At 34.2% G+C, this 98,999-nt stretch carries 86 protein-coding genes and 2 tRNA genes (1 of these 88 running past the window's edge); 46 read left to right on the top strand and 42 right to left on the bottom strand.

Annotated elements, in window-relative coordinates:
* Nucleotides 1-356: 356 nt before the first annotated feature.
* The 3 genes from EG814_RS03870 to EG814_RS03860 all read right to left on the bottom strand — a co-directional run bounded on the left by EG814_RS03870 (nucleotide 357) and on the right by EG814_RS03860 (nucleotide 4,025).
* A tRNA-Asp gene (locus tag EG814_RS03870) sits at nucleotides 357-430 on the bottom strand.
* A gap of 86 nt (nucleotides 431-516) precedes the next feature.
* Nucleotides 517-1,443, bottom strand: coding sequence for a DUF58 domain-containing protein (locus tag EG814_RS03865; protein WP_125719055.1), 927 nt, complete (start codon nucleotides 1,441-1,443; stop codon nucleotides 517-519).
* Nucleotides 1,440-4,025: a M1 family aminopeptidase gene (locus EG814_RS03860; RefSeq protein ID WP_125719053.1), complete on the bottom strand. Its 2,586-nt coding sequence runs from the start codon at nucleotides 4,023-4,025 to the stop codon at nucleotides 1,440-1,442. The genes EG814_RS03865 and EG814_RS03860 overlap by 4 nt, the downstream gene beginning before the upstream one ends.
* Before the next feature lie 154 nt (nucleotides 4,026-4,179).
* Here EG814_RS03860 and EG814_RS03855 point away from each other — a divergent pair, with 154 nt between their 5' ends.
* The 5 genes from EG814_RS03855 to EG814_RS03835 all read left to right on the top strand — a co-directional run bounded on the left by EG814_RS03855 (nucleotide 4,180) and on the right by EG814_RS03835 (nucleotide 9,852).
* On the top strand, nucleotides 4,180-4,533 hold the full coding sequence (locus tag EG814_RS03855) for a hypothetical protein (RefSeq protein ID WP_125719051.1): 354 nt from the start codon (nucleotides 4,180-4,182) through the stop codon (nucleotides 4,531-4,533).
* Between the two features lie 415 nt (nucleotides 4,534-4,948).
* Nucleotides 4,949-5,869 (top strand): DUF4625 domain-containing protein, encoded by a 921-nt coding sequence (locus EG814_RS03850; RefSeq protein ID WP_164515266.1) that lies wholly within the window; start codon nucleotides 4,949-4,951, stop codon nucleotides 5,867-5,869.
* 14 nt (nucleotides 5,870-5,883) lie between these two features.
* Nucleotides 5,884-6,354, top strand: coding sequence for a DUF4625 domain-containing protein (locus tag EG814_RS03845; protein WP_125719047.1), 471 nt, complete (start codon nucleotides 5,884-5,886; stop codon nucleotides 6,352-6,354).
* A gap of 10 nt (nucleotides 6,355-6,364) precedes the next feature.
* On the top strand, nucleotides 6,365-8,572 hold the full coding sequence (locus EG814_RS03840; protein WP_125719045.1) for a TonB-dependent receptor: 2,208 nt from the start codon (nucleotides 6,365-6,367) through the stop codon (nucleotides 8,570-8,572).
* Nucleotides 8,573-8,622: 50 nt separating this feature from the next.
* Complete coding sequence (locus EG814_RS03835; RefSeq protein ID WP_125719043.1) at nucleotides 8,623-9,852, top strand: hypothetical protein; 1,230 nt, start codon at nucleotides 8,623-8,625, stop codon at nucleotides 9,850-9,852.
* Nucleotides 9,853-10,164: 312 nt separating this feature from the next.
* On the opposite strand, the gene EG814_RS03830 is transcribed toward EG814_RS03835, so the two are convergent.
* Complete coding sequence (locus tag EG814_RS03830) at nucleotides 10,165-10,746, bottom strand: DUF4082 domain-containing protein (RefSeq protein ID WP_125719041.1); 582 nt, start codon at nucleotides 10,744-10,746, stop codon at nucleotides 10,165-10,167.
* 46 nt (nucleotides 10,747-10,792) lie between these two features.
* Nucleotides 10,793-11,347 carry a hypothetical protein gene (locus EG814_RS03825; RefSeq protein WP_125719039.1) on the bottom strand — a complete coding sequence of 185 codons (555 nt, stop codon included), beginning with the start codon at nucleotides 11,345-11,347 and terminating at the stop codon, nucleotides 10,793-10,795.
* 206 nt (nucleotides 11,348-11,553) lie between these two features.
* Between EG814_RS03825 and EG814_RS03820 the strand changes: the two genes are divergently transcribed.
* The 3 genes from EG814_RS03820 to EG814_RS03810 all read left to right on the top strand — a co-directional run bounded on the left by EG814_RS03820 (nucleotide 11,554) and on the right by EG814_RS03810 (nucleotide 16,082).
* Entirely contained in the window at nucleotides 11,554-12,261 is a 708-nt protein-coding gene (locus tag EG814_RS03820; protein ID WP_125719037.1) for a LytR/AlgR family response regulator transcription factor, read from the top strand.
* A complete protein-coding gene (locus EG814_RS03815; protein WP_125719035.1) occupies nucleotides 12,258-14,339 on the top strand; it encodes a tetratricopeptide repeat-containing sensor histidine kinase in 2,082 nt (693 codons plus the stop codon). Before EG814_RS03820 ends, EG814_RS03815 begins: the two co-directional genes overlap by 4 nt.
* 162 nt (nucleotides 14,340-14,501) lie before the next feature.
* The gene (locus tag EG814_RS03810; RefSeq protein WP_125719033.1) at nucleotides 14,502-16,082 is read left to right on the top strand and encodes a M61 family metallopeptidase; all 1,581 of its coding nucleotides are present in this window, start codon (nucleotides 14,502-14,504) and stop codon (nucleotides 16,080-16,082) included.
* A 78-nt stretch (nucleotides 16,083-16,160) separates the two neighbouring features.
* Here the strand turns inward: EG814_RS03810 and trxA are convergent, their stop codons facing one another.
* A complete protein-coding gene (gene trxA, locus EG814_RS03805; RefSeq protein WP_008466289.1) occupies nucleotides 16,161-16,478 on the bottom strand; it encodes a thioredoxin in 318 nt (105 codons plus the stop codon).
* A gap of 220 nt (nucleotides 16,479-16,698) precedes the next feature.
* Here trxA and EG814_RS03800 point away from each other — a divergent pair, with 220 nt between their 5' ends.
* The 5 genes from EG814_RS03800 (at nucleotide 16,699) to EG814_RS03780 (ending at nucleotide 22,749) form a co-directional block, all read left to right on the top strand.
* On the top strand, nucleotides 16,699-19,194 hold the full coding sequence (locus EG814_RS03800) for an AsmA family protein (RefSeq protein WP_235830901.1): 2,496 nt from the start codon (nucleotides 16,699-16,701) through the stop codon (nucleotides 19,192-19,194).
* Nucleotides 19,195-19,290: 96 nt separating this feature from the next.
* Nucleotides 19,291-20,526, top strand: a complete 1,236-nt coding sequence (gene dcm / locus EG814_RS03795; protein ID WP_125719031.1) for a DNA cytosine methyltransferase — start codon at nucleotides 19,291-19,293, stop codon at nucleotides 20,524-20,526.
* Nucleotides 20,523-21,836 (top strand): phospholipase D-like domain-containing protein, encoded by a 1,314-nt coding sequence (locus tag EG814_RS03790; protein ID WP_125719029.1) that lies wholly within the window; start codon nucleotides 20,523-20,525, stop codon nucleotides 21,834-21,836. The genes dcm and EG814_RS03790 overlap by 4 nt, the downstream gene beginning before the upstream one ends.
* An 18-nt stretch (nucleotides 21,837-21,854) precedes the next feature.
* Nucleotides 21,855-22,130 (top strand): 6-phospho-beta-glucosidase, encoded by a 276-nt coding sequence (locus EG814_RS03785; RefSeq protein WP_125719027.1) that lies wholly within the window; start codon nucleotides 21,855-21,857, stop codon nucleotides 22,128-22,130.
* A gap of 304 nt (nucleotides 22,131-22,434) precedes the next feature.
* Nucleotides 22,435-22,749: an HPF/RaiA family ribosome-associated protein gene (locus tag EG814_RS03780; RefSeq protein ID WP_125719025.1), complete on the top strand. Its 315-nt coding sequence runs from the start codon at nucleotides 22,435-22,437 to the stop codon at nucleotides 22,747-22,749.
* Nucleotides 22,750-22,996: 247 nt separating this feature from the next.
* On the opposite strand, the gene EG814_RS03775 is transcribed toward EG814_RS03780, so the two are convergent.
* Complete coding sequence (locus EG814_RS03775; protein WP_125719023.1) at nucleotides 22,997-23,656, bottom strand: hypothetical protein; 660 nt, start codon at nucleotides 23,654-23,656, stop codon at nucleotides 22,997-22,999.
* A 411-nt stretch (nucleotides 23,657-24,067) separates the two neighbouring features.
* Here EG814_RS03775 and EG814_RS03770 point away from each other — a divergent pair, with 411 nt between their 5' ends.
* The 5 genes from EG814_RS03770 to EG814_RS03750 all read left to right on the top strand — a co-directional run bounded on the left by EG814_RS03770 (nucleotide 24,068) and on the right by EG814_RS03750 (nucleotide 28,495).
* Nucleotides 24,068-24,556 carry a nuclear transport factor 2 family protein gene (locus EG814_RS03770; RefSeq protein WP_125719021.1) on the top strand — a complete coding sequence of 163 codons (489 nt, stop codon included), beginning with the start codon at nucleotides 24,068-24,070 and terminating at the stop codon, nucleotides 24,554-24,556.
* A 264-nt stretch (nucleotides 24,557-24,820) separates the two neighbouring features.
* Nucleotides 24,821-26,203, top strand: coding sequence for an ammonium transporter (locus tag EG814_RS03765; RefSeq protein ID WP_125719019.1), 1,383 nt, complete (start codon nucleotides 24,821-24,823; stop codon nucleotides 26,201-26,203).
* A 473-nt stretch (nucleotides 26,204-26,676) separates the two neighbouring features.
* The gene (gene trmB / locus EG814_RS03760) at nucleotides 26,677-27,354 is read left to right on the top strand and encodes a tRNA (guanosine(46)-N7)-methyltransferase TrmB (protein WP_125719017.1); all 678 of its coding nucleotides are present in this window, start codon (nucleotides 26,677-26,679) and stop codon (nucleotides 27,352-27,354) included.
* 41 nt (nucleotides 27,355-27,395) lie between these two features.
* The gene (locus EG814_RS03755; RefSeq protein WP_125719016.1) at nucleotides 27,396-28,034 is read left to right on the top strand and encodes a LysE family transporter; all 639 of its coding nucleotides are present in this window, start codon (nucleotides 27,396-27,398) and stop codon (nucleotides 28,032-28,034) included.
* 134 nt (nucleotides 28,035-28,168) lie between these two features.
* The gene (locus tag EG814_RS03750) at nucleotides 28,169-28,495 is read left to right on the top strand and encodes an MGMT family protein (RefSeq protein WP_125719014.1); all 327 of its coding nucleotides are present in this window, start codon (nucleotides 28,169-28,171) and stop codon (nucleotides 28,493-28,495) included.
* Between the two features lie 298 nt (nucleotides 28,496-28,793).
* Here EG814_RS03750 and EG814_RS03745 read toward each other — a convergent pair whose 3' ends face one another.
* Together EG814_RS03745 and EG814_RS03740 are read right to left on the bottom strand one after the other, a co-directional pair.
* Nucleotides 28,794-30,119 carry a sensor histidine kinase gene (locus EG814_RS03745; protein ID WP_125719012.1) on the bottom strand — a complete coding sequence of 442 codons (1,326 nt, stop codon included), beginning with the start codon at nucleotides 30,117-30,119 and terminating at the stop codon, nucleotides 28,794-28,796.
* Nucleotides 30,120-30,250: 131 nt separating this feature from the next.
* The gene (locus EG814_RS03740; protein WP_125719010.1) at nucleotides 30,251-31,609 is read right to left on the bottom strand and encodes a sigma-54-dependent transcriptional regulator; all 1,359 of its coding nucleotides are present in this window, start codon (nucleotides 31,607-31,609) and stop codon (nucleotides 30,251-30,253) included.
* A 160-nt stretch (nucleotides 31,610-31,769) separates the two neighbouring features.
* Between EG814_RS03740 and EG814_RS03735 the strand changes: the two genes are divergently transcribed.
* The 3 genes from EG814_RS03735 to EG814_RS03725 all read left to right on the top strand — a co-directional run bounded on the left by EG814_RS03735 (nucleotide 31,770) and on the right by EG814_RS03725 (nucleotide 36,424).
* Entirely contained in the window at nucleotides 31,770-33,008 is a 1,239-nt protein-coding gene (locus EG814_RS03735; RefSeq protein ID WP_125719008.1) for an efflux RND transporter periplasmic adaptor subunit, read from the top strand.
* Nucleotides 33,009-33,156: 148 nt separating this feature from the next.
* Nucleotides 33,157-33,864, top strand: a complete 708-nt coding sequence (locus tag EG814_RS03730; protein ID WP_125719006.1) for an ABC transporter ATP-binding protein — start codon at nucleotides 33,157-33,159, stop codon at nucleotides 33,862-33,864.
* Between the two features lie 133 nt (nucleotides 33,865-33,997).
* The gene (locus EG814_RS03725; protein WP_125719004.1) at nucleotides 33,998-36,424 is read left to right on the top strand and encodes an ABC transporter permease; all 2,427 of its coding nucleotides are present in this window, start codon (nucleotides 33,998-34,000) and stop codon (nucleotides 36,422-36,424) included.
* Nucleotides 36,425-36,488: 64 nt separating this feature from the next.
* Here the strand turns inward: EG814_RS03725 and EG814_RS03720 are convergent, their stop codons facing one another.
* Entirely contained in the window at nucleotides 36,489-38,081 is a 1,593-nt protein-coding gene (locus EG814_RS03720; protein WP_125719002.1) for a L,D-transpeptidase family protein, read from the bottom strand.
* A gap of 404 nt (nucleotides 38,082-38,485) precedes the next feature.
* On the opposite strand from EG814_RS03720, the gene EG814_RS03715 reads away from it, so the two are divergent.
* The 4 genes from EG814_RS03715 to EG814_RS03700 all read left to right on the top strand — a co-directional run bounded on the left by EG814_RS03715 (nucleotide 38,486) and on the right by EG814_RS03700 (nucleotide 41,081).
* Nucleotides 38,486-39,616, top strand: a complete 1,131-nt coding sequence (locus tag EG814_RS03715) for an Mrp/NBP35 family ATP-binding protein (RefSeq protein WP_125719000.1) — start codon at nucleotides 38,486-38,488, stop codon at nucleotides 39,614-39,616.
* 157 nt (nucleotides 39,617-39,773) lie between these two features.
* Complete coding sequence (locus tag EG814_RS03710) at nucleotides 39,774-40,013, top strand: NifU family protein (RefSeq protein WP_125718998.1); 240 nt, start codon at nucleotides 39,774-39,776, stop codon at nucleotides 40,011-40,013.
* Between the two features lie 213 nt (nucleotides 40,014-40,226).
* Nucleotides 40,227-40,706, top strand: coding sequence for a hypothetical protein (locus EG814_RS03705; protein ID WP_125718996.1), 480 nt, complete (start codon nucleotides 40,227-40,229; stop codon nucleotides 40,704-40,706).
* Nucleotides 40,707-40,763: 57 nt separating this feature from the next.
* Complete coding sequence (locus EG814_RS03700; protein ID WP_091490641.1) at nucleotides 40,764-41,081, top strand: 2Fe-2S iron-sulfur cluster-binding family protein; 318 nt, start codon at nucleotides 40,764-40,766, stop codon at nucleotides 41,079-41,081.
* Between the two features lie 252 nt (nucleotides 41,082-41,333).
* On the opposite strand, the gene EG814_RS03695 is transcribed toward EG814_RS03700, so the two are convergent.
* The 3 genes from EG814_RS03695 to EG814_RS03685 all read right to left on the bottom strand — a co-directional run bounded on the left by EG814_RS03695 (nucleotide 41,334) and on the right by EG814_RS03685 (nucleotide 45,552).
* A complete protein-coding gene (locus tag EG814_RS03695; protein WP_125718994.1) occupies nucleotides 41,334-42,323 on the bottom strand; it encodes an aspartate-semialdehyde dehydrogenase in 990 nt (329 codons plus the stop codon).
* A gap of 167 nt (nucleotides 42,324-42,490) precedes the next feature.
* Nucleotides 42,491-42,877, bottom strand: coding sequence for a large conductance mechanosensitive channel protein MscL (mscL, locus tag EG814_RS03690; RefSeq protein ID WP_125718992.1), 387 nt, complete (start codon nucleotides 42,875-42,877; stop codon nucleotides 42,491-42,493).
* Between the two features lie 203 nt (nucleotides 42,878-43,080).
* Nucleotides 43,081-45,552, bottom strand: a complete 2,472-nt coding sequence (locus EG814_RS03685; protein ID WP_125718990.1) for a bifunctional UDP-N-acetylmuramoyl-tripeptide:D-alanyl-D-alanine ligase/alanine racemase — start codon at nucleotides 45,550-45,552, stop codon at nucleotides 43,081-43,083.
* A gap of 298 nt (nucleotides 45,553-45,850) precedes the next feature.
* Here EG814_RS03685 and EG814_RS03680 point away from each other — a divergent pair, with 298 nt between their 5' ends.
* Nucleotides 45,851-46,456 (top strand): hypothetical protein, encoded by a 606-nt coding sequence (locus EG814_RS03680; protein WP_235830900.1) that lies wholly within the window; start codon nucleotides 45,851-45,853, stop codon nucleotides 46,454-46,456.
* Here EG814_RS03680 and EG814_RS03675 read toward each other — a convergent pair.
* Nucleotides 46,451-47,155, bottom strand: a complete 705-nt coding sequence (locus EG814_RS03675) for a porin family protein (RefSeq protein ID WP_125718988.1) — start codon at nucleotides 47,153-47,155, stop codon at nucleotides 46,451-46,453. The genes EG814_RS03680 and EG814_RS03675 overlap by 6 nt on opposite strands.
* Before the next feature lie 227 nt (nucleotides 47,156-47,382).
* Between EG814_RS03675 and EG814_RS03670 the strand changes: the two genes are divergently transcribed.
* The 4 genes from EG814_RS03670 (at nucleotide 47,383) to EG814_RS03655 (ending at nucleotide 53,920) form a co-directional block, all read left to right on the top strand.
* On the top strand, nucleotides 47,383-47,736 hold the full coding sequence (locus EG814_RS03670; RefSeq protein WP_125718986.1) for a hypothetical protein: 354 nt from the start codon (nucleotides 47,383-47,385) through the stop codon (nucleotides 47,734-47,736).
* Nucleotides 47,737-47,896: 160 nt separating this feature from the next.
* Nucleotides 47,897-50,104, top strand: coding sequence for a TonB-dependent receptor (locus EG814_RS03665; RefSeq protein WP_125718984.1), 2,208 nt, complete (start codon nucleotides 47,897-47,899; stop codon nucleotides 50,102-50,104).
* Between the two features lie 237 nt (nucleotides 50,105-50,341).
* A complete protein-coding gene (locus tag EG814_RS03660; RefSeq protein WP_125718982.1) occupies nucleotides 50,342-52,450 on the top strand; it encodes a prolyl oligopeptidase family serine peptidase in 2,109 nt (702 codons plus the stop codon).
* A gap of 474 nt (nucleotides 52,451-52,924) precedes the next feature.
* On the top strand, nucleotides 52,925-53,920 hold the full coding sequence (locus EG814_RS03655) for a Gfo/Idh/MocA family protein (RefSeq protein WP_125718980.1): 996 nt from the start codon (nucleotides 52,925-52,927) through the stop codon (nucleotides 53,918-53,920).
* 206 nt (nucleotides 53,921-54,126) lie between these two features.
* Here the strand turns inward: EG814_RS03655 and EG814_RS03650 are convergent, their stop codons facing one another.
* Both EG814_RS03650 and dnaE read right to left on the bottom strand, forming a co-directional pair.
* Nucleotides 54,127-55,059 (bottom strand): outer membrane beta-barrel protein, encoded by a 933-nt coding sequence (locus EG814_RS03650; RefSeq protein WP_125718978.1) that lies wholly within the window; start codon nucleotides 55,057-55,059, stop codon nucleotides 54,127-54,129.
* 177 nt (nucleotides 55,060-55,236) lie between these two features.
* Nucleotides 55,237-59,769, bottom strand: coding sequence for a DNA polymerase III subunit alpha (dnaE, locus tag EG814_RS03645; protein ID WP_125718976.1), 4,533 nt, complete (start codon nucleotides 59,767-59,769; stop codon nucleotides 55,237-55,239).
* A gap of 665 nt (nucleotides 59,770-60,434) precedes the next feature.
* Between dnaE and leuC the strand changes: the two genes are divergently transcribed.
* From leuC to leuB, 5 genes are all read left to right on the top strand, one after another.
* Complete coding sequence (gene leuC, locus EG814_RS03640) at nucleotides 60,435-61,829, top strand: 3-isopropylmalate dehydratase large subunit (protein WP_125718974.1); 1,395 nt, start codon at nucleotides 60,435-60,437, stop codon at nucleotides 61,827-61,829.
* 162 nt (nucleotides 61,830-61,991) lie between these two features.
* Nucleotides 61,992-62,588, top strand: a complete 597-nt coding sequence (leuD, locus tag EG814_RS03635) for a 3-isopropylmalate dehydratase small subunit (protein WP_091490627.1) — start codon at nucleotides 61,992-61,994, stop codon at nucleotides 62,586-62,588.
* A gap of 93 nt (nucleotides 62,589-62,681) precedes the next feature.
* On the top strand, nucleotides 62,682-63,254 hold the full coding sequence (locus EG814_RS03630) for an O-methyltransferase (RefSeq protein ID WP_125718972.1): 573 nt from the start codon (nucleotides 62,682-62,684) through the stop codon (nucleotides 63,252-63,254).
* Nucleotides 63,255-63,287: 33 nt separating this feature from the next.
* Nucleotides 63,288-64,808 carry an alpha-isopropylmalate synthase regulatory domain-containing protein gene (locus EG814_RS03625; RefSeq protein WP_125718970.1) on the top strand — a complete coding sequence of 507 codons (1,521 nt, stop codon included), beginning with the start codon at nucleotides 63,288-63,290 and terminating at the stop codon, nucleotides 64,806-64,808.
* 148 nt (nucleotides 64,809-64,956) lie between these two features.
* Complete coding sequence (gene leuB / locus EG814_RS03620; protein WP_125718968.1) at nucleotides 64,957-66,012, top strand: 3-isopropylmalate dehydrogenase; 1,056 nt, start codon at nucleotides 64,957-64,959, stop codon at nucleotides 66,010-66,012.
* Nucleotides 66,013-66,150: 138 nt separating this feature from the next.
* Here the strand turns inward: leuB and EG814_RS03615 are convergent, their stop codons facing one another.
* Both EG814_RS03615 and EG814_RS03610 read right to left on the bottom strand, forming a co-directional pair.
* Nucleotides 66,151-66,507 carry an RNA recognition motif domain-containing protein gene (locus EG814_RS03615; protein ID WP_125718966.1) on the bottom strand — a complete coding sequence of 119 codons (357 nt, stop codon included), beginning with the start codon at nucleotides 66,505-66,507 and terminating at the stop codon, nucleotides 66,151-66,153.
* Between the two features lie 108 nt (nucleotides 66,508-66,615).
* Nucleotides 66,616-67,107: a DUF6252 family protein gene (locus EG814_RS03610; protein WP_125718964.1), complete on the bottom strand. Its 492-nt coding sequence runs from the start codon at nucleotides 67,105-67,107 to the stop codon at nucleotides 66,616-66,618.
* Between the two features lie 190 nt (nucleotides 67,108-67,297).
* Between EG814_RS03610 and EG814_RS03605 the strand changes: the two genes are divergently transcribed.
* From EG814_RS03605 to EG814_RS03590, 4 genes are all read left to right on the top strand, one after another.
* Nucleotides 67,298-67,861 carry a 30S ribosomal protein S16 gene (locus tag EG814_RS03605; protein ID WP_125718962.1) on the top strand — a complete coding sequence of 188 codons (564 nt, stop codon included), beginning with the start codon at nucleotides 67,298-67,300 and terminating at the stop codon, nucleotides 67,859-67,861.
* Nucleotides 67,862-67,876: 15 nt separating this feature from the next.
* On the top strand, nucleotides 67,877-68,401 hold the full coding sequence (rimM, locus tag EG814_RS03600) for a ribosome maturation factor RimM (protein ID WP_125718960.1): 525 nt from the start codon (nucleotides 67,877-67,879) through the stop codon (nucleotides 68,399-68,401).
* 174 nt (nucleotides 68,402-68,575) lie between these two features.
* Nucleotides 68,576-68,926, top strand: coding sequence for a four helix bundle protein (locus EG814_RS03595; RefSeq protein WP_125718958.1), 351 nt, complete (start codon nucleotides 68,576-68,578; stop codon nucleotides 68,924-68,926).
* 111 nt (nucleotides 68,927-69,037) lie between these two features.
* Nucleotides 69,038-69,745: a tRNA1(Val) (adenine(37)-N6)-methyltransferase gene (locus EG814_RS03590; RefSeq protein ID WP_125718956.1), complete on the top strand. Its 708-nt coding sequence runs from the start codon at nucleotides 69,038-69,040 to the stop codon at nucleotides 69,743-69,745.
* A 2-nt stretch (nucleotides 69,746-69,747) separates the two neighbouring features.
* On the opposite strand, the gene EG814_RS03585 is transcribed toward EG814_RS03590, so the two are convergent.
* From EG814_RS03585 to EG814_RS03555, 8 genes are all read right to left on the bottom strand, one after another.
* Complete coding sequence (locus tag EG814_RS03585; RefSeq protein WP_125718954.1) at nucleotides 69,748-70,134, bottom strand: hypothetical protein; 387 nt, start codon at nucleotides 70,132-70,134, stop codon at nucleotides 69,748-69,750.
* Between the two features lie 13 nt (nucleotides 70,135-70,147).
* Entirely contained in the window at nucleotides 70,148-71,797 is a 1,650-nt protein-coding gene (locus EG814_RS03580) for a S41 family peptidase (protein ID WP_125718952.1), read from the bottom strand.
* Nucleotides 71,798-71,833: 36 nt separating this feature from the next.
* Nucleotides 71,834-73,123, bottom strand: a complete 1,290-nt coding sequence (locus EG814_RS03575) for an HlyD family secretion protein (protein ID WP_125718951.1) — start codon at nucleotides 73,121-73,123, stop codon at nucleotides 71,834-71,836.
* Nucleotides 73,124-73,125: 2 nt separating this feature from the next.
* Complete coding sequence (locus EG814_RS03570; protein ID WP_125718949.1) at nucleotides 73,126-75,318, bottom strand: peptidase domain-containing ABC transporter; 2,193 nt, start codon at nucleotides 75,316-75,318, stop codon at nucleotides 73,126-73,128.
* A 313-nt stretch (nucleotides 75,319-75,631) separates the two neighbouring features.
* Nucleotides 75,632-75,823, bottom strand: coding sequence for a hypothetical protein (locus EG814_RS03565; protein WP_125718947.1), 192 nt, complete (start codon nucleotides 75,821-75,823; stop codon nucleotides 75,632-75,634).
* A 54-nt stretch (nucleotides 75,824-75,877) separates the two neighbouring features.
* Nucleotides 75,878-76,012 (bottom strand): hypothetical protein, encoded by a 135-nt coding sequence (locus EG814_RS21250; protein ID WP_262699464.1) that lies wholly within the window; start codon nucleotides 76,010-76,012, stop codon nucleotides 75,878-75,880.
* 69 nt (nucleotides 76,013-76,081) lie between these two features.
* The gene (locus tag EG814_RS03560) at nucleotides 76,082-76,264 is read right to left on the bottom strand and encodes a hypothetical protein (protein ID WP_125718945.1); all 183 of its coding nucleotides are present in this window, start codon (nucleotides 76,262-76,264) and stop codon (nucleotides 76,082-76,084) included.
* 54 nt (nucleotides 76,265-76,318) lie between these two features.
* The gene (locus tag EG814_RS03555) at nucleotides 76,319-77,875 is read right to left on the bottom strand and encodes a vitamin K epoxide reductase family protein (RefSeq protein ID WP_125718943.1); all 1,557 of its coding nucleotides are present in this window, start codon (nucleotides 77,873-77,875) and stop codon (nucleotides 76,319-76,321) included.
* A gap of 571 nt (nucleotides 77,876-78,446) precedes the next feature.
* Between EG814_RS03555 and EG814_RS03550 the strand changes: the two genes are divergently transcribed.
* The 3 genes from EG814_RS03550 to EG814_RS03540 are packed head-to-tail and all read left to right on the top strand — an operon-like array spanning nucleotide 78,447 to nucleotide 78,979.
* Nucleotides 78,447-78,587 carry an rSAM-modified peptide gene (locus EG814_RS03550; RefSeq protein ID WP_125718941.1) on the top strand — a complete coding sequence of 47 codons (141 nt, stop codon included), beginning with the start codon at nucleotides 78,447-78,449 and terminating at the stop codon, nucleotides 78,585-78,587.
* A gap of 51 nt (nucleotides 78,588-78,638) precedes the next feature.
* Nucleotides 78,639-78,779 (top strand): rSAM-modified peptide, encoded by a 141-nt coding sequence (locus EG814_RS03545; protein ID WP_125718939.1) that lies wholly within the window; start codon nucleotides 78,639-78,641, stop codon nucleotides 78,777-78,779.
* Between the two features lie 56 nt (nucleotides 78,780-78,835).
* Complete coding sequence (locus tag EG814_RS03540) at nucleotides 78,836-78,979, top strand: rSAM-modified peptide (protein ID WP_125718937.1); 144 nt, start codon at nucleotides 78,836-78,838, stop codon at nucleotides 78,977-78,979.
* A 22-nt stretch (nucleotides 78,980-79,001) separates the two neighbouring features.
* Here EG814_RS03540 and EG814_RS03535 read toward each other — a convergent pair whose 3' ends face one another.
* Nucleotides 79,002-80,780 (bottom strand): helix-turn-helix domain-containing protein, encoded by a 1,779-nt coding sequence (locus EG814_RS03535; protein WP_125718935.1) that lies wholly within the window; start codon nucleotides 80,778-80,780, stop codon nucleotides 79,002-79,004.
* Nucleotides 80,781-80,946: 166 nt separating this feature from the next.
* On the opposite strand from EG814_RS03535, the gene EG814_RS03530 reads away from it, so the two are divergent.
* The 3 genes from EG814_RS03530 to EG814_RS03520 all read left to right on the top strand — a co-directional run bounded on the left by EG814_RS03530 (nucleotide 80,947) and on the right by EG814_RS03520 (nucleotide 83,822).
* Complete coding sequence (locus EG814_RS03530; protein WP_125718933.1) at nucleotides 80,947-82,125, top strand: acyl-CoA dehydrogenase family protein; 1,179 nt, start codon at nucleotides 80,947-80,949, stop codon at nucleotides 82,123-82,125.
* Between the two features lie 89 nt (nucleotides 82,126-82,214).
* Complete coding sequence (locus EG814_RS03525; RefSeq protein ID WP_125718931.1) at nucleotides 82,215-82,997, top strand: DUF3050 domain-containing protein; 783 nt, start codon at nucleotides 82,215-82,217, stop codon at nucleotides 82,995-82,997.
* Between the two features lie 69 nt (nucleotides 82,998-83,066).
* Nucleotides 83,067-83,822, top strand: coding sequence for an SGNH/GDSL hydrolase family protein (locus EG814_RS03520; protein ID WP_125718928.1), 756 nt, complete (start codon nucleotides 83,067-83,069; stop codon nucleotides 83,820-83,822).
* A gap of 217 nt (nucleotides 83,823-84,039) precedes the next feature.
* Here EG814_RS03520 and EG814_RS03515 read toward each other — a convergent pair whose 3' ends face one another.
* The 10 genes from EG814_RS03515 to EG814_RS03470 form a co-directional block, all read right to left on the bottom strand.
* Nucleotides 84,040-85,059, bottom strand: a complete 1,020-nt coding sequence (locus EG814_RS03515) for a hypothetical protein (RefSeq protein ID WP_125718926.1) — start codon at nucleotides 85,057-85,059, stop codon at nucleotides 84,040-84,042.
* Nucleotides 85,037-86,665 carry a flavin monoamine oxidase family protein gene (locus tag EG814_RS03510; RefSeq protein ID WP_125718924.1) on the bottom strand — a complete coding sequence of 543 codons (1,629 nt, stop codon included), beginning with the start codon at nucleotides 86,663-86,665 and terminating at the stop codon, nucleotides 85,037-85,039. Before EG814_RS03510 ends, EG814_RS03515 begins: the two co-directional genes overlap by 23 nt.
* Nucleotides 86,640-88,160: a polyamine aminopropyltransferase gene (locus EG814_RS03505; RefSeq protein WP_125718922.1), complete on the bottom strand. Its 1,521-nt coding sequence runs from the start codon at nucleotides 88,158-88,160 to the stop codon at nucleotides 86,640-86,642. The genes EG814_RS03510 and EG814_RS03505 overlap by 26 nt, the downstream gene beginning before the upstream one ends.
* Entirely contained in the window at nucleotides 88,153-88,368 is a 216-nt protein-coding gene (locus tag EG814_RS03500) for a DUF350 domain-containing protein (RefSeq protein WP_125718920.1), read from the bottom strand. The genes EG814_RS03505 and EG814_RS03500 overlap by 8 nt, the downstream gene beginning before the upstream one ends.
* A 14-nt stretch (nucleotides 88,369-88,382) precedes the next feature.
* Nucleotides 88,383-88,568: a hypothetical protein gene (locus EG814_RS03495; protein WP_125718918.1), complete on the bottom strand. Its 186-nt coding sequence runs from the start codon at nucleotides 88,566-88,568 to the stop codon at nucleotides 88,383-88,385.
* Nucleotides 88,569-88,574: 6 nt separating this feature from the next.
* On the bottom strand, nucleotides 88,575-89,801 hold the full coding sequence (locus EG814_RS03490) for a DUF4178 domain-containing protein (RefSeq protein ID WP_125718916.1): 1,227 nt from the start codon (nucleotides 89,799-89,801) through the stop codon (nucleotides 88,575-88,577).
* A gap of 3 nt (nucleotides 89,802-89,804) precedes the next feature.
* The gene (locus tag EG814_RS03485; protein ID WP_125718914.1) at nucleotides 89,805-90,167 is read right to left on the bottom strand and encodes an S-adenosylmethionine decarboxylase family protein; all 363 of its coding nucleotides are present in this window, start codon (nucleotides 90,165-90,167) and stop codon (nucleotides 89,805-89,807) included.
* Nucleotides 90,168-90,369: 202 nt separating this feature from the next.
* On the bottom strand, nucleotides 90,370-90,546 hold the full coding sequence (locus EG814_RS03480) for a MarR family transcriptional regulator (protein WP_125718912.1): 177 nt from the start codon (nucleotides 90,544-90,546) through the stop codon (nucleotides 90,370-90,372).
* Between the two features lie 153 nt (nucleotides 90,547-90,699).
* Nucleotides 90,700-90,786: transfer RNA gene (locus tag EG814_RS03475), tRNA-Ser, on the bottom strand.
* A gap of 59 nt (nucleotides 90,787-90,845) precedes the next feature.
* Nucleotides 90,846-91,715, bottom strand: a complete 870-nt coding sequence (locus EG814_RS03470) for a LysR substrate-binding domain-containing protein (RefSeq protein ID WP_125718910.1) — start codon at nucleotides 91,713-91,715, stop codon at nucleotides 90,846-90,848.
* 90 nt (nucleotides 91,716-91,805) lie between these two features.
* Between EG814_RS03470 and EG814_RS03465 the strand changes: the two genes are divergently transcribed.
* Entirely contained in the window at nucleotides 91,806-93,044 is a 1,239-nt protein-coding gene (locus tag EG814_RS03465) for an MFS transporter (protein ID WP_125718908.1), read from the top strand.
* Nucleotides 93,045-93,186: 142 nt separating this feature from the next.
* Here EG814_RS03465 and EG814_RS03460 read toward each other — a convergent pair whose 3' ends face one another.
* The 5 genes from EG814_RS03460 to EG814_RS03440 form a co-directional block, all read right to left on the bottom strand.
* Complete coding sequence (locus tag EG814_RS03460; RefSeq protein ID WP_125718906.1) at nucleotides 93,187-94,215, bottom strand: asparaginase; 1,029 nt, start codon at nucleotides 94,213-94,215, stop codon at nucleotides 93,187-93,189.
* Nucleotides 94,205-95,341 carry a 1-acyl-sn-glycerol-3-phosphate acyltransferase gene (locus EG814_RS03455; RefSeq protein WP_125718904.1) on the bottom strand — a complete coding sequence of 379 codons (1,137 nt, stop codon included), beginning with the start codon at nucleotides 95,339-95,341 and terminating at the stop codon, nucleotides 94,205-94,207. Before EG814_RS03455 ends, EG814_RS03460 begins: the two co-directional genes overlap by 11 nt.
* A 64-nt stretch (nucleotides 95,342-95,405) precedes the next feature.
* Complete coding sequence (locus EG814_RS03450) at nucleotides 95,406-96,173, bottom strand: TatD family hydrolase (RefSeq protein ID WP_125719107.1); 768 nt, start codon at nucleotides 96,171-96,173, stop codon at nucleotides 95,406-95,408.
* A 318-nt stretch (nucleotides 96,174-96,491) separates the two neighbouring features.
* Nucleotides 96,492-98,198 carry a S41 family peptidase gene (locus EG814_RS03445; RefSeq protein ID WP_125718902.1) on the bottom strand — a complete coding sequence of 569 codons (1,707 nt, stop codon included), beginning with the start codon at nucleotides 98,196-98,198 and terminating at the stop codon, nucleotides 96,492-96,494.
* Nucleotides 98,199-98,704: 506 nt separating this feature from the next.
* Nucleotides 98,705-98,999, bottom strand: the end of a protein-coding gene (locus EG814_RS03440; protein ID WP_235830899.1) for a CDC27 family protein. It continues 677 nt past the right edge of the window; 295 of the gene's 972 nt are visible here — the last part of the coding sequence; the start codon falls outside the window, past its right edge — the gene reads right to left on this strand; its stop codon occupies nucleotides 98,705-98,707.

Raw genomic sequence — 98,999 nt, 5'->3', positions numbered from 1 at the left:
CGCTATACAGTCTAGCTCTTGGCTGACTAAGAGATCAAAATTATAAATTTTAAAACAAAAATGCTAAAATAAAATTTAGATTTATTAGGAAATCAACACAGAATCTTTGCGGTAAAATAATTTTGAGGTAAAAATTGGAATTTGGAATTTTTCCCGAGACTTCGGATTTTGGAGTTTACCTTTTTACAAAAGGTCTTAAATCAAAAAAGCCATCCACAAAAGTGGAAAGCTTTTCATTGGTCTAACTACTAAACCAGCTACGAGTTACAAAGTCGTAGCAAAACAACACAACTAATCTTAGATACCGTATTTGGGCAAAAAAGCCTTTCTGTTACGAAAGGCTTTTCCCAATATTGCGGTCTGGACGGGACTCGAACCCGCGACCCCATGCGTGACAGGCATGTATTCTAACCAACTGAACTACCAAACCTCTGCGTTATTGCGGTTGCAAAGATATAACAGAATTTCGTTTCTGCAAGCGTTTTTGTAAAAAATATTTAATATTTATTCAAAATATTATCCAAAGTTTTGTTTTTCAACCAAATAAGTAGTCAATATTTTTTCAAAATTATCGCCAACATTGACAGAAACGTACTTAATCTGGTTCTTTGCACAGGTTAAAGACAATTCTTTAAAGTAAGCTTCTGCCCTCTTCTCGTATTCTTCTTTAACATTATCTGCAAAAATAGAAACCTCATCGCCTGATTCTAAATCAATAAACTTTCGTGGCGTATTGTCAAAATCAAATTGCAACTCGGTTTTGCTATCTACCACGTGAAACAAAACTACTTTGTGCTTGTTATGTTTTAAATGTTGCAAAGCATTGAACAATTTCTCATCATCCTGTGTTTGAAACATATCCGTAAACAAAATAATCATCGAACGGCGATGCATTTTCTCTGCAATCTGATGCAGATAGGTAATGGTATCGGTCGTTTTTTTGACTTTTGGCTGTTCTAGCAATTGTTCCAGTTTATTCAAAAGCATTCGATGATGACGGTCGCTTCCTTTTTCTGGAGCAAAATATTCGTAATGATCAGAGAAAACGCTTAATCCAACAGCATCTCTTTGTTTTTTTAAAATATTCATTAAAACTGCCGAAGCCAAAACCGCAAAACCAATCTTCTTTTCGTAAAAAGGCTGATTCGACTTCAGTTCTGGATAATGCATCGACGACGAATTATCGACAATAATATGGCAACGCATATTGGTTTCTTCTTCAAAACGTTTCGTATATAAACGGTCTGTTTTGGCAAACAATTTCCAGTCGATATGTTTGGTGCTTTCGCCTGCGTTATAAACTTTATGCTCGGCAAATTCGGCAGAAAATCCATGAAACGGACTCTTGTGCATTCCCGAAATAAAACCTTCCACAACCTGATTCGCCAGCATTTCAAGATGCTGAAAACTCGAGACTTTCTCTATTTCTGTTTCGATTTTCATTCGGTTTCTTTTTTAATATTTTGCGCTTTAAAAAGCAAATCTGTTGCCATGAATAATTTACGTTTCAGGATCGGACTAAAATTAGGATTTTCTTTTAAGAATCGCTGTACTTCATCAAAAGCATATTTCGACGAATACTTTCCAACCGTATTATCCAACCAATCTTTCGGAAAGAAAATATCTCCCGTACGCTGAATTTCGTCTACCAAATCTAGTGAAAATCTAATATACTTTTGCGCACTTTCCTGACGAAGCGGATGATTTACATTGGCAAGTCCAGCAGAAACCCAAGATTCTTTCTCACGGTTGGCATCGTCTTTCAAAGATTCAATAAAAGCGTTTCTCACTTTCTCGTCCTGAGAAAGAGAAGGAATTAAAAACTCAAATCGTTTAATTTTATCTGGATTTGTGATTGCTATTTTAGCTTTCACCAAAATCTGATTGGCTTTTTCATGTTTAAAAATGGCCAGATTCATTGCCATATTGGTGTAATCGTCTTCATTTAATTTTAACCCCGGAATTGTAATTTCTTTACTCCAGATTTTAAATAATTTCTCTTTTCCAGAATCTGAGTAAGCAATGGAACTAAACAATACGAATAATGTCTTTTTAATATTAGCTGACACTTTTTCGTTCAAATGTTTGTACAATACATCTTCAAGCTGCTTTTGGACTTTATTTTGCTGTTTTTCAGTCAAAAATCTCCAGTAAATGGTATTCAGATTACCTGAAACCATTCGCAAAACCAACTCATTTTCTTCGGATTGAATTCCTTTAAAAAGGCAATCAAAAGCTTTTTCTGGTGAAACATTCCCAATCAAAGTATTTTCATAAAGATTACTGTACGCCGAAGCCCTTGTAACCTCATCTTTTAAGCCTGAAATATAATTTAAATTATTCCCGTCAAGCGGAAAAACACCGTATCCAAAACCATTATAATTATAAAGGACAGCCAACGGTTTTTTGAGTCCGATCGCTTCGTTTAAAATCAGTTTTTTATCATTTATCTGAGCGTTTAAAACTTTTACTTCATTCTTATACACCAATCCGATTTGGAAAATCTGAGGCCAAATATTGTCCGAACCGTCTTCTGCTTTCTGACTGATTTCAAAGCTTTTAATCTTGTTATTTTTATCGAACTCTACTTTGTCAGAAAAAATAGCTCTCCCCGATTTATTTACCCAAACTTCGCTCCATTTTTTCATATCAAGAGGTGTTTCGGCATCTAGAATTTCCACCAAATTATTCCAGTCTGCATTATCGTTGGCGTATTTCTGAATGTATTTTTGGATTCCTTTTTGAAAAGCTTCCTTTCCCATCGAAGCTTCCAGTTGGCGCATCATAATTGGTGCTTTGTTGTAAATAATCGCACCATATAATGATCCTGCATCTTTCAAATTCGCCAAATGCTGTTTTATCGGATGCGTTCCCAACGATCGGTCTTCCGCGTAAGCGCTAGGATAATGCGCCGTAAAAAACTGCAGATTATGATTGACTTTCGGAAAAATCGGATTCATGATTTTATCTGCCATAAAATTGGCAAAAACCTCTTTCATCCAAACGTCATCAAACCATTTCATCGTTACCAAATCGCCAAACCACATATGCGAGGTTTCGTGCGCGATTAATTTCGCTCTGTTTAATTTTTCGCTGTCTGTCGAACTGTTATCCAAAAACAAGGTCGATTCTCGGTATTGAATTGCCCCGACATGTTCCATTCCGCCATATTGAAAAACAGGAATTGCGGCAAAATCTAGTTTCTGAAAAGGAAATTTATAATTAGTATATTTTTCTAAAAAATCTAAAGACTGCTGATGTAAATTAAAAATCGTATCGGTACTCATTTCAATCTTTTTCGGATTATTTTCACGATACAGCATTGTCATTTCTCCCAAAGTCTCGGGACCAGCTTTCTTTGTTACACTATCAAATTTTCCTGCCACGAAAGAAAACAAATAGGTGCTCATTTTATCGGTTTCTCCAAAAGTGTACGAAGTGAAATCTCCTTTTTCAATTTTGTTTTTTACTTCGGCTCCAGCCAAAACTTTCCAATCTTTCGGAACAGTTAAACTTAGTTTATAAGCCGCTTTTAGATCGGGCTGATCGAAACACGGAAATAAAGTACTCGCACGATCGGGAACCAATAAAGTATATAGAAAATCATCGTTTCTATTTAAAGATAAATTTCCTGCGATAAACGAAATCTGAACTGTATTTTTTCCTAAAATCAAACTCTGAGAAGGAATTACAATATGCCCTTTTTCATGAACGATTGCAATATTTTTTCCGTTTGCTTCAATTGTTTTAATGTTTTGAGATTTCTCTTTAAAATCTAAATACAAAGGCTGATTTACCTCTGATAAAGTCGCTTCTAAAAGCAACTTAGAAAAGATATCTTCACTTTTCTGATTCGGAATTTCGAATGAAAGATCATATTTCAGATTAGAAATTTGCTGCTTTCTAAAATGCGCCAATTGTTCTGAAACACCGTTTTCTAAAACAATATTTTCTTTGGGTTTTGATTGAGAAAATCCAATCGTGATGGCTATTAAGAAACTAAGAAAGGTGTATAAAATTTTCATTTTTAAGAATATAAAGATTGGCTAAAATAGCAAATACGCTACTTTTATCAAACAATTACCGCAACAACATTGCATTTAAAAATAAGATTTCTATATTTGCAACATCATTGCATTTAAGTAATAAAAAAACTCGTCCAGAAGTTAATCTTCACGAATGAAAAAGAAAATTAAATTTATAAATCTTCTGATGCCGTTAATCGTATTGTTCGCAATACTGTTTCCTGCTGTCCATTCGTATGAGCATATTCTAGATACGCATTCTTCTAAAGAAAAACTAGAATTTTCTTCTTCAGAAAAGCCACAATTCAAAAACCAATTGCATTCGCTTCATAAATGTTCCATTTGTGATTTCAAGTTTAGCGCTGTTGGCACTTTTGAATTTGCTGTTTTTCAATTTTACAAAAATAATGTTGCAGCAAAAACTCTAAACTTTTACAATCAGCAGCATTTAGCATTTTTTAAAGGGTCGTTGTTCTCACTTCGCGCCCCGCCTGCTTTTTCACTTTAATTTTTGTGCTCGGATTGTTCGGCAGTTTTACTGTTTGTCTTTTTTAATGATATAAAATCTTAAAAAAGCGATTAACAATCACATCTTTTTTTAGCAGTTCATACTTTGTATTGAATTCATTTTTGCATCGAAAATCTATTTTTTGATGCCGAAACACTGCTTTTTCCGCACAAAAATTATTTCCCTTTTTTATCGATTTCTGTATTCTGACTTAAAGCGCAATTACGGCTTTTGGTTCGTTTGTTTATGTTTCGCTCCTCTGGAGGTTAATTATGAATTCAATTTCGATTTCTATAAACATTTCGCCCCGCTGGAGCTACAAACAGGTCGTCCCTCTGGGACTAAAAATAGGCACTTAAACTCTTTTTGTAACCCAAATACTCTTTATAAAATGATTAAAATCAAATCAGAAAAAATGAAAACAACAAAACTCATTCTGGCTTCGCTTTTTGCTTCGATTGCTTTTACAAGCTGTAGCAACGACGATGCAGAACAAGAACAAGCCGTTCCCACAATTGACAAAATTGAATTAGGTCTTGGCAACAATGAAACAGCCACAATTGGCGCAGATTTCCATTTTAATGCTGAAGTTACTGCAGCTGATAAAATCGAAAATGTACAGGTAAAAATTGTTCAAAGAAGCGGCGAAACCTATTCTAAAGTTTGGTCGCACGAAATTACGTGGGCGCAATATGCGGGTGCAAAAAACGCAACGGTTCACAAACATTTTGACATTCCAGAAGATGCTGCAGAAGGTAAATACGATTTCATCATTATCGTAAACGATCAAAACGGAAGCAAGCTTGAAGTAAAGAAAAACCTAACGATTTATAAATTAGAAAACATTCCGGTAAATCCTGTTGCATCGGTATTTACGCTTTTTATAAACGATGCTTTTATGTACCGAAAAGGTAAGTTTTCTAATGCTGATGCCAAGTATAAAAACAATGATATTTTTAGTTCTCAGGTAACACTCGAAGGTGTAAAAGGCGACGGAATTATGTACCTGCTTTTGATTAATAAAAACACCAAACACAATCCCGAAAGTGTAGATCAGATCGATTTTAGCAAAGTGATTGTTTATGATGTTTTTGAACATAAAAATGTACCTGATGCGAGTCAGTTTTCTAATGTTCCTTGGGACGGAACAAAGTTTACTAGAGAAACTCCAAAACTTACAATCGGTGCTGCAAAAGACAACAATGTTCCTGTTGGACAGGATTTAATTGCCAACAAATCTTGGGCAACTGGCGATTATACTTTCTTGGTTTTGTATAAAAACACAACGTACAACATCAATTTTTCACAATCGATCGATCTTCCATTTGCACTTTAATTAAACTTGAAAAAATGAAAAAGATAAAATTATTATTAGGCATTTTGGCTCTTGCTTTTATTTCTTCCTGTTCCAGCGATAATGCCGAAATCGACACCGAATATCCTGTAGTTGACATTAGTGGCTCAAATGCATTTCCGATTCAGTGCAGTACGATCGAACGCGGAAAAACTTTCACTTTCAAAGCTTCTTTCAATGACAATGTTGCATTGGGATCTTATAGCCTTGACATTCATCACAATTTTGATCATCATACGCATAGTACAGAGGTTGAAAGCTGCGAAATGGAAGCGGTAAAAAAACCAGTAAAACCAATGCTTTTTATAAACAATTATACCATTCCTGATGGCGTAAAAAATTATGAAGCAACGGCACAAATTTCAATTCCTGCCGATGTTGATCCAGGCGATTATCATTTTATGATCAGACTTACGGATAAAGAAGGCTGGCAGACACTGAAAGGTTTAAGTATTAAAATTTTATAAATCAGATTTAATGAAGAATGCCCAATTCCTTTTTTGGAAATCTTGTTTTTTACTCATCAGTTTATTGCTTTCAGCTGAAGCTATTTCTCAAAATCAGCCTTCAGAAAAAAAACCTGAAATAAAAGAACTTAAAGAAGTTTTGGTAAACGGGAATGCTGTCGAAAAACGCAAAAAAGAAGAATCGCTAAATGTAGAAACGGTAAACAGCAGTTTTATTCAGCGTAATCTTGGCGGAAGTTTAATGCAGTCTTTACAGAAATTGCCCGGAGTTAAAACCATTTCGATTGGCTCTGGAGGTTCAAAACCGCTTATTCGTGGGTTGAGTTTTAATCAGGTAATTGTGGTCGAAAACGGCTTAAAACACGAAGGCCAGCAATGGGGCGCCGATCACGGATTGGAAATTGACCAATATGCGGTAAACCGAGTAGAAATCATAAAAGGCCCTTCTTCATTTATTTACGGATCTGATGCTGTTGGCGGCGCGGTGAACATTAAACCGCTTCCTCTTCCATTTAAAAATACTTTTGGCGGAAGTGTGGATCTTACTGGAAAAAGCAACAATGCACAATTTGGAAGTTCGCTTAATTTATTTGGCCGAAATGAAAACTGGTTTTTCGATACGCGTGTAACGGCTATGGATTATGGAGATTATCGTGTTCCAACTGATAAAGTGCAAGTTTACAGTTACGAGGTTCCGCTATACAAAAATCATTTGCGTAATACGGCTGGGCGCGAACTCGATTTTCATTTGAGTACGGGTTATTCGGGAGAAAACTTGAAGTCTGTTTTTTATTTCAGTAATGTTTATGCCAAAAGCGGATTTTTCGCGAATGCGCACGGGCTCGAACCTCGAAATGTCGATACCGAATTGCACGACAAATCAAGCCGTGATATTTTAATGCCGTATCAGCAAGTGAATCATTTAAAAGTAAGTAATACAACTTCTTTTAATTGGAAAAATCATGCTTTTGAAACGCAGCTTGGTTTTCAGAAAAACTTTAGACGCGAATGGAGTCATTACGTGAATCACGGTTATATGCCTCCAATTTATCCTGAAGATATGTACGCGCCGCAAGATCTGGAACGTCAATATGATAAAAACGTTTGGTCGTTTTCTGCGAAGGACGAATTTGCTATTAATCGCCATCAGATTACTGTTGGAACTAATGTGGTTTCGCAAGAAAACGCCATTAACGGATGGAGTTTTTTGATTCCGGCTTTCAACCAAATTAATGCAGGTTTATTTGTTTACGATAAAATAGAACTGAACGAAAAATGGTTCCTACATGGCGCTGTACGTTATGATTACGGCAAAATTAAAATGCAATCCTATTACGACTGGTTTCAAAGTCCAGTTTCAGAAAACAATCAGACGCAATTGGAATATTTACAGCGTTCTCAAGATCTGACGAAGACTTTTGACAGTTTTACGTGGTCGGCGGGAATCAATTATAATCCTGGAAAACTTTCGCTTAAAGCCAATTTAGGATCGAGTTTTAGAATGCCGATTGCGAAGGAACTAGCTTCAAACGGAGTGAATTATCATTATTTCCGATTCGAAAAAGGAAATCCGAATCTGGATGCAGAACGTTCGTATCAACTGGACTTGGGAATGGAATGGAATCAGCAAAACTGGTCTTTTCAGCTGACACCGTTTGTGAACTATTTTCCGAATTTCATTTATCTAAATCCGACCTCAGCTCACGATATTTATTACGGAGCAGGAAATCAGGTTTTTGAATATGAACAAAGTGAAGTTTTCCGTTACGGTGCCGAATTGCAAACACGCTATTATTTCATCAAATCTTTAAGCGCCGAAATTGCAGCAGAATATTTGTATTCTGAACAAAAATCGGGAAGCAAAAAAGGATATACGCTTCCGTTTTCGCCGCCGCCTTCGGTTTTGTTGGGACTAAATTACGAGCCTCAAATTGACTTTTTAAAAGACACTTATTTCTCTGTTGATTATCGTTTCACAGCAGCACAAAACAATATTGTTCCGCCTGAGAAAAAAACAGCCGAAAGTCATGTTTTTAATGTGGCTTTGGGTACAAAAGTAAAAACAGGAAAAGAGGACATCAGCATCAATATTCAAATCCAAAATTTATTCAATACAAGATATTTAAATCACACTAGCTTTTATAGGCTTATCGAACTTCCAGAAGCGGGGAGAAACATTATTGTTTCTATGAAAATTCCGTTTTCATTTTCGCGATAAGCAAACCATTCTAAAATCAATTATTTACAAATTTTAAATCCTTTATTACAATGAAAAACAAGTTTTACAAACTGCTATTTTTATTCGCAGTATCACTTTTTGCGGTTTCGTGCAGCAACGACGATGACAATCACGACGATCACGACCATGATCATGACCATGACACTACCGAAGAACATACATTTGTTCGAGTTTTAATTTCTGACGAAAAAACAGCTGAACTAACCCTTTTTGATCCGCATGAAGAGAAAATCAGTTCTTTTGCTGCAAAATTTCCAAAAGCTTCTTTATACACTACAGAATCTGGACGTTTTGCAGGAATTGTACACAGAGACAATAATTTTGTAGAAACTTTTGACAGCGGACTGGAATTACACGGCGATCATATTGATGTTGATGATGTTCCTAAATTTGGAATTTTAGCGACAAGCGCATTAAAACCAACTCATTTTAAAAGTAAAATTGGAGAAATCCTGACTTTTAATGACGGTGACGGAACGCTTTCTGTTGGTAAAGAAGCAGATGTAAACAAAGCCGGTGCGACATTCAAAAACATCAATGCAGGTTTATTGGCACATCACGGTGCAATGGCAACATTTACAAACGGAACATATGCGATTACGGTAAAAGATAATTCGGTTACAGGAACGCTTCCAGAAAAAGTAAAAATTATTGACAATACCGGAAAAACACTTTTTGAACCTAAATTGGCTACAAAAGGAATTCACGGAAATGCTTCAGACGGAGTTTACGCTGTTTTTGGTTCGTCAAGCGGAATTTTAGTTGTAGAAAGCAACGGAAACCAAAAACTGATAGATCATCCATCAGATTTTGGGACGGCTTGGTTTGGAAGTATTTTAGAAACGGCTTCGGCTGGAAAATTCATTGGCTACACGGCTGCAAAAGGCGCTTATTTAATTGATGTGGTTGCCAATACGGTAAAACCAATCATTGCCAATACAACCATTATGCAATGCAAAACGAGCTACGATCGTAAAAAACTGGCTGTTTTATTGCACTCAGGAGATTTCAAAATTTATAATATTGGCAGTTTAGCTTTAGAAAAAGAAGTTAAAGCTACAGCGGCAACTGCAACAGACGCAACATTAAAACCGCAAATGGCAGTAACAGAACGATCTGCTTATATCACTTCTCCAGCAACGGGAGAATTATTGCAGGTTAATCTTTCTACATCGGCAGTCAAAAAAACAAAGGTTTCGGCAACGCCTTATATGATTACCGTTTTAGGTTATGAAAATAGTGAAACGCATAACCACTAATTTAGTTAATTAAGAACCGTATTTAGTTTTTAATGCTAAAAACAAGTTCGCAAAGCTTTAACAAACAAAGCTTTGCGAACTTTTATTTTTAAGTTTTTTTCTAATTCAAAAAAAATTCTCGCAAAGACGCGAAGTTTGTTAAAAAAATTAAGTAGAAAAATCTTTGCGTCTCTGCGACTTTGCGCGATTAAAAACATATAGAAATAAAAAAACTTTTCGGTTAAAATAACCAGCATTACATTGCAAACAAAAAAGGTTTGACAATTGTCAAACCTTTTCCTTTACTAATTCAAAAGCTATCCAAAAAAAGAATTATTCAGTTTGTTGAAAATCAAAGCTTAAATCTCCCGCATTATAGCTGGAAGAAACGGTCGTTGGAAATGTTTGTGCCGTTCCAGAAAGCCATCTGTATTCATTAATTGTGATATTGCCTGCCACAATTGGGTATGTCACGTTAGAATTATCAGCTTTATTTTTTTTGTACCAATCATTAGAATTCATGGTAATCATGTATTTTTTATCTTTTTCTAAAGCCAGTTCGCTAATTTCTTTTATAACCTGCACATCTGCGGTTGCAACGTTTAAGGTTTCAGAGCGCAAAACTGCTTTGGAAGCAAAATCCCAGATTGTTACACGAACAGACGGATTTGTCGAGGGAAGCTTTAAAGTTATGGCCTTTATTTTTCCTTTTACGGTTGGCGTAAAGGCAAGTCCAAATTCATAATCTCCTGAGTTAACAAAATTGGAAACAGTAGTAAAACCTGTTGCAGTATAATAAGCCTCAAGCGGATTTTCTGTTTCAAATTTTGGCGTATTGTCTTTGTCATCATCACTGCTGCATGCGGCAGAAAGTGTTATAATTAAAAGTGTTATAATCGATTTAAAAGCTCTCATAATATTTAATTTTAATTAGTTATAATTGGTTGATTTGTTTTAAAAATTACGGTTGAATATTAAAATGTGCGCAAACTTCTTCGTAGCTGATTTTAGCATAATCCAGTTTTGCTGTTTTTGCTGCGGCAGCTGCCGCGCCTCCAGGAATTAAGATATAACGATAGTTAAGAGTTGACGGCAGTCCAACTGTTGTTCCGTCAGCCGCATGTTTAAATCGGAAGATTTTAATTGTATTAAGGCTTGCAATCGCTGTAATTGTATTAGCGTATCCGCCGGCAGTTGAAGTATAAGGCAGTGTATAAATATTAACTCCTGATCCAAAAGACATATATACCAAGATGGTTCCTTTAGCCATTATGTCTGCCGAAAGTTGCGGAACAGCAAAAGAAGTAGATAATCCTGAAGTTCCGTCTATTGTTTCTGGCGTTCCTGCTGGCGCATTAATCCAGCCGCTGTAGATTACATTTGCAGTTCCTGCTGGCCCTTGTGCTCCCGGTGCTCCGTCTACTCCATCAACTCCCGGTGCTCCGTCATCTGAACTGCAGGAAATTATTGAAACTGAAATTAGAAAAATAAAAAAAATTGATTTAAAGGTTTTCATAACATTTTGGTTTAAAAAATTTAATTAAATAGTTCTTTTTTAACTTAATAGCTTTTACTTTTGCAACTATCACAAAGGTGGTTTTGTTTGTTTGTGATGGATTTGCAGGACAAAGTTGCCGGATTAAATTCTGTGAAAAAACCGCTAATAGACGAACAGCATTTTAAATAGACAGACAACTTATTTTTGCCTTAAAAGACAGTTTGATGATGAAAAAATACTCTTGTATTATTGTTGATGATGATGAAATAGACAGGCTTACGGCGGTTTCTTATGCCAAGAAGTTTCCTATTCTAGATATTGCAGGCGTTTTTGAATCGGCAGAAGAGGCAGTTCCTTTTTTAGAAAAAGAAGAAATTGACATTCTATTTCTAGATATCGATATGCCAGGATTAAACGGAATTGAATTTAGAAAACAGGCATTAGAAGTTCCTGTCTGTGTTTTTATAACCGCTCATCCCGAACATGCGGTAGAAAGTTTTCAGATCGAAACTTTAGATTTTATCGTAAAACCTTTAAAACTGGATCGTTTTACCCAAACCATAAATCGTATCGAAGAGTTTATGGAAATAAAACTCAAAGCCTCTCTTTTTGAAGCGAGTATTGGCGGCGATACCATTTATATAAAAGAAGGCCACGAACAGACGAAAGTAAAACTTCACGAAATTTTATACCTCGAAGCGCTTAAAGATTACACTTTGGTAGTTACAAACCAGAAAAGACATTGTGTTTTATCGAGCATCGGAAATTTACTGAAAGAAAATCATTTTCAGTCTTTCGTTCGTATTCACAGAAGCTACGCCGTGCAGAAGCAATATGTGCAGAAAATTAATTCAAACGAAATTATTTTGAATAATAATGCCGTAATTCCGATTGGAAGAAGTTATAAAGAAAACCTAAACTTAATGGCATGAAAAGCATAAGGTTACTGCTTTTAGTTTTCATTTCTTTGAATGCTTTTGCACAGCATGAACCTAATTTATCGCGCTATAAAACAACAGACGAAAAACTGAAAGTCTGGCTTCAATATACTGCACAACTTTTAGACAAAGAAGATTATCCAAAACTAATAAAAGCTGCAGACAAAGGAATTTTGATAGCTAAAAATCAAAATGCTTACAAAAGCCGTTTTTATCTTCAAAAAGGACTTGCGTACGAGTTTAGCAACAATCAATATCAGAATGCGCTGGTAAATTATGAAAACGCATGGAAATATGCTCGAAAAGCACGTCATTTAAAAAACGAAACAACCGTTTTAATGCGTTTGAACTACGCTTATTATTCGGTTCAGGATACCGCAAAAAGTAAATCTTTGGCCCAATACATTAAAAATGTTGTCGATACTACTAAAAGCAATTATACCAAAGCTGTTTTGTATGGAAGTTTAGCCGAATATTATCAGGACAATGCCCAATACGAGACTTTTATTAGTTATCAATTAAAAGCAATTTCGTATAAAAAGATGCTCAAAAAAGATAAGGTTAATGAGGAAAATATTGCCGTTTCTTATCTTCAAATTGGGAGTGCTTATACCAAAATGAAACAATATCAAAAGGCAATTGAATATTTGAACGAAGCTAAAAAACACACCATTCATTCTCCTTATGTCAGTGCTTTTTTATGCAATTATTACCTGCATTGTTATGTTTCATTAAAAGAAAAAGACAGCATTCAAAAATATTACAGCCAAATATATACTTATCCTACACCAAAAGATTCTTTATTTCTCAATCTAAGTTATGCCAACCGAAGTCTGTCTGAATATTACGTTAATGACGGCCAGACACAAACCGCTTCTTTTTATGCTGAAAAAGCTGTTTTGTTAGGAAAAAAATCCAATGATGAGGATATTATTATGGAAGCCAATGCGATAATGGGAAGAGTTTTGTATGAAAAAGGAGAATACAATAAAGCCATTGAAACCTTAAAAAAAGCTTCTGTAAATGCCCTAAAATACGACAAAGAATCCTTTGTCAACATTAACAAAAAGCTTTCTCAAAGTTTTGCCGCACTCGGACAGTGGAAAGAAGCCTATCATTATAACGAAATTTACAGCAAAAACAACGACGAAATGATGGCAGAATCTGCTAAGCAGAACATTGCCAACGCAGAAGCTAGGTTTCAAAACAAAACCAAAGCGCAGGAAATTAAGAATCTTTCGACCGAAAATGCCATTAAAAACATTCAGATTGAAGATGCTAGACAACAGCGTATTTTCCTGACCGCAGGAATTATTCTGGTTCTTATTATCGGATTGTTATTATGGAGACAAAGCCAGATCAGGAAAAAAACCAATTTGAAGCTTCAGGCGTTGAATCAGGAATTGGATGAAGCCAATAAAATCAAGGCGCGTTTCTTTAGCATATTGAATCATGATTTGAGAAGTCCGATTTCGAATCTGATTCATTTTCTGCATCTTCAAAAAGAAAGTCCAGAACTTATTAATGAAGAAACGGCTTTGAGAATGCAGACAAAAGTGATTTCGGGAGCAGAGAATTTGTTAAACTCTATGGAAGATATTCTGCTTTGGAGCAAGGGACAAATGGAAAACTTTAAACCGCATTTTAAAAAGATCGCGATTGAAAAGGTTTTTGAAGAAACAGAAAAGCATTTTTCACAGTATGAAAATATCGCCCTGTCTTTTGAAAATCCGGAGCAGCTTATTTTAAATACGGATAAAAATTATCTAAAAACAATTATCCGAAACCTGACTGGAAATGCTATAAAAGTTCTCGAAAAAAGAGAGAATCCGTATATAATCTGGAAAGCCATACGCGAAAACAATCAAATTTTGCTTTCTATAACCGATAACGGTTCGGGTGGAAGTCAGGAGAAATTTAAAGCACTTTACGACGATTCTGAAGTAATCGGAATCAAATCCGGATTGGGCTTGCATTTAATTCGGGATCTTGCAACGGCAATAAACTGCAAGATTGAAGTTTGCTCTACACCAGATGCAGGAACTACAATTACGATTATTTCACCTTTATAATGTTATTTCGCTTAATTCTTTAAACATTATTCAAAAGTACTTCTTATATTGCTATTGTTTTCTGTGTTTTTGTACGCAATTGTCAAAAATCGTTGCGATTTACGTATAATACAGAACCTAAAAGAGTTACCAAAAACAAACCTGAACTTAAAAACTTGAATAATGACAAAAGCAATAAAATTATGCTATTGTGTACTTCTCTTACACGCCTTTCTTTTTTGCAGCGCCGCAAATAAATCTGATAACGAAGAAATAAAAATGGAGTATTCTGTTTCTTTTGAAGATGCTCAGTCTCATTATGCAGAAGTTGTTTTGAATTTTGAAAATCTTCCATCCAAAAAAACAAACCTTATTCTTCCGGTCTGGACTCCGGGTTATTATTTAATCTTAAATACGCCAAGATATATTATTGATTTTGAAGTGAAAGACGATAAAAATCAAAAGATTAAATGGAAAAAATCGACCAAAAACAGCTGGACAATTGAAAACGGATCTAATTCAAAAATCACAGTAAAATACCGTGTTTTTGCCAATAAAAAATCAGTTGCAGAATCTTATGTAGATTCAGAAAAAGCTTTTTTAATGCCAAATACTGTTTTCATGCATGTGGAAAATAAGATTGATAATCCTGTTACGATAACATTGAACAAACCGGCAAAATGGACAAAAATTTCAACCGGATTAAAATGTACAGACGAGACAAAAAATAGCTTTTATGCCAAAAATATTGATGTTTTTTATGATAGTCCTATTTACATCGGAAATCAAAAAACAATAGAATTTGAAAATGAAGGAAAAAAATATTCTCTTGGCGTTGCAACACCACAAGGACTTCAGGAAGATAAATTTGTTTCGGATCTGAAAAAAATCATGACTGCTACAACTTCGATCATGAAGAAAATTCCATACGAAAACTATAGCTATATCATGATGGAAGCCGGCGGCGGCGGTTTGGAACACTGGAATTCGCAGGCCATCTTTACAAAAGGTTCTTTCGACTCCAGTTCAAGAAAAGACTATCTGGACTTTATGAATTTTGTAACGCACGAATATTTTCATCTTTATAATGTAAAAGCAATTCGTCCGATTGAGTTAGGACCTTTTGATTACAATAAAGAAAACTACACAACTATGCTTTGGTTTTCTGAAGGTTTCACAGTATACTACCAATATATTATAATGGTAAAAGCCGGATTAATGGAAGGAAAAGATGCTCTGCAATATCTTTCTGGTTCGATAAAAAAGTATGAAAATGAAGAAGGCTGCAGACATATGTCGTTATCGCAATCGAGTTTTGATATCTGGTCCAATTTCTTCAACAATGAAAGCAACGCCAAACAAACCATTATTTCTTATTACGACAAAGGCCCGACAATTGGTTTACTGATGGATCTGGAAATCAGAAATAATACTGCCAATAAAAAATCTCTAGACGATGTAATGCGTTTTCTTTACAATGAATATTATGAGAAAAAAGGCAGAGGTTTTACAGAAGAAGAATTTTGGACAGCTTCTGAGCAGATTGCCGGAAAACCTTTGGACGAAATTAAAACTTATGTAAATTCGGTAAACGAGATCGATTATCAGAAATATTTAAAATACGGAGGACTTCAGATCGATTTGAGTCCATTAAAAACAGAAGCAAAAAGCGAAAAATTTACAGAGAAGAATTTTACCATCAGCGAACTTCCAAAACCAACAAAACTACAATTGGAAATTAGAAAATCGATTTTTAATTTTTAATATCCTTCAAATTATTGCATAAAAAAGGCTTCCAATATATACGGAAGCCTTCTTTATATCAATTGCAATCTTTAGAGATTACAACAAAGCGTCTAAGCTGTCAGCGTAGGCTTGTTTCGGAGCAACTCCTACTTGTTTGCCTACCACTTCACCGTTTTGGAAAACCAAAACAGTTGGTATGTTACGCACACCGTATTTTGCAGCAAATTCTTGGTTAGCATCTACATCTACTTTACCAACAACTACTTTACCAGCATACTCTTCGCTTAATTGGTCAATGATTGGACCAACCATTCTACAAGGACCACACCATGCTGCCCAAAAATCTACCATTACTGGTTTATCTGATTTTAAAACTACTTCATCAAAAGTAGCATCTGTTATTGCTAATGCCATAATATATTAAGATTAAATTATGTCTGAATTATTAACTTTCAAACTACAGTACAAATTTAAAAATTTAAAACAAATCAAACACCATTACTAAATTAGTTTTCATTATAAATGTATTGTCATTAATTATATACTGTAAATACATTTTGATTCTATTTATAAAGTTCGCATTAATTTGAATATCAAAAATTTAAATTAAAGTTAAATTTTTATAGTATCTTTAATGTATACAAATTCAATTTCAATGCAGGAAACTTTACTCCAAATAAAGACCTTTTTCCGATCTGAACGTTTTAGAAAATACTCCAAACGATTTGCTTTTTTCATTTTAGGATTGTTCGGATTATTGCTTCTCGCTTGTGGAGGATTATCTATATATTTCAACCAAAATAAAGCGGAAATAATCGCTAAAGTCAATACCAAAATCAACGAAAATATAAATGGGAAATTTCACGTAACCGATTTTCATTATAAGTTCTTAACCGGGTTTCCTTATTTTACGCTTGCGCTTAACGAGGTAGAAGTAAAAGACAATAAATGGCAAAGTCACAAACATACTTTACTGAGAGCTAAAGAAATAGAAGCGCGTTTAAACATATGGAGTTTGCTGCAGCAAGAAATTAATATTCATAAAATCTTAATTAACGACGCTGACATTTACATTTATAAAGCCGAAGACGGTTACTCGAACGCCAATATTTTTAAACCAAAAAAGAAAAAACCGCAAACGAATAAAGAAAAACCAGAAACGACAATAGACGAAATCAACCTCAGCCAAGTTCATGTGATTATCGACAATCACTTAGGACACAAATTGTTTGATTTTGACGTAGCAAATTTAGAATCTAAAGTAAATTACGACGATGACAACTGGCAAACGAATCTGTTTTTGAAAACCAAAATTAATAGTCTAGCTTTTAATACCGTTCACGGAAGTTTTGCCAAAGAAAAAGTACTCGAAGGCAAATTTGATATTGCGTATGCCGAAACCGGTCAGAAAATAGACATTCATACCAAAAAGCTTAAAATTGGTTCTGATGCTTTTGATATTGTAGCTTTCTTTAATATCGGAAAAGGAAATTCGCTTTTCGGAATCAATATCGGAACGGATATTTTATGGCGAAATGCTTCCAATTTATTATCGGCAAACATCAGTTCGAAACTTAACCAATTCGATTTGAAGAAACCGATTAAAGTAAACTGCGACATTAAAGGCGACTTGAATGTCGAAGGCGATCCAAAAATTGTGGTTCAGGCCGACATTAGAAACAACGAATTGACGATTCCTGATGGTTTGTTTACCAATTGTTCTTTCAAAGGCATTTTTACTAATAATTTCAAACCCGAAAAAGGTTTCAGCGATCCGAATTCTGCCATTATTCTAACCCATTTTAAAGCAGAATACGAGACTATTCCGCTTACAATTCCTCAAGCGGTTATCAATGATCTCGAAAAACCAATTGCCACTGGGGTTGTAAATGCTGATTTTGACGTTTCGAAACTCAACGGAATGGCCAACAATAAAGTTCTTCGTTTTGAAAGCGGTCACGCCAAAGCCAATTTAAAATTTCAGTTTGATATTGTCAACTTGTATATCAACAGGCCTCGTTTTACGGGCGATGTTGATATTGACGACACAACTTTTGATTATTTTCCGAAAAATATTAGAGCCGAAAAAACAGACGTGCAATTATCGTTTACAGAACAGGCACTTTACATTAAAAAGATTGCCTACAAACACAAAAACAATATCATCCGCATCGATGGAAAAATAGACAACTTCTTGAATCTTTATTATGATGCTCCAGAAAAAATGGTTGTAAACTGGAATATTTATTGCCCGCATATCGATGTAAAACAATTCTTGGGCGTACTGAAACAAAGTCCCGCGCAAAAGAAAATAGCGCAGAAAAAGCCCGTTAAGGGAAATGTCAATTTTATGACGCAGCTAAAACCGGTAATTGATAAATGTACGGCAATAATTAACCTCAAAGCAGACAAAATCACTTACGGATCATTAACCGCAACAAACACCCATGCCACTTTGCAAATGCTGAATTCTAAAGTCCTGCTCCAAAACGGAACCCTACAAACCTCTGGCGGAAGCATCAATTTTAGCGGTTCCGTAAAGCCAAGTGGAAATCATTTTGTTTTTAGTTCTAATGCTCAGGTAAACAACGTAGATATTGCCAGTTTTTTAAGGTCTTTCAACAACTTTGCAATCACCTCTTTTAGTCCGAAAAATATTCGCGGCCGATTTACCAGTAATGCCAATGTCGTGGGTTTAATGAGCAGTAAAGGCGATTTAATTGTCAATTCGATGAAAGGAAAACTCGATTTTAATGTCAACCAAGGCGCACTGCTCAACTTTGAACCGATTATGAAAGTCGGCAAATTTGCTTTTCCGCTTCGTGATGTAGAGAATATTACTTTCAGCGATTTATCAGGTTCGCTCAATCTTCGCGGAGAACAAATTGATGTCCATAAATTAACCATAAGTTCCAGCGTTCTCAACCTTGACGCAGAAGGCATTTATTCTTTCGGCCGAGGCACCAATCTCGCCCTCACCGTTCCGCTAAGAAATTCTAAAAACGACGCCAAACTCGCCACCAAAGCCGAACGAAAAGCCGTTCGCGAACGCGGCATTGTCCTGCACTTGATTGCTTATGATAATGAGGGGAAAATGAAGGTTAAGTGGGGGAAGAGGGATAAGGGGTAGATAGAAAATTACCTTTTATCAAATCCAGTTTGTGGAAAATATAATTCCTAATTTTGGATTATTATTCATAAATTGCACCACTAATTTTAGCGCAAAATGACGGGAGAAGAAAAGATCAACATTGACGAATTTGATAATAAAAAATTTAAAAATCGCTTTGTAGAAGAAGACGATAATAGAAAAGCCGTTGTTACACATTATCTGCACAATTATCATAATGGCGTTAAGGATCATTTTGAAGAAGAAGCTGCTGAATACATCAAACAAATTGTTGAATATAAGAATGAAGAAGAGAAACTAAATATGGTTTCTGATTCTGCATTACAACAATTACTTTTTGAAGTGGAAGATGTTCCATTTCCTACTCCCGAAAACTATACTTTTAAATTTATTGACCTATTTGCTGGAATTGGAGGATTTAGAATTGCATTGCAAAATTTAGGTGGTAAATGTGTTTACACTAGTGAATGGAATATCGATTCGCAAAAAACATATCGTGAAAATTTTGGTCAGATTCCATTTGGAGACATTACTCAAAAAAGCACAAAAAATTATATCCCCGAAGATTTCCAAGTTTTGTGCGCTGGATTTCCATGTCAAGCCTTTTCAATAGCAGGATATCGAAAAGGTTTTCACGACACCAGAGGAACTTTATTTTTTGATTTAGAAAAGATTATTGAAACTAAAAGACCTAAAGTAGTTTTTCTTGAAAATGTAAAAAATCTAGTTTCTCACGATAAAGGAAACACGTTTAAAGTAATTTTAGAAATATTGGAAGAAAAACTTGGCTACAAAGCATATACTAAAATTTTAAATTCTTCTACACATGCAAATGTTCCTCAAAATAGAGAACGTATCTTTATTGTAGCGTTTGACAAAGAACAAGTACCAAATCATGGAGATTTTAAATTTCCAGAACCAATACCTTTAACTAGAACAATTCATGATGTTTTAGAAAAAGGAAAACAGGCGGATAATTTATATTATAAAAAAGATCATCAGTATTATCCTGAGCTGGAAAAAACAATAACTTCAAAAGATACCATATATCAATGGAGAAGAGTTTATGTTAGAGAAAACAAAAGTCAAGTTTGTCCAACTCTAACTGCTAACATGGGAACAGGAGGACACAATGTTCCTTTAATTCTTGATGACTATGGCATTAGGAAATTAACTCCAAAAGAATGTTTTGCTTTTCAAGGATATCCAATGGATAGATATATTTTGCCTAATATTGCTAACAGTAAATTATATATGCAGGCTGGAAATTCCGTAACAACACCGTTAATCGAAAGGATTAGTCAAGAAATTTTAAATGTCTTACAGCCATGAGTGTTTGGGAACAGTTTTCTAGTGATCAAAGAAAAGAATACATAAAGTTTTTGCAAGTTTATGGAGCATTATCAAACCTTTTTCGTCAAAAACAAGGAGATTTAATTCCATATCTTGATTCTAAATTTCAAGAAACTGTTTTTACAAAAATTTTCAATAGTCAAAATGTTGATATTGGTAATACTCCACATGATGTACTTTCTATATTTGGTGATGATCGAATTGGAATTGGGTTGAAGACTTGGATGGGAAGTAAACCATCCTTTCAAAAAGTTATGCAACTTAAGCGCTACCAAAACGAAATTAATGAGTATCGTAGCGATCTACATTCGTTAGCATACAAAATTTCTGAGATTAAAAATCAGAGAATGAAAAGCGATTATGAACGATTAGGATTATCAGAAGATAAAAACATTTATCATTATATAACTCGCGATCAAGGTATATTCACTATAAATGAATGTGCTTATCCGCTCATTGATTTAAATAAACTTACAAATTTTAATTCAACATCATCTGCTTTATCTTGGTCTGATGGAAATAAAGACTATAGGTATACATTTGGTGATTCGCAAATATGGCAAAAATTTGATTCTAGCAAATACAATACTTTAACACTCAATAAATTTGATGTAAAAATTATTGAAGATCCATTTTCATTTTTACTACAAGCATACTTCAATCTTATTGAAACGACAAAAGTTGCAGAACCTGATATTATTGAAGCTTACTTACCATTGTATTCCTACCAATCAAAAGAAGTAGAAGAAAAATCTGGATTAAATGCATGGAATGCTGCATCTAAAAATAAAGGAAGTAATACTCTAAGACCTTTAAATGAAATTTACGTTCCTATTCCTAGAGAATTTCATAAAAAACACCCTGATTTTTTTACATCTAACATATTTGAGTTTGAAAAAATTAAAGAAGATTATAAAGGTCCTGCTGATGAAAAACCTGAAGTACGCTTCTCATTAAAGCTTCCAAATGGAAAAACAATTCCTGCTTTAGTTACTCAAGATAATATGAAAGGTTTACAGTCTGGAAGCAACACTATAAGAGATGAAAATGGTAAAAGATTTGGACAATCTGCATTAGGTCAATGGTTACTTGTAGATGTTTTAGGACTCAAAGAAAGAGAACCTGTTACTCGTGAGTGGCTAGAAAAGAAAGGAACAGATTCTGTTCGCTTATGGCGTAAAAAAGATGATTATAATTTGATTAATATTGACTTCGCTCCTATTGGCTCTTTTGAATTATTCATGAAAGATGAACCTGTTCCAATTGATGAAGATAACTTTATACAGTAAAACACAATAATCTTAAAAATGGAATATCTAGAAAAGAAAGAAAATCTGTTTAACTATTGGTTATTTATTGAAGAATATTATCCAAATTATTCAAGTTGTGATAATGTTTTATTAAGTGATATTTTAACTAGGAAACTTGAAGGAGAAGAAGTTTGTAGTGAAGATGATGAGTACATTAAAGATTGGGATGTTAGAAAAGAATTATTTGAAGTACATAAAGAATTATTATGTAAAGCTTTTGAAAATTATTTCAATACCGTTTACCCAGAAAACACCAATTTATTCAGCCAGTAAAAACTTTCATCCAGATTGATATTTTCTTGTTGAAGAAATTCGTTTTCGCGCATTACGTTTAAGGCAAGAATATAATTTACTTGTCTAAGGGTTTTCGCCATACTTTTCGAATCGATTGAATTGTTGAAAAATCCTATTCAATAACAATTCTTTTGCAGAGTTTTCTACAAAACAAACCTCTCAGAACCAAATTACAAAACTGGAAATTAATTCATTAAAATTTTCATAATCTTTCCTTAACTCGCTTGTCTTTTATCCTTAAAATCGATAAGTTTGAGTATGAATCATTAAAAAATTATGCGTTATGAAAGTACAAATCAATACCGACAAAAACATTGAAGGAAGTGCAAGATTAGAAAGTTATTTTTCTGCAGAAGTTGAAAAAAGTTTAGATCGTTTTCAAGATAAAATTACCCGTGTAGAGATTCATTTTGGTGATGAAAACGGAGAAAAATTCAGCTTGCATGACAAAAAATGTGTGATTGAAGTCCGTCCTGTAAAATTACAGCCTATAACTGTTACAGAACACGCCGAATCGCTTGAAAAAGCTTTCAGTGGCGCATTGGCTAAAGTCAAAAAATCGTTGACTAGCACTTTCGAAAAAATAAAAGAACATTAATTTTTAAACCATATAAGTGATATAAGTTCATTTTTAGTTTATTACTAAAAAAAAAATAATCTCGCAAAGACGCGAAGCCGCAAAGTTTATATATACTTTGCGGCTTCGTGCTTTTATTAAATAAATGATAAAAACTTAAATTTTCTAAAAATTCAAAGCCTCAAAGTATAAACTTTGAGGCTTTGTTTATTTACAGTAAAAATAAAAAAACTTTAAATTTTCTTATATCACTTATATGGTTCAATTTTTATTTTGGCAATGGAGCTCCAACTGCAATATCGCAACGGTGACCTGGTTTTCCGTGTGGCGGATTCATTCCGTCTGCTACTGTCGCTTCTGTGCCTTCCGTACTCAATAAAGCCGGAACTGGATTTGATGCTGGCGGCGTTACAGAAAAGTTTTGTGTCACTGTTCCGCTTTGCGCTGTATTCGTTGTTGTGGTGGCTGTTGTTTTTGCTGGAGGCGAATTTAATGGCGCTCCAACCGGAATATCACATCTATGCCCGGGCTGGCCGTGTGGCGGATTCATTCCTTTTGGCGTTTTAGCAGGAACTGTTGTAGTTGTCACTACTTGAGGCTGACCTACCTTTACTGTTTGCCCTGTTTGTGTCGCAGCCTGACCTTGCTGCGGCGGTGCGGAATTTAAAGGCGCTCCAACCGCAATATCGCAACGGTGGCCTGGCTGTCCGTGTGCAGGATTAATTCCTTTGGTATCGCTTAAAACTGTATTTGGGTTCGCTGCAGGATTTTGCACCACTGGCGCAGCAGCTTTAGTTGTATCTTTTGCAAGTCCTAACCTTACTAATTCAGATGTTGCTGTACTTTTCTGCGGTTCCAATTCTTTTTTGCAGGAAATAAAAAGTACAGAAGTAACAGCTAGCGCGCTTAGAAGTATTTTTGCGTTCATTGTGGTATTATTTAAAATCTCTCAAATATACTTGTTTTTTGAATTTAACCATATAAGTAATGTAAGTTCATTTAAAGTTATTTGTTAATGAATTTTAAATGTTGAAAAACGTAAAACTTTTTTCCCGCAGAGTTAGCAGATTAAGGGGATTTTTTTGCTTAAATAGATATAAAAAATCTGCCCAATCTGCTAAATCTGCGGGAAAAAATAAATAAAATATATTAATAGCAACCAGACAACATTCAATTTAAGCTTTACTTAGAAATGCCACAAAGGCCAAAGTCGTTAAGAATCTTAAAATAAAACTTTGCGCCCTCGTGTCTTTGTGGCAATAATTACGTATTCCTTGATTTCTTAAATAGCTTATATGGTTTAAAAAAATAATATCTTTAAACTTTAAATTTATATATCATGAAAAAAATTGCTTTAATCCTTCTATTTATTAGCGCTTTCGCGAATGCCCAAACAGACAAAATCAAAATCAATCAGACCTTAGACGCTTGGCATAAAGCAGCTGCTGAGGTAAAATTTGATGCTTATTTCAGCGTATTAAATTCAGATGCGATTTATATTGGTACCGATGCTACCGAAAATTGGACGAAAAAAGAATTTGCTGTTTGGGCAAAACCCTTTTTTGAGAAAGGAACTACTTGGAACTTTAAAGCCTTAGAACGTCATATCTTTTTTGATAAAAGCGGAAAAATTGCTTGGTTTGACGAATTGCTAGACACTCAAATGAAAATCTGCCGTGGTTCTGGAGTTTTGGTTAAAGTGGGTAACGAATGGAAAATTCAGCATTATGTTTTATCAATGACAGTTCCGAATGACGAAGTCGACGCTGTAACCAAGATAAAAGCGCCAATTGAAGACGCTTTGATTGCAAAACTTCAGAAAAAATAAAACATTTTCAATATTTCTTATTATAAACATAACTTTTTGAGCACTTTAAAAGCATTGTTACTGCTCTAATTTTTAATTAATTCGGCAAAAACAATGCTCTTTTATAACTTCAGAATAAGATACTGTCAAAAAAAGAAGCCGTATTTTACAAAATCAATCAAAATAAAAGCCACACCTCTATTTTAATAGCCTTTAAAACAGGAATATTTATTTTTTTCTAACTTTGACCCCAAAAAAAATAGGGTTCAACAAAGTATTTTAAAAATGAAAACAGAAAAACGCTGGATTATTTCCTTTATTATGATAAGTGTCGTTTGTACGATCGGTGCATTTTGGCCAACAGTAACAGAAAATGATTATGTTTTATCAGAATTTGGAACTTTAGATCATATTGTTCCTGCTGATGTTGCCTGGATGCTTACTTCAAGCTGTCTGGTTTTGATTATGACACCAGGATTGTCTTTCTTTTACGGCGGAATGGTCGGAAAGAAAAATGTTATTTCGACTATGCTTCAAAGTTTTATCTGTTTGGGTGTAGTAACACTTTTATGGGTAGTTGTGGCGTTTAGTCTAGCTTTTGGAGAACCTATCGGATTTGGTTCTGGAGATCATTTTTACAGCTTTTTCGGAAACCCAACCACTTTTGCTTTTATGGATTATGTAGGCGTTCTGCCTCATAAACAACTGGCAAATACGATTCCGTTTATGCTTTTTGCTTTGTTTCAAATGAAATTTGCCATTATCTGCCCGGCAATTATTACAGGTTCGTTTGCAGAACGCGTTCGTTTTATCTCTTATTTAGTATTCATTAGTTTATTTACGATATTTATTTACGCTCCTTTATGTCACGCCGTTTGGTACCCAACGGGTGTTTTAGGAAGCTATTTTGGTGTTAAAGATTTTGCCGGAGGAACTGTAGTACACATGAGCTCTGGTTTTGCAGCTCTAGCTGGAGTTATTGTTTTAGGAAAAAGAAAAAACAGCCAGCATATTCCAACCAATATTCCATTTGTATTATTAGGAACTGGAATGCTTTGGTTTGGATGGTTCGGATTCAACGCTGGATCTGCGCTTGCTGCCAACGGAACTGCAGCTATGGCTTTTGCTACAACTACAACTTCATCGGCTGCAGCCATGCTAACTTGGATTTTCTTTGACCGAATGAACGGCAGAAAAGTTTCGGCTCTTGGAGCTTGTATTGGCGCGGTTGTCGGTTTAGTAGCTATTACGCCTGCCGCAGGATTTGTTTCTGTGCCAGAAAGTATGTTCTTCGGTTTCATCACAGCTTTGGTTTCTAATACGGCTGTAAACTGTAAATATTCTAAAAGATTCGACGATACGCTTGACGTTTTTGCCTGCCACGGTGTCGGCGGAATTATGGGAATGATCTTAACAGCTGTTTTTGCTCACGGCGAAAACGCAAGTTTACTTCACGGCGGATGGAATGTTTTCGGACACCATATGATGGCATTGGTTTTGGTTTCGATCTTTACTTTCTTCGGAGCTTATTTCTTGTTTAAAGTAACGAACTTTATTATTCCACTAAGAGTTTCAGAAGAATCAGAACACATCGGACTAGATTTATCGCAACACGATGAATCTCTTGATCCAAAAGCACAGCCAATTACAGAACCACATTACGGATAATTTTTTCCCGCCACGAATTCACGAATTATTATAAAAAATAAAATTCGTGAATTCGTGGCGGAAAAATTTTAAGCCACGGATTGCACAGATTCTCACAGATTAAAAATAAAATCCATTTAATTTGTGTAATCTGTGGCAAAAAATAAACTAAGAATAATTCGTGAATTGCTTCGCCTATTCGCTATCGCTCGGGTCGTGGCAGAAAAATCTACACACAGTTAAAATCCGTGTAATCTGTGTAATCTGGGGCGAAAAAGAAATCAGAGTAATTCGTGAATTGCTTCGCCTATTCGCTATCGCTCGGGTCGTGGCAGAAAAATCTACACACAGTTAAAATCCTTGTAATCTGTGTAATCTGTGGCAAAACAAAAATCAAGAATAATTCGTGAATTCGTGGCGAAAGAACTTTTAAACCTAATTCCGCTATTTTCATTCGTTTATATTCCTTAATTTTGCGGAAAATTTTTGTAAAAGTGGGAAGTAAAAATAAACTAAAAAGATTCAGAGAAAACGAAACATTTCAAAACGTTTTTCAGCCAACCAGAGAAGAAGTTGTAGGCGATTTAATGCCTTTAAAAGGAAAATGGAATTCTGATTTCTTTAAAAATGACAATCCATTAGTTTTAGAATTGGGGTGCGGAAAGGGAGAATATTCTGTTGGATTAGCAGAGAAATACCCAGACAAAAATTTTATCGGAATTGATATTAAAGGAGCGCGTTTCTGGAGAGGTGCCAAAACTGCTGTAGAAGACGGACTTCATAATGTGGCATTCGTACGTACACAAATCGAATTGATCAATCATATTTTTGCTGAAGGCGAAGTAGATGAAATCTGGATTACTTTTCCAGATCCGCAAATCAAATACAAGAGAACCAAACACAGAATGACCAATTCTGAGTTCCTGCAATTGTACAAAAAAATCCTGAAAAAAGACGGAGTGGTAAATCTTAAAACCGATAGCGAATTCATGCACGGCTATACACTTGGATTACTTCATGGAGAAGGCCACGAAGTTCTTTATGCTAACCATAATGTTTACAAAAACGAAGGAAGCCCTGAGGTTGTAACTTCTATCCAGACTTTTTACGAAAAACAATATTTAGAAATTAATAAGGCAATTACGTATATTCGTTTCAAAATTAAAGACTAATTTTAATTTCGAAACCTTTATCTAACCGATTTAATTACTAAATGACCTATCTAACTCCACTACTTTCAGGTTTTATTGCCGCTGTAATTGGGACAATTCCGCCGGGATTACTCAACATGACTGCTGCCAAAATAAAGATGAAAGAAGGAAGAAAGAATGCCATTTGGTTTGTAATCGGTGCTGTTTTAGTTCTTTTTTTTCAGGCGTATGTTGCCGTACTATTTGCACGCGTTATAGACAATCGTCCAGACGTTGTAATACTTTTGCGTGAAGCTGGTTTTATCATTTTTTCGATATTAACCATCTACTTTTTCTTTTTTGCTAAAGAACCAATAGCAAAGAAAAAAACGAAAATCAAAAAGAGCAGTAAAAAAAGCCGTTTCTTTCTGGGAATGCTACTTTCTGGATTGAATTTCTTTCCTATTCCGTATTACGTTGTTGTAAGCGTAACGTTGGCTTCGTACCATCTTTTTGTTTTCGAAAACACGATTATTTTGACTTTTGTATCAGGCTCTGTTCTTGGAGCTTTTATCGTTTTATACAGTTATATTGCTTTCTTTGGAAGAATAGAAAAGAAAACCGATTATTTCATGCGCAATATGAATGCAATTATCGGAACCATTACCGGAGTAGTGGCTCTTGTGACGCTTTTTAATATCTTGAATTATTACTTCGCATAAAATTTATGCCACAGATTAAAGGATTAAAAATGATTCTTTTTTTGTAATTAAATTTTCACGCAGATTTCCCAGATTTAGCAGATAAATAGTAATTTTAGAATCCTTTTAATCCTTTAATCTGTGGCAAAATAATTATGGCTGAAGAGAATTTTTTCGAAAGAGTTTATGTAATCGCTAGACAAATTCCGTTTGGAAAAGTAACTTCTTATGGCGCTATTGCGAAAGCTTTAGGAACGGCTCGCTCTGCAAGAATGGTAGGCTGGGCAATGAATGCGTGCCATAATATGGATGATGTTCCGGCGCACAGAGTGGTAAACCAAAAAGGCCTTCTGACCGGAAAACACCATTTTGACGGAACTAATTTAATGCAGCAACTTTTAGAAAATGAAGGCATTAAAGTCGTAAACAATCAGATTGTCGATTTTGAAAAACACTTTTGGAAACCTGAAATTGAGGGGTGATTTTTTTTGAACCATATAAGTGATATAAGTTCATTTTAGCTTGAGCTTGAGCTTAATTATTTTATTTTTCTCCCGCAGATTTAGGAGATTTAAGATAGAATAAATAATTAAAAATCTGCCGAATCTGCAAAATCTGCGGGAGAAAAAACTTTGCGTCTTAGCGACTTTGCGAGATTTAAATCATTCAGTACTCTCTTTGCGTAGACGCACTGCAGTGCGTCTCTACATTACAATTTCTACATTACAAACTTTACAATAAAATCTTTAAGCCTTAGCGTCTTTGTGGCAAAACTTACTTTTAGATAAGGCATATCACAAAACTAGTTTGATCTTCATCGGTTTGATAGCTTAAATAGCCGCCGTGCGCTTCGATAATATTTTTAGAAAGCGTTAATCCAATTCCGGCGCCGTCTTTTCTTGTGGTGAAAAATGGAAGGAAAACTTTGTCTCTAATCTCAGCATCTACTCCTTTTCCATTATCAGAAATCACAATAAAAAAACGATTGTTTTCAGTATAACTAGAGATTAATAATTTCTTTTCTTCTTTTTCTTTTAAAGCATGAATACTGTTGGTAATCAAATTGATAATTACTTGTTCCATCTGGTTTTTATCAATCAGAATCGAACGTGAACTATGAACTTCATTGATTAATTCGATTCCTTCTTCTTTTAGAATCGGACTCATAATACGCAAGCAATCTTCAAACAAAGCATTTATAGGTGTCATTTGCTTGTTTGGAGTCGGAAGCATTGCCAATTTGCGATAATTCTCTACAAAAAACTGTAAATGATCGCTTCTATTTATGATCGTCGAAATACTGCTTTTGATGTCTTCAAAATCATCTTCTTCCAATTCTTCTTGATCTACAATATGAAGTAAATTCTGCGAAAGCGCACGAATCGGCGTGAGCGAATTCATTAATTCATGCGAAATAATTTTCATTAAATTAATCCAAGCTTCTTTTTCTTTTTTCTCTATAACACGCTGAATACTATCCAATAAAATAATAAAGTACTCTTTATTGTAGGTTTGCGTACGAGAAGTCTGGAGCATAAAAGTCTGCAAATCCTGATCTTCTATTTTAATCGAAATGGCTGTTTTCAATTCACTAAAATCTACGTTTTCAATTTCATTGCAAAGTCCCGGAAGATAATTTTTAAGGTATTTCCAATGACTTACTTTCGGTACTTTAAACAGATTCGAAAAACAATCATTCATAATAAAAATTGACCAGCTGTCTTCTTCTTTTTCTAAAATCAAAGTCGCTGTATCGATACTATTTAAAATCGAACGATAAATCAATTCTTTGGAGGTTTGTTCCTGTTTCTGAACTTTTAAAGTATCGTATAAAAGATACAAACTGCTAAAATTGTCTTTTTTATACTCTTCGGGAAAGTGAGTCGAAAAATCGTCATGCAAAATAGAATTTATTGTTTTGTCATAAAACAGCAATTGATTCTTGACAAAAAAATACATTTCGAACAGGAAAATCAAAACGAAAGCACCAACTAAAATGGCATTGAATTGAAATCCTTTATAAAACAATAAAGCACTACAGAGAAAAAGCGCCATTACAAACACAACTCTTATAAACAATGCATTATAAAATTTCCAATTCTTCATGTTATTTTTTTTCTTGCCACAGATTCTAAGGATTAAAATGATTTTATCAATTAAATTTCCTAAATCTGCGGGAAACTTATTTTAGACAAAGAATAAAAATCCTTTTAATTTTTTAAATCTGTGGCTAAACTTTATTTTAAATCGTATTTTTCAATTCTTCGGTACAAGGCAGCGCGTGACAAACCAAGTTCTTCAGCGGTTTTGCTGATATTTCCATTGTGTTTAAAAAGCGCTTTTTCAATGGCTACTTTTTCCATTTCAGACAACTGGTTTTCGTCATTTTCCTGAATTTCTTCAAAATCTAAAATATCCAAATCCATTACAGAAATGGTATTATTTTCTGCCAGAATAAGTGCGCGTTCTATTTTATTTTCCATTTCACGGACATTTCCTTTCCACGGATATCGTTCCAAATAAACCCCAGCATTGTCTTCAAAACGCCATCCCGAAGCTTCGTGACCATGATTGTATTTTTCGGCAATCTGTTCCAAAATAAAATTAGCCATCGGTACAATATCATCTTTTCTTTCACGTAAAGACGGAAGATTGATTTCCATTGTATTGATTCTGTAAAGTAAATCCTCACGAAACGTTTTATTTTTTACTTCTGTTTTAATGTCGCTGTTTGTTGCTGCGACAACACGAACATTCAGCGGTCTTGGTTTACTTTCTCCTAAACGTGTTACGGTTTTAGTCTGCAAGACATGGAGTAATTTGGCTTGAAGATGAAGCGGAATATTCCCTATTTCGTCCAAAAAAATAGTGCCGTTCTGTGCTGTTTCAAATCTTCCTGCGGTATCGACTTTGGCATCTGTAAAAGCTCCTTTGGCATATCCAAAAAGCTCACTTTCGAACAAATTATCGCTCAACGAACCTAAATCTACATGCACAAAAGGCTGATTTTTTCTTTCAGAATGCTGATGAATATATTCGGCAAAGACATATTTTCCTGTTCCATTTTCACCCAAAATCAAAACATTGGCATCTGTTCGGGCTACTTTTTCGGCCATAGAATAAGCTTGCTTAATTTTGGCCGAAGTTCCGACGAAATATTTCTTTTCGTTTTTTTCTGCTTTTTCAGGAGTTTTTTTACTGTTTTTTCTGCTTTCGTTAACAGCTTTGTCAATGGTTTCCAGCAGTTTTTCGTTATTCCACGGTTTTAGAACATAATCAAAAGCGCCTATTTTAATGCCTTCTACAGCGGTTTCGATTTTACCAAAAGCGGTCATTAAAATTACGATCGTCTGCGGAGATAAAGTTTTGATTTCTTTTAGCCAATGAATTCCTTCTCGCCCATCTTCAAAACCAATTCGGTAATTCATATCCAGCAAAACTACATTGATGTCATTTTCGCTTAAGATTGAAATGATTTTTTTTGGACTATTAGTGGTGAAAATCGTTTCAAAATGTTTCTTGAGAATCATTTTTGCAGAAAAAAGAATTTCTTCCTGATCATCAACAACTAATATTTGGGCTAGTTTTTTTCTCATGTGGTGTTTTTTCTGTCCGCTTCCGAACGGTCAACTGTTCATTATCGGACACTCCTTTTTTGACTTGGTTTTTAAACCCTCTTTAAAATCAATACTTTACAAATAATAAATTTTATGGCATAGTATTTACCTATTGACTATCAGTAAAATAATTAAAGAAATGGACACGATAATTCCTCGTAAAAATAAAAAATTTAGATATCTCGCAATAGCAATTGCTGTTTTTTTAGTTTTGCTAACCATCACGATTTTTGCTTTTAACACCAAAAGAACCTTAAACGTAAAAGCCGACGAATTGGTAATTCAAAAAGCAGAAAAAGCGTTTTTCGAAGATTTTGTCGTTTTTCAGGCAAAAGTAGAACCATTGAACATGATGCTGGTAAACGTAACTGAAGGCGGTTCTGTAAAAGAGATTTTTGTAGAAAACGGCGCTATGGTTACCAAAGGACAATCGTTGGCACGTTTGTACAATCCGAATACAGAATTGAATTACTTGACTCAGGAAACGGCTATTATCGAGCAAATCAACAATTTGAATACAGGAAAATTAAACATTAGAAATCAGGAATTAAACTTGACTAAAGATTTTGTTTTAATCGAACATGATTATAACGATGCCAAAAGGCTATACGACATGAATGCGAAACTTTATGAAAAGGATGTAATTTCTAAAAATGACTGGAATACTTTTAAGGAAAGTCTTCGCTTTCAGGAAGAGCGTAAAAAAACGATTCAGCAGAGCATTCAAAAAGAAAAACAAAGCAATCAGGTACAGATTTCGCAGATAAACCGTTCGATTCAGACGATGGAAAAAAGTTTGGATATTCTTAGAAATAACAAAAAGAACTTTTTAATTACAGCGCCAGAAACAGGACGATTAACTTCTTTTGAAGCTGTTTTGGGACAAACTTTTCAGGCAGGCCAAAGCATTGGAAAAATTGATTCTAAGAAAGGCTACAAACTCGCGGCAGAAGTGGATGAATTTTATCTGGAAAAAATCAGAGAGGGATTAAAAGGACAGGTAGAATTTAAAGGTGCAACTCTTGAAGTTATTGTGACTAAAGTAATTCCAGAGGTTAAAGGCGGGCGTTTTACCGTAGAACTAGCGTTTATTTCTAAAGAAAATATTGTTCTTCAGGACGGACTTAGTTTTGGTGTAAAATTGATTTTATCTGAAAAGAACAAAACACTGGTAATTCCGAGAGGCGCATTTAACCACGAAGCTGCAGGAAAATGGATTTTTGTAGTGAATGGAAACAAAGCCCAAAAAAGAAATATCAAACTAGGACGCGAAAATCCTTCGTATTATGAAGTGCTAGAAGGCTTAAAAGAAGGCGAATCTGTAGTTACTTCTTCTTATACCGATTATAAAGACATTGAAGAGCTTGCATTGGAATAGTTTGTTTTGTTTCAGGTTTCTCCCGAAGTCTCGGGATCAAGTTAACGAACTGCAAACCTGAAACTTGAAACAAAAAAATATAAAAACATCAATCATCAATCATCAATCAAAAAACGAATTTAATAACATTTCAAAACCTTAAAAAATTATGATCACAATTCAGAATTTAACCAAAGTTTTTAGAACCGAAGAAATAGAAACTGCTGCTTTGAGCGGAATCAATTTAGAAATAAAAAAAGGAGATTTTTTAACCATTATGGGGCCTTCTGGCTGTGGAAAATCGACTTTACTGAATATCATTGGTCTTTTGGACAGTGCAGATGGCGGAAGCTATAAATTGCTAGATCAGGAAATGATCGGTTTAAAAGAAAAAGGAAGAGCAAAAGTGAGAAAAGAAAATATTGGTTTCATTTTTCAGAATTTCAATCTAATCGACGAGCTTTCTGTTTATGACAATATCGAACTCCCTTTGCTTTATAACAATGTAAAAGCTTCTGAAAGAAAACAAAAGATTGAAGCCATTGCGGAGAAACTAAATATCTCTCATCGATTGAGACATTTTCCGCAGCAGCTTTCTGGAGGTCAGCAGCAGAGAGTTGCCGTTGCAAGAGCTTTGGTAAATGATCCGAAAATTATTTTGGCCGATGAGCCAACAGGAAACCTTGATAGTAAAAACGGTAACGAAGTAATGGAACTTTTAACCGATTTACATGCTAAAGGTGCTACTATTTTGATGGTTACCCACTCTGATTATGATGCTTCTTTTTCGCAAAGAACCATTCACATGAAAGATGGAGTTATATTTTCTGAGAAGTTAAATCAACGAAATGTTGATGTTTTTATGGACGCTAAATAATAAAGTGATGATTAAAATTATTGTTACTGCACTCGTAGTTCTGGTAGAATTAGTATGCAAGATTTTTACAATGATCTAAAACCTTAAGGGTTTTGAAAAACTGCCATATCAACTATAAAAAATATACATCAAAATGATTTTTAACTGGTTTAAAATATTTATATATCATTTAAAACAAAGCAAATTGTTTTCGTTTTTAAATGTTCTAGGATTAAGCATCGGAATTGCTGCAGTTATTTTTGCCATTCTTTACTGGAATAATGAGCATTCTTACGATCAATGGAACCCTGGAAAAGAGAATACTTACATGGTTTTGAATAAAATTGGATCTACAGGAGATACTTGGGCAACCAGCTCTATTCCTTTTGGAGAAACTTGTAAAGCATCTATTCCTGAGATTGAAAAAATCTGCTTTTTTAATACCTGGTATGATGAAGAAGTTGTTAAATATCAAGACAAAAAATTGATTCCCAAAAAAATAATGGTAAGTGATGAGAATTTCTTTGATTTTTTTCCTTTTGAGATTTTGAAAGGTGCAAAAACCAATATTTTAAAAGAAAAAAACAGCGCTGCTATTTCTGAAGAACAAGCCAAATTACTTTTTAATGACAAAGATCCTATTGGAAAATCGATTACATATGGAAGCTCCAATTATACTGTAAAGTCGGTTTATCGTGTTACCAGACCTTCTTCTATAGAACCAAATTATGTTTTCAGCGGTGTAAAAAGAGATGGCGACGAAAATAGATGGGGAAATTTTAATTATGGTTTATTGATTAAAATCAAAAAAAATGTTGATCCTGCTTTGGTTTTAAAGAAAATGCATAACGTAAACTTTGTAAACCGAACTGTAAAAGATGCTAAAGAAAGCGGACAAACAGTGGAACAATATGTAAAAGAAAACGGAGAAATTAAAATTATTTTGGATCAGTTAAATACTGCTCGTCTACATGGCACAAAAGCTTCTGGCTCTAATTTTCCTGAAGGCATGGGTAATTTAAAATTACTTTATATCATGGCTGGTTTATCTCTGTTAATTTTGGTTTTATCACTGGTAAACTACATTAATCTGGCAACAGCATCTGCCATAAAACGTGCGAAAGAAGTAGGTGTGCGAAAGATTGTCGGAGCTTCAAAAAATCAGATTATTAGACAGTTTATTTTTGAAACTGCCATCATTGTAACGCTGGCCATTTTATTTGCTTTAGCAATTGTAGAACTTTCATTACCTTATTACAACAACTTCCTGAATAAAAAATTGACTATAAATGGCAACGAATTTTACCTGCAGCTCATTTTCATTTTTGGATTAGTAATTGTTCTTGCAGGTATTTTCCCAGCCATTTATATCGCTAATTTTGAAACTTTAAAAGTCCTTAAAGGCAATTTTTCAAGAAGCAAAAGCGGAATATGGATTCGAAACTCGATGCTTATTTTTCAGTTCGGAATTGCTGCATTTTTTATCATCGGCGCTCTGATTGTTAATTCTCAGGTCAATTTTATGATGAATAAAGATTTAGGTTTCAGTGGCGATCAAGTCATTTCAATTCCGTATAACAAACCAGATCGATTTAAAAGAACTGCACAATATTTGGTGGACAAACAAGAAATTGCCAAAATTTCTGGAGTTGTTGATGTTTCTACGTTTGCAGGTTCTTTTGGCGGGAGTACAAACTCCAGTTCTGGTTTCACTCACAATAGCATTTTCGTACAGCCGAGAAATGTCGAAATGGATTTTGGTTTTCTAGAGATGATGAAAATCAAAATTGTTCAAGGACGTGATTTATCACCTAAATTCGCTTCAGACACGATCAACAGTATGTTGATGAATGAAACACTGGTGAAGGCGCTTAATCTTAAAAATCCAATCAATACTGTTATAACTTCCGGATGGGGAGATGAAAAAGGGAATTTGAAGTTTAAAATTGTCGGGGTTGTAAAAGATTTTAATATTACAGGGTTGCAGAATAAAGTGCCTCCAATGGTATTTATTAATCTTAAAACTTTAAAATGGAACAACTTCAATTATATATTTGTAAAGGTTTCTCCAAATAATTTAACAGAAACGTTAGAAAAATTGAAATTATACTGGGAGAAAAACGTAAATCCCGATTACCCTTTTGATTATGAATTTGTTAACAAAGGATTTGCAAAAACTTATGAAGAGCAAGTAAAGCAGAAAAACCTATTTTTCATCTTAAATTTGGTTGTAATTGTAATTGCAATTTTCGGATTGTTTGCTTTGGCATCATTTTCGATGGAAAGAAGACTGAAAGAAATCGCCATTCGAAAAACTTTAGGAGCCGAAACAGATATACTCTTAAAAGAATTGTCGAAACAATATATTGTTTTCTGTTTTATAGGTTTTGGAATCGGAATTGTTCCTGCTTATCTATTATTACAGAAATGGCTGGAAGATTTCGCTTTTAGAATTGGAATATCGACTGTTCCGTTTGTAATTGCCCTGATTTCTCTTTTGATCTTAACTTTAGTGATAGTTCTAACAAAAGCATTTCAGGTTACCAAAATAGATGTATTAAAATATCTAAAATACGAATAAGCTTGTAGACCATTTTTTTTAAAGAAGCCCGACAGATTTCAGTAAAATCCGTCGGGCTTTTATTTTAATCCTTCATCGTTACAGCATCGGAATAAAGCAGTTTATCTAAACTCTCATCGCGGTTATAGACATCTGGGAAAAAGTTTATTTCGCCATTGTCCTGAACCCAAGCGGTAAAATATCCTATGTAAACCGGAATTTTACGTTTAAGCATGCAGGTAGTTTCTTTTTCTCCGCTCATTGCTTTATCAATTTTATCTACTGGCCAATCAGGATCATCTTTTAAAATATGTAATGCCAGTTCTCTTGCCTCTTTCACATTTATACAACCATGACTGAATGTACGATTTTCAAACTGGAACAAACTTTTTGCAGGCGTATCGTGCATATAAATATCATTCGGATTCGGGAACATAAACTTTACTAATCCTAAAGAGTTTTTAGGTCCTGGTTTTTGCCTTACTTTCCCTCCATTCCATTCCATATTATGTTCGGCGAGATAATTTTTATTGCTGGCAATTTGAAGTTTCAATTCGTTTTGAATAATGCTATTCGGCACATACCAATAAGGGCTAAAAACAATTCGATCCATATTACCGCTGAATATAACAGTTTCACTAAGCCTATTACCAACAAAAATATCCGACACCAAATCATATTTTCCATCTTTAACATAAATCACTCTGAAAGAAGGAATATTAACCATTACATATTCATTTGCCCGGGCGAGTTTTGTCGGAATCCAACGGCATCGTTCCATATTCAGCATAATGGTCTTAATTCTTTTCTCAATTGGTTCGTTAAACTGCTTAATATGATCTCTATTAATAATATAGTTCAGTGTCAAACCGTGTCTTTTTTTGTAGTTCATAACACCATCCATCAATTCTCGATCATAAAAATTACTTTTAGAATCTTGCTTGAGATCGCCAAGCACATAGAGCCTTTGTCTTATTTCTTTTATCGCTGGCGCAGTAGTATCTGGCCTCATATCCCTGTAAGTAGCACTATCGATAGTGATTTTTTGCCAAAGACCATCTTTTTCTATTTGTCTATATTTCTTTAAAGCATCCTGAAGTTTATAATATTGGGCAAATAATAGATAATCGTCTTCATTTAGCCTATTGGAATCAACAATAAGAGAATCTAAAATTCGGGAATAAGAAATAGATTTTGCCGGAAGAAACCAGCCTATTTTTTTAAGCGTTGTAGGATCTACACCAGAATATACATTGCTGGCATAAAACACGTACATGCTTGTTAGCAGTAATTCTGTATCTATCTGCGGAGGCTCAATGTTATCGCTTTCATTAAAAGCTTGATCAATTATATCCTTGTAAGGCATTTTGGCCTCGATTCCCTGATCTTTGAGCACGTTTACTTTCTGATATAAAAGCGCTCCAAATTCGGTTATACTTTTTTCGTCATACCAAATAGATTGGTATTGTTTGGCCTTGTAAATATCCTCAACATCTTTCTGATATTTTTTAAGCTTAGGATATTTTTTAAAAAATGCATTAATCGAAGCAGCATCAATAGCAATAATTGAAACCGTTTTACGATTTGTTAAATCAGCCTTGTTTTTAGTATTCGAAGTAAATGAAAATGCAAAAAAACTGACCGCTGTAATAATCAATGAAAAAGTAAAATTTCGCATATTTTTAAAGTTTAAATTGTAGAATAACTTTAAAAAAAATACCGAAAACCCAATAAATACTTCAAAAAACTAGTTTTCACATATTTTTTTCTTGTCTTAGGAATCATCGATTTGGGCTATCAAATATAAAGAAGTTTTGTGAGAATTTTTATTTAATTGAAAGAAAATTTATATAAAAATCTTTTAAATCGGAAAAACTTTTCTTGGCAGACAAAAAAGTTTCAATACTTCTTTCAAACAAAATTTTTAATGCATAATAATTTTGAATAATCTCAATATCAATAATTACAATTTAAAAACGCTTAATTTCCGAACTTAATCTGTTATCTTTGCACCCTGATACAGTTTAAATAAATATAATCTTATAAACTGTTTTCTGAGAATAAAAAAAACAGCCCATTACAATGAAACTAGATAGAAAAGAAATTCTAAAAGCTTTAGAGACAATTACTATTGCTGGAGAAGGAAAAAATATGGTCGAAAGCGGTGCCGTAACCAATGTTATTACTTTTGGCGACGAAGCTGTTGTAGACCTTGTACTGCATACACCTGCTATGCACATTAAAAAAAGAGCAGAAGATGATATTAAAAAAACAATTCATGATTTAATATCACCTGATGCAAAAGTAAAAGTAAATATTAAAGTAGAAACTCCAGAGAAGCCTGAAATTAAAGGGCGCGCTATTCCTGGTATCAAAAATATAATTGCAGTCGCTTCTGGCAAAGGAGGAGTAGGAAAATCTACTGTAACTGCAAACTTGGCTGTTACGCTTGCAAAAATGGGCTTCAAAGTTGGAGTTCTAGATGCCGATATCTACGGACCATCGATGCCAATTATGTTTGACGTTGAAAACGAAAAACCAGTTTCTATAACAGTTGATGGGAAATCAAAAATGAAACCTATTGAAAGCTACGAAATCAAAATGCTTTCTATCGGATTTTTTACAGCGCCAAGCCAAGCCGTAATATGGAGAGGGCCAATGGCTGCAAAAGCATTAAACCAAATGATTTTTGATGCTGACTGGGGAGAATTAGATTTCATGCTTCTTGACTTGCCTCCTGGAACTGGAGATATTCACCTTTCTATCATGCAGTCGCTACCAATTACTGGTGCTGTAGTAGTAAGTACTCCACAAGCAGTTGCTCTTGCCGATGCTAAAAAAGGAGTGGCAATGTTTATGCAAGACAATATCAATGTTCCAGTTTTAGGAATTATTGAAAACATGGCTTACTTTACACCAGAAGAATTGCCAGAAAACAAATATTATATCTTTGGACAAGAAGGTGCTAAAAACCTTGCTGAAGATTTAGACGTTCCATTTTTAGGAGAAGTTCCAATTGTACAATCTATTCGCGAAGCAGGAGATTACGGTCGTCCGGCAGCATTGCAGACAGCATCACCAATAGAAAAAGTTTTTGAGGAAATTACTAGAAATGTGGTACAGGAAACAGTAAACAGAAACGAAAGCTTACCCGCAACAGAAGCGATCAAGATCACAACAATGGCAGGCTGTTCAGCGGTAAAGAAAAACTAATTAGATAATGAGATAATTTGCCAATTAGAAAATTTTAAGTATTATCTAATTGGCAAATTTCACAATTAAAAAATTAATAAATTTAAGATAATGAGACAATTAGGTAATTTTAAAGAATTTTCTAATTGACATATTTTCTAATTGACACATTATAATTATGACAACAGAAGAATTAACAAATAATGTTTTATTGGCCTTAGACGAGATAAGACCATTCTTAAAATCTGATGGCGGAGATATTTCATTGATTTCTATTGAAGATGACAAACATGTAAAAGTTCGTCTGGAAGGAGCTTGCATTAGCTGCAGCGTTAATCAAATGACGCTTAAAGCAGGTGTTGAAACAACTATAAAAAAATATGCACCACAAATCGAAACTGTGGTAAATGTGATGTAACAAAGATGTAATTGTTTTTTCTGAACGTATTTTTGCATTTAACAAGAATAATAAGCCTTATTGTGATTTGTTTAAATAATTAGCAAAAACGCTCTCAAAAAACAATGATTTTTGCGACATTCTGAAAAAACAACTTAAAGTTTTAAGAGTTTTTGTTAAGTAATTGTTACATTTTTAACTTAAATTTGTCACATAACCCTTAATCTTATACTTATGAAAAACTTTTACGCTCTTTTTTTATTATTGTTTTTTGTTACTGTAGATTACGCCCAAAGTAAGAATGTTGTTGTTGACAAGGCTTGGGTAAGCGAATCAGAAGAATGGGCAGATTTTCAATATTCGGGAAAAATTGTATTTTCGATTAATCCAAATGAAGAAGCTGGTTCATTAAGAATTGGTAACTACGATTTTCTGTATGACTTTGTTGATGGCAGAGCTAAATTTGCAAGTAAGACAACTTACAGTTCAGCAGAATTTTCTCATCCGAGAAAAATTTCAGCATCAACAGACAAACAAGGCGTTTTAAACACGACTTACGAAGGAACACTTGTTTTCCAATCTGACAAAGATTATTACTCTGTAATTGCAGTGGTAACAATTCTTGAAAAGAATGAAAATGTCCTTGGAGTAAAAATGCGTTTGAAAGAAAACAATAGAAAGGAATACGCTTTTAGTACTAAACCTACTAGCTAATATAAATTAGGATTTTTTCACGTTATAAAATCCTGCCAAAAAATTCCAATAATTAAAATGGATGTATTAATAAAAATTAAAGATCGAGAAGGAGTTATACACGAATTACAAGCTCCAACTGATATGGCAATGAATATAATGGAGTTATGCAAAGCATACGAACTTCCTGTAGAAGGAACCTGCGGAGGAATGGCCATGTGCGCTTCTTGCCAGTGCTATGTTCTGAATGATGTTGCATTACCAGAAATGGGTGACGATGAGGAAGCCATGCTTTCGGAAGCATTTTATGTTAAGTCTAATAGCCGTTTAGGCTGTCAGATTCCAATTACTGAAGATTTGGAAGGTTTGGAACTAGAATTGGCACCAGAATATTAAAAATACAAAAAGCGAGAATTTAAATTCTCGCTTTTTTTTAGCTTTAAACCTGACAGTTTTTAGAAATATGTTAGTTACTTGAATACATTTTTTTTACAGAAAGGAAAAATTTATTGCTTGTAGCTGAATTTTCTAATTGTACCGAATTTGGTGTAATCAAATTAAGCTATCAACTTAAGCCACAAAAAAACCGTAATCACATTACTGCGATTACGGTTTTTTCTTTATAACAATTTTAATTAATCTCTGAGATTATACCAAACCTGCTTTAATTAAGTATTCAGCAATTTGGATTGTGTTTGTTGCAGCACCTTTTCTTAAATTGTCAGCAACAATCCACATGTTTAATGTATTTGGCTGGCTTTCGTCACGACGAATTCTTCCAACAAAAACATCATTTTTACCTTCTGCATATAATGGCATTGGGTAAGTAAAGGTATCTAAATTGTCTTGCACCACTACTCCATCAGTGTTGTGTAAGATTTCGCGAACTTCATTTACTTCAAAATCATTTGTAAACTCTACGTTTACTGCTTCACTGTGTCCGCCTACAACTGGCACACGAACTGCAGTAGCGGTAACTCTGATAGTATTATCACCTAATATTTTTTGAGTTTCGCGAACTAATTTCATTTCTTCTTTAGTATATCCGTTTTCTTCAAAACTGTCGCAATGAGGAATTGCATTTCTGTGGATTGGATATTTGTAAGCCATATCTCCCTGAACTCCAGCGTACTCATTTTCTAATTGTTTAACCGCTTTTACACCAGTTCCTGTAATAGATTGGTAAGTAGAAACAATGATTCTTTTGATGTTGTATTTTTTATGCAAAGGAGCCAAAGTCATTACCATTTGAATAGTAGAACAGTTTGGATTTGCAATAATTTTATCTTCTCTAGTCAAAACATCGGCATTGATTTCTGGAACAACCAATTTTTTAGTTGGATCCATTCTCCATGCAGAAGAGTTGTCGATTACAGTTGTTCCGGCAGCAGCAAATTTTGGAGCCCACTCCAAAGATGTATCTCCGCCAGCAGAGAACACAGCGATATCTGCTTTCATATCAACAGCGGTTTGCAATCCTACTACTTTATATTTAGTTCCTTTGTATTCGATCTCTTTTCCTACCGATCTTTCTGATGCAACAGGAATTAATTCTGTAACAGGAAAATTTCTTTCCGCTAAAACTTTAAGCATTACTTCGCCAACCATTCCGGTAGCACCTACAACTGCAATTCTCATTTTTATATTTTTAAATAATCAATTAATCTAATTTGTATTGCAAAAATAAGTATAATAAAAGTCTTGACAAGGTGATTCACAAAAAATAACAAAATGTTACAAAATAAACATTTTGTAAAAAAACCGCCTCTTTAGAAGGCGGTTAAGTTAGACTTAGTGTAGCGGTATTATACGTTTTTATTTTTTAATAAATCTCTAATTTCTGTAAGCAACTCTTCTTGAGTTGGTGCAGCAGGCTGGTTCGGCGCTGGCTCTTCTTTCTTTTTAAGGCTATTCATTCCTTTAATAACAAGAAATAAAACAAATGCTACGATGATAAAGTTAATTACTGCAGAAAGAAACAGACCGTATTTTACACCTCCAAAGGCGGTTAGTTCTTCTATTTTTGACAAATGAGCTGCATCTAAAGCTGGTTTTAATACTAACGGTGTAATTACATCTTCAATAAATGAACTTACAATTTTACCAAAAGCAGCTCCTATAATTACAGCAACAGCAAGGTCAACTACATTGCCTTTCATTGCAAATGCCTTAAATTCTGAAAAAAATCCCATATCTGACTTGTTTAGTTTTACATTAACGAATATCGAAAATACGTAATTTTTGTTAAAAAACCATATAAGTTATTCTCTTTTAAACCATATAAGTCATAGTAGAAATTATAAGCTTGACGCAATTGAAATACATAATCAAGTAACAAAAGAAATAATATTCATCTAAAATGAACTTATATAACTTATATGGTTTAAAAAAATTACTATCTAAAAAATACGCGCTTTACTCTTTGCGAAATGCTCGTCATTATCTCATACGGAATGGTTTTTAATGCTGCAGCCATTTCTATAACCGTTGGGCTTTCGCCGAAAATAATTACCGAATCGCCTTCTTTGCAATCGATATGGCTTACGTTAACCATTAACATGTCCATACAGACACTTCCAACGATTTTAGCTTTTTGATTTTTAATTGTTACATAACCAACCTCATTTCCCCATAATCTCGCAATTCCGTCTGCATAACCAATCGGGATTGTAGCAATTTTAGTTGCTGCATCTGCCATAAAACGGCGCCCGTAGCCCACACTGTCGCCTGCAGGAATAGTTCTGACTTGAGAAATAATTGACTTTAATGTTCCAACGTTTTCCAAATATTTTTGTTCTGCCGAATCGTTTGAAACTCCGTACAATCCAATGCCTAAACGCACCATATTGTATTGCGCATTTGGGAAATTGCTAATTCCAGAAGTATTCAAAATATGGCGAATCGGATTTATGTTTAATTCGTTAATTAATCTGGAAGATAATTTCTCAAACAAAGCAATCTGCTGATTCACAAAATCGTAATGTGTTGGATCATCACTTGTCGCCAAATGTGAAAGAATACTCTGCACTCGAACGGTTGAATTTCCTTTTAAAGTTGAAATCAGCTCATCGATCGTATTATTCTCAAAACCTAAACGGTGCATTCCCGTATCCATTTTGATGTGGATTGGATAATCTTTTAAATTCTTTTCGCGGGCAATTTTCAAAAAGGCATTTAGACCTTTTAAACTATAAATTTCTGGTTCTAATTGATATTGAATAATCGATGGAAAACTGGTCGATTCTGGATTTAAAACCATAATTGGCAATTTTATTCCGCCATTTTTCAATGCGATTCCTTCATCGGCGAAAGCCACACCCAAATAATCCACTTTATGATGTTCTAATAATTTAGCAATTTCTAAACCTCCGTTTCCATAACCAAATGCTTTTACCATTACCATCATTTTGACATTTGGTGCCAGTTTTGATTTGTAGTAATTAAAGTTGTGGCTAATAGCATCGAGATTGATTTCTAGAACTGTTTCGTGAGTTTTTTCTTCAAGAAGCGAAACAATTTCTTCGAACTTAAATGATCTTGCTCCTTTTATTAAAATGGTTTCGTTATTGAAATTCAGATTGTCAATTTCGGCGATAAAATCAGCTGTATTTTGAAACATAACGCTGTTTGGAAATTTTGCTGCAAAAGAAGAAATCGTAGACCCAATACCAACTACTCGGTTTATTTTATTGTCTAGAATTAACTGGGCAACTTTCGAGTATAATTCTTCATTGGAAAATCCGCTTTGAAAAATATCTGATAAAATAACAGTTTTGGAAGCGCCTTTTTTCTTTTGGCTTTCCAGAAAATCCAAAGCAATTTTAAGCGACTGAAAATCGGAACTGTAACTATCATCAATTATACTGCTATTATTGATTCCGTTTTTTACTTCCAAACGCATTCGCACCGGATAAAGCATCTGGATTCTATTCTGAATCGTTTCCTGATCGTAGTCAAAATGTAGCAAAACCAGTAAACACGAAATCGCATTTTCTATAGAAGCCGAATCGTTAAACGGAATTTCTAAATTGAATATTTCATTTTTGTATTGATATTGAATTACTGTACTTTCATTTTTATTTTCTTTTTTCGAAATAAAAACATCGGCGGTTCTATCGGTAAAACTCCACGAAAACAATTTTCGCGGATGCATCATATATTCTGCTGCAAATTGCAACAAACAAGAATCGACGATTTCGTTTTTTTGGTAAATAATTATCGGACAATCTTTAAACAGCAGCAATTTCTCATCTATCTTCTGCACTAGGTTTTTAAACCCCTCGTCATGCGCAGAGCCAATGCTGGTAAGAACGCCAATTGTTGGTTTTATGATATTCTCCAGTTTAACCATTTCGTTAACGGTCGAAATTCCAGCTTCAAAAATTCCTAAATTATGTTTTTCATTAATGGCAATTATAGAAAGTGGCACTCCAACCTGAGAATTGTAACTTTTTGGACTTCTAATAATATTATAATCTGGACTCAGCAAAAAGTTGAGCCATTCTTTTACGATCGTTTTTCCGTTACTTCCCGTTAAGCCGATAACCGGAAAATGAAACAGATTTCTATAATATGCCGCAAATCCCTGAAGTGCAAAAAGCGTATTTTCGACAACCAAAAAATTAGCTTTGTCTGCATATCCTTCCGGAATATACTGTACGACAAAATTCTGAACTCCGTTCTCTATTAAATCGGGAATAAATAAATGAGCATCGTTGTTAACGCCGACTAGAGCAAAAAATAAGGTCTGCGATCCGTTTTGAAGCGAACGGCTGTCAATTGAGATATGATCGATTAAAACATCAGCATCTGAACCAATCCAATTGGCTTTGAGAACTGAAACCAGGCTTTTTAAATTTTGGCTCATTTGGTAATTTCTTTTTTTCAAAATTAAAACATTAATGATAGAAACGAGAATGTTTGCCACGAATTACACGAATTGCACTATTTTTTTTGATTCTTTTGCCACAGATTATAAGATTAAAAATGATTATTTTTCTTAACCCCGAATTTTCTAAATATTAAAAAATAAAATCTGTGAAAATCATTTCAATCTGTGGCAAAATCTCTTCCAGCAGATTAAAATGAAATTTGTGAAAATTTGTGTAATTCGTGGCAAAAAATAATATTTCAGTATATTTGTTTTATACCACAAATTTTGCGTTTTGAAAAAAGTACTTCCACTCTTCTCGTATATATTACATCCGATTTTTATATCGCTGTACGCTACTTTGTTTTATCTGTTTTGCAAAGAAGACGTTTTTAGTAGGCAGGAAAAGTATTTTGTCTTAATACAGATTTTAGTAATCAATATTATTGTTCCCGTTTTATTTTATCTGCTTCTAAAATCGACAGGACATGTAAAATCGGTCATGCTTAGCGAGACTTCAGAACGAACAATTCCGCTCATTTTGCAGTGTTTTTTATATATTTTATTAGTCAAAAGAAGCATTGTCATTACCCGTTATCCTGAGCTTCACTTCTTTTTTCTTGCTGGTTTATTCAGTACAATTTTTGCATTGGTCTGTGTTCTTTTCAAGACGAAAGCAAGTCTGCACATGGTGGCTATTTCAGGTTTAACGATTTTTGTTATCGGATTAAACATTCATCTTCAAATGCATAATCCGTATTGGTCGGCTTTACTTATTTTATTGTCGGGAATTGTGGCTTCATCTCGTTTAGAAATGAATGCGCATACTCCTAGAGAAATATTAATAGGATTGTTTATTGGAATAATGCCACAGCTTTTATTTTTATATCTCTGGTTATAAAATATAAAAAATCAATCCCGCATTTAAGGTCTTCATTTTGATTGCTTCTCCAGACAAAGTCGTCGTCGAATTAAACAGCGGATTTAAACCATAATACAAATAAAGATTCCATGTATTGTAACCCGCAGCAATATAAGGTCCGTATTGAAATGTATTTACGTTTTTATTATTATTGATTCTATACGTGTTTTCGCCATCATTTAAAAGAGACATACTCGAAAAAACATAACTCAATTTTATTCCGCCATAAATACGCCAGAATTTAGTGCTTTCGTAAGTCGAATTACGCCATCTGAATTCTATCGGGAGATCTACAGAATATTGTCTGTAACGATTAGAAACAAATTCGCCATAATTATTCACGCCGTAAATTATATTTCCCGTAGCGTCCTCAGAAATAGTTAAGTTTTGATAGTAATTCTGATAGCTCAAACCTAAACCTGCCGCAATGGCAACTGTTCTCGATTTATTAATGGGCATATCGCGTAAAAAACCTCCTGAAAGTCCAAGAGAAAATTTGTTTTGTTTGAAATTGACCGGAATATCGGTAAACATGTTATAGGTAACCGAAAAGTAAAACTGATCTTCTCGATACAAAGAATCAATTTTTATAACTGGTTTTATCTCAGGCTTAACATCTTCTTGTGCAAAAGAGTTAAAAAAAGTGAGTAAAAATAAGCAGCTAAAAATAATTCGCATATCGTGGATTTGAGTTTTAAAGAGATGATTATAAATAAACGTCTCTGTACGCTTATTTATTTCACATACAAATATAATATAATGCTTTTTGTAGTAAAGATACAAAGTATAAATATTCTCATTTTGACTACGATTAAAATTAATTGCTGCATTATTTTCAATAAATCAATTCCCTGAAAGAAAAAAATTAATCTATTTTGTTTTTATCTTTTATACCTTTGTAGGTCATGAAGAAAAAGCAGTTCATATTAAGTGTATCGTTTGCTGTAACAATATTATTTTCGATATTGTTTCAGTCCATACACAGTTATGAGCATATTGTAAAACAGCTTTCAGAAAAACAATGTCATCATAATTACAATGATCCTAACGGCGAGATAACGCATCAGCATCATGATTATGACGTTTGTTTTGTTTGTCATTTTGCTTTTGAATCTTTTATTCTTCCGCAAAATTTCTCTTTTGAATTTCATTCATTTGACAGAGAAACAGCTTATTTCTTCCCGTTTTCGGAGAAGATTTTTTCAATTTCAACCACTTCGTATTTCTTACGGGGTCCTCCTGCTGTTATAGTCTCTTAATTTCGATTATTCGAAAAACATCATATTTCTTTTAATTTAATTTCAAAACAACATTGAGTTTCGTAATCCTCCTTATATCGGTTAGGATTAGAATGCTTTTATTACTGTTTTTGATTTTCATTTCTAAGAAACACTCCATTAACTATAGCATCATTTTCAAATGAAAAAATTTATAATTACCCTACTTTTAGGGTTTTCGAGCATGCTGAACGCTCAAAATTCGGTTTCAGGAATTGTAACCGATACTCAAAATCAGCCATTACCTGGGGTTTCTGTTTATGCTCCTGAATTGCACAAAGGAACCACAACAGATGCAAACGGAAAATACGAATTCAATAATCTTCCAAACGGAAGTTTACACATTGCTTTTACTTATGTTGGATATGCCAATCAAAATAAAACAATTGCTAAATTATTAAAGCAAAATACTTTAGATATAATTTTAGAAGAATCTATTTTAGAAATGGATGAAGTAGTCGTGTCAACACCTTTCAACAAACTGCAATCGCAAAACGTAATGAAAATTGAACACGAAAGCATTAAAACCTTACAGCAAAAAGGGACTTCAACTTTAATTGAAGGTTTAGCGACAATTCCTGGAGTTTCGCAAATTTCTACGGGAACTTCTATCGGAAAACCTGTTATTCGCGGACTTAGTGGCAATCGTGTTTTGGTTTATTCTCAAGGTGTTCGTATCGAAAATCAGCAGTTTGGAGACGAACATGGTTTAGGTTTAAATGATGCTGGAATAGAAAGTGTTGAAGTTATTAAAGGTCCTGCTTCTTTACTATATGGTTCTGATGCTTTGGGAGGCGTTTTATATTTTAATCCTGAAAAATTTGCTGATGCAGGGGATTTTAAAGCCAATTTCAGCCAAAAATATTTTACAAATACAGAAGGAAGCAATTCTTCTATCGGATTGAAAACTTCTACGGACAATTGGAAATTCTTAGCACGAGGAAGTTACAACACCCATTCTGATTACAAAATTGCTGATGGCAATCGCGTAACCAATTCACGTTATAATGAAACCGATTTCAAAACCGGAATTGGATACAGCAATTCAACCTTCTCAAGTGTTGTGCGATATAACTTTAATAAACTAGACATCGGAATTCCTGAAGACGGAATTGCAGCACAATCATCGAGCAAAGACACACAATTTCCTAGACAGGGAATTAACAATCATTTATTGAGTTTGAACAATGTTATTTTCTTTGAAAACTCAAAATTAGATGTTGATTTAGGATACATTGCCAATGACAGAAGCGAGTTTGAAGACAGCAACGAAGCTGCTTTGCACATGAAATTGAATACTTTTAATTATAATGCAAAATATCATTTTCCTAAATTCGGAAAAATTGAAACTATTTTAGGAGTTCAGGGAATGCATCAGACCAATAAAAATTCTGGTGAAGAATATTTAATTCCAGACGCAACAACAAATGATTTTGGAGTTTTTGGAACCGCAAACTACGAATGGGACAACAGCGTTATTCAAGCTGGATTACGTTTTGACAATAGAAATGTAAATTCAATTGCACACGGAACTGAAGGCGAAGAAGGGTATTTTCAGGCTCTTGACCGATCTTTTGATAGTTTCAATGCTTCGTTAGGATACAAAACCAAATTGGCAGAACCTTTAACGCTTCGTTTAAATGTCGCGACAGGATTTAGAGCGCCAAACTTAGCAGAACTAACTTCAAACGGTGTTCACGAAGGAACAAACCGTTATGAAATTGGAAATGCTAATTTGAAAACCGAACAAAATGTTCAGACCGATATTAACTTAGAATATAAAAATTCTCATTTTGAATTCTTCGTAAACGGATTCTACAATCACGTAAACAACTACATCTACACTTCGCCAACGGGAGAAGTTTTGGATGACAATGATGTGTTTGCTTACGTTCAAGACAATGCACAATTATTTGGTGGAGAAGCGGGATTGCACTTTCACCCGCATCCTTTAGACTGGCTGCATTTTGAGACTAGTTTTGAAACGGTTACAGGTAAAAAAGACAATGATGATTATCTGCCTTTAATTCCTGCAAACAACTGGAATAATACACTTAGAACTGAATTTAACATCAAAAACTGGTTAAGTGAAGGTTTTGCTTCTTTGAATGTTTCTTCAACTTTTAGTCAAGACAACGTGAGCGGTTTTGAAACAGCTTCTAAAGGATATACTTTGGTAAATTTAGGTTTTGGAGGAACGGTTAAACTTGGAAAAACTGCTTTCGACATTAACTTAAACGGAAACAATTTATTCGATAAAAAATACATCGCTCACCTTTCAAGATTAAAAACAGACGGTATTCCGAATATTGGAAGAAATATCATTTTGGGCGTTAATTTTAATTTATAAGATTTTTTGAACCATATAAGTTATATAAGTTGATTTTAGCATAATGGGCTATCCTGCAAGGTTTCCAAAACCTTGTAGGTTTGTTTATTTTAGATTTGATCGCAAATTATACCTACAAGGTTTTGGAAACCTTGCAGGAAAATAAAATGAACTTATACAACTTATATGGTTTAACTTTTCCTTCCTAATTTTTCACAACAAAAAATGCTATTTTTGTTACAACAGATAAAACTAACTATGAAAAAAACATTTTTATTAATGGCAATTACAACTGCAGGACTATCATTTGGACAAGACAAACTTCAATATCCGCAAACAAAAAAAGGAGAAACTGTTGATGTTTATTTTGACACCAAAGTAAGCGATCCTTACCGTTGGTTAGAAGATGATAAATCTGCAGAAACCGGCGCTTGGGTAAAAGCTGAAAACGACGTTACTTACGCTTATTTAAATAAAATTCCGTTTCGTGATCAACTTAAAAAACGAATGGAACAACTTTGGAACTATGAGAAAATTGGAGCTCCATTCAAAGAAGGAAAGTTTACGTATTATTCTAAAAACAACGGACTTCAAAATCAATCTGTTGTTTACAGAAAAGATGAAAAAGGAAAAGAAGAAGTTTTCTTAGATCCGAATACTTTTTCTAAAGACGGAACAACTTCGCTTGGCGGCTTAAATTTTTCTAAAAACGGAAACATTGCAGCTTACTCCATTTCTGAAGGTGGAAGCGACTGGAGAAAAGTCATTATTATTGATGCACTTTCTAAAAAAGTTATTGAAGATACTTTGGTTGACATAAAATTCAGCGGTGTATCTTGGCACGGAAATGAAGGTTTCTACTACTCTAGCTATGACAAACCAAAAGGAAGTGAATTGTCTGCTAAAACAGATCAGCATAAATTGTATTTCCATAAGCTAGGAACTTCTCAAAAAGACGATAAAGTAATTTTTGGTGCCGACCAAAAAAGAAGATATGTAGGAGGTTATGTTACCGAAGACAATCGTTATTTGGTAATTACAGCCGCTAATTCAACTTATGGAAATGAGCTGTATATTAAAGACCTGACTAAACCAAATAGTCCGATTATAACTATTATTAACAATTTTGACAATTCTTATTCTATTATTGAAAATGAAGGAACAAAATTATTTATAGAAACTGACTACAAAGCTCCAAACGGACGTGTTGTTACAGTTGATGCAAGCAATCCGAAAGTAGAAAACTGGAAAGATTTTATTAAAGAAACTGAAAACGTATTAAACCCTTCAACTGGTGCCGGTTATTTCTTTGCTAATTATACGAAAGATGCTGTTTCATTTGTACAGCAATACGATTATAGCGGAAAATTGGTTCGTGAAATTAAACTTCCTGCTGTTGGAACTGCAAGCGGATTCAGCGGTAAAAAAGATGAGAAGATTTTATATTACAGCTTTACCAATTATACAACTCCAGGAAGCATCTATTCTTTGGAACCAAAAACGGGTAAATCTGAAGTGTATCAAAAACCAAAAGTAGATTTCAAAAGCGAAGATTACGAGTCTAAACAGGTTTTCTATACATCAAAAGACGGTACCAAAGTTCCCATGATTATTACGTATAAAAAAGGAACAAAATTAGATGGTAAAAACCCAACGATTCTTTACGGTTACGGCGGATTCAATATTAGTTTAACACCAAGTTTCAGCATTGCTAATGCAGTTTGGATGGAAAACGGTGGCGTTTATGCTGTTGCTAACTTAAGAGGTGGCGGTGAGTACGGAAAAAAATGGCACGATGCCGGAACGAAATTGCAAAAACAAAATGTATTTGATGATTTTATCGCTGCCGCGGAATATCTAATTGCGCAAAAATATACCTCATCTGATTATTTAGCTATTCGTGGAGGATCGAACGGTGGTTTATTAGTTGGTGCAACAATGACTCAGCGCCCTGATTTAATGAAAGTGGCTTTGCCAGCAGTTGGAGTTATGGATATGCTTCGTTATAATGCTTTTACAGCGGGCGCAGGATGGGCTTTTGATTATGGAACTGCTCAGGACAACAAAGAAATGTTTGAATATTTAAAAGGGTATTCTCCTGTTCATAACGTAAAAAAAGGAACACAATATCCAGCAACAATGGTTACAACTGGTGATCATGATGATCGTGTAGTTCCGGCACACAGTTTTAAATTTGCTTCTGAACTGCAGGAAAAACAGGCGGGAGATAATCCGGTTTTAATTAGAATTGATGTTAAAGCTGGACACGGAGCAGGAAAATCTGTTGCGGCTACAATTCAAGAAAATGTAGATATTCAAGCGTTTACGCTATACAATATGGGTTTTAAAGCTTTGCCTTCTAAGTAAGACTTTAAGCTTATTTTTTTTAGCCACGAATTCACGAATTTATTTTGTGAATTTTGTGGCTGTTTTTTTGCCACGACCCGAGCGATAACGAATAGGCGAAGCAATTGCACTAATTGCGCAAAATTTTGATAGCCACGAATTCACGAATTGTTTTTTCCTCAGTTTAAAAATAGAAAGTTTTGCGATGAATTGCCCGAATTTCTGTTAAGGATTCATCTATGAAAACCCTTAATCTATGGTAATAAAAAATCAGCTTAATCTGCAAAATCTGCGTGAAACAAATACATCCAAAGTTTAATCCTTTTAATCTTTTTAATCTGTGGCAAAAAAATTAGTGCAATTGCTTCGCCTATTCGCTATCGCTCGGGTCGTGGCATACACTTTTATACGTAGTCTGAATGAAAAAATAATTCGTGAATTCGTGGCTAACCTTTTTAAATAAACTTTAAATTTGAGAAACTTAAAACTTAAACCATGAAAATTATAAAATGGGGAATCATTGGCTGCGGAAATGTAACCGAAGTTAAAAGCGGACCTGCTTTTCAAAAAGCTCCAAATTCTGCTTTGGTTGCCGTAATGCGTAGAGATGCTGCCCTTGCAGAAGATTACGCCAAACGCCACAATGTTCCGAAATGGTATTCGAATGCTGAAGATCTAATTAACGATCCAGAAGTTGATGCCGTTTATATTGCTACTCCTCCATCTTCTCACAAAGAATATACGATTTTATGCGCCAAAGCCAGAAAACCAGTTTATGTAGAAAAACCAATGGCGCTGACTTTTGAAGAATGCAACGAAATGATCAGTGCCTGCAAAGAGCATAATGTTCCATTGTTTGTAGCTTATTACAGAAGAGCACTTCCTCGTTTTTTAAAAATTAAGGAAATTATCGATCAAGGAAAATTAGGCAATATCAGACATGTTAATTGTGTTTTATTCCATCCTTTTGAAGAACGTTACGATGACGAAATCAATCTTCCGTGGACGGTTTTACCACATATTTCTGGAGGAGGAATTTTTGTTGATTTAGCCTGTCACACTTTAGATTTCTTAGATTTTGTTTTAGGTCCAATAAAATCGGTTCGCGGACATGCGACTTCTCAATTAATGGCTTATCCCGCCGAAGATGCTGTTTCAATGTCTTTCTTGTTCGAAAATGGAATTCACGGTTCGGGTATCTGGAATTTTGCAAGTTTTGAACGTTATGACAATACCGAAATTGTGGGCGATAAAGGAAAAATCTCGTTCTCTACTTTTGGTAATGATCCTATTCATATTCAATATGCAGAGGGAGAAAAGGAAACTATTACAATAGAAAATCCGCTTCATATTCAGCAACCGTTTATCGAGACTGTTATCGCTGAACTTTTAGGCAATGAAGGCGCTTCTCCATCAAAAGGAAAGACTGGTGCCAGAACAACTTGGGTTATCGATCAGGTTTTGAAGGAGTTTAGAGAAGCTTCAAAATAATAATTTTACATCATTTTTGTCATCCCGAGGAACGAGGGATCTCCGCAAGAAACTCCTCAAACTAAATCGCCTATCTATGTAGAGCTACTTACGGAGATCCCTCGTTCCTTGGGATGACAAGCAACTCGTGAAAAAACTATTAAACCAAAAAAGAGGATATTCTTTCGAATATCCTCTTTTTTAAAAAACTAAAAATTTCTATAAAATTATAGGCTGTATTTGATACCTAAAGTTAAACCTAAACCAGAAATTCCAACATAAGAACTTAACTCATCCATTGGTCTTGAAGCATCTACACCATTTGGATTTGTTTGAGCATTATTAGAATTTGTATTTAAACCATCTCTGTAATTAGTGTGAATTTGTGCAGTTGTTCTAGTTGCCAAAGCATCTTGTCCATTAACCGTAAACTCAGTAGTTTCTTTTGTTTTTCCGTGCACTGTAAAATTTCTATATTCCAATTCAGCAAAAGCAGAAAGATGACTCGTCAATTTGTACGTTGTACCAACAGCAGCTGTAAATCCGATAGTTGGGTTTGGTTTCACTTTGTCAACACTATGAACGTTTCCAAAAACTGGCTGTCCTGTTCCAGGATTAACTCCAACTGGAGCAACAGCATCTGTTTTAATTTCTAAGTCTCCGTGAATTGGAACTAAAATACCAACTTTAGTATACGGTTCAAATCCTTTAGCTTCACCTAAAAACATTACAATTGCAGGAGCTAAATCAAAAGCTGTAATTTGACCAACTGATTTAAAATTATAAATTCCAGTTGTTGCAGAAGTTGGGATATATGGTTGGTCTGAAGTTGTCTGAGCCATTTTTTTGTCATTACTGTTATAGTAATTAATCCCTAACTCAACTCCTAAACGTGTTGAAAAACGGTAACCAGCAGTAATACCAGTTCTGAAACCTTGACCGAAAGATCCAGTAATACTTTCTTCAGAAACTAATTTTCCTCCTACGTAAGTTTTATTTAATGCTGGATTTCCTCCAACTGTTGGAAATTCTGTTGAAGCAGTTTGATTGAAATATGAGCCTCCTAATTTAAAATACCAGCTTTCTGGTTTTTCTGTTGTCTGCGCCACACCGGCCATTGAGCAAACTAATAATCCTAATAAAAATAGGTTCTTTTTCATAATTTTGATTTATTGATTTATACAAACTTAGAATATTTTAACAGATTCTTACAGTTTGCGAAGTTAGACTTGAAACGAAAACGTTGTAATTTTGGGCAATATTACTAAAAAACTATTATGCACGCATATTTTTAACTAAAAAAATTAACATCTGTTTAAATTTTAACTGTTAAATTTTTAGTTCAGTTTAAAATTAATCTGCATTTTCTCTAATTCCTGTAATAATTCAGTTGAAATTCTGACCTTCAAACGACGGCTTGGCATAGATAATTTGGTTACTACTTTTATCTCTTCTACCTCATTTACTTCTTGTATTTTAGTTTCAGGGCCATCCTCTTCATTTTCGCTTTCATCTTCAAAAACGGCATCTTCCGCTTCAAAATCAGTTGGAGTTTCTACCTCAACCAATTTTTTTATTTTTTCTAATTCCATGATTTCAAAAGTCACAGAATTATCACCTTTATTTTCATTGAATAAATGACTTAGCTTGTGAATAAATTCGGGATGAAGATCTTTAATATTCAGCAATACGATTAGCTTTTTAGCGAAAGCTTCTAAAATATCCTGCAATTGACGAATCTCTACAAACTGCATTCTCGGATCGGTTTTCTTTCCTGTATCGTGATTTACCCAACCGTCTTTGATCATGATTTTCAAAAAGGCAAAATTGTTCTGAATCAAGAAATGACGGAATTTCAAATACTCTTCACCAAAAATCTTAAATTCATAACTTTCGTCATAACCTTCTAAGTTGAACGCCGCCCAGCCTTTTCCATTTTTCGCTACACGATGCTGTACATTATTGATAATTCCCGCAAAATGAAGATTCTTTCCAACATATTCATTCATGCTTTTTAAGGCTTCTAAACGGGCATTGCAGAAGTATTTCATTTCAAATCTAAAGTCGTCAAGCGGATGCCCAGAAATATAAATTCCGACAACTTCTTTTTCTTTTGCCAGTTTTTCCATGGTACTCCAATCTTCACAAGGTGGCACAACTGGTTCGGCAATTTGAACTTCACTGGCTTCTCCAAACAAACTTACTTGCGATGAATTTTCGTTTTCTTGGAACTTCGATCCGTAACGCATGGCTTTTTCGTAAAATGTAATTCCGTCACCATCATCATGAAAATATTGCGCTCTCGTAGTTCCTTCAAACGAATCAAAACCTCCAGCCAATGCTAAATTCTCAATCGCTTTTTTATTCGCAGCGCGCAAATCAATTCGCTTTGCCAAATCAAAAATCGATTTATATCTTCCGTCTTTTCTGTTTGCTACAATCGTTTCTACCGCTCCAGAACCTACTCCTTTAATTGCCCCCATTCCGAAACGTACAGCATAATCATCATTTACCGTAAATTTATAGTACGATTCGTTTACGTCTGGCCCTAAAACTTGTAATCCCATACGTTTGCATTCTTCCATAAAAAACGAAACCTGTTTGATATCGTTCATATTATTCGAAAGTACCGCCGCCATATATTCTGCCGGATAATGCGCTTTTAAATACGCCGTTTGATACGCAATCCAAGCATAACAAGTCGAGTGCGATTTGTTGAAGGCGTAACTCGCAAAGGCTTCCCAGTCTTTCCAGATTTTCTCTAAGACTTTGGCATCATGACCTTTTGCAGCCGCTTGTTCGACAAACTTCGGCTTCATTTTATCCAGTACGTCTTTTTGTTTTTTACCCATCGCTTTACGCAATACGTCGGCCTCACCCTTTGTAAATCCTGCCAAAGACTGAGACAAAAGCATTACCTGCTCTTGATAAACCGTAATTCCGTAGGTTTCAGATAAATATTCTGCACAGGCATCTAAATCGTATTTGATTTCTTCGTCGCCATTTTTTCTTCGAACAAAAGAAGGAATATACTCCAAAGGTCCCGGACGATAAAGTGCATTCATGGCAATTAAATCTCCAAAAACCGTTGGCTTCAGATCTTTCATGTATTTCTGCATTCCGGGCGACTCATATTGGAAGATTCCAACCGTTTCACCTCTTTGGAACAACGCATAGGTTTCTTCATCATCGATCGGGAAAGTATCCGGATCGAGATCAATTCCTGTTCTATATTTTACCAGTTTTACGGTATCTTTTATCAGCGTAAGGGTCTTCAGACCCAAGAAGTCCATTTTCAGCAATCCGGCACTTTCTGCAACTGAGTTATCAAACTGTGTTACATACAAATCTGAATCTTTTGCAGTGGTTACGGGAACATAATTCGTAATATCCGACGGCGTAATAATTACCCCACAAGCATGAATTCCCGTATTACGCATTGAACCTTCCAGAATTTTGGCCTGCTGAATAGTTTCTCCCGCCAAATCATCTTCATTGGCGATAGCGATTAATTCTTTTACATTATCAAATTCGTCTGAACGAAGGGCTTTTTTTACCTCATCTTCGCTTTCCGAAATAAAACGTGCCAAATTCCATTTTGACGGCATCATTCCCGGAATCAATTTTGCAATTCTATCGGCTTCAAATAAAGGTAAATCCAGTACACGTGCCGTATCACGAATCGCCGATTTGGTTGCCATTTTACCATAAGTGATAATCTGTGCCACCTGTTTCTGTCCGTATTTATTGATTACATAATCCATTACACGGCCACGACCTTCATCATCAAAGTCGATATCAATATCGGGCATCGATACACGGTCAGGATTTAGGAAACGCTCAAAAAGCAAATCATACTTGATCGGGTCAATATTGGTAATTCCGAGACAGTATGCAACGGCAGAACCCGCTGCAGAACCACGTCCGGGTCCTACTGAAACGTCCATTTTTCTAGCTTCGGCGATGAAATCCTGTACAATCAAGAAATAACCCGGATATCCTGAATTCGAAATTGTTAAAAGCTCAAAATCCAAACGTTCTTGAATCGATTCTGTAATTTCGCCGTATCTTCTTTTTGCCCCTTCCATTGTAAGATGGCGTAAATAAGCATTTTCACCACGAACTCCATTGTCTTTTTCATCCTCGGGATCAACAAACTCTTCTGGAATATCAAATTTCGGAAGCAATACATCTCGGTAAAGTGAATATCCTTCTACCTTATCTATAATTTCCTGAATATTGATAATCGCTTCTGGCAAATCGGCAAAGAGTTTTTTCATCTCTTCTTGCGACTTGAAATAATATTCCTGATTCGGAAGTCCGTAACGGTAACCACGGCCACGACCAATTGGCGTTGCTTGTTTTTCACCGTCTTTTACACACAATAAAATATCGTGCGCATTGGCATCTTCCTTATTTAAATAATAGGTGTTGTTGGTTGCAATTAATTTGATATTATGTTTTTGCGAAAACTCAATCAGGGTTTTGTTGACACGATTTTCGTCTTCCTGATTGTGACGCATTACCTCAAGATAGAAATCTTCGCCAAATTGCTCCTTCCACCAAATTAAGGCTTCTTCGGCTTGGTTTTCACCAATGTTCAGGATTTTACTCGGAATTTCTCCGTATAAATTCCCAGACAAAACCATAATATCTCCTTTGTATTGTTCAACGATTTTACGGTCAATTCTCGGAACATAATAAAATCCGTCGGTGTAGGCAATTGAAGCCATTTTAGCCAAATTGTGATAACCTGCTTTATTTTTGGCCATTAAAACAACCTGATAACCGTTGTCTTTTTTTGATTTATCTAAATGATTTTCGCAGATATTAAATTCACAGCCTACGATTGGTTTTACTTCCGTTTCTGTTGGTTCTTCTCCAGCGTCAACTAAAGCTTTATTTTTGGTAGAAGCTCCTTTATTGTGATTCATAACAGCGCTCACAAAGTGAAAAGCTCCCATCATGTTTCCAGTATCGGTCATGGCAACAGCCGGCATTCCGTTTTTGGCTGTAGCCGCTACAATATTTCCAATTCCAATAGTCGATTGCAAAACCGAAAACTGTGTATGATTGTGTAAATGTGCAAATTTTGCCGCTTTAAAATCGGCTTTATCCGATTCTGAAACCACAGTTGGCGTTTCATCAACTTGTAAAGCTTTGATCTGCTCTCTAACTTTTTCTGAAGCGGCTTTTAAATTGATGTGTTTAAGACCAATTAAAGGAAATTCCTGTGGATTTCTTTCCTGAAATTCTTTAAAATATTCTTTCGGAACGTCAAGCTCTTCTTTTGTAAAAACCTCTCTTCTAACCAATTCTAAGAAACAACGCGTGGTTGCCTCAACGTCGGCAGTGGCGTTGTGCGCTTCCGCGAAAGGCTTATCGAAAAGATAACTGTGTAGTTCTGTCAAGGTAGGAAGTTTAAACTTTCCTCCACGACCTCCGGGAAGTTGTAATAATGAAGCTGTAACTTCGGTACAAGTATCTAAAACAGGCATCGAACTCATTGGAGAATCTACACCCATTCTATGGAATTCGGCTCCCATAATATTCACGTCGAAACCAAGATTCTGACCGACGATAAATTTGGTTTTGCTTAAAGCGATATTGAATTTCTCCAAAACTTCGGCCAGCGTGATTCCTTCGGCTTCTGCCAATTCGGTAGAAATTCCGTGAATACGTTCAGCATCGTACGGAATATTAAATCCGTCCGGTTTTACCAAATAATCCTGATGTTCGATAAGCTGTCCCATTTCGTCATGCAATTGCCAGGCGATTTGTATACAGCGGGGCCAGTTATCAGAATCGGTAATTGGCGCGTCCCAGCGTTTTGGTAATCCGGTTGTTTCGGTATCGAATATTAAATACATATATTTTTATGGAAATGTCAATTTTTAAAGCCCCAAATCCCAAGTCTCACACAACATAAACAACTGATTTTATGCGTGATAAAAATTAAGAATATAAAAAATGGAGAAAGTCAAATTTAGTCATTTTTTTGGCTAATTAAAACACAAAATTCTTAAAAATACATTCTTGCGAACAATTCATTATTCCTCTTAAAATTCATAAAATTTGATAAATTTTATCCTTTTGGATGTCGTAGTATTTCCTCTTTAGAAAATTACAAAAAGTTTATTTGGATTCATTATTTCTAAGCTAAAAAACATTTGAAATTCAAAATCCATCAAAATCTAAACACTGTCAATTATTACTATTTTTATTTAATTTGTTACATTTTTTCAAACAAAAACACATATTTTACACTTATTATACAATAAATTTGCAAACTATTCAAACAACAAACAAACAAAGCAAAGCAAGGATTAAAAAAGATTAAAAAACAAATTTCATCTCAAATTACACCATTAAATCTGACAATAAAAAAGCATTTTTCAATCTGTAATTTAGTTTGGGTATCGTATATAATGAAATATTGAAATTGACTGTTTTTTACCTTTTTTTAATTTTGCTTACCTATTATAATCAACAGGAAAGGCTGTAGTTATAAAATTACAATTAAAAAAAATAAAAAATGAGTAAGACATTATTTGACAAAGTATGGGATTCACACGTTGTGCGTAAAATTGAAGATGGACCAGATGTGTTTTTTATTGACCGTCATTTCATTCACGAAGTAACGAGCCCTGTTGCTTTTTTAGGATTAAAATCAAGAGGCGTTAACGTTTTATACCCAGAACGTACTTTTGCAACCGCAGACCACAATACACCGACTATAAACCAGCATTTACCTGTTGCAGATCCTTTGTCTGCAAATCAGCTTAAAGCGCTTGAAGACAATGCAACTGAATACGGAATTTCACACTGGGGATTAGGTCACCAAAAAAATGGAATTGTACACGTAGTGGGTCCTGAAAACGGAATTACTTTGCCAGGTGCTACTATTGTTTGTGGTGACTCTCATACGTCTACTCACGGTGCTTTTGGAGCTATCGCTTTTGGTATCGGAACATCTGAGGTTGAAATGGTGCTTTCTACGCAATGTATTATGCAGCCAAAGCCAAAGAAAATGCGTATCAACGTAAACGGACAACTAAGTAAAGGTGTTGGGCCAAAAGACGTTGCGCTTTACATTATTGCACAATTGACTACTTCTGGAGGAACTGGATATTTTGTTGAATATGCTGGTGATGTTTTTGAAAACATGACTATGGAAGGACGTATGACAGTTTGTAACTTAAGTATCGAAATGGGTGCTCGTGGAGGAATGATTGCTCCTGACCAAACTACTTTCGATTTCCTTGAAGGAAGACTTTACGCGCCAAAAGGTGAAGCTTGGACTAAAGCAGTTGAATATTGGAAAACACTTAAAACAGATCCGGATGCTGTTTTTGATGCCGAATTAAACATCAAAGCCTCTGATATCGAACCAATGATTACTTATGGTACTAACCCTGGAATGGGAATTGGTATCACCAAACATATTCCGAACGCTAAAGAAGTTGAAGGCGGTGAGGAAACATACAGGAAATCTTTGGCTTATATGGGCTTCAACGAAGATGATGTAATGATCGGAAAACAAATCGATTACGTTTTCTTAGGAAGCTGTACAAACGGACGTATTGAAGATTTTAGAGCTTTTGCTGAAATTGTAAAAGGAAGAAAAAAAGCAGATAATGTTACGGCTTGGTTAGTTCCGGGTTCTCACGTTGTTGAAGCGCAGATTAAAGAAGAAGGAATTTTAGATATTTTGACAGAAGCTGGTTTCGTATTACGTCAGCCTGGATGTTCTGCTTGTTTAGCCATGAACGACGATAAAGTTCCAGCTGGTAAATACGCAGTAAGTACTTCAAACAGAAACTTTGAAGGTCGTCAAGGTCCTGGTTCAAGAACGCTTTTGGCAAGTCCGATTATGGCGGCTGCGGCTGCGGTTACAGGAAAATTGACAGATCCGAGAGAATTATTTTAGATTGGAGATTTTAGATTTTAGATTGCTCACTTTGCGTAATCTTCATCTAAATTTCTTCAAATAAAAATTCATTCACATTATTAATACAAAAAGATTTCAGCGTTTAGATTTCACCCCAGAGAGGAAAATCTAAAATCTAAAATCCAAAAATCTAAAATTAAAATGGCATACGATAAATTTAATATACTTACAAGCAGCGGAGTTCCGTTGCCAATTGAGAACGTAGATACAGATCAAATAATTCCAGCTCGTTTCTTAAAAGCTACAAAACGTGAAGGTTTTGGAGATAACCTTTTTAGAGACTGGAGATATAATGGAGACGACACTCCAAAAGCAGATTTCGTTTTAAACAACCCGACTTACAGCGGAAAAATCCTTGTAGGAGGAAAAAATTTCGGTTCTGGATCTTCTAGAGAGCACGCGGCTTGGGCGGTTTACGATTACGGATTTCGTGCTGTGGTTTCTTCTTTCTTTGCAGATATCTTCAAAGGAAACTGTTTGAATATTGGTGTTTTACCAGTACAAATCAGCCCTGAGTTTTTAGCTAACATTTTCAAAGCTATCGAAGCTGATCCTAAAACAGAATTAGAAATCAATCTTCCAAACCAAACTATTACTTTGTTATCAACTGGTGAGCAAGAATCTTTTGCTATCAACGGATACAAAAAGAATAACTTAATCAATGGTTTTGACGACATTGATTACTTACAAGATATGAAAGAAGATATTAAAGCTTTCGCTGATAAACTTCCTTACTAATAGCAATATCATTCAGTCTATTAGACCCGAAAGGCTTCAAAACCTCTCGGGTCTTTCTAAATTAAACAAAAAACCTTAAGCCCTTCCAAAATAATGAATGACAACAACATTGTATTACCGAAATTTTATTCAGAAATCAAAAAAGATTCTGAAGCAATTTCGTTTTCAATGCCGTCAGATTTGCAAACGGGAAGTTTACTTCGAACATTAATCACAACCAAAAAAGACGGTCATTTTTTAGAATTAGGAACTGGAACCGGTTTATCACTTGCGTGGATGATTGAAGGAATGAATGGAAATGCTAATTTAATTTCGATAGACAATTCATCAGAATATCAAAGCATTGCAAAAAAGTATTTTCAAGAATCAAATGTTTCATTTGTTTGCGAAGATGCCGAGCAATGGATTTTAAACTATAAAGATTCAAAATTTGATTTGATTTTTGCTGATGCTTGGCCTGGAAAATATGTGGTTTTAGAAGAAACATTGAATTTATTAAACTCTGGCGGAATTTATTTAATTGACGATATGCTGCCTCAACCCAACTGGCCAAATGATCATGATAAAAACGTCGATATTCTGATTCAGGATTTAGAAAAAAGAAAAGACATTCAATTAACAAAAATGAATTGGTCAACAGGTTTGATTCTGATTACAAAAATATAATGCATAATTCAGCTTAAAGCTAACAATATAATAATGGAAAAAAGAAAAATTGAAATAATGGATACGACGCTCCGTGACGGTGAACAAACGTCTGGAGTATCATTTTCTGCTGCAGAAAAACTGACCATTGCGCAATTATTGCTGGAGGAATTAAATATTGATAGAATCGAAATTGCTTCTGCACGCGTGAGCGAAGGGGAATTTCAAGCCGTAAAAGGCATCACTTCTTGGGCTGAAGAACGTGGCTATATTGATAGAATCGAAGTGCTAACGTTTGTAGACGGCGGTGTTTCCATTGAATGGATGAAAAAAGCGGGTGCAAAAGTGCAGAATTTATTGACCAAAGGCTCAATGAATCACTTAACGCACCAATTGAAAAAAACTCCTGAACAGCATTTTGCAGAAATAGCTCAAATTATTGCTTTAGCTAAAGAGAATAATATTGAAACGAATGTTTATCTGGAAGACTGGAGCAACGGAATGAGAAATTCTCAAGATTATGTTTTTCAATTTTTAGATTTCCTTTCTACTCAGTCCGTTAAAAGAGTTTTATTGCCGGATACTTTAGGCGTTTTAATTCCGTCTCTGACTTTTGAATTTATTTCAAAAATTAAAGCAAAATATCCAAATATTCACTTTGATTTCCACGCGCATAACGATTACGATTTAAGTGTTGCCAATGTTATGGAAGCCGTAAAAGCCGGAATCAACGGGCTTCACGTTACCGTAAACGGAATGGGAGAACGTGCAGGAAATGCGCCTCTTGAAAGTACCGTAGCAGTTATAAACGATTATATACCAGAAGTACACATTGGCATTAAAGAAACTTCTTTGTATTCTGTAAGCAAACTGGTTGAAACTTTTACAGGTTATAGAATTCCTGCCAACAAACCAATTGTTGGGGATAACGTTTTTACGCAAACTGCCGGAATTCACGCCGACGGAGACAACAAAAACAATCTTTATTTTAATGATTTGCTTCCGGAACGTTTTGGGCGACAAAGAAAATATGCCCTCGGAAAAACTTCTGGGAAAGCCAATATCGAAAAGAATCTTCAGGAATTAGGTTTAAAACTAAACAACGAAGATTTGAAATTGGTTACCCAAAGAATTATCGAATTGGGCGACAAAAAAGAAACCGTTACTAAAGAAGATCTTCCGTACATTATTTCGGATGTTTTAGACAGTCATACGTACGAAGAAAAAATCACAATCAATTCTTATATGCTGGTTCATTCTAAAGGAATGCGCCCATCAACGACTTTATCTCTAAATTTAAATGGAGAAATAATAGAAGAAAATGCTCAAGGAGACGGTCAGTTTGATGCTTTTATGAATGCTTTATCTAAGATTTACAAAAGCAAAAAATTAACCCTCCCAAAATTGATTGATTACGCAGTAAGAATCCCACCCGGAAGTAGTTCTGACGCTTTATGCGAAACGATTATTACTTGGGTAAACAACGGAAAAGAATTTAAAACCCGTGGTTTAGATTCTGACCAGACTGTTGCAGCGATAATTGCAACACAGAAAATGCTTAATATAGCCTTCTAAGGTGCTAAGTCGCTATGCTACTAAGGTTCTAAGATTTGCTGGAACTTAGTATCTTAGCATCTTAGTAGCTCAGAAGCTTAAAAAATAATCGCTAAGAAACCTTAGAACCTTAGCAACTCAAACCTTAGAACCTTTTAAAAAATAAATAATGAAATTAAACATAGCCCTTTTAGCCGGTGACGGAATCGGACCAGAAGTAATCGATCAAGCCGTAAAAGTATCAGATGCTATTGCGCAAAAATTTGGACATGAAATCACTTGGAAACCAGCTTTAACTGGTGCTGCTGCAATTGATGCAGTTGGCGAGCCTTATCCAGATGCAACACACGAAGTTTGTAAAAATGCTGATGCGGTTCTTTTTGGAGCAATCGGCCACCCAAAATACGATAATGATCCTTCTGCGCCAGTAAGACCAGAGCAAGGTTTATTAAAAATGCGTAAAGCTTTAGGTTTGTTCGCAAACGTAAGACCAACTTTTACATTCCCTTCATTATTAGATAAGTCTCCATTAAAAAGAGAAAGAATCGAAGGAACGGATTTAGTTTTCTTAAGAGAATTAACTGGCGGAATCTACTTTGGTGAAAAAGGAAGAAAAGACGGTGGAGACACTGCCTTTGACAACTGCGTTTACACCAGAGCAGAAGTACAGCGTTTGGCTAAAAAAGGTTTCGAATTAGCCATGACGCGTTCTAAAAAATTATGTTGTGTAGATAAAGCAAACGTTTTGGAAACTTCACGTTTGTGGAGAGAAACAGTTCAGGCTATGGAAAAAGATTATCCGGAAGTTGAAGTAAGCTACGAATTTGTTGATGCGGTTGCGATGCGTTTAGTGCAATGGCCTAACTCTTACGACGTATTGATTACGGAAAACTTATTTGGAGATATTTTAACAGACGAAGCTTCTGTAATTTCTGGTTCAATGGGATTAATGCCTTCTGCATCTATGGGAGCTGAAGTATCTTTATTTGAGCCAATTCACGGTTCTTACCCACAAGCTACTGGATTAAACATTGCTAACCCAATGGCTACTGTTTTATCTGCTGCTATGATGTTCGAAAACTTCGGATTGATGGAAGAAGGAAAAGCAATGAGAGACGCTGTAAACAAAGCTTTAGAAGCTGGAGTAGTTACTGAAGATTTAGCAAACGGAGGAAAAGCATACGGTACTAAAGAAGTAGGTGACTGGTTAGCTGCGAATGTATAATTAGTTAATTTTTGTTTGAGGTTTCAAGTTTCAAGTTTTCCAACCTGAAACTTGAAACAAATAAAACCTGAAACAAATTTATCAAACAAAAAAAGGGATCAATAAAATTGATCCCTTTTGTATTTTAGAAAAAAAATATTAATATCCTCCTCTGTTTCCACCACGGTCATTTCCATAACCGCCACGGTTGTTTCCATAACCACCACGGTCATTTCCACCACGGTTGTTGTTGAAACTTCTTCTTTCGCCTTCTGGTTTAGGCTCAGATTTATTTACAACAATTGTACGACCTGAAACTACAGCTCCGTTCAATTCATCGATAGCTTTTTGAGCCTCGCTATCATTTGGCATTTCAACAAAACCAAATCCTTTACTTCTTCCAGTAAATTTATCAGTAATAATTTTAACAGAGTCAACTGCACCATAAGCCTCAAAAGACTCTCTTAAATCTGCTTCCTCAATACTGAATGGAAGACTTCCAACAAAAATATTCATAGATATTTATTTATAATACTTGACAAATGTAGTCTTATTTTTTTCTAATCTACTATATGTAAGTTTATTTATGTTTTTATTTGGATTTACACTTAACAATAAGTCTTATTAATTAACAGAAATTTCATTACGTGTTTCTAATGGAATTTTATAGAAGACACCTTCTGTAATACGCATTTCCTGTTTTACTGCATCAGCAGCAATATTAAAGGCCGTAAATCTGAATGTTCCCGAAATGGTATTTTCTTCCTTATTATATTCTGTAATAGTAATTTCTCCATTTCCTCTGCCTGCTCCAGTGTCAAATTCTGATTCTTGTTCTTCACTAGTATTTTTATAAATGGCTTTGGTATCATCATTAACACCCAAAATAAATGTCTTCTCGGATAGCTCAGGAAGCTGAAAATTAATTTGTTCGTAGCCTAAAGAAGCTTCGACGATAAAAACTCCGTTCGTTTCTTTTCTCACTCCATAAACTTCAGCTCTCCAAAAATCATTATCTTTTAGAGCCTGAAAAGCCGTATTATTAAATGTTGTTGTATCTGCTGTACAAGATACCAGCAAAACTAAAATTGATAAAAAGCAGAAATACTTTTTCATGTTTAAAATTGAATTTGATGCAGTTTTTTGCAAAAAGAGCTAAAAAATTTAAATTAAAAAGTCAAAAAAATGCTAAAAAAGCAACTGTTATATATTTAATCCTCTTTGAAACGTGTTTTTCATAAAAAAATTATATCTTTGCGCCCTTAATTAACAGAGGTCGAGTACCTCAAAATTTAATCATTAGATTATGTCAGTAAAAATTAGATTACAAAGACACGGTAAAAAAGGAAAACCTTTTTACTGGGTTGTAGCTGCAGATGCACGCTCAAAAAGAGATGGTAAATACTTAGAGAAAATCGGTACTTACAATCCAAACACTAACCCAGCAACTGTTGAGCTAGATCTTGACAGCGCAGTAAAATGGTTACACAATGGTGCACAACCAACTGATACTGCAAGAGCAATCCTTTCTTACAAAGGTGCTTTATTGAAACACCACCTTGATGGAGGTATCCGCAAAGGAGCTTTAACTCAAGAGCAAGCAGATGCTAAATTAGCAGCTTGGTTAGAGTCTAAAGCAGGAAAAGTTGATGCTAAAAAAGATGGTTTATCTAAAGCAAAAGCAGATGTTAAAGCTAACGCTTTAAAAGCTGAAAAAGAAGTAAACGCTAAACGTGCTAAAGCTCAGGCTGAAGCGCTTGCTGCTGCTACTGCCGTTGAAGAAGCTCCTGTAGCTGAAGAAGTTGCTGAAGTTGAAGCAACTGAAGAAGCTCCTGCTGCTGAAGAGAATAACGAAACAACTGAAGCATAATTTTACTTAGCGATAATGCGTAAAGAAGACTGTTTTTATTTAGGTAAAATCGCTAAAAAATTTAGTTTCAAAGGTGAAGTTCTGATCTATTTAGATACAGACGAACCTGAGTTATACGAAAATCTGGAATCAGTGTTTGTTGAACACAACAAACACTTGGTTCCTTTTTTTATTGAGTCAAGCTCAATGCATAAAAACGACTTTCTGAGAGTTCGTTTTGAAGATGTAAATACCGAAGAAGATGCCGATGCCTTAGTCGGAAATGGTATTTATCTTCCTTTATCTATGTTACCAAAACTTAGTGGTAACAAATTTTATTTCCACGAAGTGATTGGTTTCGAAATTGAAGACAAACGTCTAGGCGTTTTCGGAAAAATAACTTCTATAAATGATTCAACTGCTCAGCCTCTTTTTGAAGTTTTAAATGGCGAAGTTGAAATCTTAGTTCCAATGATTGACCAATTCTTGGTAAAAATCGACCGCGAAAACAAAAAGGTTGTTATGGATCTTCCAGAGGGATTGATTGAAATGTACCTTTAAATTAAATTCCAAATTTTTAAATTCCAAATTCCAACCAAAAGGAAATTCCAATATTGAAATCCCAAATTCCAATTAAAGTTTTATTATCTCAAAACATATTTGAAAGAAAAAACTTTCTTTTATTGACATTTGTTCTATATTTACAATCCCAACTTGGAATTTGGAATTTACACCATGAATAAACCATTTGACTTAGAAGAGCGCACTTTTTTATTTGCTAAAGAATGTCGAAACTACATTAAAACATTACCTAAAACAACTTCTAATATTGAAGATGGTAAACAGCTTGTAAGATCTTCTGGCTCTGTAGGTGCAAATTATATCGAAGCAAATGAAAAACTCGGTGACAAAGATTTAATCTTTCGACTAAAAATAGCTCGAAAAGAAGCTAAAGAATCTAAATTTTGGATTCGTTTATTACATGAGCTAAATCCCGAACAAAAAATTAAATCTGAATCTCTATTATTCGAAATAGAAGAATTGCGAAAAATTTTATCAGCCATAATATCCAAAACATCAAAGTAATTAATTTCTAAAATAGTATTTTTGCTGTTCAATCCTTTTCAATTGGAATTTCAACATTGGAATTTCGACCCAACATTGGAATTTGGAATTTAAAATTTGGAATTTTTATTTATGTTTCAATTCAAACAATTTTCTATCAATCAGGATAAAACCGCTATGAAAGTCGGAACCGACGGTGTTTTATTGGGCTCTTGGGCTCCAATAAATCATCATCCTTTTAGTGTTTTAGATATTGGCGCTGGAACTGGAATTATTGCTTTAATGATTGCTCAGCGTTGCGGAGCAGAACAAATAGACGCTTTAGAAATTGATGAGGATGCATACGAACAAGCGGTAGAAAATTTTGAAAATTCACCATGGGGTGATCGTTTATTTTGTTTTCATGCCGGTTTAGATGAGTTTATAGAAGAACCAGAAGACGAATATGATTTGATTGTTTCCAATCCGCCTTTTTATGCTGAAGATTATAAGACAGAAAATGAACAGCGTGATTTAGCTCGTTTTCAAGATGCAATGCCTTTTGAAGAAATTGTTGAAGCCGCCGATTTACTACTTTCTGAAAATGGTATTTTAGCAATTATTATTCCTTTCAAAGAAGAAGAAAAATTTATTGCTTTGGCAAAAGAAGCAGAATTGTATCCTATTAAAATTACACGCGTAAAAGGAACTCCGACTTCTGAAATTAAACGCAGCTTATTGGCTTTTAGCCGAAATGAAATTTCAGAAATCGAAGTTAATGAATTAGTTATCGAAATTGACAGGCATATTTATACACCTGAATATATTGAATTGACAAAGGATTTTTATTTGAAGATGTAAACTTAGTTATCCTGAAGACATACTCCTCTTTGAAATTCCATACCATTGGGTTTTTCTTCATTGTAGTAAATGTTCGATAACGTAATGCAATTTTCGTCAAATGAATTAATGATTTCACTGACAAATCGATCACCTAATCTAACATATTCCGATCCATTATTTTTTATACATACGCATTCAAATTTACAATCGCTTAGCCATTTTACAGCCCAAACAGATTGTAATTTTCCATCCATATAAGCTTCTTCTATTGAATCTTTTCTAATAATGTACTCATTTGGAAATGCCTGTGAAACAAATTTTCCCGTTTTAAACTTATTGCAGTCTGCTTTTTGTGAATACACAAAACTTCCAAAAAAACAAATACCTAATAAAAATATCTTTTTCATCGCTTTTTATCTTTTATTTTCCATTTTTTGCAAATAGAATTGCTCGGTCTAAAACTTCATCTTTCCCTTGTTGAATTCCTAAAATTGTCTGCTTTACTTCAATATCAGGAACAATCCCAATGCGTTGAATCTCTTTCTTATTGGGATAAAAAACACCATAACAAGTAAACGATGAAGTAAATCCTTTTATTAACGAAAATCTATAATTGGCACCGTCTGCTCCTCCAGTTTGAGAACCTAAAACCGTGACTTTTGGCGCCGTTTGTAAAGCCATAACATTATGTTCTGCATGACTAACCGCATTTTCATTCACTAAAACTATTACTTTCCCTTTGTAATAATCAGGGTTATTTTTTCCACATTTATCTAAGTCTGTTCTCCAAATGTAGCGTCCTGGATAGCTAAGATCAGGATCAACATATTTAACATATTCTGTAGGCTTAGCATTGAGCCAGTCCGAAATTGCATACATAACATCCTGAGGTCTTTGTCTATTATCAAAAATAACAGCATTTGTGTTATTCATTGCCGCAATTAAATTTGGAACATCTTCGGGAGTGACTTCATCATAGTTAATGTAACCAATATTTCCCTCTAGAATTTTCCATTTTTCATTGGTTGGATATTGAATTTTTAAGTCTTGGTACTTATAACGATTTATCGCTTTTTCAGCTATTTTATTATCTCTAATGAACTCGATTTGAAACGATGAAGATTCTCCATTAAAAATCGCCCAATATGCATTTTTTAGCACCGAAGGCTCATTGGATCCTTCCACATACTTTACATTTTCTTTTAAAATCTCTGCGATTGTTCTGCCTTCAACTTTTGTAATAACATCACCAATTCTTATATCGTTAATTTTGGCAAGAGAATCATTTTTTAAACCAATAACAACGGCCTTTTCATCTATTATTTTAACATCGACCGGAATAAATTTATCTCCAAAATATTCAAACATTTGAGACATATGAGTTGAAGCATGCGTATCATTTAATTTAATCGAAATTTCACGCATTGCTAAGGCAAAATCCTTTTCGGATTCTGGAATTATAAATCTTGGGAGAAATTCTATTAAGACTTTATCCCAATTTTCGTCCATTTGATATTTATATGGAAAAAAATACTCAACGTAATTCCAATATCTAAATAATGCCAAAAGACGTAGATTTTTTTCTGTCCATTTAAAGTTTGGGTATTTAACTTCATTATTAAACTGTAATGGCACTCCTCCGTCCTTTACATAATCAACATAAAATTGTTTGCCCTGAATTCTACTCTCTTCAATAAATTTTAATTTTTTAGAAAGCGATTTTGAGAATAATTCACCATTACTCATCCAAGATAAATCAAAGTTTTTATCGAAATATTGTTTTTTTACAGCTGGTTTTTCAGTTTTATAAGCTTTCACTTCTCCTAAAGAAACAATCCAATTTTCAATCACTAGTGAGAATGCTTCAGAAGTCTGTGCTTCTTCAACATTTGGCAAAATTTGAAACAATTGTTCGTCCCAGTTTTTGCTGCCGTCCGCAACATTTGGATGATAATATTTTAAGAAACCCCAGACTTTACAAGTCGCAGCTAATTTTTGGGTTTCTGTAATGGGCTTTGAAAAGATAGTTTGAAAGATTAATATAAAAACAATTAATAAAGTTTTTTTCATTTAAATAGTGGTTTTGATTGTTAGTAGATTTAAGGTTTAAACCTGTTCAAAAATATGCTTAAACTGATATAAAATTCGTTCTATTAAACGCAGATCTTCGGTTACAATTTCTGCACTTCCTTTCATTTCCTGCTGAAAGGCAATTTGTTTGTTATAAGATGTTTTTAATCCGTTTGGAAGTGCCACATCCAACAATAAATTCCCGTCTTTATCTGGAACAAGCGAAATATTTTTGATTTCGCCTCTTAAAACACCAAATTCTCTGTCGGGATAATTGGCCAAACGAATATGGACTCTTTGTCCAACTTTTATTTTTCCTGAATTTAAAGCCGGCGCTTTTACTTTTCCTATAAAGCTGTTTTTGGCATCGGGAATAATCGAAAAAACATTGTCACCAATATTTATGGTCTGATTTTCGTTCCAGACTTGCAGAAAAGTAACCTTTCCGCTAATCGACGATTTTAAGGCATATGCCAGTTCCCAGTCTCGTATAACTTTTTTTAACTGATAAAAAGACTGCGAAACACTGCGCCCCAGATTAACCTCTTCTCTGGTGCTGTTTATCTGAGAATTCTGGCTTGATTTTGTATTATCAATAAGCGAAGACCTCAATTGGGAAATTGACGACAATAGACTTCTATAATTCTTTTGTGCTTGAAGAAAATTCAGTTTTTTGGCTTCGATTTCTTGAGCTGAAATAATTCCTTTATTAAACAAAATTTCAAAACGGGCAACTTCATTTTTTTGAAGCTCCAATTCGCGCTCGTTAATCACTTTCTGCTGCTGCAGAATTTCCAATCTTTCGGTAATCTGAATTTTTTCTGACCTCTGCGCTCTGCTTTCTATCTCAAATGGATGAAGATTTTGATTTAACTCCTGCGCTTGATAATCTTTCTGAAATACGGCAAATGCACTTTCGATTTCGCCCAATTGCTTGTTTTTTAATAATTCGAAAGGAAATTCTTTTTTAGAATTATTTATATCGTATTTATCTACAATATCTTTCAGCAGAAAAACATCTTTGTAGTTGGCTGTATTTTCGATAATTGCCAATGTGCTGTTTTTGGCAACCAGCGTTTTATTTTTAACTAAAATAGCTTCAATACGTCCAGAAGATTTTGATACAATTTTCTCTGGCGGAATATTAGTGGTAATTGTAATTTCTGTTCTTACAACATCTGGGTATTTAACAAACCACGAAACAAAAAACAGCATGATGATGATAGCAAATATCAAAACTGTTCCCCATCTTATCATCCAATGTGGCACTTTGGTCAGGATATCCTGAACTTCTTCGCTTCTTAATTCAAATGTATCTTCGTTCATGATTAATTTCCTAATTGCAACTGATTTCTAACCAATTCAAAATAATTACCCTTTTGTTCCACCAATGCCGAATGGCTTCCTATTTCGATGATTTTTCCTTTGTCTAAAACCACAATCTGATCTGCATTCATAACTGTGCTTAATCGGTGCGCGATGACGACTACCGTTTTGTCTTTGAAAAAGATATCGAGTTTTTTCATAATTTCCTTTTCATTATTAGCGTCCAATGCAGAAGTTGCTTCATCAAAAAACAGAACTTCAGGGTTTTTATAAACTGCCCTTGCAATCAATAAACGCTGTTTCTGTCCGGTACTCATTCCTAATCCTTCTGCGCCTATTTTGGTATTAAAACCTAAGGGCAATTCGCTAATATATTCTTTAATATTGGCCACATCTGCCGCATAGAGCAGTTTTTCTTTATCAATTCTATCGACTCCTATAGCAATATTATTGGCTATAGTATCGCTAAAAATAAAACCTTCCTGCATTACGGCACCAATATTGGATCTCCAAGCGCTTTGCGATATATTTTTAAGCTGCGAATTTCCGATAAGAACTTCTCCTTTTTCTGGTTCATAAAACTTGAGAAGCAGTTTCATTAAAGTTGTTTTGCCGCTTCCGCTAACGCCTACTATAGCGGTTACTTTATTGCACGGAATTATCAGACTTAAATTATCTAAAACAGGAGCATCTGAACCCAAATATCGAAAAGAAAGATTTTTAATTTCGATATCGACATCGTGCGGAACTTCGTTTGTCTGGTTAATTTCCTGCTGCAACTCATCTTCTTTTTCATGAATTTCGGATAATCTTGCCAGCGAAATTTTAGCATCCTGCAATTCTCTTACAAATTCAATTATTTGTGTAATAGGACCATTTAGAGTTCCCACAATTGAACTTATGGCAAGCATCATTCCTAACGTTATTGAACCATCAATGACCAACTTGGCTGACAGAAAGATGATAAATATGTTTTTTAGTTCATTAATAATGGAAGAACCTATTGTCTGGGTCTGCTCCAAAACGAGTCCTTTAATTGAAACTCTAAAAAGCCTCGCCTGAACGTACTCCCACCCCCAACGCTTTTGTTTTTCGGCATTATGAAGCTTAATTTCCTGCATTCCATTTATGAGTTCCATTACTTTGCTTTGTTCGTTGGAAACTTCAGCAAATCGCTTATAATCTAGCGCTTCCCTCCTTTTCAAGAACAGTACAATCCATGCAAAATAAAGCACGCTTCCCGCAAAAAAAACTAAAAATATCTGTAGGTTGAAATAGGCCAAAACAGCGCCCATGACAAACATATTTATTACAGAAAAAAGCACATTCAGTGATGATGTGGTCAATATTTTCTCGATGCGTCGATGATCATTTATTCGCTGCATAATATCTCCCGTCATTCTTACATCAAAAAAGGAAATAGGCAGATTCATCAATTTGATAAAGAAATCTGAAATAAGAGAAATGTTGATTCGCGTAGATAAATGCAGTAGGATCCAGCTTCTAATGAGTTCTAAGCCTGTTCTTCCTGCAAAAACAAAAAGCATGGCGAAGAGAATTAAATAAATAAAATGGATGTTCTGATTTTGGATTCCGACATCAACAATACTTTGTGTTAGAAACGGAAAAATTAGGCTCAATAAACTACTTGCAAAAAGTCCTATTGCAAGTTGAATAAGAAATGATTTGTATTGAAAAAGATACTGGAAAAGAAAACGGAATCCTAATCCTGAATTTTCTTCCTTATCAAAATCAGACTGGAAAAATTTAGGAGTTGCTTCGATCAACAGTGCAATTCCTTCCTTTGTTTGATCGTCTGCATTATTGCCGATCCAAAACTTAACAAACTCTTCTTTACTGTATTTTAAAAGACCAAAAGCGGGATCAGAAATATAATATTTTCCTTTTTTTATTTTATAAAGCACCACATAATGGTCTTTATTCCAATGAAGAATACAGGGCAGAGGAGCTTCTTCAATTCTTTTTACAGACAGCTTTACGCCTAATGTTCGAAATCCTATTTTCTCGGCAGCATCACTCAAAAAAAGCAGATTACTTCCTTCACGAGTTGTTTCGCTAAAATCTCTCAACTCCTGAATATGAATTGTTTTTCCGTAATATTTAGCAATAATTTTTAAACATGTCGGTCCACAATCTTTATGGTCTGCTTGTCTGTAATGTGCGAATTTTTTCAATGTTATTTTGATTTATTCAAGACCAATGTAAGAAAAAATATTCTTGCTAATCTAAAAAAAACAGAGAAGACATAAGTCTTCTCTGTTTAAGTATTTAAAAACAAGTTTTAGCAACACAATTTCTTTAGGACATGGCCGCGGTTACCCTAACCAAATAAAATCAACACAGCGGCCAACTCCTAAGAATCTCAGTACCAATCATCAATACTGAGAATATGCTCAATGTTCCACGATCGAGCGCCTATACATTCAAAAAAAACATGACTAAATTCTAAATAAGGCTATATTGTATTACTTTTAAAAAAGTTAAAAATTAACAACAAAGACGGCTTGTGTCACAAATACCCGATGATGTATTTAGCGGACAAGTTTCGCCTGGTGGTATTAAAATGCATCCGGCCTGCAAAGCGTAAACCCAACATTCTGGAATTCCTCCTTTTATGGTTTTCTGCTCCCTCTTATTAATGTACTGAGCACCTTCAAGGTTTAAAATTTTCTTTAACATAATTAATACCATTTTTTAGCAACATATTTTCTGTTGCTTTTTTAAACATGAAAATTAACAAGCATAATATTTATCGACAGTCGCATCATTGCAATTAAATTCTTGCCCATAATCACTGGCTAAAATATTTTTTTGCTCTTTTTTTGTCAGCTTTCTTGTCTCTTTGCTTTTTAAAATTTTTTCTAACATAATCCAGTTATTTAATTTTTTGAGTTTAAGCCTCAAATCCCTCATAACTTGATGCTTAAAAATTTCCTTTTAGCAGCTTCCGACATAATTATTTGGAATGCAGTTCCAGTATGCTGGCACAGTTCCAAATTCTGTACATCTTTTAGCTTTAAATCCGTCTTCACAAATAGGAGCATTCTCTCCGTTTATTGTTTTCAGCTCACTTGCAGTCAATTCTACTGCTCCTTTCAATTTTAAAATACTTTTTAACATAATTGCAGGTTTTAAATTGGGGGTCACAATTTTTATTTTAAGAGTCGCAACTTCTTATGCTGTTTTTTCCAAAACTTGAACTTCTTCTACAAAATCATTTAAGAAATATTTCAATTCATTCAGCTCATATTCATTTGGAAATAGTCTTTCGTTTACAATTTTAATTGGCGTGTAATTAAAATTATTGATAGAACACCAGTCATATTGTTTCTGAATTTCCTGATTTATCATCATGCTAACAGAATCAACATTCCATTTTTTAAGCCATTTTTTGTGCACCATTCTTTTGATATACCAATCAGAAATTGCTTCAACCGTTTTTCCTGGTGTTGTTCTGTTAATCGTTAAAAGCCTTTCGACAACTGCTTTGTATGGATTGTCGTTGTTTTCTGGATTAATATTAAACAGAACATTCAAATATATTTTATCTGGAAACTTTAATACTAAATCAAAAGCTTCTTGAAAAGTTTTATAGCAATGTCCACAACTTGGACTTAGAATTACAGAAAGTTTAACGCCTGCATTTTTATTTCCAAAGGTTAAACCTCTTAAATCTTCAAATCCTTTTGTATATTTTACTTTTTTAGATAAGAAGTTTAATAGCGAATAATTTCTTTTGAATTTCTTAAGTTCTTTTAGAGAGTTTTCATTATCAAGCATTTTTCTAATCATTACCTTAACTGTCGCCCAGATTGGTATTAAAAGCAATAAAGAAAATAGGTATGGAAAAACAGCATTAAAACTGAAACTCAATGTAAAAAGATCTGAAGAAAACCAAACAATGCTCTGAACCAATATTAAAAATGATACGGCTAAGCACATGATGCACCATTTTTGAATCTCAAATTTTTGAATCCAAATCGAACAAACTACTATCGGAATAGCGAGCAGACTTAAAAATCCAACAAAAATAGCCGAACTTAAAGGCTGAACCAATATGGCAATAATACTTGAGCTAAAGAAAAGCAATGGCAAATCTGAAAAACTCAACCATCTATTTGCAATATCGTCATTGAAACTTATTACAGAATGACAAGAAGAATTTGAACTTAAATTACAGAATTTTGAAATTACTGTATTTTTAACTCCCCATTTTTCCTGAACAATAAATATGCTAACAATTAATCCAAGAATAGATGTCAACAAGAATGAAGCGCTAAATTCGTCAAAACGATTATAGAATAAAGACAATCCTACTACAAGAACAAGAGGTAGAAAATATTTTAACCAATTGTATTCTATTTTTAGATTTTCTCTTGCTACTACGTTGTTTGGCTCAATGGCAACAATAACACCATTCCAGTCTAAAAGAAATTTATCGTATGATAGTTTTTGAGTTCCTTTTTTTGTGGTTGTAATTCTTACTCCGCTTTTAATCTTTTCGACTAATATTAATTCGCCTTTAAAATACGCCAAAAAATTAGAAGGCAAATCTTCGATTTGTTCTTTCGAAACTCTTACAGCTGCGTTCTCTACAGAAAGCAAATCAAACGAATCTGTAATAGCAAATAAACTCGGATAATTTGGATGAGACAAAAACAGATCCTTGAACTCATTTTTTATTTCTGAGTAGCGATTGATTTGCAGAAATTTTTGAACCAATTTTAACATCGTTTTTGATCGTTTTTAAATCATAATTACACTGCAAAGATTGGGGTTTTTATTGATAAAAATCGCATATAGACATACATTTTATTAATTATACCACATACAATTTATAAATTATACCAAGTATAGTACTCAATACAACTCACTGTTTTTCAATTATTTAAATGTTATTTTTTTTATTAAAAAGGTCAGAAAGTCCATTTTCGATTAACGGTTTTCCTTTTTATCTAGTTTTGGATAAGTAATAATTCAAACATTCAAAAACATGAAAAATAGATGACTAAAAGCCGATGATTTTACAAGAAAAAATCATTAAATGCGACAGTAAAAAAAGGCTTATTAAGGTCAAAAAACTGCCCCTGAAAAGCACCAAAAAAACTTCCAAAAAATAAAGAAGCAGTACAATTTAAAAACAAAATCAGCTTACAAAAAAACCTTTTGTACTTCTTCTAAAAACCAAAAAAAATTTACATAAACCAATTTTAAGCATCATTTTTTGTTGCGCTAATTAAGGTTGTCAAAAATATTTATGAAAGATTTATAGTACTAATTTTCAATATAAAAGATAGAAAAAATGAACAAATCTAAGTTGACATTAAAAGATTTTCAATTAGAAATAATTTCTAAAAAACAGCAAAAAACAATTACAGGTGGAGATATGCCACCGACTGATCCTGTTGATCCAGGAAAAGTAGGCGGCGGTGGAAATACTTAATAGTAGAAAGATATAGACAAGTAAAATTTAAAAATAAAAAAAAATAAAGTCATGAAAAATTCAGAATTAACATTAAAAGATTTTCAATTAGATACAATTTCTAAAAAACAGCAAAAAACAATTACAGGTGGAGATGCGCCACCGACTGATCCAGTTGATCCAGGAAAAGTAGGCGGCGGTGGAAATACTTAATAGTTAGAAAGATATAGACAATTAAATTTTAAAAATAAATCCAAAAAATTATAGTCATGAAAAACTCAGAATTAACATTAAAAGATTTTCAATTAGATACAATATCTAGAAAAGAGCTGAAAACAATTACTGGAGGAGATGAAGAACCAATTGATCCAAAAAACGATCCAAGTAAAGTGGGTGGCGGTGGAAACACATAAAAAGGTAGAAATATTATGCTTACTAAATATTATTCGCAAACTGAGCTGGAGACACTCCAGTTCTTTTGCGAAATGATTTTGCAAAAGAGACTGCATTTTTAAAACCTACGCTCTCTGCAATTGCCTGCGTAGAATATTTACGATATAAATGATTGGTAATCATTTGATTAATTACATAATTAATTTTCAGTTCATTAGAATATTCGCTAAAAGATTTCCCAAATCTTTTATTCACGACATAAGACAAATAAGTTGTATTGGTTTTTATTTTTTTAGCAGCGTAAGAAAGTGTAAAATCGGCATTTAAGTATTCTAGTTTTTCTTCTAAAAGAAGTAATTTTTCTACAATTTTATTTTCTTTAGCCTCATCAATACTTAAGTTTGCATTTTCTTTCTTCAGAACAACATCTTCATTTTCAGGAACCTCAACAATTATTTCTTCTCCCGTAGAAACTTTCTCTATTTCTGTTTTTTCAATTTCTTTTCTTTCCAGATTCGCTTTAAACTCTTCAATTAAAGCATTCATTTTCTTCTGGGCTTTATTTTTATCTCTAATATTTTTGATGAGAAAAAATACAATTCCGATTACCAGAATTACATAAAATATTTTCAACGCTTTATTCCAAAAGACCTCATATTTAAACTTCTCCTGGACATCAAACATTTCTTCACTAAGATCTGCTGTACCTAGCTTATAGTTAACGTCTAAAGTTTCTTCTCTAAGATTTCCTTCATATTTCTCATATGAATCTAAGTATAGCTTAGAGTGTTTATAAGCCAGCTCAGGCTCATTTTTAATACTGTAAATTTTAGCCTGTATATAATTAGATTTAAAGAAATTATTATCAATCCTTTTGTTTTTTAAGCTAATAGAATCTACCTTCTTTAAAAATATAAGCGCTTTATCATATTTTTTAATAGAGTAATAGAGGTCTCCTAAATTATAGCTAGCAACTTGAAATACAGATTCATTATTGGTCTGTTTTGCATAAAAGGTGATATCGTAATAAATTTTTTCGGCATTGGCATAATCCTTTTTAAATAAATAAATATTCCCCAAACTAAGTTTAGCTGTAGTTTTATTGTCAATAAATTTATCCGAATACGCTATACTTTTCTTATAATAGTATTCGGCAGAATCTAACAAATAGGTCTTTTCTCTATTTTTATTATAATAACCTTCATAACAATTTCCTAAATTGGTATAGGTATTACTTTTAGCATTTTGAAATTGCTCTTTTTCATATAACCCTTCATTCTTATCTAGAAACGCATCGTTTTGTCTTAAGATTTTTATGGATAACTGATAATTGCCTACACTCTCATTTAGCAAAGCAATATTTGCTTTGAATTTTATTACTTGAACAACATCATTTATTTTAGAAGAAAATTTGACGCCTTCCTGATAACTGCTGAGCGCTTTACCATAATTAGATCTTTTCCAATAAGTAAGTCCTCGATAATTGCATAAATACGCGTGTAGTTTTGTTTTCTCATTAGACTCTTGAATCTTATTCAAATGCTTCACAGATTCTTTATACATTTTTTCGGACTTATCTGCATTTCCTTTTAATTGATACAAATAAGAACCTGCTCCATAAGCAAAAGCAATATGAATCTCATTTTTAGACTTAAGCATCTGATCGACATAAGTCAAACCTTCATCATAATTTCCGTTTGCGCTAAAACGGATATTATTCTGTAATTCTAAGTACTTTTCTTCTGTAAGCTCCCCATTCGTCTGTGCGACTCCATTGGCAAGCGTAAGTAGTAAAAAGAAAAAAGAGATGATCAGCCTCATTAAAGTTTGTTTTTGGAATTCAAAAATAGTCTATAAATTATCAATAAACTACAATTAATTTGCCAAATTCCTAATAATTTTATTTTTCACATATATAAATATAACAATTTAACCGATATTTGTTATATTTTTATTGTGTAACTTTGCTTTGATAAAATTAAACAACATGAAACCAGACCTATTTCAATCTCCAGATTACTATAACTTAGATGATTTGTTAACAGACGAACATAAATTGGTTCGTGAATCTGCTCGTTCGTGGGTTAAGAGAGAAGTTTCTCCTATTATAGAAGAATATGCTCAAAAAGCTGAATTTCCGAAACAAATTATAAAAGGTCTTGGCGAAATTGGCGGTTTTGGTCCTTATATTCCAGTAGAATACGGAGGAGCAGGATTGGATCAAATCTCGTACGGACTAATTATGCAGGAAATTGAAAGAGGCGATTCTGGAGTAAGATCTACCTCATCTGTACAATCTTCTTTGGTAATGTATCCTATCTGGAAATACGGAAACGAAGAACAACGAATGAAATATCTCCCAAAATTGGCTACAGGAGAATTTATCGGCTGCTTTGGCTTAACAGAACCGGATCACGGTTCAGATCCAGGAAGCATGATTACCAATTTTAAAGATATGGGTGATCATTACCTTTTAAATGGAGCTAAAATGTGGATTTCAAATGCGCCTTTTGCTGATATTGCCATCGTTTGGGCCAAAAATGAAGAAGGAAGAATTCATGGCTTAATTGTAGAGCGTGGCATGGAAGGATTTTCAACTCCAGAAACACATAATAAATGGTCGCTTCGCGCCTCTGCTACAGGAGAATTAATTTTTGACAATGTAAAAGTGCCAAAAGAAAACCTTCTGCCAAATAAATCTGGTTTAGGCGCTCCGCTTGGCTGTTTAGATTCTGCTCGTTACGGGATTGCTTGGGGAGCAATTGGAGCGGCAATGGATTGTTATGACACTGCTTTAAGATACGCAAAAGAAAGAATTCAATTCGGAAAACCAATTGGAGGCACGCAATTGCAACAAAAAAAATTAGCCGAAATGATTACTGAAATCACAAAAGCACAATTATTAACTTGGCGTTTGGGAGTTCTACGCAATGAAGGAAAAGCAACAACGGCGCAGATTTCTATGGCAAAACGTAACAATGTCAACATGGCAATTAACATTGCTCGTGAAGCCAGACAAATGCTCGGAGGTATGGGGATTACTGGCGAATACTCTATTATGCGCCACATGATGAACTTGGAAAGTGTTATTACTTATGAAGGAACTCACGACATACACTTACTGATTACCGGAATGGATGTAACTGGAATTCCAGCATTTAAATAATAGCCAACTATTAAATTATATACAAATTCAATATTAAAAAGCTTCTTCTAACCGAGAAGCTTTTTATCTTTGCATCAAAATTTCCAAAAATGAATATCGAAACGATAAACAAAAGCATACAACCACAAAAAGACCAACTATTAAACCATTCCTTATATAATAAGATTCAAAACATAGATGACTTACACAGCTTTTTAGAAACTCACGTTTTTGCTGTTTGGGATTTTATGTCACTATTAAAAGCTTTACAAGCCAAACTTACCTGCACGACAACGCCTTGGTTTGCTACTAAAAACCCAGAAACACGTTATTTAATAAACGAAATTGTTCTTGCCGAAGAAACCGACTTAACGCTAGACGGAAGAAGACAGAGCCATTACGAAATGTATCTGGAAGCAATGGAAGCTTGCGGTGCCGATACAACTGGAGTTTTAAGTTTTTTATCAGAAGTACATTCGCTTCAAAATATATTTGTTGCCATCAAACAAAGTTCATTGCATCCAAATGTAAAGTCTTTTCTTGATTTTACTTTTAGAGTTATCGAAGAAGGAAAACCACACGAAATTGCTGCAGCATTTACCTTCGGGAGAGAAGATTTGATTCCGAGTATGTTTACGCAGATTTTGAAAAATTTCCAGAAAAACCTTCCCGATACAGATCTAACAAAATTACTTTACTATTTTGAAAGACATATCGAACTAGATGCCGACGAACACGGACCGATGGCCATGCAGATGATTACAGAATTATGTGAAGAAGATGCTCAAAAATGGAAAGAAGTTGAAGAAGTTTCTATTCTTGCCTTAGAAAGACGCATCGCACTTTGGAATGCCATCGAAGAAGAAATCGTAATGAAGGCAGAAATGGTATAAAATCCAAACCCACATATTTAACGTAACTATTTGTTTAAAGCGAATGCAAAAATCTAATTTAAACAGATTATGAAACCACATTTTAAACAAATAGTTACCGTTATACTTTCAGTATTTCTTTTAAGCTGCAGTTCAGACGAAACTGCTGATGCGCCACCTCCACCTCCACCAATTGTAACTCCTCCAACAAAGCCTGAACCGCCAATTGCAAGTACCGTAAAGTATTTGGCTTTAGGCGATAGTTACACCATTGGTCAGAGCGTTTGTGAAACTTGCCGTTTTCCAGAACAGCTCAAAACCAGTTTAAACGCCATGTATTCTAGTTCTGTCTCGCTCAAAATAATTGCGACAACAGGTTGGACAACATCCAATTTAATTTCGGCAATCAATTCTCAAAATCCAGAATCAAATTATGATTTAGTGACACTCTTAATTGGTGTGAACAATCAATACCAGCACAGAAGTTTTTCTGTTTACGAAAAAGAGTTTCCAGAATTGGTCAATAAAGCGATAATGCTGGCCAAAGGTGACAAAAAAAATGTTGTTGTCATTTCTATTCCAGACTACGCTTATACTCCGTACGGTCAGGCTCTTGCAGGAGATCAAAGCAACAAAATCTCAGCAGAAATTACACAATACAATAATTTTGCAGAGAACTACTGCAACACCAATCAAATTGCTTTTGTTTCCATTACTGAAATTACTCGCGAAGGTCTTAACAATCCAAGTTTAGTTGCCTCAGACGGACTTCATCCTTCACAATCAGCTTATAGAATGTTTGTAGACAAGATGATGCCGAAAGTTAAAATGGCATTGCAGGATTAATATTTTTGATTTTTAAAAACCTGTATTTATCTTTTTTAACAAATTAAAATCCGTCGCGACTAAATTTTATTGAAATTGAGAAGAGTCATCGGCTCGAATGATTTTGTAGGGACGGATTTTAATCCGTCCTTAAACGATCGGAAAATCTTTGTGAATCTCTTCAACGGATAAAAATTCGTTGCTACAATATTATTTGTTTCTACGAAACTTTATTGATTTACTTTTTAGATTTCCAAATAAACCCGTCCAATAAATAATGTGTGAACTGAGGTACCGTCAGTAATGGAACCAATAAAATCTGCCAGTTCGAAAAATCAAAACTGGTTACACTGATATTTTCGTTCCAAACAAAAAGTTCCCAAAGAAATTCTTCTGAAAAAGCGATTACAAGAAGAATTCCAATATAAATTAAAAGACCTTTATATTGTTTTAAAAAAGACAAACGGCCTAATTCTTCTTCCGATTTTCCATCGATTTCTTTAAAATAAATCAAAGCCATGTATGGAATTCCGTGCGAAACGACATTCAATAAAGTGAAAATCAAGTCATCATTATAATAAATAATTCCGAAGTACCAAGAAAGTGCTGTTCCTAGAATAATACAGTTCTTCGGAATATTGAAAAATTGATTCTGAATTGATTTTATAGCAGTATAAATTACATACAAAACCATAATTGCAGCATAAATCCAAAACAGGATTTCTGGCAGTTTTTCGTTTTCAAACCTAAAAAATTCATTTTCCACAAACCAGTTGAACTTTCGCTTAGACGAAAAAAACCAATACAACATCGGATATCCCGTTGAAGCATAAATGGCTAGATTATCAATCCAAATTGAGATTTGGGTTTTAGCTTCTTTTCTGGCGTACAATCTCATAAATCCGTATTGCTGTCTGATGAAATGAAAAACCGCCACATAAGCCAAAAATGACCAAAAGACTAAGCTCCCGAACGAGAAAAGCACGATTCCTATAACAAAACAAATAAGAGGCAGCAAAACCAATCGCCGTTTCTGTTTCTGAAATTCATCGGCAACAAAATAAGTTTTAAATAAAGTGGCATAAACGTGCGCTACGTCTATAAAAACAATCAGAAAAAGCCAAGTATAAAAAGAATAATCCGTTTCAATTTCAGTAATATAATCCTGAAAAATAAAAATTATCGCCAGCACAAAAAAAGATGGTCCGATAATAAAAGTCAGATCTGTTTTGGCTTTATGAATCCAAGGTTGTGTCATCTAATAATTCGTTTACTGCATTAATCCCTTGATGGAAAGCTTCTTCAAAAATCGAAATTCCAGACAAATCGCTGTGAGCAAAATATATCTTTTTCTGAATGTTTTGTTTAGCCTGTTTCTTCGCTTCACCAAAAATAAATCCTGGAGCAGGCGAAATCATTCCGTGTCCCAGAAGAAAAACTTCTATCTCTTCTGTACATTCTTCAATATCGGGATGCGCAATTTTTAAATCGTTCAAAACAAACTGTTTCCAATATTCTTTGTCTTTTTTATAAAGCTCTTTTCTGGTCTTCTTTAAATCGGCCGAAGAAAAACTGTAATAATACGTAATGACTTTTTTGTCCTGAACTTGATTCAAAGTCTGATGCTGATCGTAAACATATCCCAAACCTTTTGCATCATAAATTACATTATCCCAAGACAGCGGAAAACTGCCATTATCTGATAAATCATTGACAACTAAAGTCGCCAAAAGCCATGGTGTATACTGAAAATCTTTTGTAAAGGTTTTTCGATCTGAAATTAAATATTGATTTACAAATTGTGGAGATGCCATGATTACTTTGTCAGCAATGATTTCTACAGAAGTTTTTGTTGCGTCATCAAAAGCTTTTGCAATGACTTTTTGATTTTCAATTTTCACTTCATAAACCAAATGATTCTTCAAAGATTTATCAGTCGTATATTTTTTTAAATGGCTGGCAAGACGCGCATTTCCTTCTGGCCATGTTAAAACGCTATCGTGTTTTTCTGAAGTGCTGTCTTGCTTTCTTCCGGCAAAATAATGGATTCCTGCCCAAGCCGAAACGTATTCAATTCCTAAACCGAAATCGTCTTTACAGCAATAATCAATATAATTAAACAAAGGCTCAGAAGTAAAATGATGCTGCTTAAACCATTGTTTCATCGTGATTTTGTCTAAAGTTCTTGTCTTTTCGTCTTTTGAAGAAAGATAGATCGGAATATCAAATAAATACTTTTGGTCTTCTCCTTTTGAAGTTCTAAAAACATCCATTTGCTTGAAAAATTTCTCAAACTCCAAATCATCAGAAACTAAATTTCCGTTTTTTGGCACTACGCCTTCCTGCCAATTGTTTTTGTAAAACAAACGTTCGTCTGGAGCAAAAGTCAGCTGCAATTCATCAAAAATGGGAAATCCTTTTGAATCGTAACCCAAAATTATTTTTTCTTCTTCTAAAAAATAAAGCAATTCTTTGTCTTGAAAATTTGGTAATGGCAAATAATGCGCGCCTAAAGGATATTTAGAATATTTGTTTTGTCCATTTGAAGAATTTCCTCCCAAATGGTTTTCTAATTCTAAGATCAAAAAATCTGAAATTCCTCTTTTTTGAAATTGTCGTGCAGCACTCAAACCCGAAATTCCTCCGCCCACAATTAAATATGGAATCTGAATTTGTTTGGTCGGCTTAGGAAAATCTTTAATCCATAAACGATGTCCGAGCAAATGTTTGGTTCCAGATAAACGAATTAGCAGCACCGCAATTTTATCAGAACAAAACTGCAGAAACGGAACCGCAATTAAAGCCGCGCCAATTACTTTTATAAAGCCTCTTCTCGACTTATTGCAGTCTTCCCCACTCTTCATCAAAATAACGTACTAAAATCTGGTTGTCTAAACGATTAATTTCGATCTCATTCGAAATCATATCATTGGTAAAATAATTGAATCGGTCAAATTGATAATTGTAAAATTTCAATTTTTCTGCTTTTCGGTTTACGGTATTAAAAGTCGTTCCGAAACCGTTTATAGCAATCGTATAACCCCATTCTCCAAATGACGGAACGTATGCATGATACGCATCGACCTGTGGAAAAACCTGCATCACAGTTTTGTTAATACACCAAAAAGATTTTGGCGCAAAATAAGGCGACGTGGTCTGTATAACTGCCACCGCATCTGGTTTTAAAATGGTTTTTAAGGTCTGATAAAAATTCAGCGAATACAATTTCCCCAAACTGTAATTGGACGGATCTGGAAAATCGATTATCGCGACATCAAATTGCTCTTTACAGCTTTTTGACCAAATATAAGCGTCTGTATTTATTACAGTGACTTTTGGATTGTTAAGTGAGTTTTGATTGAAACCGGTTAATACCGTATTTGTTTTAAATAGTTTGGTCATTCCTTCATCCAAATCGACCAAAGTTACTTTTTCTACATCTTTGTATTTCAGGATTTCGCGAACTGCCAAACCATCTCCTCCTCCAAAAACCAAAACATTTTTGACGCTTTTTGCTATTGACATTGCAGGATGAACTAAGGCTTCGTGATAACGGTATTCGTCGGCCGAACTAAATTGTAAGTTATTATTCAGATAAAGCCTATAATCGCTCTTATTATGCGTTAAAACAATACGCTGATAAGGTGTCGAATTAGTATAAATAATATTTTCTCCGTACAATTTGCCTTCTGAATAGGCCAAAATATCATTCGAAAAAATAAAAACCGTCAATAACAATACGAAAGAAAAAATGGCTTTTGCTTTCAGAAAATAAACCTTTTTTAATTCTCTTTTCAATAAATAACAAAGTACAATTGCAATGCTTACATTGATCATTCCGAAGAAAAGAGAGGTTCCCATGATGCCTAATTTCGGAACCAAAACCAGCGGAAATAAAATTGAAGCCAGCAAAGCTCCAATGTAATCAAACGTAAAAACATTCGAAACGAGATCTTTAAACTCGACCCTATCTTTTAAAATATTCATTAAAAGCGGAATTTCCAATCCGACCAAAAAACCGGTTACAAAAACAAATAAATATAAAATGAATTGAAAAGACCCAACATTTTCGAACAATAGAAACAAAACTACCGAACTCATACCTCCGATAAGTCCGACCAGTATTTCGATTTCTACAAAAGTGTTGAGCAGATTTTTATGAAAAAACTTGGAAAAAAACGAGCCTATACCCATAGAAAACAGGTATACGCCAATAATAAACGAAAATTGTTTTACCGAATCGCCCAGTAAATAACTAGCCAAAGTTCCAGCAACCAACTCGTAAATAAGTCCGCAGGTGGCAATTATAAATACAGCAAAAAGTAAAAGAAATTCGAATTTGAGAAACTTTTTACCCATGAATTGCGGCATTAATAATCATGGAAATCCCAATGATAAACGCTGCCAAAACGATTGCAACAGCAACATTATTTTTTTCTACAACTTCTTTCCATGTATTTTCTGGAGTCAGTTTTTCAATAATAAAATAACCAACCAATAAAATGATGATTCCTAAAAGAGAGTAAATAATTGAATTTACTATTGGCTGAGCGTGAATTAATTCCATATTAATTGATTTTTTTATTTGTGATAAAAATGATTGTATGATGAACGGCTTCCGCTCGTTGTTGATTTATAATTTTCTGTCGTTTCGCAATCGCAGATTCGGTTTCCTGCGAGAGTAAAATACATGTAAACTCCAAAGCAGAAGCATCCAATTGCTAATGGAGCCCAGTTATAAGTAAAGAAGTCAAAAATTCTTTTCATATTAATTTATTCGTAAGTAGAGTAAGAGCTGTCTGCCCATCTCTTTTTTTCAAATTGAATTCTTAGGTAACGTACTATAAAGTAAATTACAATCATTCCGATAATGACCAGCCAAGCATTTCTGTTAGAAGGCTGATTCCATACGACACTCACCGCCATTTCGCCGTTCGAAAGATCTTCTGGAGCTTTCATTGGCGTTATTAAAAGATGGTATTTTCCGCCTTCGACTCCACAAATATTAAATTTCTCCGATTGGCTCCCTTCTGTCCAAGATTCTCCATCAGAACTGCCATAATAATATTCTATGTCTTTGTTAGCGTAAATTTCGTCGTTAGTATCTTCATTTATTAAAGCAATGTTTATGTTTGCCCAAGAATTATTTACACCTGTAGAAACCTTAATCGTCATTGGTGCCGAAGCTCCTTTTAATACAAACGACGGACTCGTTATTTCTTTATTATCAAATTCGCTGAATTTAATACTGCTATTAAAAACATTTTGCTCGACTTGATCTTTATAAATGTACCAGTTTGCAGAAATAATTAGCAAAGCAAAAAAACAGAAAATAACCGCTGTATTGGTAAGATCAAAATGAAACGGCTGAATCATGCTGGTTCCTGATTGATAAGGCAATGTTATTCTAGGAAATGCTTTTTTGATTTTATTTTTACTGATATATTCACCATGAAAAGCAGTCTGAACATTATTCATTTTTTCGATCGAAACAAGGTATGGCGGGTTTATAAATTCTGCCAAATGAATTTTCTTGTTCGGAATATGAAAATCAAAAAATCCTTTCGCATTAATTATTTCAGCATCTGAATGTTCAAATAAATTATAACTAACATCTTTATATTTTAGAATCTTAATACCTTTTTTTATATCTGCAATAGGTTCCATTTCGGTAAGCACCATCCAATGTCCATTTGAAAGCGACAAGTAAAGAAATTCTTTTTCTTTGTTCTGCAAGATAAATTCTGTCCAAGTATAATCTGGATAAACATTTTTCCTTAGAATTCCTGTCACTGTGTATTCACTTCCGTTTAAGAAGCCAGTGTCACCAATTGCCAGCGGACAATCATGAAAAGGAGCTCTATATTGCGATCTTCTTCTAAATTGTCCCGCCTCATCAACGATATAAACGCTATAACATTCAGGGCAAACAAAATTTAAAACTTCAAAACCAACCTCTAATTCGGTTTCTGTATTACAGTCGTAACAAGGAATCTTCATATCTTAACGGTTAATTTCAAAATCTTTAATAATTGCGGCATCAAAATACGTCACATAATCGGCCATTACAGCGCGCACTTTTGCTGAATTGTCCTGAAGATAATTGCACAAATAAACATCTAAAGTCAACTGATTGTATTCTGGCCAAGTGTGTATACAAATATGCGATTCTTTCAAGCAGTACGAAATCGTAAAACTATCGTTATCAAAATCGTGAACTACTGCCCCAACCTTCTCCAATTCGTATTTCTGCAAAATAGAATTGGTAACCGCCACAAAACCTTTGCTGTCTGTAAGCTTCCAGATTTGGTCGACATGTAGAGTAACCAGTTTATGCAATCCTGGCGAATAAGGAGGTAAATCCATCAAGTTATTTATATTACGCAGGAGCCAAATATATAATATTTCTGTAATAAAAAAATGCGGGAAACCGTATTTTTAAAATAACTTTTTAGGACTATGTGTTTTTAGTTTTGATATTTTTTTAAGAAGTAGAAGTTTTAGTTTTTTCAGGACTAATAAAATTTTAAAAACAAAAAATCCGGAAAACCGGATTTCAAAACTGTAATTATTTGGCTTCCCAAAAACAGCGTTTCGGCGAGACAATTAATCCTTCATCTTTTAATTTTTTCATCGCTTTGTCTACTTCTTTACGATCCAATTTTGTTAATTCAACTACCTTTCCCGCATTTACTGGCGCAGCTGCTTTTTTAATTGCCTCTAACACCTGATCTTTAGTTTCCATTTATTTTATTTTAAAAAATATTTGGCAAAAATAGTAAAAATTAACTTACAAAAATTCATAAATATTGTTTTTGATTGTTAATCAGACCCCATTATCAAATAAAAAACCCGCAATTTCATTTTTTATGAAACTGCGGGTTTTTAAATTTTCTTGCAGAAAGGAAGGGATTCGAACCCTCGATACAGTTACCCATATACTAGCTTTCCAGGCTAGCTCCTTAAACCACTCGGACACCTTTCTATTTTGGTTTGCAAATAACACAAAAAAATCTGACTTTACAAAGGTAAATTGTTCTTCCTTTAAATGCTTTTTTTAAATTCATCCATAAATAGTTTTACGGCTTTTTTCTGGTACCCTCCAATTGTCAGCATAAAAGATTCCCTGTTAGTGGCAACACCCGTAATCTGTATGGCTTTAAGCTGATCCCAGTCTTTTAATGCTTTTTCTGCCACAATTGTCGCCCAATCACTGTTTTCTACCATTTGAAGCAAGGCATGAATCGATTGTAGTTCGATCGAAATTTTAGGTTTCATATTGAACCTTAAGAATAATTCTTCGACATATTCTCGCGAATTCGATCCTTTTCCGGGTAAAATAAGCGGTATATCTTCTATTTTCTTAAACGCAATTTTATCCAAATGCGCCAATGCATGATTTTTAGAAACTACCATAACCATCTTTGAAATAAACAAAGGAACTTTCTGAATGGGCAATTCTATCGGGTGTGACGAAATAACGAGTACTAAATCTAGTTCGTTATTAATTAATTTTTGCTCCAGCGTTTCTGTCGTTCCGTATTCCACAATAATTTTAAGGTTTTGATATCTTTTGGCAAAGGCATTTACGACGGGCAGAATCAAAAGTCCGAAAATATAGGTAACGCCAATTCTAAGTTCGCCACCAATCATTTCGTTTAAATCCTCGATGGCTTGTTTTCCGTTTTGAACATTTTCGACCACTTTTTTTGCGTGAATCAAAAAAACGGAACCAGCTTCTGTCAATTGCACTTTTTTACCAATTCGCTTAAACAAAGGCAAACCAAGCTCTTCTTCGAGTTTTTTTATTTGTTGCGAAAGCCCCGATTGCGTTACAAAACACAATTCTGCAGCTTTGGTAAAGTGCAAAACCTCAGCCGTTTTAATAAAATACTGCAGTTGATAAAGTTCCATATTGATAAGTTTTACTACTTATTATAAGTAAAATTATTAATTTTTCTAATACTATCATAATCCCGAACTTTGTATTAAATATTTAGAGTCATGTTTAAAGCCTTAAAATCAAAAAACTTCAAGTTATTTTTCTACGGACAATCCGTATCAGTTATTGGAACCTGGATGCAGAAAACAGCCGTAAGCTGGATGGTTTATAGTATAACGGGATCTGTATTTTTATTAGGATTAGCGACATTTTTAAGCATGATTCCGTCTTTGTTTTTGGCTCCTTTAGCTGGAAGTATCATCGGCCGTTATGACAGACATAAAACAATGCTATTTTTACAATCTTTGGCGATGCTTCAGGCTGGAACTTTAGCTTTGCTTATTTATCTTAAAATTTACAATATCAATTTTATTTTGGCTTTGAGTCTTGTACAAGGAATTATCAACGCATTTGATATGACGTGTCGCCAAACGATGATGATCGATATTGTCGACAATAAAGAAGATCTTCCAAATGCAGTCGCGCTTAACTCCACTTTAAACAATTTTGCCCGAATTGCAGGTCCTGCGCTTGCCGGAATTATTCTGCATGAATATGGTGAAGATATTTGTTTTATTGGAAATTTCGTGAGTTATATTCCTGTTCTTATTTCATTAATGATGATGAAAATGACACCACATATAAAAGCTGAAAATAAATTAAATATGTTAGATGATTTTATCGAAGGTCTAGATTACGTTAAAAAAGAAACCGAAATGGCAAGAATGCTCATGATGCTAACATGTAGCAGTGTGTTTGTAATTTCGTTCAATACGCTAATGCCCGTTTTTGCGAAAGATATTTTTAGCGGAAACGCCGAAACTTTCAGTTGGTTCGAAAGCGCTGCTGGAATTGGTTCTGTTTTATCTGCAATTTACCTTGCCAATCTAAAATCTGCCGAAAACATGAACAAGCTGATGATTGCAGCAAGTTTACTTCTTGGTTTTAGCGTAATTATTTTAGCGATTTCAAGCAGTATCACAATTGCTTTAATTTGTATGACACTGAGCGGAATTGGAATGATGGGACAAACTTCTTCTATCAATATTTATATTCAGACTCATAGTGCTGTAAATATGCGTTCTAGAAGCATCAGCTATTACATGATGGCTTATCAGGGAATGATTCCTGTAGGAAGTTTAATTATTGGCTATGTTTCTCATTCTCTTGGCGTAAGAGCTACCGTTGCCATTCAGGGAGTTATTTGTATTCTTTCGGTTTTGGTTTATGTGTATTATAAAAAACATAAAGTTGAAGAGGAATTGGAGACTTGTACTGTTGAATATAAAAATTCCAATTAAAAAAATTCCAAATTCCAAACTTAAGGGGGACTTTTGAACCATATAAGTAATATAAGTTCATTTAATTAAGCCGGTTCTTTTTGAACAGCTTGTCATTTCGAGGAAATTTGGAATTTGGGATTTAAAAAAATTGGAATTACAATTAAGATATTTCCCCACGAAGAGCCGTTTCAAAAACATCTTTAAACTCGTTTTGAGGAATTTTATGTCCTAGCAAATACATTAGTTTTGTAATTGCAGCTTCTGTAGTAATGTCTTTTCCAGAAATAACGCCTAAAGACTTTAGGGCTGTACTGGTTTCATATTGTCCCATGTTGACGCTTCCGCCTGAGCATTGCGTTACGTTTACGATGTGCATTCCCGATTTAATGGCTTTTTCAATTAAATTTAAAAACCAATCTTCGGTTGGAGCATTTCCAGAACCGTATGTTTCTAGTACAATTCCGCGTAGGCCAGAAGTGGCAAGGATCGAAGCCAAAACAATTTCGCTCATTCCTGGAAACATTTTGATAATAGCAACGTGATTGTCTAAGTTTTTATGGACAATCAGTTTAGCCTCTTTTTTTACGGGAAGAAATAAATGTCTGTTTAGTTTTAAGTGAACACCAGATTCTACCAATTCTGGATAATTTGGCGCTGTAAAAGCTCTAAAATGTTCTGCATTTACTTTAGAAGTTCGGTTTCCGCGATACAATTTGTATTCAAAATACAAACAGACCTCTTTAATAACTGGTTTTCCGTTTTCTAAAAGCGAAGCAATCTGAATTGCTGTAATCAGGTTTTCTTTGGCATCGGTACGCAAATCTCCAATTGGTAATTGCGAACCTGTAAATACAACTGGTTTTGCTAAATTTTCGAGCATAAAACTCAATGCCGAAGCCGAATACGACATGGTATCTGATCCGTGAAGAACCACAAATCCGTCAAAAGCGCTGTAGCTTTCCTCGATAATAGTGGCAATTTTGGTCCACATTTGAGGATTCATATTCGAAGAATCAATTGGGTTCTCAAAAGAAATCGATTCGATTTCGCAATCCAATTGTTTAATTTCTGGAATTTTCTGAATTAATTTACCAAAGTTGAACGCTTTGAGCGCTCCAGTTTCAAAGTCTTTGCTCATACCGATTGTTCCTCCGGTATAAATCAATAGGATTTTTGCTTTAGATGACATCTTGGTATTTTAATTTATTGACAACAGGATTAGCATACATGGCTAAAAACCCTTGTCTTGTAACAGGATTATCGCTTCCGATTCTCATTTCTAAACGGCGCTCAAACAATGATTTTTCGCTTTCTTTATACTTGTCAGCAAATCTATCTGTTTCGTTCAGGATATCGTAAGCAATAAAATTAGTCGGCCATAATTGATAATTTTTCAAAATAACATCATCAATCGTTTGTGCCAAAGCCTGAACTTGCTTGTTTGCATTGTCATTTTCGGCTACAATCTGATCGATTTCTGTATCCAGAACATCTCCGACCGAAATATGTATTCTTTTTTTAGTTCCCATGATACCGCTTATAATGGTCATGAAATCTTCATTTTTATCTTTTACGTAAACTTCGTTGTTTGCTTCTGCCATTAATTGTGGCATTTTCAGCACATCCGTCGGGTCATATTCGTAAGAAATAGAAACTGGAACGATCTTTAATTTCTTAAAATAATCCATTAAGTTTCCTTCATCAGAACCCATTCCGATCATTTTTAAAACTCCTGGATTGGTTTCGTCATTTCCGTCTTTTGTTCTTCCTTCTCTTTGTGCAATCCAAACCGAACGGTTTTCGCGAAGCAGTAATTGTCCCATATATTCAGACAATAATTTAGAACTCTGCAACATTTCGCGAGGTGTTAAACCTCTTAAAACCAAAAAGTTTCTGTTTAGTTTTGCTAATGTTGCCAAGAAAGCTTTCTTCACTAAATTGTCTCCAATTGCCGAAGCCGTCATTACTAAACCGTGTTCGAATAAACAAACATTTAATAAAGTAGTATCTAAAAGAATATCTCTATGATTGGAGATAAATAAGTACGAAGTATTTGGTTCTAATTTTTCAAAACCTGAAGTCGTTAAACCTTCAGAGCTTTTTTCTAGAACTTTCTGAATAGTGTTATAAATAAAATTGCATTGAAAATCTCTAATAGAATGTGTTTTCTTTAATTGTTCCTTCCAAACCTCATCTTCTACCTCCGGAAAAGTAAAGTTCATCATAGTTTTCATCATTGGATGATTTACAACATTATGAAGGGCTTCATTTATTTCGGAATCATAAAACGGTCGAATGGCATCAAATCTCTGCATTATTTATATTGGTTTTAAGTGGGCAAAAGAACAAAAAAAAAATTAAAGTTTTGTAAGGCACAAGTTAAATCCCAAAAACGTCTTTTGAATTTTGTGTTGTAATTGCTGCAATTTCTTCTTCCGAAACTTGGTAAATATCGGCCAATTTAGCAATTACGTTAACTAGATAACTGCTTTCATTTCGTTTTCCGCGATACGGAATTGGCGCTAAATAAGGCGAATCGGTCTCCAAAACAATATGTTTTAAATCGATTTGATTTAAAAACTGATCAATTTTTCCATTTTTAAATGTAACTACTCCTCCTATTCCTAATTTCATTTTATACGAAATTGCCTGCTGTGCTTGTACTAAAGTTCCGGAAAAACAATGAAAAATCCCAAACAAATCTTCAGATTTTTCTTCTTCTAAAATTTCAAAGATTTCATCAAAAGCTTCACGGCAATGAATTACAATAGGTAATTTGTATTGTTTTGCTAATTGAATTTGTTTTCTAAAAGCAATTTGCTGCTCTTTTAAATGTGTTTTATCCCAATACAAATCGATTCCGATTTCGCCGACTGCGTAGAATTTTCGTTTGGCTAATTCGGTTTCTACATGCGCCAATTCGTCTAGATAATTGTCTTTTACGTAAGTGGGATGCAAACCCATCATCAAGAAGATATTATCAGGATAGTTTTTTTCGAGATCGTACATAGACTGCGTCGCCGCAGCATCGATTGCGGGAATAAAAAAACGCGTAATTCCGGCATCAATAGCGCGCTGAATCATTTCGCCTCGATCCTGATCAAATTCTTCAGAATATAAATGGGTATGGGTATCGGTGATTGTTATAGTAGGTTCCAACTGTCTTAATTTTTATAGTTGGCAAAATTACGACAATATTAAAAGAATAGCAATTCTGGAGTTGAAACGCGGATTTTACTGATTCGCTTTCGCGAAAGCGCTGATAAAAACGGATTTTTAATTTTTTGTATTATTTCTAAAAGACAATTCGATACATCGATAAACCTGACAGGTTTTAAAAAACCTGTCAGGTCTAAACCCAAAGTTGCCGAGGATTTATCCTCTCGCAGATTTTGCAGATATGGCAGATTTTTTCTTTTCAGAAACAAAAAACCTTCATCATAGTTAATGATAAAGGTTTAATTATTAGTTTTTAAAATTTTCCAGATTCTTGATCGTTGCTTGTTTTTGAGAATTTTGTGGCTTTAATTCTCCTTTTTCTATAAAAGAAAGCGCTCTTTCTAAAACCTCATCTCTTCCTTCCTGAATTCCTTTTATGGTTGGTTTGACTTCGATATCTGGCACAATTCCGATTCTTTGCGTTTCTCGACCGTCTGGATAATAAACTCCTATTCCTGTAAAGCCAGTATGAAATCCTCTAAAATCAAACTCAAAATTATTTCCGTCTGTTCCCGCTGTCTGACTGCCAATAATAGTCGTATTTCCAGATGTTTGAAAACACATCGCCGTCCATTCTGACTGGCTCATAGAATCTTCGTTGAGCAATACAATAACTTTTCCTTTGTAATGATCTTTGTTTTCAAATCCGGCTTTTCTTCCTTCTTCCAAAACAAATTTGCCAGGATAGTTTAAGTAAGGCATTGTATAATCGCAAAATTTCTTTTCCTCAGGATTTAAAAAATCTGAAATCTCTTTCCATGTATTATGCGGATAATTTCTCATATCAAAAACAATTGCTTTTGTCGATTTAAGAGCTTCAATCATATCTGGAATATTCTTGGGTTTGATCACCCCCATATTAACATAACCGATATTATTACCTAAAAGTTTAAATTTATCTTTCTTTTTTTGCGCTCCTTTTTTAAACTCATTTCTATGCGAATCATGATAATTAGACCATGTCATTGTTTTTGTTTCGTACTTTCCGTTTGATAAAAATTCTACTTTAACATTCTCAGATTCACTTTTTAGCAAATTTCCAACAATTTTATTTTGATAAGAAACTTCGTTTGAAGCACAGAAAATATCTCTATTTTCTTGAATAAGTTCTTTTATAGTTTTATTGTTTATCTTGGTAATTACAGTCCCAACTTTAATATTATCTGCTTCAGCCAGACTATCTCCCAAAATCTCGGTAATCACTATTTTTTCGTCTATTATTTTACCCGTTGCAGGAAAATAAACCGGACTTTTTGTAGCTGAAGCATCTGGATAAATGTGAAACATAACGTGACTATCATTCAGTTTGGTTATCATTTTTCTGAATGCTTTATAAAATTCATCCGAATTATTTGCCTGAACCACTGAAGGTAGCGTTTCATTTAACGTAACATCCCATTTTTGGTCCATTACATATTTATATGGAAAAAAGTATTCTATAACACTCCAATAGGCAAAAGTCATTAAAACCCTGTTACTTTTGCTATTGTAATCCAGATCGAAGTAATTTTTCAGTTTTTTAAAAGCATCAAAATCTGGGCTAAATTCTTCATTAGACAGATATCTGTTTTCTTCAATAAACTTCAATTTTGCTGAAAGATTTCTAGAGAATAAAGCGCTGGTATTGATCCATGATAAATCGAAATTCTTATCAAAAAACTTGACATCTTTTGGCTCTGCAATTGGTTCAATTAATGGCACTTCTCCTAACGTATCTATCCAGTTTGAGATTACCAATGAAAATTCTTTTCTGGTTTGTGCTTTTTCAACCTTTGGCAAAATATCAATCAATTGCTGATCCCAGTTGAACTCTCCAGCGGCAACTTTTGGATGATAATATTTTAGAAATCCCCAGACTTTGCAGGTTGCAACTAATTTTTCGGTTTCGGTAACTTTTTGGCTAAAGAGAATTTGCGAAAATATAATCAGGAAAAATAACGTAATTTTTTTCATGCAGCGTTTTGGGGGTTAGTTAAAAATAGTTTTGGGAAACTCAGTTTTTTGATTCTGCCGAATGTAGGAAATAATTCTAAACAACTTTTACGGCTTTCCTCAAATTACACTGAAAATTAGTAAACTAAACGTAGATGATAGACTCGCTTTCGCGAAAGCGTAAATAAAAACAAGTTTATACTTTTCTAAAAAATGAAAAACCTTTGTCTAAGCTTAAAACTTTGACAAAGGTTTGAACAATAATAACCTATTTTTTGTCCTTCTAACGAACGAAGAACCTCACAAGAAGCTTCGAAAAAGAAAACCCCCATTTTTTCTCTCGATCATCTAGTGCGATCCCTCGTTCCTTAGTGCAACAAATAGGAGTTTATTATCTGCTCCTATAAATAGCAAAGTGTGTTCCAAACTGCATCTTTCTTAAAAAGAAAATCGAATTTAGAACTAAAATTCGAAATTCGATTGAGGTTTCCCGTATTACGGGCATTTTTTTTACAAAAAGTTTGATTTTATTCCAATTCTTCTAATAAATGCTCTACTTCATCATAATCTTCATAATCCTCAGAGATCGATTCTAGAACTGTTTTACATTCTTTATATTTTCCTTGTTTTAGTTTAGACAGAGCCAGATTCCATTTTGCTTTCTCTTTATAAACCGAATTTCCGGCTTCTAATTCTTTAAAAATAGTTTCTGCTTTTACATATTTACTCACTTGCAATAATGAAACTGCATAGAAATACTTCATCTCGTCTGAATTGTTTTCTTTCAAAATCATTTCAAAAATCGGAATTGCATCATCATAT

This window comes from Flavobacterium ustbae (assembly GCF_003946915.1).
In the GTDB taxonomy this organism is placed as follows: Bacteria; Bacteroidota; Bacteroidia; order Flavobacteriales; family Flavobacteriaceae; genus Flavobacterium; species Flavobacterium ustbae.
The sequence above is the reverse complement of the archived record's forward strand: the minus strand, read 5'-3'. Positions and strand labels throughout refer to the sequence as shown.

What these genes read in the sequence shown, in the direction of transcription:
- EG814_RS03865 (WP_125719055.1), bottom strand. Translation starts at nt 1,443, where the DNA reads ATGAAAATCGAAACAGAAATAGAGAAAGTCTCGAGTTTTCAGCATCTT.
- EG814_RS03860 (WP_125719053.1), bottom strand. Translation starts at nt 4,025, where the DNA reads ATGAAAATTTTATACACCTTTCTTAGTTTCTTAATAGCCATCACGATT.
- EG814_RS03855 (WP_125719051.1), top strand. Translation starts at nt 4,180, where the DNA reads ATGAAAAAGAAAATTAAATTTATAAATCTTCTGATGCCGTTAATCGTA.
- EG814_RS03850 (WP_164515266.1), top strand. Translation starts at nt 4,949, where the DNA reads ATGAAAACAACAAAACTCATTCTGGCTTCGCTTTTTGCTTCGATTGCT.
- EG814_RS03845 (WP_125719047.1), top strand. Translation starts at nt 5,884, where the DNA reads ATGAAAAAGATAAAATTATTATTAGGCATTTTGGCTCTTGCTTTTATT.
- EG814_RS03840 (WP_125719045.1), top strand. Translation starts at nt 6,365, where the DNA reads ATGAAGAATGCCCAATTCCTTTTTTGGAAATCTTGTTTTTTACTCATC.
- EG814_RS03835 (WP_125719043.1), top strand. Translation starts at nt 8,623, where the DNA reads ATGAAAAACAAGTTTTACAAACTGCTATTTTTATTCGCAGTATCACTT.
- EG814_RS03830 (WP_125719041.1), bottom strand. Translation starts at nt 10,746, where the DNA reads ATGAGAGCTTTTAAATCGATTATAACACTTTTAATTATAACACTTTCT.
- EG814_RS03825 (WP_125719039.1), bottom strand. Translation starts at nt 11,347, where the DNA reads ATGAAAACCTTTAAATCAATTTTTTTTATTTTTCTAATTTCAGTTTCA.
- EG814_RS03820 (WP_125719037.1), top strand. Translation starts at nt 11,554, where the DNA reads ATGATGAAAAAATACTCTTGTATTATTGTTGATGATGATGAAATAGAC.
- EG814_RS03815 (WP_125719035.1), top strand. Translation starts at nt 12,258, where the DNA reads ATGAAAAGCATAAGGTTACTGCTTTTAGTTTTCATTTCTTTGAATGCT.
- EG814_RS03810 (WP_125719033.1), top strand. Translation starts at nt 14,502, where the DNA reads ATGACAAAAGCAATAAAATTATGCTATTGTGTACTTCTCTTACACGCC.
- trxA (WP_008466289.1), bottom strand. Translation starts at nt 16,478, where the DNA reads ATGGCATTAGCAATAACAGATGCTACTTTTGATGAAGTAGTTTTAAAA.
- EG814_RS03800 (WP_235830901.1), top strand. Translation starts at nt 16,699, where the DNA reads ATGTATACAAATTCAATTTCAATGCAGGAAACTTTACTCCAAATAAAG.
- dcm (WP_125719031.1), top strand. Translation starts at nt 19,291, where the DNA reads ATGACGGGAGAAGAAAAGATCAACATTGACGAATTTGATAATAAAAAA.
- EG814_RS03790 (WP_125719029.1), top strand. Translation starts at nt 20,523, where the DNA reads ATGAGTGTTTGGGAACAGTTTTCTAGTGATCAAAGAAAAGAATACATA.
- EG814_RS03785 (WP_125719027.1), top strand. Translation starts at nt 21,855, where the DNA reads ATGGAATATCTAGAAAAGAAAGAAAATCTGTTTAACTATTGGTTATTT.
- EG814_RS03780 (WP_125719025.1), top strand. Translation starts at nt 22,435, where the DNA reads ATGAAAGTACAAATCAATACCGACAAAAACATTGAAGGAAGTGCAAGA.
- EG814_RS03775 (WP_125719023.1), bottom strand. Translation starts at nt 23,656, where the DNA reads ATGAACGCAAAAATACTTCTAAGCGCGCTAGCTGTTACTTCTGTACTT.
- EG814_RS03770 (WP_125719021.1), top strand. Translation starts at nt 24,068, where the DNA reads ATGAAAAAAATTGCTTTAATCCTTCTATTTATTAGCGCTTTCGCGAAT.
- EG814_RS03765 (WP_125719019.1), top strand. Translation starts at nt 24,821, where the DNA reads ATGAAAACAGAAAAACGCTGGATTATTTCCTTTATTATGATAAGTGTC.
- EG814_RS03755 (WP_125719016.1), top strand. Translation starts at nt 27,396, where the DNA reads ATGACCTATCTAACTCCACTACTTTCAGGTTTTATTGCCGCTGTAATT.
- EG814_RS03750 (WP_125719014.1), top strand. Translation starts at nt 28,169, where the DNA reads ATGGCTGAAGAGAATTTTTTCGAAAGAGTTTATGTAATCGCTAGACAA.
- EG814_RS03745 (WP_125719012.1), bottom strand. Translation starts at nt 30,119, where the DNA reads ATGAAGAATTGGAAATTTTATAATGCATTGTTTATAAGAGTTGTGTTT.
- EG814_RS03740 (WP_125719010.1), bottom strand. Translation starts at nt 31,609, where the DNA reads ATGAGAAAAAAACTAGCCCAAATATTAGTTGTTGATGATCAGGAAGAA.
- EG814_RS03735 (WP_125719008.1), top strand. Translation starts at nt 31,770, where the DNA reads ATGGACACGATAATTCCTCGTAAAAATAAAAAATTTAGATATCTCGCA.
- EG814_RS03730 (WP_125719006.1), top strand. Translation starts at nt 33,157, where the DNA reads ATGATCACAATTCAGAATTTAACCAAAGTTTTTAGAACCGAAGAAATA.
- EG814_RS03725 (WP_125719004.1), top strand. Translation starts at nt 33,998, where the DNA reads ATGATTTTTAACTGGTTTAAAATATTTATATATCATTTAAAACAAAGC.
- EG814_RS03720 (WP_125719002.1), bottom strand. Translation starts at nt 38,081, where the DNA reads ATGCGAAATTTTACTTTTTCATTGATTATTACAGCGGTCAGTTTTTTT.
- EG814_RS03715 (WP_125719000.1), top strand. Translation starts at nt 38,486, where the DNA reads ATGAAACTAGATAGAAAAGAAATTCTAAAAGCTTTAGAGACAATTACT.
- EG814_RS03710 (WP_125718998.1), top strand. Translation starts at nt 39,774, where the DNA reads ATGACAACAGAAGAATTAACAAATAATGTTTTATTGGCCTTAGACGAG.
- EG814_RS03705 (WP_125718996.1), top strand. Translation starts at nt 40,227, where the DNA reads ATGAAAAACTTTTACGCTCTTTTTTTATTATTGTTTTTTGTTACTGTA.
- EG814_RS03700 (WP_091490641.1), top strand. Translation starts at nt 40,764, where the DNA reads ATGGATGTATTAATAAAAATTAAAGATCGAGAAGGAGTTATACACGAA.
- EG814_RS03695 (WP_125718994.1), bottom strand. Translation starts at nt 42,323, where the DNA reads ATGAGAATTGCAGTTGTAGGTGCTACCGGAATGGTTGGCGAAGTAATG.
- mscL (WP_125718992.1), bottom strand. Translation starts at nt 42,877, where the DNA reads ATGGGATTTTTTTCAGAATTTAAGGCATTTGCAATGAAAGGCAATGTA.
- EG814_RS03685 (WP_125718990.1), bottom strand. Translation starts at nt 45,552, where the DNA reads ATGAGCCAAAATTTAAAAAGCCTGGTTTCAGTTCTCAAAGCCAATTGG.
- EG814_RS03675 (WP_125718988.1), bottom strand. Translation starts at nt 47,155, where the DNA reads ATGCGAATTATTTTTAGCTGCTTATTTTTACTCACTTTTTTTAACTCT.
- EG814_RS03670 (WP_125718986.1), top strand. Translation starts at nt 47,383, where the DNA reads ATGAAGAAAAAGCAGTTCATATTAAGTGTATCGTTTGCTGTAACAATA.
- EG814_RS03665 (WP_125718984.1), top strand. Translation starts at nt 47,897, where the DNA reads ATGAAAAAATTTATAATTACCCTACTTTTAGGGTTTTCGAGCATGCTG.
- EG814_RS03660 (WP_125718982.1), top strand. Translation starts at nt 50,342, where the DNA reads ATGAAAAAAACATTTTTATTAATGGCAATTACAACTGCAGGACTATCA.
- EG814_RS03655 (WP_125718980.1), top strand. Translation starts at nt 52,925, where the DNA reads ATGAAAATTATAAAATGGGGAATCATTGGCTGCGGAAATGTAACCGAA.
- EG814_RS03650 (WP_125718978.1), bottom strand. Translation starts at nt 55,059, where the DNA reads ATGAAAAAGAACCTATTTTTATTAGGATTATTAGTTTGCTCAATGGCC.
- dnaE (WP_125718976.1), bottom strand. Translation starts at nt 59,769, where the DNA reads ATGTATTTAATATTCGATACCGAAACAACCGGATTACCAAAACGCTGG.
- leuC (WP_125718974.1), top strand. Translation starts at nt 60,435, where the DNA reads ATGAGTAAGACATTATTTGACAAAGTATGGGATTCACACGTTGTGCGT.
- leuD (WP_091490627.1), top strand. Translation starts at nt 61,992, where the DNA reads ATGGCATACGATAAATTTAATATACTTACAAGCAGCGGAGTTCCGTTG.
- EG814_RS03630 (WP_125718972.1), top strand. Translation starts at nt 62,682, where the DNA reads ATGAATGACAACAACATTGTATTACCGAAATTTTATTCAGAAATCAAA.
- EG814_RS03625 (WP_125718970.1), top strand. Translation starts at nt 63,288, where the DNA reads ATGGAAAAAAGAAAAATTGAAATAATGGATACGACGCTCCGTGACGGT.
- leuB (WP_125718968.1), top strand. Translation starts at nt 64,957, where the DNA reads ATGAAATTAAACATAGCCCTTTTAGCCGGTGACGGAATCGGACCAGAA.
- EG814_RS03615 (WP_125718966.1), bottom strand. Translation starts at nt 66,507, where the DNA reads ATGAATATTTTTGTTGGAAGTCTTCCATTCAGTATTGAGGAAGCAGAT.
- EG814_RS03610 (WP_125718964.1), bottom strand. Translation starts at nt 67,107, where the DNA reads ATGAAAAAGTATTTCTGCTTTTTATCAATTTTAGTTTTGCTGGTATCT.
- EG814_RS03605 (WP_125718962.1), top strand. Translation starts at nt 67,298, where the DNA reads ATGTCAGTAAAAATTAGATTACAAAGACACGGTAAAAAAGGAAAACCT.
- rimM (WP_125718960.1), top strand. Translation starts at nt 67,877, where the DNA reads ATGCGTAAAGAAGACTGTTTTTATTTAGGTAAAATCGCTAAAAAATTT.
- EG814_RS03595 (WP_125718958.1), top strand. Translation starts at nt 68,576, where the DNA reads ATGAATAAACCATTTGACTTAGAAGAGCGCACTTTTTTATTTGCTAAA.
- EG814_RS03590 (WP_125718956.1), top strand. Translation starts at nt 69,038, where the DNA reads ATGTTTCAATTCAAACAATTTTCTATCAATCAGGATAAAACCGCTATG.
- EG814_RS03585 (WP_125718954.1), bottom strand. Translation starts at nt 70,134, where the DNA reads ATGAAAAAGATATTTTTATTAGGTATTTGTTTTTTTGGAAGTTTTGTG.
- EG814_RS03580 (WP_125718952.1), bottom strand. Translation starts at nt 71,797, where the DNA reads ATGAAAAAAACTTTATTAATTGTTTTTATATTAATCTTTCAAACTATC.
- EG814_RS03575 (WP_125718951.1), bottom strand. Translation starts at nt 73,123, where the DNA reads ATGAACGAAGATACATTTGAATTAAGAAGCGAAGAAGTTCAGGATATC.
- EG814_RS03565 (WP_125718947.1), bottom strand. Translation starts at nt 75,823, where the DNA reads ATGTTAAAGAAAATTTTAAACCTTGAAGGTGCTCAGTACATTAATAAG.
- EG814_RS21250 (WP_262699464.1), bottom strand. Translation starts at nt 76,012, where the DNA reads ATGTTAGAAAAAATTTTAAAAAGCAAAGAGACAAGAAAGCTGACAAAA.
- EG814_RS03560 (WP_125718945.1), bottom strand. Translation starts at nt 76,264, where the DNA reads ATGTTAAAAAGTATTTTAAAATTGAAAGGAGCAGTAGAATTGACTGCA.
- EG814_RS03555 (WP_125718943.1), bottom strand. Translation starts at nt 77,875, where the DNA reads ATGTTAAAATTGGTTCAAAAATTTCTGCAAATCAATCGCTACTCAGAA.
- EG814_RS03550 (WP_125718941.1), top strand. Translation starts at nt 78,447, where the DNA reads ATGAACAAATCTAAGTTGACATTAAAAGATTTTCAATTAGAAATAATT.
- EG814_RS03545 (WP_125718939.1), top strand. Translation starts at nt 78,639, where the DNA reads ATGAAAAATTCAGAATTAACATTAAAAGATTTTCAATTAGATACAATT.
- EG814_RS03540 (WP_125718937.1), top strand. Translation starts at nt 78,836, where the DNA reads ATGAAAAACTCAGAATTAACATTAAAAGATTTTCAATTAGATACAATA.
- EG814_RS03535 (WP_125718935.1), bottom strand. Translation starts at nt 80,780, where the DNA reads ATGAGGCTGATCATCTCTTTTTTCTTTTTACTACTTACGCTTGCCAAT.
- EG814_RS03530 (WP_125718933.1), top strand. Translation starts at nt 80,947, where the DNA reads ATGAAACCAGACCTATTTCAATCTCCAGATTACTATAACTTAGATGAT.
- EG814_RS03525 (WP_125718931.1), top strand. Translation starts at nt 82,215, where the DNA reads ATGAATATCGAAACGATAAACAAAAGCATACAACCACAAAAAGACCAA.
- EG814_RS03520 (WP_125718928.1), top strand. Translation starts at nt 83,067, where the DNA reads ATGAAACCACATTTTAAACAAATAGTTACCGTTATACTTTCAGTATTT.
- EG814_RS03515 (WP_125718926.1), bottom strand. Translation starts at nt 85,059, where the DNA reads ATGACACAACCTTGGATTCATAAAGCCAAAACAGATCTGACTTTTATT.
- EG814_RS03510 (WP_125718924.1), bottom strand. Translation starts at nt 86,665, where the DNA reads ATGAAGAGTGGGGAAGACTGCAATAAGTCGAGAAGAGGCTTTATAAAA.
- EG814_RS03505 (WP_125718922.1), bottom strand. Translation starts at nt 88,160, where the DNA reads ATGGGTAAAAAGTTTCTCAAATTCGAATTTCTTTTACTTTTTGCTGTA.
- EG814_RS03500 (WP_125718920.1), bottom strand. Translation starts at nt 88,368, where the DNA reads ATGGAATTAATTCACGCTCAGCCAATAGTAAATTCAATTATTTACTCT.
- EG814_RS03495 (WP_125718918.1), bottom strand. Translation starts at nt 88,568, where the DNA reads ATGAAAAGAATTTTTGACTTCTTTACTTATAACTGGGCTCCATTAGCA.
- EG814_RS03490 (WP_125718916.1), bottom strand. Translation starts at nt 89,801, where the DNA reads ATGAAGATTCCTTGTTACGACTGTAATACAGAAACCGAATTAGAGGTT.
- EG814_RS03485 (WP_125718914.1), bottom strand. Translation starts at nt 90,167, where the DNA reads ATGGATTTACCTCCTTATTCGCCAGGATTGCATAAACTGGTTACTCTA.
- EG814_RS03480 (WP_125718912.1), bottom strand. Translation starts at nt 90,546, where the DNA reads ATGGAAACTAAAGATCAGGTGTTAGAGGCAATTAAAAAAGCAGCTGCG.
- EG814_RS03470 (WP_125718910.1), bottom strand. Translation starts at nt 91,715, where the DNA reads ATGGAACTTTATCAACTGCAGTATTTTATTAAAACGGCTGAGGTTTTG.
- EG814_RS03465 (WP_125718908.1), top strand. Translation starts at nt 91,806, where the DNA reads ATGTTTAAAGCCTTAAAATCAAAAAACTTCAAGTTATTTTTCTACGGA.
- EG814_RS03460 (WP_125718906.1), bottom strand. Translation starts at nt 94,215, where the DNA reads ATGTCATCTAAAGCAAAAATCCTATTGATTTATACCGGAGGAACAATC.
- EG814_RS03455 (WP_125718904.1), bottom strand. Translation starts at nt 95,341, where the DNA reads ATGCAGAGATTTGATGCCATTCGACCGTTTTATGATTCCGAAATAAAT.
- EG814_RS03445 (WP_125718902.1), bottom strand. Translation starts at nt 98,198, where the DNA reads ATGAAAAAAATTACGTTATTTTTCCTGATTATATTTTCGCAAATTCTC.